The organism is Paraburkholderia phenoliruptrix (assembly GCF_019511605.1).
Taxonomy (GTDB): Bacteria; Pseudomonadota; Gammaproteobacteria; order Burkholderiales; family Burkholderiaceae; genus Paraburkholderia; species Paraburkholderia phenoliruptrix_A.
On the sequence record NZ_JAEUAV010000010.1, the window covers coordinates 57,672 to 173,014 of the forward strand.

Genomic DNA, 115,343 nt, shown 5'->3' on the forward strand with positions numbered 1-115,343 from the left:
TGTTCGGCCGTTGCGGTGCTGAACGAAATCAAGGCCGGCGTGCCGAGCCACGTGACGGACGACCTGACGGCGCCCGCAGTGGCGACGCGTGCCGAGTTGCGCGAACGGATGAGCGGCAACCTGTGCCGCTGCGGCGCGTATTCGAACATCGCCGATGCGATGGCCGAAGCTGCGGGGAGTCGCATATGAAGGCGTTTACCTACGAAAGGGCGAAAAGCGCTGCCGAAGCGGCGCGCATCGTCGCGCAGCGCGACGGTGCAAAGTTCATCGCCGGCGGCACGAACCTGCTGGACTTGATGAAGCTTGAGATCGAAACGCCGACGCACCTCGTCGACATTCAGGACATCGGGCTCGACCATATCGACGACACACCGGAAGGCGGACTGCGAATCGGCACGCTGGTGACCAATACGGCGCTTGCGTCGCATCCTCGCGTGCGACGCGATTATGGGGTACTGGCGCGCGCGATCGTTGCGGGCGCATCCGGACAGTTGCGCAACAAGGCCACGACAGGCGGAAACCTGCTTCAGCGCACGCGCTGTCCGTACTTCTACGATCCGAACCTGCCGTGCAACAAGCGTACGCCCGGCTCCGGCTGTGCGGCGCTCGGCGGATACACGCGCCAACTTTCGGTTATCGGGGGCAGCGCAAGCTGCATTGCGATGTATCCGGGTGACATGGCCGTTGCACTGCGTGCGCTCGACGCATCGGTGGAAACCGTTCGCAGCGACGGGCAGGCGAGGACAATCCCGATCGCCGATTTCCATCACTTACCGGACACGACGCCGCATGTCGAGACTGCGCTCGCGCCCGGCGAGCTCGTCACTGCAGTGACGCTTCCGCGTCCGGTCGGCGGTCGTCAGCTTTATCACAAAGTCCGCGATCGGGCTTCGTACGCTTTCGCGCTCGTGTCGGTCGCCGCGATCGTTCACCCGGACGGCAGTGGCCGCGTCGCGCTGGGCGGGGTCGCACCGAAACCGTGGCGCATCGCGGCCGCAGACGGCGCGATGCCACGCGGCGCTGCCGCCGTCGCGAGCGAGTTGATGAAAGACGCGCAGCCGACGCAGCACAACGCATTCAAGATCCCGCTGGTCGAGCGCACGCTCGCCTATGTGATGGAACGAGCGAGGGGCTGATCCATGAAGTTCGACACGCGTGCAGGACAGAATCCCATCGACCGGCTGACGGTCGTCGGTCAGCCGCACGACCGCTACGAAGCCCGGTTGAAGACGACCGGGACGGCGACCTATGCGTACGAGTACCACGACATCGGGCCAAACGTCGCTTATGGCTACATCCTCGGCGCGAGCATCGCGAAGGGGCGGATCTCGTCGATCGATACACGCCGGGCGCAGGCCGCGCCCGGCGTGCTTGCCGTCGTCACGTATCGAAATGCCGGCGAACTCGGCGTCGGCCAGTTCTATGTGCAGCGCATGCTCGCGGCGCCGGACGTCGATCATTACCATCAGCCGGTGGCCGTCGTCGTCGCGCAGACGTTCGAGCAGGCACGCGCGGCCTCCACGCTGGTCCACGTTCAGTATGATCGGCGCCACGGGCAGTTCGACCTTGAGGATCAGGTCCACACGGCGCCGGTCGCGCGTCAGATGGCGTTCGGTGGCCCAACAGACACGCAGGTCGGAGACTTCGAGCAGGCGTTCGCCGATGCCGACGTCCGGGTCGACGAGACCTATACGGTTCCGGACCATGCACACGCAATGATGGAACCGCACGCGTCGATTGCGAAATGGGACGGCAATCGCGTCACGTGCTGGACGTCGATCCAACAGATGAACTGGGGGACGCGCGATCTTGGCGCCATTCTCGGCATACCGCGAGAAAACATTCGCTTAATCTCGTCGTTCGTCGGAGGCGGTTTCGGCGGCAAGGGGACCGTGCAGTCGGATCTCGTGCTCGCCGCGGTGGCGGCACGAATCGTGCAGCGCCCGGTCAAGATCGCGCTCCAGCGTCCGATCATGTTCAACAACACAATTCATCGTCCGAAGACCATTCAGCGGATCCGGCTCGGCGCCACGCACGACGGAAAGCTGACCGCTATCGGACACGAAAGCTGGTCTGGCAATCTCGCCGGCGGGCGTACCGAACCCACGACGTTGTCGACGCGGATGCTCTATGGCGGCCCGAACCGGATGACGCGCGTCCGGCTCGCGACGCTCGACCTGGCCGAGGGCAACGCGATGCGCGCGCCCGGCGAAGCGCCGGGGCTGATGGCACTCGAAATCGCGATGGACGAGATGGCCGAGAAGCTTGGCATGGACCCTGTCGAGTTTCGTGTTCGGAACGACACGCAGTTCGATCCCGAGCTTCCGCAACGGCCTTTCTCGTCGCGTCCTTTCGTCGAGTGTCTGCGCACTGGCGCGCAACGTTTCGGCTGGAATGCCCGACAAGCCCGGCCCGGGGAAGTCCGCAACGGTCATTGGCTCGTCGGTACCGGCATGGCTGCTGCGATCCGCGGTGCGCCCATCGCCAAAGCCGGTGCACGCGTGCGTCTCGACAGCCACGGGATCGTCACGGTCGAAACCGACATGACCGACATCGGAACCGGTAGCTATACGATCGTTCAACAGACCGCGGCCGAAATGATGGGCGTGCCGATCGATCGAGTCGTTGTCCGCTTAGGCGATTCGAGCTTTCCTGAGACGCCCGGTTCGGGCGGACAACAAGGCGCGGCCTCCGTGACGGCGGGCGTCTATGCCGCGTGCACGAAGCTGCGTGAGCGGATCGCTCGGCGGCTCGGGTTCCACATTGCCGAGGCCGAGTTCGCCGCGGGCGAAATCCGTTCCGGCGGCAGACGCGTGCCGCTCGCGCGCGCGGCGGACGACGGGCCGCTCATCGTCGAGGAAAGCATGGAGTTCGGCGACTTGCCGAAACAGTTCGCGATTCAGACGTTCGGCGCACACTTTGCCGAAGTCGGCGTGAACGCGTTCACCGGCGAAATCCGCGTGCGCCGAATGCTGGCCGTGTGTGCGGCCGGCCGCATATTGAACCCGAAGACCGCACGCAGCCAGGTGATCGGCGGAATGACGATGGGAATCGGCGCCGCACTGATGGAGGAGATGGCGGTCGACAAGCGATTCGGCTTGTTCATCAACCATGACCTGGCTGGCTACGAGGTGCCGGTGCATGCCGACATACCGCATCTCGACGTCGCATTCATCGACGAAGTCGATCCGCTCATCTCACCGGTCAAGGCAAAGGGCGTCGGCGAACTCGGTCTCACGGGCGTCGCGCCTGCTGTTGCGAATGCTGTCTACAACGCGACCGGCGTGCGCGTGCGTCAATATCCGATCACGCTCGACAAGTTTCTCGATCGATTGCCGGCACTGGCTTGACGTTTCAGGCAGAAGACAATGCGACATCTATCGTTCGGCATCTTTATCACGGCTCGCTCGCGAGGCGGGGCCATCGAGAGATTTCTACGCGCATCGGTACTGGCTCTAGCCATCGACATACTGGCCGTACCGGCGCACGCAACTTCACAGAAGGACTCCACAGGTATGGCAAACACGCAAACTTCTTTTTCGAATCCGATCGAAGCGCTGACCGACAGACAACAAGCGATCGTGCCCATCGCGGCGTTCGCCGCCGCAGGCGATCTCGATAAACTCACTGCTGCGTTGAATGACGGGCTGGACACCGGTCTGACGATCAGCGAGGTTCGGGAAATCCTAGTGCAGCTCTATGCTTATGCGGGTTTTCCGCGCAGCCTCAATGCGCTCGGCGCGCTGATGAAGACGGTGGATACGCGCAAGGAGGCGGGGCTGCAAGATGCGGAAGGTCAGGCACCCGGTCGCCCTGTGCCAACCGGTGAGGCATTGCTTGTTGCCGGTACCGCAAACCAGACGAAGCTGTCCGGCGGCCCGGTGAAAGGCGCATTGTTCAATTTTGCACCGGCGATTGACCGATTCCTGAAGACTCACCTGTTCGGCGATATTTTTGAGCGCGACAATCTCGATTGGCAGAGCCGCGAACTGGCGACGGTAAGCATGCTCGCCGCGATGACAGGGCTCGATGCGCAGCTGCAAGCGCATATACGCATCAGCATGAATGTCGGGCTTTCCGCTGGTCAATTGAAACAGCTCTGCGAGGTATTGGGCGATCGGGTAGACCGACAGGCCGCACGACGCGCGGACGAAGCGTTGGAGCGGCAACTGCGGTAGCGATGGATCACTAAGTCGCTGCGCTACATCAGTTCACGGGTATGAGCGAAGTTGTGCAGAAATGGATCGGAGCGTGCCAGCATTATCTCCAGCGGGCGCGGGTACAGGGGCGGCTTCGCTGGCGACTAGCTGATCAATCATTCTCCTCGCCTGTATCGGCCCACTATCCGTCTCGAAAGCCAGCGAGAAGGGCGGCTTGCCGGAGCGGGCCAGCGCTTGCTGCTGAAGCTCTAGGATTTCCTTGTCTTGGTCGAAGGTCGCGGCCGTCTGTGTTCGGATGTACTCGGTCAACGCCGCATCGCCGCGGCGGTACTGCCTCGCGACGCCCCAAAAATAATGGGAGCTCGTGCGCGTGGCAGGGCTGATGGCATGTAGGACACGCCGTTCAAGCGCTTGGTTGCGGGAGGCAGTCGCGGGGTAAGAACCGTTTTCGATAATGTGCGTAGCCGGCGGGGTAAAAATCGTAGTGTGCCAACGGTTGATTGGCTCGGTAAAGCCGGTTGCCTTCACGTAGAACGGCGGGGGGTCGCACTTCAGGATAGTCCGATGTACCCTGAGTTGCGTCTGCGTGCGCTCGACCGACACGGGTGCCTGCGCGACTGCGTCGTTCCCGATCGTCGTGTCATGAACATAGGACTCGTGGGAGAGGTCGAGCAGGTTGTCGTTGATGAGGCGATAGTCGGCTTCTACGAAGTGATATCCCACGCACGCGGTCCATGCCGGATCATCCAGGTAGGAAAAATCCGGCACGCTAGCCTCGTCCGCGCCCTCCGGCTGCCCCATCCAGATCCAGACGAGCCCGTGCCGTTCGATCACCGGATAGGTCTTTACTTTGGCGCCTCTCGGAATCCGTTCCTGGCAAGGGATTCTTACGCATGCGCCGGTGGTGTCGACCTGCAGTCCGTGATAGCGGCAACGGATCGTGTTGCCGACTCGTCGCCCGAACGAGAGCGGAACGCTCCGATGGGGGCAGCGGTCTTCGAGCACCGCCAACCTGCCGCCGTCACCTCGGAACAGCACCATCGGTGTATCCAGTAAGGTGACAGGTACCGGATCGACCGTCACTGCGTCCGAAAAGGCCGCCGCATACCAGGCATTCTTGATCCACATATTCCTTGCTCCAATCAAAGCTGACCCAAGCAGAACATCAGTGGTTCAAGTATCAGCACCTGCCTCCCGGCGATCAATCTGATACGCCGTTAATTCTCCTATTCGTTTTCCGGATGGGGTGGATTCACCAGGTGCCCGCACGTCGACCTAAACGCTATGAGCGCCAACTCCCGGGAGACTCTCTGAAGGGGCGACGCACTGTCTGCCGTCGCCGAAAAAAAGAGATGGGTCGTAAGAGCCGGGTTGACGAGGCGCTGAGCTACAAGACTGGGGCGCGCCCAGTCGGTAGCGAGGCCGATACGGGTCGAGACCGTGTGGGCATACCCTGAATTGACCAGATCGAACAGCGAATCGACCGCGTCGACCTCGATGTCGATCTGAAGCGCGATATTCTGCCGGGCGGCCGCGGCCTCAAGCGGTTGTCGGGTAACATGAGGCGACGAGGGCATGATGAGACGCACGCCATCCAGTCTTTTCACTTCGACAACGCGTGCATCCGGACCGACCGGGTATCGTCCAACCAGATACAGGTCCTGGGTGCCTAGACATTGCGTCATCGCCGCGTTACTGGTGGTGGGCGGGCTATGATGAATAGCAAAGTCAATTCTTGACGCTCTTAACTGATCGTGTAGCTGCGACGACAGCAGGTTAAGCATGCTCAAACGCGCCAGCGGAAGTTTTGCGTTAAAGCTCCGGACAAACTCCGGAATCATCATCCGCCCCACAGTCGGCGTTACGCCGCAAACGATATGGCCTCGAAGTCGGGCGTCTCCTTTTCGGAGTTCCGATAGCGTCCGATCGAGAGTACGGAGTATTTCCTGCGCCCTCGACAGGAAATGGGCACCTGCGTCTGTGAGCGCGACACCCCTTCCATGTCGATGAAAGAGACTCGTGCCAATTGACAATTCCAGGTTACGAACCTGCCGGCTCAGCGTCGGCTGTGGCACATCGAGAACATCAGATGCCTTGGCAAACCCGCCGAGTTCCGAAACTGAAACGAAGTATCTTAGCTGCTGCACATCCACGGTCAACTCCTCTTCCATTGCCGACGCTGGACTCGAAACGCAGCATGGCCGTGCCCGTCGAGCCGTTTAGTCGCAGCAAGGTGCATACGTTCTCGCGTTGCCTCTTTCCGCTCGCTTGGTTGAACGTTTCCTCGCGTGGCATCCGATACACCTCGTTCAGTAGGCAGTATTGGGGCTACCGGAGAGCGGACCAATGTCATTGCTCCAATGTGGCTTGCGCGACACGCGTGTAGTCTCCGTGCCTGCGTTTCACCCGCGGCCTGATTGTTTGCCGGGCCAGCATTGCCTGTCAATATCCCTCCAGTGCCTACGCGTTAACGCTCAGGCCTAGTTCACGCAAAAGGGTTGTCGGTCTTCACAGTACGTATATACTGTCGGCGAGGAACGGCTCTGGCTGTTTAGCGAACTGTCCCCTCGGGATCGTTAAAGAAGTTCAGTTCTATTACTAACACCGCATCGGAGGAATGGAAGAGATGGAGATTATTGAACCGAAGAAGGTCAGAGGCCCCCGGATTGACTTCAAGATCAAGGCCGACTGGGGTAATGCGAATTTCCACACGATTGCGGGATGGATACTCGCGCACCTGCGTTGGCAGTCGGAGCCGGGGTCGACATTTTGGATCAGCACGGGAACCGGTTATGGCGATAATCTGCGTTCACTTGTGACACGCGAAGTTGACCTTACTATCACCACGCCTTATGACCTGACACCGGAATGGGCGATCGCGGGCAGTCATTTTTTCGCGGGGGAGCCGCCCGCAACCTTTGTCCGGAGCTTGGGTTGGATTCCGCAGAACGATCGACTTGTCTTTGCCATTCGGGAAGATACCGGCATTACTTCGTTCCAAGACCTGCGCGATCGCAAGTTCCCGCTTAAGCTAGCAACCAGCCTTCGTACATCGGACAATCTTTTGACGTGGGTGGTCGACCGGGTCCTGGAAGAGCACGGCATCGAGGTCGAAGCTTGGGGGGGCGAATGGCTCGAGCATGATTTTCCCCGAATCAGCGTACCGTTTGTGACAAACGGCCTAGCTAACGCGGTCATTAACGAAGCGATCGTTGTGCCGCAATGGCGCGAGCTTGTTGAGAAGGTGCCCATGCGCTTTCTATCGTACGAGCCAGAAGCGCTGAACAGACTCGTCCAAAAATACGGGCTGCGGCGAGGTGTGCTTCGTCAGGGATATCTGCGGGTGCCTGAGGATGTGACCTGCCTCGATTGGTCAAACTGGGCGATTCTGGTGCGCGAAGACATGGATGAAGAACTCGCCTATCTGGTTACCTCGATTATGGTTGAACAACGCGCCGAGCTGGAGGGACGCTACCGGCATCTGCCAGCCGACATTGCACCCATGACTTATCCGATCGACCCCTACGCGATGTGGAAAGGCGTTGGCGCACCGCTTCATCCTGGCGCCGAGCGGTACTACCGCGAGCACGGCTACATGAAATAAGCGCGTTCAGCTGGTCAGAGCACGTCTCCAGCCCGTCATCAATCTCGCGAACACTTTCCACGCTCGCCGACGGGCTTGTAGCTCACGCGGTCAATTACGGTCATGATTGCATCGCTCTTCAATTCTTTCTGCTGCGGGGGGCGCGCGAGGCGTGGCGCTTGTCCGGCCGACGGAGGCGACTCACCTTGGTTGCATTTTTGTCGTCACCGGCTAAGCCCCGCGTCTGTTCTCCACCTTTGTGGGACACGCTGTCACGGAAATGCGATGAGCGTATTGCGGCGATGACTAAGGTCATCGTTGCGGATGAGCCGGTTTTCACGTCTTCACGCGAGGAAGAAATGGCGAGCCCCCGAGCCAGCCCCCATAGTGCACGAATTACCAGGATTGCATCATCGCCGTCGATGCCGCGCGCCGTCAAATGAGGCAGCCACAGCGCCTCAATTGCCGTGCGCTGCGACGCCGCGAGTGTAATGGCCGTGTCGCCGACGAACGTGTGGCGACGGGTCGACAGAAAAATATCAAGGTAAATGAGAAATTCAGGCGTCGAATAGAAGCGTTGCGCGCTGTTCGCGATCAGCAGAAGGACATCTTCCTTGCCCGTGTCCTGTGCAGCGTCCTGCTTCGCCACGTCCAGTACGCGCGTAGACAAGCGCTCGAGCACTGCGACGACGAGAGATTCCTTACTCGCAAAGTGATGGAGGTAGCCACCGAGGGAGATACCAGCCTCTTGCGCCACAGCGGCGACCCGTAGCGCGGCGTAGCCATGTTGCGCGAGCAACTTGGTCGCTGCAATCAAGATCTGTTCACGTGTGGCCTCTTTCCGCTCGCTACGGAGAATCTTCTCGTCACGGGTCATTCGCTACACCTCCGATAGAGTGGGTGGGGACTAGGCAGAGCCGAACCACATGCTCGCCTGAGCAGGTCCGCAGAACATGGGTGGACATAGTTGTGTCCGCGGCGCTGACGCGGCCGAATGTTCGCTGGGGCGCTGTCACATGTCAAGAGGCGCCGAGACTCAGTGGAGGGTGCAATGTTACGCCTTTGTTCGCGAATGCTTGCGATGCTTGTTAGTTTTGACAGTACGTATATACTGTCGGCAAGGTGTGAATGAATGCGCCTTGTTCGACGCGCAGTCATTCGAGCCCAAGACGGCCAACGCCTCTACCAACATCACATAGGAGGATTTGCAGGAATGGGACAAATGCAGCGAGGACAGAAAGTCACCGGTCCCAAGGTCGACTTCAAGGCCATGGCAGATTGGGGCAATGCGAACTTTCATGCGATCGCGGGATGGATACTGGCGCATCTGCGCTGGCAGTCCGAACCAGGTTCGACGTTCTGGATCAAAACCGGAACGGGGTACGGCGATAACATTCGCGCGCTCTTGAGCCGCGAGGTGGATCTCACCATTACGACTCCATATAACCTAACACCGGAATGGGCCATCGCAGGCAGCCACTACTTTGCGGATGACGGCCCTGCACCCCCCATCCGGTCGTTGGGCTGGCTTCCCCAAAACGATCGACTTGTCTTCGCGATTAGGCAAGACACTGGCATTACCTCTTTCCAGGACCTGCGCGATCGCAAGTTCCCCCTCAAGCTTGCGAGTGGTTTTCGTACGCGTGACAACCTGATGATGTGGGTGATCGATAGGGTTCTGGAAGAACATGGCATCGAGGTTGAAGCGTGGGGCGGCCAGTGGGTGGAACATGATTTCCCTCGGATCTGCATACCGTTCGTGACGAAGGGGCAGGCGAATGCCGTGATAAATGAGGCAATCGTTGTTCCGCAATGGCGCGAGTTGGTTGAAAAAGTTCCAATGCGATTCTTGCCGTACGAGGCGCCCGCGCTGGAAGCGCTTACCCGAAAGTATGGCTTGAGGCCCGGAATTCTTCCCAAAGGCTATCTGCGGGCGTCTGAAGACGTGCGATGCTTGGACTGGTCGAACTGGGCAATCTTGGTGCGCGAGGACATGGACGAGGAACTTGCCTACCTTGTTACCTCGATCATGGTTGAGCAACGTGCCGAACTTGAAGCGCGCTATCGCCACCAGCCGTCTGACATTGCGGCAATGACCTATCCGATCGACCCATATGTGATGTGGCAGGGTGTCGGCGCGCCGCTTCATCCCGGAGCTGAACGCTACTATCGGGAACACGGTTATATGGAATAGGCGAGGAAGCGGCCCCGCTACAGAATGTGGCGCGGAATCGCAAAAATAAGGGAGACAACGGTGAATCAACGATCGCCAGTGGGCGCGATTCCGGCTGGAAATGGCGCGGACAGCACGGTTCAATCCAGTGAGGGGACGGCGGATGCAGCGGGCCAAGTGTCACGCTATCGCTATTTCGTACTGTTGATCTTGACGATCACCTACACGGTAAGCCTTATCGATCGTCAACTTATAGCGATCATGATCGAACCGGTTCGACGTGATCTTCACCTGTCCGATACGCAGATCGGACTTCTTTCCGGACTGGCCTTCGGCCTGTGTTACGCATTGGCGGCAATGCCCCTATCGAGGATCGCAGATAGTTGGTCAAAGAGCCGGCTGATTGCCGGATGCCTCTGCCTTTGGAGTATCGCGACCGCGGTGTGCGGGCTGGCGGGGTCGTTCGTTCACATCTTCATCGCTCGGGTCCTCATTGGGGCGAGCGAAGGCGGCGCAAGTTCCACGTCGCAAGCATTGCTGGCCGACCATTTTCCGCCTCGGCAGCGTGCAACCGCTCTTGGTGTTTATGCCGTCGGGGTTCACGTGGGCGCAGGCTTGAGCCTCGTGCTGGGCGGGTTGTCCGTCCATATCCTCGGATGGCGCCAAACCTTCTTGATCCTGGGGATACCGGGAATCATCCTGGCGCTGGTTCTTTTTCTGACCTTGCACGATGCCCGTGACCATCACAGAAGCTCTGTACGCGAGGCCCTTCCAAGTTTCGCCACATCGCTGCGCATCGTCGCGGCGCGGCCCGTCATCCTCCTTACCGCATGCGGCTATGGTCTGTCGATTCTTGCCAGTCAGGCGCTGCTCAATTGGTTCCCGGCTTACATGATGAGATATTACGGACTGTCCGCTCGTGGGGTCGGGTTACGTATGGGCTTGGTCGCCGCGGCATCGGGTGCGATCGGCGTAGCGCTCGGGGGCAAGCTCGCCGACATTTTGGCACGCAAGCGCCCGGCGAACCGGGCCCACGTCGCCGCAGGCGCAATCATCGCGGCCCTACCAATGGGGGTACTTTCCGTAAGCGGTCTTTCTGAACAACAAGCCTTCGTTTGGTTTGGTGCTTATGTTTTCGTCGCCGGATTCGTGGCAGGGCCTGCGTTCGCGATTGTCCAGAATGTCGCGCCACCTGCGCTACGCAGCCTTGCCGCCGCCGTCGCAGCAGCGACGACCGTTGTCATTGGTCAGGCACTTGGCCCATTCGCTCCCGGTTTCCTTAGCGACATCTTGGCCCGGTTTGATGTCGCACAACCGCTTCGCGCGGCCCTGATTGCTGTCATCTCATGTAGTGCAGCGGGGGCGATTGTCTTCCTAGGTGTCGCAGCGAGCATACAACGCGATGAGGAGCGATCGAGCGGGCAACGGTAACCGATGTCTGCGTGTTCGTTGAACAGAAGCATCTATGTTTTGGTCCTTTCTAGTGCCAGGCACCAGGCAATCGCTGATGCAGAGGGCGCACAGTGGAGACCGTTACTCCATTAACCGTAGGCGGAGTAAATCGGTGTCAGCTGAGGCTGACGGGAGGTCAGATGGCATGTTCTTTCAAGGGGGGCGTATGGACCAGATCCGTCAATGCCATTAGGAGTGCGAGCTGAGAAGCGCACAAAAGGAGGAGGCAGCTTGAGAGCTAGAGGAATTGTCGCCGCATCGCTGTGCATTTTTAACGGATCTGTATATGCGCAGAGCTCCGTCACTTTGTACGGGATCGCGGACGTAGGTTTTACCTACATCAACAAGTCGTCTCCCGCTGGAGCTAGTGGCGCGCAATACTCGCTGGCGAGCGGAAACCTACAAGGAGATCGCTGGGGGCTGCGTGGGGACGAGAAGTTAGGCGAAGACCTCGAAGCGCTGTTTGTCCTCGAAGGTGGAATGACTATCACGAACGGTATGCTCGCTCAAGGAGGAGACTTATTTGGGCGGCAAGCTTATGTCGGATTGTCGTCGCGACTGGGAACATTGACGCTCGGTCGTCAGTACGATTCCATCGTCGACTACACGAGCGTGTTTGCCTCAACATCGCAATGGGCGTCGCGCTACGGGGCACACCCCGGTAATCTTGACAATAACCTGCCGGCGTATGTGATCAACAACTCGATAAAGTTTGCCAGCAAGACGTACTCCGGCTTCAGGTTTGGCGGCCTTTTCAGTCTGGGTGGAGTAGCGGTAGACTTCAGCCGCAAACGAATCTGGTCGATTGGCGGCGCTTATTCTCGCGACTCGCTTCAAGTTGGTGCTGCGTATTTGAACGCCAAGCAGCCGAACTTCTCCTACTTCGGAAATAACGCGTTGTCCAGTGCAACGGCGTCCAATATGACGGGCAGCACAGTCTATTCTGGCTATGCTTCTGCCGACACGTTGCAGATCATTTCCGTCGGCGTTTCTTACACGGTGGACGCCGTGACGCTTGGTGTTGCGTACAGCAACACGCAGTTCAAGAACATCGGCGCGCTTGCCGGACTTCCCGCTTCCGGTGCGGGTGGCACCGCGAAATTTCATAACGCAGAAGTCAACATGAAATTCCGAATCACGCCGTTCTTGGTCGCCGGAATTGCATACAACTACACTGACGGGTATGGAGCCAACCATGCCGCGTACGATCAATTGACGTCGGGCGTCGACTACTTCCTAACCAAGCGAACGGATATCTATCTTGTCGGTGTCTATCAGCACGCCTCGGGAACTGATTCGACCGGGCGGCAAGCCGTCGCGAACATCGCTACGGTCTCACCATCGTCGTCCGCAAACCAAGTCCTCGCGACGCTAGGCATCCGACACAGGTTCTGACGATCATGGTCGAACAACACGCCAAACTGGATACGCTTTATCGACGCCAGCCGTCCGACATTGCGGCAATGACCTATCAGATCGAGCCCCGTGTAATGGGCAGGATGTCGCCGCGTGGTCCGTATAAACCCGTCTTGTCAATGACATCAGGCATGCATACTATAGATAATTAGATGGCTAATTAAATCCAGAGAATGAAGGGGGACGAATTGTGTTTGGGGAGATCGTCCATTAGGTGGTTGTCTCATTCGCCTACGATGGTTTTCCGATCGAATGCCGTAGCTCATAGAAGGAGGTGCAACGTGATGTATTCAGACCTGTACATAGACGAGCCCTTGGAGACCATCGAGAGGGACTGGAATTACTTTCAAGACACGTTGGTCAAGCAATTTTTTGGATTCAAGGAGGTTGGCGACAACGTGGTAGGGATTCGTCTTGTCGAAAACCGATCGCTGCAAGACATCGGGCAGGGGAAATCGAGCCCGATCGGACTCGTGGAGACACGCAAGAACTTTGAGATCGGGCCGAGCGGGGTCGTGGAAGTGCCGCGCACTCCCTTCTCCATTCACGTCACGCGAGCCGGTACGCCGCACCACGCGCAGCACGTGTTTGGGTACTGGCACATTAATGACAAAGATGAAATTATCATCACGCTTCCTCCCGAAGGAAACCAACAGGGTCGGCTCGTCGTTGTCATGGGTAAGCCGACTGGTCGGGAGACTGATCGCTTTGCCTGGTATTGCGAAAAGTGCGTGACGCTGCTCTTCATGCGCGAGTGCAGGACAGGCGAAGATTTTAGGAAATTCTGGGGCGCTGAGCTGGCGGCAGTGCGTGAATTCAATGCAAACCCCAAGCATCAAATCTGCCCTGATTGCGGACACAGGAATCCTTTAGGCTATTCGGCCATGCAGCCTGCGGATCGACCCGAAGAAAGGGCCGCGAGGTTGCAATGGTGAGCCGCGGTTTCGTTCCCTCCACCTCGCGTATTCCGGCTCCGGATATGTCGTTTGCGCGACTTCTCGCAGACGTGACCGTAGGTTGGCAACAGCGGGGGCAGTACGCAATCTGGACTGGTGCGAACGCACCAGACGATCCGAAATTCCAATTTCTGGAGCGGCATCAAAATAGAGTCGCCGTCATCGCCTCCAAGGATGGAGGCGCCGTGATGCATAAGGTCGCATCCGGGACGGCATTCACCATTGAGAACGTCATGGGTTATTGGCTGTCGTTCGATTGCGACGCGATTTGGCTGGACCTGCCCAATCAAAACGGACAATACGCCATGCTCGCTGTCGGCGGCGCGATTGGCAAGCCCGCCCATGCCGAGATAGATTGCCCATGCCCCCGCTGCGGAACTGCCCTAGGACGTCAGTCGTTCGCAATTGGTCCGCGAGGGTTCGATCGTCTTCTCGATAGTGCCGAACTTTGGGTCGCGGAATTCAACGGTATGGAGCAAAAGAGGACATGCCCCGACTGCGGGGGGGTTCATCCAGCCGCTTATGGGCTTGTGCGCGGCAAGTCTCAAAAGCCACATATCGGAGGCTGACCATGCAGGGTACAGATTTGGTCTCACAGGGGTATGTGCTCGCTTGCCCAGAAACCGAGATCCCGAATGACGGGTCGATCATTACGCGTGGCATTTACGGCCGCATGATAGCCCTTGCTAGGGCAGCCGAGCAAGGGAAGATCGTTGCGTTCGATAGCCGGTGCCCGCATATGCAGGGGCCATTGAAGTTCGGACGTGTTGTCGATGGCGAGGTCGTGTGTCCCTGGCACTTTCTAAGGTTCAATACAGTGACCGGCGAGACGGTGGGTTGCGATAGCATCATGCACCTCGAGACATTTGCCGTCGAATTGGCGGACGGAAACATCTATGTCGGAATTTCAAAGAACTTATGAATGCAATAGAGGCTTTGTGTAGTCGGTCGCCCGTCCGGCCGACTACAGAATCAAAGCCGTAGGGACTAGCCAGTTTCCAGGCAATGGGAGCTGCAGTTTGGCTCGTTTCTGGGACCGATGCAGTAGTGCACAGCGGATCGCGAGAGAGTGCGATGAACGCGTGATGATCTGAAGGAGAGACAGTCTTGAAATTTACGTTGAGGACTAGGCTGGGGCGTGCAGTTACGGTTCAGTCGCCCGATGGCGTCTCCCTGATGGAGGCGATTCGGGCATCGGGCGTGGACGAAATTCTTGCATTATGTGGCGGTTGTCTATCGTGCGCCACGTGCCACGTCTATATCGACCCGCCGTTTAAAAATCGACTGCCGCCCATGTCTGAGGACGAGGCAGCTCTCCTCGATACGTCGACTCATCGCAACGAACACTCGAGACTGTCTTGCCAAATTGTGTTGACGAGCGATCTCGATGGCTTGGAGGCAACCGTCGCTCCGGAGGAGTGAAGTTCGTGGAAAGCGCGAATTGCCATGCGGAACGTCGCAACGCCAGCCGGTTCGCCGCAACGATATCAGGTTCGACGAGGTTGCTTAGCAGAGGAAAAAATGAGGTGTTATGACATTTTGATCGTCGGTGCTGGGCACGGTGGTGCACAAACTGCAATCGCGCTTCGGCAAGTGAACGTTGACGATTCCATTGCCATTCTGGGCGCTGAAACGGAGTTGCCGTACGAACGCCCGCCGCTTTCAAAGGAGTACCTGTTGGGTGTGAAGGGGTTCGAAAGACTGTTGATTCGCCCTCCACACTTCTGGGACGAGCGAAGAGTGACTATGTTGCTCGGGCAGCGCGTTGTCGCGGTCGACCCCGACGAGCATACGGTGACAACTGCTTGCGGTGCGCAAATCGGCTACCGCACTTTGGTCTGGGCGACAGGGGGGGTCCCTCGACGTCTAAATTGCGAGGGTTTCGACTTGGGCGGCGTACACACGGTGCGTACGCGGGCCGATATTGACCGCATGCTCGGTGAGCTAACGCGTGTCGAGCGTGTCGCAGTGGTCGGCGGTGGCTATATCGGACTCGAAGCCGCTGCAGCATTGAGGAAGCTGGGTAAGCGCGTTGTCATCGTCGAGGCGCTCGATCGGGTTCTCGCCCGGGTGGCAGGCGAACCGCTGTCCCGCTTCTATGAGTTCGAGCATCGAGCACGCGGCGTTGAGATACGTCTGGGCACAGGCGTCGCCTCCATTGTCGGTAACGACGGGCGCGTCACTGGAGTCCGTCTCGTGGACGACGAGATACTTCCAGCGGAGATGGTCGTTGTCGGAATCGGCATCGTTCCAGCGGTCGGGCCACTACTCGCTGCAGGCGCGGCAGGTGGAAACGGCGTGAAAGTGGACGGGTTCTGTCGGACATCGCTGCCTGACGTATATGCGATTGGTGACTGCGCCTTACACGCGAGCCGGTTTGCAGGCAATGCCGACATTCGTCTCGAGTCAGTGCAAAACGCGGTCGACATGGCTAATGCCGTTGCAAACTCGATCGCGGGAAGACCGACGGAGTACAACGCGATTCCTTGGTTCTGGTCGAATCAATATGACCTCAAGTTACAGACGGTGGGTCTGTCGAGCGGGCACGATCTGGCTGTAGTGCGTGGTGAACGCGCAAGTGGATCCTTCGCGGTGGTGTACCTGAAGCAGGGGCGAGTTGTCGCGCTTGATTGTGTCAATTCCGTCAAGGACTACGTTCAAGGACGCAGGCTCGTTATGAATGCGCTCGAGGCTCGTCCCGAAGCTCTAGCGGACGCTTCCATGCCGCTGACAGAGATCACCTAAGACCGCTCAAAAAGGGCAGGGCGCTATTCGGTTATTTATTTAGGACTACTTACAAACTGGCTGAATAAAAATTGCATCGGTTTTTCGGCGGCGATATCGGTGACGTATATGTTATACGCCGAGAATTATAAATTTAAGAAGCCATAAATCATATGACGCTAGAGCCATATTTGGAGACAACGTATGAGGACGCTTGGATGGCGGTGGACGGATCTTACAGATCATTTCGTTAGGGTCATTTTTACATTGATGACGATGTTGGTGTCGGGAGCGGCTTTTGCGCAGTCGAGCGTGACGCTATACGGGATTATAGACACTGGCATTGAATATGTGACCAATATAGGGAAACAGAAGTCGAGCGCAGCGCTGGTGCCGACGCTCACGGCAACGCTGCCGTCAAGATGGGGAATCCGTGGGAACGAGGACCTTGGCGGAGGGTTAAAAGCTGTTTTTGTGCTGGAATCTGGATTCGCTCCTCAACAGGGGACCATGAACCAAAGTGGCCGTTTGTTCGGTCGACAAGCATATGTCGGGCTCTCAGGGCGCTGGGGGACGTTGTCTCTTGGGCGCCAATATTCGCAGATTTTCTGGGGGATACCCGGGGATACATTGGCACCCAATATATACAGCGCCGGCCTGCTCGACCCGTACCTGGCTGCTGCCCCTCGGGTGGACAACTCGATCGTCTACAGTTTTTCGTCGTCGGGGCTTTCGTTCGGCGTGGCTTTTTCGTTTGGCCGCGACGCAGTGGCGCCTGCGGCCGCCGGGGGGTGCGCGGGGCAGTCGCCCACTGACTGGCGCGCCTGCAAAGCAATATCCGCAATGTTGAAATATGAAGCGGCAAGGTGGGGCTTGGCCGTGGCCGTGGACCGGAACTACGGCGGTGCCGGCAGTGGTTCACCATTGCCCAGTAGTTCTCAAACAGACACGCGCGGTGTTGCAAACGGCTATGTGAAGCTCGGTAACGTAACGGTGGGGACGGGGTTTCTTCATCGAATCAATCATGGCTTGCAGGCACCCGGGGTTTACGACGTGAATAGCAATTATTGGTGGCTTGGCGCTTCATATCTCGTCGTTCCAGAAGTGATTCTGGACGCTCAGTTTGGCAAATTGAATGTAGCGGCACACCCTGTTGGCGCTTCTGTCATCGCTGCGCGTGCAATGTATCTCCTTTCGAAAGGCAGCGCTGTGTACGTGACGGCCGGACGTGTCTTCAATCAAAGCAAAGGTATTTTCACTGTCGATGGAGGTACTGCCGGAACTTCGTCTTTGCCGATGGCAGGGATCGATCAAACAGGCGTCATGATCGGTATTCGACACTTTTTCTGAGGGATGGGAAGGTGAGATGGACAACTGTCAAATGAATGGCAGAACCGCTGATATCGACACAATTATTGACACCGGAAAGGTGTCGCGCTTTCAGACCGTCATATTGATAATGTGTTTCCTGGTTGTACTCGTGGATGGCTTTGATACGGCTGTGGTCGGGTACATCGCACCGTCGTTGCGGGGAGAATGGGGTTTGGTGGCAAACCAATTGTCACCTGCCTTCGGTGCTGGACTGTTGGGTCTAATGTGCGGCAGTTTCCTGGTAGGACCGCTGGCTGACACATACGGGCGAAAAAAGGTGCTGCTGCTGTCGGTGCTCGTTTTCGGATTGGCTACGCTGGCTTCGGCAGCTTCGAACTCGATCGGCATGTTCATCGCGCTACGTTTTGTCACAGGAATTGGCTTGGGTGGGGCGATGCCAACCTGTATTACCCTGAGCTCCGAATATTCGCCGGCGAGGTGTCGCATGCTTATGGTCACGTTGAGTTCCAGCGGCTTTGCCTTCGGATTGGCGCTCAGCGGCGAGATAGCCAGCCACGTTATTCCGGTATTTGGATGGCGGGTGCTCTTGCTTATCGGTGCGATCGTGCCTCTGCTGCTTTTGCCATTGCTCGCGTGGCTGCTTCCTGAGTCTGTTCGCTTCATGGTCGGTCGCTCGCGATATAGGGTAGCCCTTTCGGCTGTAGTCGCGAAGATTACAGGTACGACCGATTGGGACGAAGTGACGTTTGTCAAGGGGGAGCCGGCCGCGAACGATCGGTCACCGGTTTCGCGACTGTTCGTCGAAGGGCAGGCGCCACGCACACTGCTGCTTTGGGGCGCCTTTTTTGGTTCAATGTTCGTAATTTATCTGCTGACGAGCTGGTTGCCGAGCGTCCTGAAAGACGCAGGCTATGGTATCTCGACCGCGGCTCGCATCAGTACGCTCTTGCCAGTGGGCGGTATCTTCGGCGGCGTCACCGCGGCGATCTTGATGGACCGCCTGAATCCGCATAGGGTGCTATTCGTGATGTACTTTGGCGCTGCCATAGCTCTGGCGGCGCTTGGTTTCTTGCTGGCCGACCAGGTTTGGGCGAGCGCCGCGGTCTTCCTCGTGGGCGTCGGCGTAGCGGGCGGCCAGAACGGGTTGAACCTGCTCGCAGCCATCAGTTATCCGACATCGGCGAGAGCGACAGGTGTCAGCTGGGCAGTGGCTAGCGGTAGGATTGGCTCGATCGCCGGATCGATGGCCGGCGCACTCATGATGACGCAACTCGGGCAAGGACAGGCGCTATTTGCCACAATCGCGGGCCCGGCGTTGGGTGGGGCGCTAGCGCTTTTCGTCTTGGGGCGTTTGACGGAACGTATTCGGGCATCCGATACGCGAGACATCCCGGCGACCAGCTGAAGTTCTCGTGCAGATATCCATTGAGACATCAATACGCTGCTTCTTCCATCGACCAAGCAGTGGGGTCCTGGAACTAACGTCAGGGAGATGCTGACGGCCGAATTCGAGGTTCGCAGTTGTATCTAGTCTCTATGGGCGGGCCGTAATGGCGACGCTAAAAGAGAAGGCGGTGGATTGGGCGCTGAAGGAAATGGCGTTCGGAGAAAGCAGGCTGAAGTCACACCTTGCCTTCCACCCGTTCGGTCATTTGCCCGTCCTTCACCACGGGCAGTTCACGCTTTATGAGACACAGGCAATCATTCGCTATCTCGATCGCGTGCTCCCCGAACCGTTATTGAGGCCGGACGCGTCACGTGTTGCGGCACGGGAACAGTTGATAGGCATCAACGACAGCTAACTGTTCTGCGGTTGCACCAACGTTATCGTGTTTCAACGCTTGATATGCCCTGCATTGCTGGCCAAACCGGCTGACTTGGCGGCGATAGCCGAGGCCAAGCCGCGCGCTCACGTTGCATTCGATGAAATATCGCGTGTTCTGGGCAGCGAAGATTTCCTCATTGGCAATGGGATAAGTTTTGCGGATCTGGCGATCGGTGCTCAGCTTTCGCTATTTTCCTACACACCGGAATGGGATGAACTCACAGCGGGCCGCGATAACCTGGTGGCCTGGCTACGCCGCATGGAGCAGCGGCCATCTTTCGCGAAGACACGTGAGCGCGCTCGTTGCCAGGAGTTGACGTTGATCAACGGGGCGCCGCCATGTGACGTCAAAACGTGTTCTCTACATGGAGAAAGAGCCACAAACTATGTCCGCTCCGGCAGCAATGCAGAAAGCAGGCGGCGCAACTCGATACACTCCCGGGGGCTCAGCCTCGCAGTGAGGATACGCTCCAGTGTCTCGACACGCGGGCGTAACGCAGCTAACTGCCTCTTGCCTTCTGCTGTGAGAAACAGCACGTAACTGCGCTTGTCGGCGGGATCGTCGGAACGCTCGATCAGTCCATTGCGGACCATACGAGCAACAAGATCGGCGATAGTCGAACGGTCCACATCGAGCTCATCGCCAAGCTGACGCTGATTCACCCCGGGTGTTTGTTGCAATATCTCAAGTGCCGCGTACTGGACGCTCGTGATCTCGGTGGATACTTCGTCGAGCCATATCGCTACGTGACGCTGTTGCGCGCGGCGCACGAGACTACCCGTGAACTTGGCGAGCGCTTGTGCATTGTTGTTCTTGATCGGCAATTTCGCAGTCTCGAGGTGTGTTACTGCATACGGAATATCGGACGGAAGAAACCGGTGAGCTGCGCGTAGGCGTCCAGTGGCAGAACGTGCGCGACGTACTGATCAGGACGGACCACAACCAGTGCGCCCCGCTCGCGGTCGACTTCGCGTTCGTTGAAGATATCAATGCTCGCGTCGCTAGTAAAGGCTTTCTCATAGTCGGTCAGGCCATAACGGCCTTTGCGTGGCAGCAAAAGCGTCGGTAGATCTTTCAGATTTACTTCCCGATGCGGTTGTTGCAGCACGGCCCGCAGGTCGAGCACACTGTCGACATCCGCGCCCTCCGGTGTGACGAGTCGCAATACTGATTCCGCGGATGTCGCGAGGTGCTCGCATAGAGCGTGCAGCATGCTACGATTCGCGTCCGAGAACGCGTACAAACGCCAGCGGCCGTCTGCTTGTGCGACGTGTCCGAGGTGCATTGGCTTTGCATCTGCAAACCGGATGACCGGCGACGAATGAAAACGCGTCCCGATCGAAAAGCCCTTTGCGAGCGCCTGATGCGTGGCTTCGCCGGTTAGTATGCCAGGCCGGTAACGTGTTGCGATACCCGCTGTATAGCGACCCGCTCGAACGAAGTACGCCTGCAACTCTGCGGGATCGACGCCGCTCGCTTCTGTTCGGGCAGGATCTTTCGGCGGAGCGGCCATCATCGCCGACCATTCCTTGTCGAAATCGATCAGTTCCTGTGCAATGGGCTGGCGCTCGTCCGAATACGTCCGCAACAGGTTGACGTCGCTGCGCCCCTCCAGCACCGCGCCGAGCTTCCAGCCAAGGTTGAATCCGTCCTGCATGGAAACGTTCATGCCTTGGCCCGCTTTCGCACTGTGCGTATGACAGGCATCGCCCGCGATGAACACACGAGGTTCCCGGGCAGTGCCATCCGCCGCAACAGCGTCGTCGAAGCGATCGGCCAGGCGCTGCCCTACCTCGTAAACCGAAAACCATGCCACCTCTTTCACGTCAAGCGAATAGGGACGGAGGATTCGCTGGGCCGTCGCGATGCTGCGATCGGCTGTGATCTGCCTAATCCTGTCGCGGTTTTCCGCCGTAACCTCACCTAGATCGACGTACAAGCGCACCAGATACCCACCTTCGCGCGGAATGACAAGGAGATTGCCGTTGCTCGCAGACTGGATGGCCGCTTTCAGCCGGATGTCGGGGAAGTCTGTGACGGCAAGAACGTCCATGACGCCCCATGCATGATTGGCTGTATCTCCGCGAAGCGTTTGCCCGATCGCCGCGCGCACACGGCTGCGCGCGCCGTCGCAACCGACGACATAGCGCGCGCGCACGGCGACCTCATCAAACCGGGTTGGGTCGCTACGCCGCAACGCGACGCGCACCGGATACTCATGGCTATCGTCGCGCTGAATGTCCACGACTTCCATGCCGTAGTCCGGCTCCAGCCGCCGCGCTGAGCGGCGCATTACATCGAGCAGATATTCCTGTATCCGGGCCTGATTGACGATAACGTGCGGAAATTCTGAAAGGCCTGTTTCGGTGTCTTGAACGCGACCGGCACGGCTGATCGCTTCCCGATCGTTTGCATCAGGTCGCCAGAATACCGTGTCGTTGACCCAGTAGGCTTCTTTTAGCAAGCGTTCACTGAGGCCGAACGCATGAAACATTTCGACGGTACGGCACGCTACGCCATCTGCTTGTCCCATCAGCAACGGTCCATCACGACGCTCCACGATGCGGGTATTGATCGACGGGAATTGAGACAGTTGCGCGGCGAGTACGAGTCCGGCAGGGCCGCTTCCGACGATAAGCACGTCGACCGTATCGGGCATGTGCGCAGACTGCGAGGTGCCGAAGGCGGGCTCGATCGATGGATCGCCGACACGAAAACCGTTGAGATGAAATTGCACGATGTCTTCCTCCGGGTGGCATATGTCGCGGTGAGGAAAATATACTCCGTATACCAACTATGTGAAAGGATCGTCGTCGTGGACGTTTACCCTTGCTTCAGGTTTCGCCGACCATCAGTGCAACGCGCAACACCTTAGGCGGCGCCGTGGTTGCACTTGGCGATCCGCCGTTAGACACATCAGCGCCCCCTGGCTCGCCAACTGACCTCTTGGCGGCCGCAGATGCCCGGGCATTCGAGGCTTTGGGCCCTAGGTCAAGGACGCATCAGAGTGCGCACCTATCTTTACTAAAATTAGATGGCTAATATAATGATGTGATGTCACGGAGAAAGATGACCGGGCGATACGTGACCGTGCAAAGAGGTAATGGAGGGAGTCCTCGTATTGGAGGAGAACGAGAAAACCTGGGCAAATTGCTGTTCGCGTGTCGCGAGCGAGACTCGACGCGCTCACGCGTTTTTTGGGGTACAGGCCACTATCTTGCTCCTGCCAACTTAGGTTGGGATCTCCGACGCGAGGATAGGGCGTCTCAAGCACCGTTCTTGCGGTTGAGACGAGTGTTAAATCGCCACGACACGGCGTGTTGCTTCTAGTGCAAGGTTCTGCGAGTGGAATTAATCTTTATCGCGTCGATGACTACGGCCTGGTCTGCATCGCGATCAAACGGCTAGAGTGATCAGAGAATCGGTTTCAGGATCATGTACTTCGATCGTCAGCAACTCGAAACATTTTTTGTCGTCGTGCAGACACGCAATTTCCGCGAGGCGGCGCATGCGTTGAACGTTACGAAAAGTGCTGTTTTCCAGAGGGTCAACTCACTCGAAGAGCACGTGGGAGTCCTACTGCTCGTGCGCGAAAGCGTTGCGCCAACACCTGCAGGGGAAATGTTGCTTCACCACATCCAGGTGCTAAAGATGCTTGAGGCCGACACGATCTCAAGGATAAAGCCCGATGCCAGCACCCGAACAATGGCCGCGATCGTGATCAACGCAGATTCTCTGGCGACGTGGTTTGGGCCGGTTGCCTGCACGATTGCGAAGGAAAATGTCGCTCTAGAACTGATCGTGGACGATCAGGATTACACGCTAGCCGTATTGGCACGCGGCGAGGCAATGGGATGCGTGTCGACGGCACGTACTGCACCGACAGGATTTGTTGCCGAACCGATCGGGGCCATGGAATATGAATGCGTGGCGACACCCTCCTTCGTTGAAGCAAATTTTGCGCGAGGACTGAATCTGCGGGATATCCTCGCTGCGCCCGCAGTGTTATTCAACCGGAAGGATGGCTTACATGCGACCTTTCTCGCGCAACTCGTTGGTTTTCCAGTCAATGGCTATCCGGTACATTACTTTCCTTCGCCGCAGGCTCTCTTATTCGCCATCCATGCGGGAGTCGGTTACGGCCTGGTACCGTCCATGCAGGTGCAGTCGCGTATCGCTTCGGGCGAATTCGTGGCGTTGGCGCCGCACGACAAGATCTCCGTCGATCTATACTGGCATCGTTGGGTGAAGGCGCCACCGAACGCACAGACTATTAGCGAACTAGTCATGCGCGAAGCCCGTCAGACGTTGATTCAGCCACCTTCTGCGTCGCGAGAGCAATAAGAGTCTGCCGTCGATGGCTGAGCGCGGGATCGTGCAGATGTCCCAATCGTTTCTTGGAGGCGGTCGCCAGCTCGGTATAAGCCCACAACGGCAAGTGCGGCGGCGATCGACGCAAGCAGTGGCGGGACTTCGGGCAGTGCAGTGTTGGTTTCCCAGCGGATCAGATAATCTGCCAGTGATATTGCGCAGGCTATCGCCATCGCTGTATTCGCTGCGCGGCCGGAGATGCTGACGTGCAAGAGGCTTAGCGCCAACAATGGTGCCACCGCGGCGATGTAGATGAGATTGAGACCTACCATCATGTCGACAAGGCTTTGCTGACGCGACGCGACGACGATTCCGAGCAACGCCGGCAAAGCTCGGGACCAGAAAGGGCGCATGACAGAAGGTCGGCCGAACATCGCAACTGCATCCGACATCGCTCGCAGTATCGAGCTCGCAGAACCGAGAGCAGCCCCGACCAGCAAGGTTATGACAAAGGCTTGCGCCGTAGTCGTGGCGCCGCCAGGAAGGCTGTGCACGAGCAGGACCGGCACAACTTGGATAGGATCGTTCGCGCGTTGCAGATCCCCATGTTGACGGGCTGCAACGACTGCTGAGACCAACAAGAAACCCATGGCGAGAACCAGCGCTGCAGCGACCAGACTTCCGGCTCGAGCGCTAGAGGGTGTGCGGGCCGCCATCGCGAACTGCTGATAGTCCGCGCCGCATACGACCATAACGGCGACGGACACTAGGACAAATCCGGTGTGAGCGGAGGCACCTTGCTGAAATGCTTTTGCGAAAGTCGCAGGTGCCATTAGCCAAATATCGATTTTTTCCGGTTCGATCAGAGAAAGCAGGAGCAGTACGTTGCATGCGATCAGGCAGCAGGCGAAGCCAACGGAAAGCCATGACAGGCGAACTATCGATAGTGCTAGGAGCAGGACAATGATCACCGCTTCTGCGGAAGTCCTAGATAGCCCCGTAAGCGCTAACACTGCGGAACCTCCGCGAATTTGTGCAGCGAGTACGCCCGTCATCCAGACCAGGGATAAGGCTGCTGCATTGCGGCCGACGGACGGGCCGTAGCACCCGTTAAACTGACTCCAGATAGATCGACCCGTGCGCCAAAACGTAGGCGCGCAGGCGGCGAGCAAGGTCAGACCCAGTGCTGTTGCGACTGCGTAAAGGCATCCGGCCATGCCTTCAACCATCGCCTGTTCGCCCGTTCCAACGAAGAAACCAACACCACAGCTCGTGGATATCAGCATCGCGCCGACTTGCATCGCGTTCAACGTTCGATCACGCATGCCGCGCTCCCCAGCCATTGACAGCGGCACGCGTACCACCGAAGTATGCGTGGCAGACGATTGCTCGCCGGGCGAAAAAAGGAAGCTGCTCGAGGCGTGCGTGTAGCTCAGGAAGACGGTAATAGGGGACGTGCGGAAAGAGGTGATGTGTTAGGTGGTACCCGTTGTGATGCGGATGAAGGAGCGTCGAAACGAACCGACGATCCAGAATGTCGCGGGTGTAGGTAAAGATTCCGCGCGGGTCTAGCCCATAGTGATCAGTCATCTCGCGGAATGTGGTGATTGCATGGAACACAGTGGCTCTAGCGATCATCCACAACAACCCGAACAGAAGCGCGAAGTGTATGCCGAATGCTACCGTCAAAAGCGCCTCATATATCGCCCACCAAAGCAAGACGCCGAGCCGCTGCCATGCGGTGACTTCTTTCGATAGCAGGTGCCCAAAGAACGATCCGGCCCAGGTCGAGGGGTCCTTCAGCACGCGTGCATAGGCGTGGTACCAACGGTCTCCCTTGTTGACGACATTTGGAATGAAATCGGGGTCGCTCGCCGGATCGCCGAGCCAGGCGTGATGCTTCGCATGCTGCTTGCGATACAGCGTAAGGCTATTGAAGAGTGGTGCCGCAAGGAACAGATATGCTGTTCTGTCGTTGACGCTGGGGCGGGTACTCAGGTTGCGGTGTGCGGCATCGTGAAGCAGGTTGCCCAGCGCGCGTTGCCGGTTGCCAATTGCGATGACCGCTACTAGTGCGGCCCACCTGCCCATCGTAAATGCGCCCCAAACAGCGAGCCATATGATGCCCCAGTCGAGGGCAATGTCGGCCAGTGCTTGCCATGTGCGGGGCTGTAGCGAGGGCCAGACGTGACCCGATGCCGCAACGGAGGAATGAATGGCTGCTAGATCGGCAGCGACCAGAGGCGATGTCGTTGAATGCATCGTAAGGCTCCTTTCGAAAAAGAGAGTACCCCTACTGTCCGGACTCTGTGATCCGTTCCTGGGTAGATCCAGTTTGTGTCGAGATCATAGGAGGCCAATAGACAAAAATGAGCGATGATTAAAATAATGATACGACGTAAATAATTTTTTTATGCCGTGCGTTAGTGACGTCATCTATGGCATAACGTAATTCTCTTTTTAAGGAGCCGAGACATTGAGCGAAAGAGACTTGATCAAGCTATGTGCGAAGCTCAGTCCTGTGATGGCTGACTCCGTGTATGTCTATTGTTCGTTTCCGAACTTCGTTTTGCCGATAGGGTTGCCTACCATCTGTACCATCAGCGAACGAGAGGGACTGACGGCTGTCGTGCCGCGTGAAGACGCCGAGCGCCTGAGTTTGCCCTATACATTCGAGGCTCGTCTCATTACGCTGTCTGTGCACTCGAGCCTCGAAGCAGTGGGGTTTATGGCTGTCGTCAGTCGCAAACTCGCGGATGCAGGCATTGCGTGCAATGTGATCGCCGGTTACTACCACGATCACATTCTGGTACCCGTCGAGAGGGCGGAGGACGCGATGGTGTTATTGCAAGAGATCGCTGCTTTTTCCAACAGATGATCGTTGACCATCTTGCGCGCATGGCGCGTTCCGCGGGTCACCCGGCGGAAGAATATTTTTTGGCGGTGGAGAGATAGTGCTAGGCGTGTTATTGCTTGATGCCACACTCAATAAATCGGGATTCAAAGAACCGAGAGGCGAATAAATATCAGGTGCAGGTGCCTGGTATATGAGCGAATCGCGTCGAGGTTGTCCACACGATGCCGAGGGACCTTGCCTGGAGCTAGAGAGGGCAAAGCATGTCCGAACCGACCGACAATATTCCACAACAAGGCTCAGCGGCCGATGCGAACCTTGGCCTGGGCGATGTGCATCGACAGACCGAAGAGGCCCGGGCGCTTATCTCGCGCCTGACCGAGCGCCTGCGAAAACGTGATCGCCGCATCGCCTTGCTCGAGACCGCGCTTGCCCGGACCGTGCTGATGCATCATGTCTGGGCGTCGCATCTTGAACGTAAGCTCGACCGGTCATCTGCCTCGAGCACTCCTATGCAACCCGACGTGCAAGGTCTCTCGGGAGGGGCAAGCACATCCGCTCCCGGTCCAGATGAATCGCCCCCTGGCGTCATCGTCCGTCTTCCGCATCTTACGCGCACCCTTGAGGCGCTGTTCGACGTGATGCGCGAGTACTGGTCGGATTGGGACCCCGAACGCCCGCCAAAATCCTCCACCGTCGCCCGGGCTATCGATGAAAAGCTCGGACTGAAACCTCAGGCCAACGGCGAAGCGTCGCGTAGCGCGCAGACCTTTGCCGCCGCGCTGAGGCCTGACTCAGTAAGTGAATTGGACGGTCGCCACCGTTGATGCTAGCTCTCTGACGGTATGTTCTGACGGCACGACGGAATTGCCCGTCAGTGCGATCCACTGCTTCAATGGGACCCATGCAGTAGCTCACAGGGACCAGGCAGTCGGAGGTTGAACATGCCAGCGCAGTTGCGAGTCGCGGGTGCCATATTACGCCGCAGGCAGGTCGAAATCGAAGTTGGGCTGAAGCGTTCGACGATCTATCAGCGGATCCAGGAGGGGACGTTCCCACGCCCGATCAGGCTCGGCGAGCGGGCCGTTGGCTGGCGAGCTGCCGATATCGAGCGGTTTCTCGAAAACCCGGCAGGATATCGCGCTTCGCAGTCCGATGATGGAGCTTGCGATGAGTGAGCAGCGTGCGGTCGCTTCGATTGACGCTCGGCTGGACAATTGGGCAAGTGCATCCCGTGGCCGATATGACCCAACTGACGCTGCCCTAGTCGAGCAGGCGTGGCAGCGATTGGCGCCATGCCACAAAGAGCTGCTTCATATGGCGTATCAGTGGCGGGCGGGCCGCGAAGTGATTTGCCGGCGGCTCAAGATTCCCCGGCGTCCGTGGCACAAGTACGAGCTGGAACTTGCTGCTGCCAAGCAAAGTATTGCGAGCCTGCTGGCAGTGCAGGTATGACGTAGTTGAAGTCACTAAACAATCTATTCCGGTCAACGTGCGAGCGCACGACCGAGTACGCGTGAGCGGCCCCGATGTACTGACGTGTATGCATAAGTAGGCCAGTCTCCACGCGATCGAAGCCCGTAGCTCAGAAAAATTACGGGCTTGTCATTACCTGATGCTTGAGTCTGATCCCCCTTGAGCCCGCGGTAAGCCTCCCCGGCGCCGCGGGTTCCTTTTTTCACGCGTCCGTTCTGGTGCATCGGTGCGAATCGATGGAGGATGGATCGTGAAGACGTGGCTCATAGCATGGAAGGATCGTGGCTGGACCGCGATCCACGGAGCGATGCAAGGCTGGTCGCTGGGCCTTGCATTAGTCGCCGGCACCGCGATTTTTGGTCCGGGCGTCGCACGTGCCGACGACTGGGGCTGCCAGGTCATCCTTTGCCTATCAAATCCGGGCGGCCCAGAACAGTACAGCCAATGCGTGCCACCGATTGAGAGACTGTGGCGCGCGCTGCGTCACGGCGACCCGTTTCCGACCTGCGACTTTGGCGCTGGCGGATCGCAAGGCACGTTTTCGAGCAACACGTTCGCGAGCCGTGGGTATTGCCGGGAAGACCTCCTGTACTGGGGCGGCCCAGAGCAGAGCGAACTGCTGTGCCGAGCCTCCGGCGCGATCAACGTCGACATCAACAACCGGCTGTACACGCGCGTCTGGTGGGACGTGGGAGGGCAAGGATCGACCGTTACGGAGTTCTACGGCACTGGCAGTACCGAGGTGCCGTACGACCCAACGCAGTCTGCGACGCTGTTCCTGCAACAAATCGAGCAGGACAGCGGATCCGGTGGGGGCCACTAATCATGCCGCTCGATTTTCTCGTGCTCGCCCAACAGTGCGCCCCGCAAATTTCGCCGACCACGATGGCCGCGGTGGTGCGTGCCGAGTCTGGGTTCAACCCGTACGCGATTGGCGTGGTGCATGGGCGCCTCGTGCGGCAGCCGTCCACCGAGGCCGAAGCCATCGCAACGGCGCACGCGCTAACGACGAGTGGTTGGCACTTTAGTGTGGGGCTGGCGCAGGTCAACCGCACGAACTGGACGCGGTATGGCCTGACCGAGCGCACTGCGTTCGATCCATGTCGCAACCTGGCTGCGGGCGCTGCGATTTTGCAAGGATGCTTCGAACTCGCTCGTCATGCCCATGCGGATGAGCAGGCGGCACTTCGCGCGAGTCTGTCCTGCTACGCGAGTGGCAACTTTTGGACAGGCTTTCGCAGCGGCTATGTCCAACGCGTCATGAACGACGCGCAGCAAGCCGTCTCGACGCCGCCGATCGTCGTTCCAGCCATCGCACCGATTCCGGTCGTCCCAGTAACGACTGGTTTTTCCACCAGCCCGGTTCGGCCGAAGCGAGCAACCGACCCGCCGCGAAGCCCGGATCGGAGGGAACTGCCGCCGGGCCAGAGCGGCGAGCGGGTTCAAAGCGCAGTGGTGTTTTAGGACGCTGACCGGATGGATGGGGGCAATTGACGTCGGGGAAGTAGATGGGAGCTACCGATGAAACTGGGTTCGCGAATCAAAGCGTGGTTTGGGCATGGATCTGCTCGATTCAGCCAGGATCGACAGTTCGCCAGAACGGCCTCACTAACGATTTCGGCGCTGTTCGCCGCATCTCCCGCCTGGGCTCAGTTGTCGCAGGTCAATACGCTGCTGAGCACGATCCAGACGACCTTGCTTGGAGTCGGTGGCGTTATCTGCTCGATCTCGATCATCTGGGCGGGCTTTCGAATGATGTTCCAACACGCGCGCTTTGGCGACATCGCCAATGTCTTCATTGGCGGGCTGTTCGTCGGCTGTGCGACGGTCATCGCTGGCATGCTGATCCCGACGGGCGGCTGATCCTTGAGCGACGAATCATGAACTCTCTCAAAGATCGCGTTTTCAAGGGCTGTACGCGTCCCGCCATGCTGTGGGGTGTGCCGCTCGTGCCGGCTCTCATCACTGGCGGCGGCATGCTGATTCCCGCGATCTGGGCGCTGCTCGCGAGTCCCCCACTGGGCGTCGCCATCCTGTTCCTGATGATCCCTGTGTTCGTTGCCATGCGCATGGTTACGCGCCTCGACGACCAGCGCCTTGCTCAGTACGTGCTGCGTCTTCGGATGCGGTTTCGGCAAGCAAACCGGCGGTTTTGGGGTACCCATGCCTACACGCCGGTGCGGCTCAAGAGGAGAGCGTGATATGCGCGCCGCCCCTCAATTCGTTACCGTCGCTCACCGGGAAGTGCCGCTCGCCGACATGATCCCGTATTCGACGCATGTGACCGATCACGTCATCAAGACTCGCGAAGGCGACTATCTGCAGATCTGGAAAGTCGCGGGGATCTCGTTTGAGGCAGCCGATCCAGCTGACATTGCCGTGCGGCACGATGGATTCAACCAGCTCGTGCGCGCACTGCCTGGCGGCCATGTCGCGCTTTGGACGCATCGGCTGCGCCGGCGCGTCTGGGACCACTTCGCCACGCCGTACGCCAACCGGTTCTGCCAGGAACTTGCGACACGTTACTACGCGAGCTTTGCAGGGTATCGCATGATGGCCAACGAGCTCTACCTCACGCTCGTCTACCGGCCTAACCGCACGATAATGGGACGCCTATTCAGTCGAGCTGCGCGTCGCACGCTCGACGATATCCGGCGTGACCAGCACGAAGCACTCAAGGTGATGAGCGAACTCGCCGCTCAGGTCGAGGCCGGCCTCGCGCCTTACGACCCGGTGGCGCTTGGGGTTTTTCGCAAGCCGAGCCCATATGCTAAACGCCCGCGCCGGTATTCGTCGGCGTTGGAGCTGCTCGGCTATCTCGTCAATGCTGTGTGGGAAAGCCAGCCACTCCCGTCCGGGCCGATCCGCGAAGCGCTGCCCACGTCACGCCTGTTCGTCGGCGCAGAAAAGCTCGAGCTCCGAATGCCCGGCGAGACGCATTTCGCCGCGATGCTCGATCTGAAAGACTACCCGGAAGACACTGAACCAGGGATGCTCAACGGTCTGCTGTACGGCGACTTCGAGTACATCGAGACGCAAAGCTTCACGATTCTCGACAAACCCAGCGCCAAAGAGGCGCTCGAGCGGCAGCGCAACCAGTTGATTGCGGGCGAGGACGCGGCCGTGTCGCAGGTCGAGGCAATGGATCAGGCGCTCAACGACCTGATCAACGGCGACTTCGTGCTCGGCGAATATCACTATTCGCTGGCAGTGCTCGGTGACACGCTGCACGCTCTCTCCCGAAACGTCGCAAAGGCACGTACGCAGCTAGCGGATGCCGGCTTCCAGACGGCCCTGATCGACCTCGTTGCCGATGCGGCATGGTTTGCGCAATTGCCTGGAAACTGGCGCTACCGGGCACGTGAAGCGAAGCTTACGTCGCGCAATTTCTGCGGGCTGTCCAGCCTGCATAACTTCTCCACCGGCAAGCGCGAGGGTAATCCGTGGGGAGAGGCGATCACGATCGTCAAGACGCCGAGCGGTCAGCCGCTGTATCTGAATTTCCACGTGACGGCCGAAAAGCAGGACTCCGTCGACGAAAAGGCACTCGCCAATACCCAGATCATTGGGCAGGCCGGCGCAGGCAAGACGGTGCTCGAACTGTTCCTGCTCGCTATGGCGATGAAGTATGGCATCACGGTGGTGCTTTACGACAAGGACCGTGGTACGGAGATCGCGATTCGGGCAATGGGCGGCGTCTATACGGTCTTCCGCCGTGGCGAGCCGACGGGCTTGAATCCATTCCAGATGGAGCCGACCGAGTTCGTGCTCGACTTCTGGGAGCGGCTGGTGCGCAAGCTCGTCGATGGCGGCAGGCCGCTGTCCGCAAGGGATGAGCTCGACGTCTTACGAGCGGTTCGTGAGGTCGCACGCATGGAGAAGCCGCTTCGGCGCCTCTCTATGGTGCGGCAGCTCTTGCCGAACGTGGGCGAGAACAGCCTGCACGCGCGTTTGACCAAGTGGTGCATAGGCGGGCGGCTTGGCTGGGTGCTCGACAATCCCACCGACCGCATTGAATTGGCACAGTCGGGCTTGTTCGGCTTCGACGACACGGAGCTTCTCGATGACGCCGAGGTTTCGACGCCCGTGACGATGTACCTACTGTACCGAACGGAGAGCGTAATCGACGGCCGGCGCTTCATCTACGTGATGACGGAGTTCTGGAAGCGGCTCGACGATCCGGTCTTCACCGACTTTGCGAAGAACAAACAGAAGACCATCCGCAAGCAGAACGGGCTCGGCATCTTTGACACGCAGTCGCCCGCGGACGTATTGCGGAGCGACATCGCACGCGCATTGATCGAGCAAAGCGGGACGTTCTTTTTCCTGCCCAATCCGCGGGCCGATTACGACGACTACGTTCACGGCTTCAAGCTCACTGAGGCCGAATTCAACATCGTCCGAAACCTGGGCGAGAACAGCCGGATGTTCCTGGTCAAGCAGGGGCACCAATCGGCCATCGGACGGCTGGATCTCAAGGGGCTCGGCGATGTGCTCGATGTGTTGTCCGGCACGACGGACAACGTCGAGCTGCTCGACGCCATCCGCGCGCGAGTGGGCGACGATCCCGATGTCTGGCTGCCGGTATTCCGTGAGCAGCTGACAAGACGTAGAGCGGCGCAGGCGGGAGGGATGCGATGAGCGGCCTCTTTACCGCAATCGGCGGCACGCTCGAGAACGGGATGTCGAGCTACGTGACGAATGTGTCGTCGGCGTTGTCAGGCGCGCTCGTCCCGGCTGCGACGACCGCCGTCACCATCTGGGTCCTCGCGTACGGCCTTGCTGTTGTGCGTGGCGAGGCGCACGAACCAGTGCCAGCTTTTGCGTGGCGAGGGCTCAAGGTGGCAGCCATTCTCGCATTCGCGCTCGGCAGTGGGCTCTATCAGCAGCAGGTGGTGACGGCCATCAATGGCGCCACCGCAGGGCTCGCTCAAACGATCCAGAACGCGGCCAACACGACCGGCGGGGGCAATCCCGGTTGTGGCTCGGCCAGCGGCAGCGCCGTAACGGCGGCGAGCGCCACCAGCATTTATCAGACGCTCGACTGCTATGACCAGCAGGTCGACCTGGTTCTGGACGCCTACTCCGTGAAGGCGACGCATGAGGGCATGAGCCTTTCGGGCATCGTCGCCGGAATCGGCGACATCGTGTGCGGGTTCATCGCGGCCCTCGGTGGCTCGATCTTCCTCATCGTGCTCGCGTTCGAAGTCGTCATGGCGAGGATGCTGCTCGATCTCGTGCTGGGCATCGGGCCCGTGTTTATTGTCTGCGCAGCGTTTGCGCCGACCGCGCGCTTTTTCGAGGCGTGGACCGCGAAAGTTGCGAACTACGCGCTGCTGCAAATCCTTGTGGCGGCCTTTTTGGGCATGGCCCTGACGGCCTTCTCAACTGAACTTGCACCGTTTCAGGTGACGACCGCACCGCCCGGTTCAAACGCCGGCGCACTTGTCGCCGCTGGCCAGGCTGCGCTCGAGGCTTCGGCTGCGTGGGGGGCTGCGCTGGGCATGTTTGCGACCGCCATTTTTCTGGCGATGGTCGGCTGGCAGTTGCCGGCGGTGGCATCGGGTCTTTCCGGTGGTGCGACGTTATCGGGCTTTGGCGCTTTCGTCGCAGGTGTTGCGTCTCGCCGCCTTGCCAGCATGCTCGGGCGAGCGCTCACCGGTGGCGGGAACGGGCCACGGCCAGGCGGCACGATCCGCAACACGACGGGCTCAGGCGGCGGTGGTGGAGGGAGTTCAGGAGGTGGCACATTGCCGGCGTATCAGCGGGTCGCACGCGACAACCTCGGGCAGCAAGGCATTTGATGGTGAGGGAGTCATCATGACAGGACGATTCAGGATAGTGGGCGCTGCAATCACATGGCTCATGCTGTGTTCTTCCAGCCATGCGCAGGGCATCCCGGTCTTCGATGCTCAGAACGTGCTCCAGGCCATTGCGACAGTCGGGCAGCTCGAGCAAGAGGTCCAGCAGGAAATCCAAATTTACCAGTCAACCGTCGGTACCCGCGGTTTCGGTGCATTGCTGAGTAATCCCGTGCTCGCGAATTCGCTGCCGTCGAACTGGCAGAGCGTCTATACGGCCGTGCAGCACGGAGGTTATGCAGGGCTTACCGGCAGCGCTCAGGCGTTGCGTTCCGCGAGCCAGATATATGACTGTGGCGACCAGGCAGGTATCGACCAGCAGGTCTGTCAGCGTGCGCTGAACAAGCCATTCCAGGACAAAGCGTTTGGCATGCAGGCGTATCAGACAGAGCTCCAGGAGCTGAACCAGATTCAGAGCCTCATGCAGCAGATCGATGTCACGCAGGACCCTAAGGGCATCGCTGAACTGCAAGCACGGGTACAGACCGAGACGACAGCGGTTGGCGACGAGATGACGAAGCTGCAGCTCTTCCGAATGCTCGGCGATACGGAGGACAAGCTCGTCGCTGAGCAGCAGAGCGAACTGATACTGAGCCGGGCTGGCAACACCGCGCGGTTGCAGGACCAGATGGTACCGGCTTCGTTCGGAAACTGAGGGGACGACGATGCGCGGCATTCTCAGAATATCGCTTCCTCTTGGTTTAGTAGCACTAATGAGCGCATGCCATTTCGGGCCACCAAGACCGGTGCTGCCGGATGGTTCGCACCGGGTGCCGATCAACCGCATTCCGCCTGTTCCGACAACGTCGGCTTCCTCCGTATCGCTTGGCACGTCAGTCGGGGGAGGTGGACGATGAATAGCCGTGACGACTACGGGCGCGTGCTCGATATCGAGGCGTCGCTGACGTACCTGCAGGAACGGTCAGAGCGGCGGGCGTGGCATGTCGCTTATGGCGCAGTGGGCGTTGCTGTGCTGAGCGTGGCGGCGCTTGCCGTCATGGTCCCGTTCTATCGCGTCGTTCCGCTGCCGATCGAGGTTGACCGCCTGACCGGCGAGGCGCAGGTGATCGATGTGCTGGATGCGCGGCATGTCCACACGAAGGAAATCCAGGACAAGCACTGGGTCGAGGCCTATGTGCGTGAGCGGGAACGCTATGACTGGGGCCTGCTGCAGATGGACTATGACGACGTGCTCGCCATGAGCAATGACGTGGTCGCGCGTGACTACCGCTCGATCTACAGCGGCCCGGACGCGCTCGACCGGCAGCTTGGGCCGAACAGCGAGCGGCGCGTGCGGATTCTGTCAACGACCCTGCCGCCCGACGAACCGGGCCGCGCTGTCGTACATATCGAGCGCACGACGTTCAAAAACGGTGAAGCGAATGCTCAGCCGCCCCAACGTTTCGTGGTCACCCTTGCGTACACCTATCGGCCGCCGGTTTTCACGCGTGAAAGCGTCGCGATTGCCAATCCGTTCGGATTCAAGGTGACGGCTTACAGCCGCGATCCAGAATATACGCCGCCTGCATCGTCAGCGGCCGCCACCGGAGTGGCTCCATGAGATACGACAGAAAAGGCGTTGCCCTAATGGCGTTTTGGCTTGGCGCTCTGCTGGTGGCCAGTCCCGTCGCGCGCGCCTATACCGTGCCGGGGTGGTCTGACGACTCTCGGGTGCGGCAGGTCGTCTATCGGCCGGACGCGGTTGTGCGTATCGACGCGCAGCGCGGCTTTGCGACGCACATTGCGCTCGAACCGCAAGAGCACATTCAGGTGGTGGCCCCCGGCGATCGGGACGGCTGGCAGGTCGTCGCGAACAAGGGCGATCACGACGTGTACCTCAAGCCGCAGCTCGCGGCGCACGACTCGAACCTGGAGATCCGTACCGACAGGCGCAGCTACAGCTTCGATCTGGTGGTGCTGCCTCTCAAGGCTAAATTCGGCAACGACGAGGAGATTTACCGCGTGACCTTCGTCTATCCGGATCAAGTGAAAGCGCAGGCACAAGCCCTGAGCGATGCAGCGCTGGTAAGCCGGCGCCTGGCGCAACCGCCGGTCGTCCGTAACACCCGGTATTCGATGCAGGTCATGCCGCACTCGGACGATATCGCGCCGACCGCGGCGTGGGACGACGGCCGATTCACCTACATTCGCATCCCGGCCAACCGGCGCATCCCGGCGATCTTCCGCGTGGCGGACGACGGCACCGAGAGCACGGTCGACAAGCACATGGACGGCGACACCGTCGTGGTTCACGAAGTGGCTAAACGTTTCGTGCTTCGTTTGGGCGAGGAGGTCGTCGGAATCTGGAACGACGCCTATGACATGGATGGGGTGCCGCCACGCGACGGCACAACTGCCGACGGCGTGAGGCGTGTCTTGCGGAGTCACGATGATGAATGACCCGCAAAAAAACCCGCTAAGCGATCAGCGGCCTCGCAACACGATGGAGCCGGATGAGCCTGTCGATCAGGGAGCGGATGCACGCGACGTCGATTTCAATTCCCCGGCTACCGGGATGGGAGATCGCGGCACGCCGGCGCTCGGTCAGTATCGACGTGTTCTTCCTCGCGCCTGGTGGTTGACGCCGCTCGTGGTCGTCATCGTCGCAGGTGCTGGCGCCGTCTGGACGGTGCATACGTTTCTTGCCAGGCACGATGCGCAGGCGAAAGCGCGTCGCGACGCGATCGCGGAAGCGGCGCCGGGCGGGCGGCTATTTAAGGACCTGCCGGCGTCGGCGACGAGTGCGGCCTCAGCACCAAAGGCAGTGAGTGTCGAGGCGGCGGCTTCCGCGCCTGTCGTGAATCGAGCGCCCATCTCGGCGAGGCCGACGCCGCCGGTGCGGAGCTACTACGATGCGCCGCTGCTGGGCATGGGCCCAGCGCCCGAGTTGAACGGTCGCGAAGAAGGCGGGTTGCCGACAGGAGGCATTTCTGGCGCTGTCGCCTCTGGAGCTTCGTCTGTGGGCGCGGGCGTCCCTAGTCGTGCAACCGGTGCCTTGGAGCAGAGCGGCACTGGACCGCTTGCGCAGGCGTTGACCCCGACCGCCACGCCGCGCGTACGCGCGGGCATGCTCGGCGATCGCAGCCTGATTCTCGCGCAGGGTGCGAAGATCGACTGTGCGGGCGACACGGCGTTTGACTCTACCGAGGCAGGCATCTCCACGTGCACCGTGACGAAGAACATCTATTCCGATGATGGGAAGGTGGTGCTGATCGAGCGCGGCTCACAGATCAACAGCGAATATCGCTCGAACTTGGCGCCCGGGCAAAAACGCGCCCTCATCCTCGCCGCGCGAATCAAGACGCCCGATGGCGTGACCGTCCAGATCGATTCGCCCGCAGCCGATGCGCTCGGCCGCATGGGAATCGACGGCTACGTGGACAACCATTGGGGCCAGCGTATCGGGGCGGCGCTACTGCTCGGCATGACGCAGGATGCCATCGGCTATCTGGCCACACGCGGTGGGAACAACAACAGCTCCGCCGTGTATCAGAACACCGAGCAGCAAGGCAACGACATGGCCTCGCATGTTTTGGATCGGACGATCAACATTCCGCCGACGCTCACGCAAAACCAGGGCGCCGAGTTCACGATCATGGTAGCGCGTGACCTCGATTTCGGATCGGTGTATGCCCTCGAGCCGGAGGGATCGCAATGAGATCGTGCATGAATATGCCGAATCCGGTCGACGACATGGTGCTCGCACGGCTTCCGGACGACGCCTCGGTGCGCGAGTTGATGCGGCCGTTTGCGCCGCTGCTGGAAGATCCGGACGTCACCGAGCTCGTGATCAATCGGCCGCAACGCGTACTGACTGAAACGCATCGTGGCTGGCGCGGTTACGACTACACCGACCTCGATTACGAGCGGCTGATGTCTTTTGCGGTAGCCGTTGCCACGCTGACGAGTCAGGACGTGTCGGCCCAGCACCCGGTGCTGTCGGCATTGCTGCCGGGGGATGCGCGCATCCAGATTGTGGTGCCGCCCGTCGTGCCATCGCGCACCGTATCGATCACGATCCGGCGACCATCTTCGCGCGAGAAGACGCTGGATGCTTACCGGGATGAGGGCCTCTTCGACGATACGGTGTGGCATCGGCCGGATGGACTCGACGCCGTATTGCCAATGTTGCCGCCCCAGGTACGCAAGCTCGTCGATTGCCTCGAAGCGCGGGACCACGGCGCGTTTTTCGAGCAGGCGGTTGCCGGGTGCCTGAACATCGTCATTGTTGGCAACACCGGTTCCGGCAAAACGAGTTTTATGAAGACGCTGTGCCAATCCATCGGGCCAGCGGAACGGATCGTGACGATCCAGGACGTCCGGGAACTATTCCTGCCGCACATTGAGAATTGTGTGCACCTGACGTACAGCAAGGGAGGTCACGGTCAGGCACACGTGACGCCCGCGGACCTGATCGCCAGTGCAATGCGCATGCGCCCTGACCGCGTGCTTCTGGCCGAGCTGCGGGGTGCCGAAGCCTACGATTTCCTCAAGCTGCTGACGACCGGTCACGCGGGCTCGATCACGAGCTACCACGCGCCGAATGCCACGGTCGCGGTCGAGCGCTTCGCTCTGATGGCCAAGGAGCATCCGGAGGCCGCAGCATATGACGATGGCGCGCTCAAGAGGCTGCTGTTCCTGACGATCGACCTGGTGGCGCACATGCAGGCCCATCCGGTCTACAACGACGCCGGCGAGCAGATTGGCAAGCGCTGGGGCATGACGGAAATCTGGTTTGATCCCGTGCGCAAGGCGCGCACGAGCTTCGCGTGAGGTCCATATGAACGCGAGCGGTAAATCCTTAACAATTGTGAACGGCGTCAGCGCTGGCGCTTTCCACGCCCGGTCGGCCCTCGTCGCGGCCGCCGTGCTGGCCGTGGTCGCCGCCAGTGTGCTGGCCTCCCTGTGGGCCGCGTCATTTTTCCTCTACGCCAGCCTGCGGATGAATCCCCTGCATGCGGGCCTCTGGGGCTGGCCGGATGCGTTACTCGCGTGGCTGCACGGTCAGATGCCGAACGCCGGACGGCGTATGGCCGGTGCAGCGCTGCTGGGCGTGCTCACCGCGGTGGGTGGTCCGGCGATCGGGTTGTACACCTTGTGGGAAAGTAGCGGACGGCGGGGTCTATATGGTAGTGCCCGGTTCGCCAGCGAAGCTGAAATTCGTGCGGCGGGGTTGCTATGACGCCAGCTAACACCAACGCCCCAGCCTTGGTCGTCGGCATCTGGCGCGGGCGCTACCTGCGCTTTCGCGGTCAGCAGTTCGTGCTGCTGGCCGCCCCCGCACGCTCGGGCAAGGGCGTCGGTATCGTGATCCCGAATTTGCTGAGCTATCCCGATTCCGTCGTTGTGCTCGACATCAAGCGCGAAAACTATGCGCTCACGGCAGGGTTCCGCCGCGCGCACGGGCAAGACGTGTATCTGTTCGACCCGTTCGCGGAGGATGCCCGCACACACCGGTACAACCCGCTGTCGGCGATTTCGGACGGCCTTTTCCGCGTGGGTGACATCCTCGCCATCGGTTACGCGCTCTATCCGGCTGGCGGCCATGATGATTTCTGGAAGGATCAGGCGCGCAATCTGTTCCTCGGCATCGTGCTGTTGCTTTGCGAGTGGCGTGATGCGCGAAGGGTAGGCAAGGGGCCCTCAATCCCCGACTATCCCGTCACGATGGGCGAGGTGCTGCGGCAGTCCTCGGGCCATGGCATGCCAGTCAAATCGTATTTGCAGCGAGCGCTGGTTCAGCATCGTGGGCTGCTGAGCGGCCCCTGCGTCGATGCACTCAACCGCTTCCTGTCGAACGATGACAAGGTGCTGGCGAGCATCCTCGCGACCTTTCATGCCCCGCTCACGATCTGGGCGAATCCGATTGTCGATGCGGCGACCAGTAGCAACGATTTTGATCTACGCGATGTACGCCGGCGCCGGATGTCCATCTACATCGGCATTACACCGGACCACCTGTCCGAAGCCGCACTGGTCGTCAACCTGCTCTTCTCGCAGCTCGTCAATCTGAACACGAAGCAGTTGCCGGAAGCCGATCCGGCATTGCGTTTTCAGTGCCTGCTGCTGCTCGATGAAATGACGGCCATCGGCAAAATCCAGATCATCGCGCGGGCAGTCGCCTATATGGCCGGTTACAACCTGCGGCTGCTTTCCATTGTTCAGTCGATCGCACAGCTGGAATCGGTCTACGGCCGGGCCGATTCGCGCACGTTCATTACGAACCACGCGATGCAGATCCTCTACGCGCCTCGCGAGCAGAAGGACGCGAACGACTACTCCGAGATGCTCGGGACTTTCACCGAGCAGTCCAGAAGCGTCAGCCGCCCAAGTTCAATGTTTGGGGGCCGCGGTGGGGCGAGCGAGAGCCTGTCCGAGCAGCGGCGCCCCTTGCTGCTGCCGCAGGAGTTGAAAGAACTCGGGCGCGAGAAGGAGATCATCGTTCTCGAGAATACCAAGCCGATCCTGGCCGACAAAATCTGCTACTGGCGCGATCCGGAGTTTGCCTCGCGCATCGTCTTCGCGCCAACGGTGCCAGCCCTGAATCTCGCGCGCTTTACGGCTCAGGTGGAGCGGCGTCTGCGTGAGGTACAGCCTGAGGACGTCGACTTCGAGGGCGCAGGCGATATCCATCTGCCTGCCGAATATCTGGAAGTTCTGCAGGCGTGGGATCCACGTGATTTGCCGCCGAGCCTGTCTGACATGAACGAGGATGAAGTCACCGCCTACGTCGAGCGACATTTCATGCTGCTCGGCGTGCCGGCAGAACGCGTCAAGCGAGCGACGCGGCAGTTATCGGTTGCGGACCTGGATGTTGCTGAGTTGCGGCCTGTCGGATCGACGCGGGCGAAAGGCGGATCGACATCGCGCGGCGCATCGAACGTTGTGCCGATCGAGGGAGCACGGCAATGAGCCAGCCCTACGTGGACGAGACGGTGCGCGTGCGCGCTGCGCTGGCGGTGATTCCCGCGGACGACTATGGCACGTGGGTCGACATGGCCTTTGCGCTCAAGAACGGCCTCGGAGACGCCGGTTTCGAGATCTGGGACGAGTGGAGTCGGACAGCGGCCAACTACAACGAGCGCGCGGCGCGCACCACATGGCGATCCGCGAAGGAAACGGGCGGCAAGACGCTGGCGTCCCTTTTCTGGCTCGCCCGGCAGCACGGCTTTGATCTGAAGCGCTCGCAGTATCCCGACCAAATGGCGACCGCACTTGCGCCGCGCGCCGATGTGCTGGAGCAGCGTGCGCGTGAAGAAGCACGCCAACGAGTCCGGCAGGCCGCAGTGGCTCGCGAGGCGCAGGCGATCTGGGAGTGGGCTCGGCCGGTCGGTCCCGAGCATCCGTATCTCGCGCGCAAGCAGCTCGATCCAGTGCCGACACTGCGCGAGCTTGAGGCCCCCGAATTGCATGCACTACTGGGCTATGCCCCAGCGAGCGAGGGTGTGCCGCTAACAGGACGCGTGCTCGTCGTGCCGTTCTGGATCGGCGAGGCGATTTCGACGCTTGAGCTTATCGACGAAAACGGTCGCAAGTCATCGCTGGCCGGAGGGCTCAAGCGAGGCGGCTACTGGATTGCTGGGCAGGCACCGAACGACGCTGATCCGGTCGCTCCAATTGTGATCGGCGAAGGGATGGCGACGGTGTTGTCTGCGCACCGCGCGACCGGCTGGGCGGCGCTAGCGAGTCTGTCGAGCGGAACGCTGCCTCAGGTGGCCGGCATTGTGCGAGCGAGATTCCCCGACACCGAGCTCGTGGTACTGGCTGACATTGGGCCCGGCGAAGCCAAGGCGCGGGAGGCTGCACAAGCCGCGCGTGCCCATCTCGCCCTGCCGGTATTTGCGCAGGAGGTGCGGATCGATGACCAGGTGCCGACTGACTTCAACGATATGGCCGTGCTGTCGGGTTTCGAGACCGTGGGCGATCGCCTCCGAGAAATTGTGTATGGGCACAAAGAGCCGTTGCCGCCAACCCGCGCGCCAGCGGCGGATGTGGAAGCGGGAACCGTGCCGGGCGAACCGAAGGAGGAAGTGATGGGTAACGTGAAGGAAAAGCTCGTGAATGAAGCGCAGGAGCCGTCGCGGCGTCGCGGATCGAGGCGCAGTGAGCCGAAGCCGGTAACCCCGCCCGAAGCATCCGCACCCGCAGCATCGTCGGTCATGCCCGAGCTCGCCACCACAACGCCAGCCGATGACTCGTCTGCGGTCACCTCACGACAGTTCGCGCCGACCCGCCCTCCGGTGGGGGAGCCGCTCTTTGCCGTCGCGGATGTGCCCCACGAGGTGAGGGCGCTGGCCGAGCATCGCTTCGGCTCACCACTGCGGATGGGTACTCCTCGCGAGAACGGCGGGCCGTACCGCGGGGAGGTCTTCAACACAGAACACTACCTGATCCAGGAGGTCGCGACACGCAGCGTGGTCTTCCATCCCAAGGTTCAGATGGAGTTTGTGTCTGAGCGACTGCGATGGATGGACGAGAACGCGCGGCTGAACGGTACTGAGTTGCAGGTCGGATACCAGGGCGCCCGACCGAAAGTCTATCCGTGGGACCGCGCGCGCGAACTACTCGAGCGTACGGTGGGGTCTCTCAAGAAGTCGGCGCGCGAACTGAATTTCAGCCCGAACCTCGAGGTGATGCTCGATCAGCTGCAGACGCGATCGTGGGCTCGCGTGCGCGAGGCCCGCGCGGCGGCGCTGGAGCAGTCGAAGGAGCGTGGGCCTGATCGCTAGCAGCCATTGAGTCACCCATCTCGGCAAATCACTGACGGAGTTGCACAATGACCGAAATTTCTTCCTTCGCCGATCCGGTCATCAACGTGATCGAGCAAGATATCTTCGGGCGCCCGAGTGCTGAAGCGCAGTCGAGTGCCGATGGACGTAACCAACGGCTCGACGAAGCTGCGATGGGCGCCGTGGCGGCTCGACGCCGTCGCGAGTTTGATGCGGCGCTCGCACGTCTGCGTGACCAGGCGACACGAGACGAAGGGCTAAGGCTGGACCCTGACTCACGCGCGGTCGTGAGCGAGCCAGCGGAATTCAGCGGGAAAGCACGGGTACCGCTGGAGCAAGCGCCGGAGCGCGTGCGCAAGCGCTACTTGCGCGCGGGCAACCAGTATTTCTTGAAGGATGCGCCGTATCAGCTGGCATTTGAGGATCTCGGGCCCTACCTCGCTACCGAGCACAATCGGCCGGACGTGGTGGAGTCAATGGTCGACATGGCGGCGGCCAAGTCGTGGCGGCGCATTCGCGTCTCGGGCCACGAAGCGTTCCGCAGTGAAGTGTGGCTGCAGGCGACGGTGCTAGGGATTGAGGTGAGCGGCTATGAACCGAAGCCAGCGGATCTTGCTCGTCTGGCCGACGCCCGGCAGACGTGGCTGAACAATCGGATTGAGGCGGATGCTTCGGTGGGGACGACCGGGGCGCCTCCTAAATCGAATGAAAGCATCCCGCCAGCGTCAGTTTCGACATCGCGCGATGGGGCGCAGTCTATGACCGTTGGCGCTTCCAGCGCGTTGCGCTCCGCTGCTCCATCCCAGTACCCGGTCCCGGAGCACTTGGAATCACGGTTGCCAGCTACGAGTGATGAGCCCGAAGCTCCTCGCCGGTACGCAGGAGAGCTGCGAGAGCACGGCCACGCGCCGTATCAAAACAATCCAGCTCGAAGCGACTCGTATTACGTGGTGTTTCGCGATGCCGCGGGCGTCGATCAGGTGGTGTGGGGCGTGGACCTCGAGCGCGCAGTTCAAGAGTCGCGTGCCGCGCCCGGAGACCGTGTTGTCCTGGAAAATCAGGGCCGTCGGCTGGTGACCGTCAAAGCACCGATCTTCGACAGTCAGGGCGTGATGGTTGGCGAGGACGAGAAGGACGTACACCGGAACACCTGGCAAGTCGAAGTCGTTGATCGGCATCAGTCTGTATCCGAATCTCGCTTCGAACGGGCACCGGATGGGACGATGGTGCCTACGGAGGGCGCGCGCAAGGATAGCCGAGAACGGCCGCGCTCGACGGTGTCGGACGAAGACAAGGTATTGCATCTGGCCGTGTTGACCGGTGCGATGCGTGAGCAGGGATTCAGCGCGCGCTCGATTTCTCGGGTCCGACAGCGCGCCGAAGCCATGCTCGATGCGTTTGCCAGGGATGGGACCTCGGTGCCACGGCCGCGCGTCTTCGACCTGCAGGCGCCATCCGAGCGGGAGCGCCGCGCGCGTGCAGCGCCGGAGCGCGCGCGGACTCGCGAGCTTGAGCTAACGCCTGCCGAACAGTCGTTACCAGCACGATAAATGGGCATCTGCGAATGCGTGTACGTGAGCGGTTGTGTGTGGAGCTGGCGGGATTGCGTCCGGACTGGGAAGCCTGGTGCGCAAGGCGCGGAGTGACAACTGCGGAGGGCGTGAGGCAGTTGATCACGACCGCGCTTGACGCAGAAGAAGCCGACAGCAACGCGCCTGTCGAATCAGTGCTGCGAATGACTGCAGTCGATGAGCCGCGCACGCGTATCGAGATCAGGCTGACCTACTCGGAACAAGCGGCGATCAACGAGCGGGCCGCTGCGTCCGGTTTGACGAGTAACCGCTGGATCGTAGCCCTCATTCGCGCACAGTTGACCCGCGAGCCGCAGCTTGGGCAAACCGAGATGAGGTTGCTGTCCGACTCGAATCAGCAGCTCGCTACAGTGAGCCGCCGGCTCGCGCAGCTTGCGCGTGACGCAACGGTCGGACGCTTGACGCCCGATAGCGAGCCAAATATCAAGGCAATTCGACAACGGCTCGACGCGCACTTGCGCGCCGTCGCAGCTGTAATTCGTGCGAATCTTGATCGATGGAGCCGGTGAGATGACTTATCCGAAGATTTACATCGACGCAATGCTTGTGAACTGGGGCGATCGGCTGTTTCAGGAGCCGTTTCGACACGCACGCGCGCCTCGGTTATCTCGCGCGGGATTGCGCAGCGAAGCCGCGCGCATGCGCGAACAGCTAGCACGAACCCTACGGCGCACCCCCGAAGTTATGGTGAAGATCACCAATAATGCGTCGAGCGCGCAGGGCATTGGCGCAGTGCGACGACATTTGCGTTATATCTCTCGCAATGGGAGCGTCGAGCTCGAAGACCAGAATGGAGACAGAATCGCAGGCGCCGAAGCCGTGCGCGATCTCACGCGGACATGGCAGTTGGGTGGATGGGGAATTCCCGAGACGAGTCACCGTCGTGAGGTTTTCAATATCCTGCTGTCGATGCCGCCGGGAACGAACCGGCAGGCCGTGCGCGACGCTGCCCGGGATTTTGCGGCGCTCGAATTTGGCGATGGGCGTGCGTATGTCTTCGCCGCGCACGATGACGAGGCCCATCCGCACGTGCATCTGAGCGTGCAGGTGCGGGGACCCGATGGGCGCCGGCTCAATCCGCGCAAACCCGATCTGTGGCGCTGGCGCGAGCGATTTGCGGAACAGCTTCGCGAGCATGGCGTTGATGCAAACGCGACGCTCCGGCGCACACGTGGCGTGACAAAAAGATATCCCGGTCAGGGCGTTACGCACATGCTCGCGCGCGGCGACACACCGATGTATTGGCGCGCCGTGGGGAATGACGAGCAGCGAGAGGCGGAATCGAAGGCACACGATGGCGTATTTGCGGCATGGCGTGAGTTGGCGCGGTCAATGGCGGCATCCTCCGTCAAGACAGATCGTTTAATGGCGGTCAGCATCGTCGACTTCGTGCGCGCGATGCCAGTGCAGCAACATGCTCCCGTTGCTGAATTCCGGCCAGATACGACGCCGACGCGCGGAGACCGGTCAGTACCTGAGTACGACAATCAACCTCGTGACCAGGACCACGAGATCAAGCGTTGAAAGGGCCTGCGGCGAGGCCGCCTCTCCTGGTCCATTGCCGCGAGATCGTTCACACTGGCTTGCGATTAGTTCACGGATCGACCAGCCACGCGGGTGTACCTCTGTAAGTCGCAAAGAGTAGGAAAAGCAAGGCGATAGCGAGGAGCGGTAGACCATAGAGCGCGACTGGAAAAAACAGTAAGAGCTGAAGCAACGAGCCGCCGATGCCGAACATGACGTTCGTTTCGCGCACGTTTTGGTGTATCAGCTTCACGAACCCAGCGATGCCCAGCGCCACCAGAGCAATTCCTCCGTACGCCGGCGAATGACGTAGCGTGGCAGTCGCCCAAGCGTAATATCCCCACCAACGAGATTGATCGTGATGGCCGCGAGCCAGAAGCCGCGCATGCTGAAGATGCTGTGACCGAATGTGCGTCGGCAGTGGCGACCAAGCTGCTGGGCTCCTTTTACGACCGCAAGGGTTCCAGCTGCGACGATGACCAGCTTGAGCAAATTCATATAAGTCTCCAGAGACATCGCAGTGCGGCGTAGCCTATCGGAACGACAGTATGTCTCTTGTGGCCTACTGCGAAGTTACTTGAGGGGCAGACATGAGCCTCTGCTGCCGGTGGGTTGGCATTCGCCCGCTCAGTCGAACGTCAGTTCCTTCGTTTCCCTCGTTCACATAAGACCGGTTACCACGAGCGGAGTTGCTGTTGGATAAGCGCGATATCTACACATAACGCCCCGATGCTTAGCAGTTTCGTGGCATCCCTTTGCAAGGCACGCTCGTACAGGTCGAGAAATAGCGGGCTCCATGCTTCGGGGTCGTTCTCAGAGTGCTCCGTCGGTCGCGTATTGGAGTCAGCCGATTCTCCGGCGACGCGAGGAAAAAGAGGGATATCAATCCTACTCACTATGTGATCGCGGGAAACGGCGGTGCCGTTGGCTCGTAAAAACAGTATGGTAGCGATCAACTCGACGTCCTCATCCAGCTTTTCCAGGTGCCGCGCCTGTGCTGCGGCGAGACAATAAGCCGTCGCCATTTCGTGGCCACGACGACTGATCCAAAGTTCCGCTCGACCGAGTTGCTCGTTGAGTGTGCGCAGTCTGCGGTATTCCTGTTCGTTCAGGCTTGTGAAAAGCCCGCGCGGCGATGGTTCGTCGAACACTCGCCACCTCACGCAACGCCAGGCTGGCCGAGCCAAGAGCTAGCGGAGTTCATAACGATTTTGTCACTCATAGTGCGTGTAATCATAGAGCGTGGTCTTATACAGGTCAAATCCATACGCTTGGGCATCTGATTACTAGAGATGCCGATGCAGTACGACCCGCTAGCCCTATTTGGACGACGGTTGATGGAACTTCGCAAAGCCAAGGGCTGGTCGCAAGAGCGACTTGCCCTCGAGAGCGGTCTGGCTCGTTCGTACTTGGGGGGCATTGAGAGGGGGCAGCGGAACGTCGCGCTCTACAATATTTGCGTGCTAGCTGAGACCTTGGGTGTTCCTCCGTCTTCTCTGCTGTCCTTCGATGGGGCTTCCCGGACGGAACGGAAACTTGGGAAAAGCTGAATGCGCGCGCCAAAGCTACCGTTGGCGGGGAGCAACCGCGCGTGGGCTGATTCTTCCCGCACGTCGCGTCCATACCACCGACCCAATTTTCAACTGTGGAAAATGCGAATGGCCGGTATTCTGACTGGCATGGCGCAGGGCGGATGTCAAGGGGTCAAAGAGGAACGGTGCGGTGCCGCAGTATGTGAGGATTGGCAATCTGGTTTCGCTGTAATCGCACTCTCCGCGGCCGAGTTCGACCCAGCCTGTGTGAAAACGCATTGATCGCCTAAACTGAATCAACGCATTGAGCCCGGGTGACTCGTGAAGCGATTTGAAGGCAATGACCGCAAGTAGGCCGCACTACGTCCGCGATGCGTCGATAGGTACGTCGGACAGGACGACCCGGTTTGCGTCATAGACGCGTTCGTCGGCGAACTGGGTCTTGCGGAACTCGGTGTCGACGGCACCACGCCTGCGATGACGGGCCTGCCGCTCTCCCATCCCGGTGTGATACAGAAGATCTATATCTACGGCTCCCTGAGCCGACTTTCCTCTCCTTCGCTGCCAGTTTGCCAATCACACTATTCCCTGACGCAGCCACCTGCTCAATTGGCCTCACTCGTGTCCTACGTTGGTGCCCGGAAGCCTGACGATCGGGTAATGCGTCGAGTTGCTCTTATGGAATCGCATCTGAACAGGCGATTCGCGAAAACGACAGTCGATTAACCGTGCTGACCACCGCCGAGGGCGTTGGTGCTGCTACGGTGCAAACGCTGTCCTCCCTCGACTGCGGCGCGCGCACTCGCGCATTCCTCACGGGATACCCAGGGCAATCGCCCGGTTGACAGTCCAATTTTTGCCCTCGTACTATGCATACAGTGCTGCACACACGAAAACACGCAGGTGTGTGTGGTGTGGGCGTCTGCTATCTGCGGGATTACCCTTATTGGAGAGGTCACAATGGTTCGGCTGTCTCGTTTTACCCGTCAAGCTCTTGTCTGCCTTTTTGCTAGTGCCTTTGTCGTCGCGAGCGTGCCATCCCGCGCTGACGACGCCGGCGCGTGGCAAAGCGTGAAGAAAGCCGGAGTGCTCCGCTGCGGCGCCGCCGTCGCGCCGCCGTACGTGATGCGCGACCCGAAAACGGGCGAATACAGCGGCTTCTTCTCGGAGTTGTGCCGCAACTTTGGCCAGAACGTGCTGAAGGTGAAGGTCGAATTCGTCGATACGACATGGGACAACATCGTCGCGGGCCTGCAGTCTGACAAATGGGATCTGTCGCTCGCGCTCAACGACACGCCGGAACGCGAAAAAGCCATTTCGTTTTCCGCACCCGCCACGGATTACAACGTCTCGTTTGTCTACAACAAGAACAACCCCAAAGTTCCGAAGGGCGCCCATTCCGTCGCTGAGATCGACAAGCCGGGCGTGACGATCGCGGTCATGTCCGGAACCGCGCAGGACAAGGCCATTTCGGCTGTCGTCAAACAGGCCCAGATCATGCGGTTGCCGGGCAACGACGAGACGCGTCTCGCGCTGATGTCCAGGCGCGCGGATCTCCTCGCGGACGCGAACATCACCAACTTGCTGCTGACCGAAGCACATCCCGATTGGGCTGCCACCATCCAGCCTCAACCGCCGCTCGCGCAGCAGGAAGTGGCATTCGGCATCAGAAAGGAGACGCCTGCGGCCGATATTGCGGCGCTCAACAAGTATGTCAATGAGCAGCTCAAGTCGGGTGCGGTGAACCGCCTCATCAAGACGTCCGTGCAGGCCATGCTGATCCCGAACAAGTAGCAGGGCAGCCCGAGCCCGTAAGACAGAAAAATACAAAGTTCCCAACACTCCGTAGGTTTGGATAACTAAATGAAAAAAACCCTCGCGATGGCAGCGTTGACTGCTTTCAGTCTGCCGGTATTAGCGCAGAACTCCGTGACCCTCTACGGCCTCATCGACGAAGGTCTCGACTATACGAACAACACGGCGGCCGGCAAGGCCTACGAGCTTCAGAGCGGCTACGCCCAAGGCAGCCGGTGGGGCCTGAAAGGCTCGGAGGAGCTGGGCAGAGGTCTGAAGGCGCTGTTCCAGATCGAGAGCGGCTTCAATGTGAACAACGGCAAGCTCGGGCAAGGCGGCCTCGGCTTCGGGCGCCAGGCGTATGTCGGCCTCGCGAGCGAGCGCTTCGGCACCGTGACATTGGGGCGCCAATACGACTCGCTCGTGGACTACCTTGCGCAGACCACGGCGAATGGCAACTGGGGCGGTTACCTTTTCTCGCATCCGTACGATAACGACAACACCGATAACACGTTCCGCGTCAACAATACCGTCAAATACACGAGCCCTGGCTTTGCCGGACTGCAATTCGGCGGCACTTACAGCTTCAGCAACGACACCAACTTCGCCAACAACCGGCAATACAGCCTCGGTGCGCAATACACGAACGGTGGCCTGCTGGTTGCCGCAGCCTACCTGCAGGCGAACAACCCGTCAGCGAGCGCCGGTGGTGCAATCAACAACGGTGGGGACGAGAACTTCGTGGCGAAACGCCTGCGAGTATTCGGCGCGGGCATCAACTACACGTTTGGCGCGACGACGCTCGGCTTCGCCTACACGAACACCGGTGTCGATCAGCCGCTCAGTTCGGGATATGTCGGCGCGATTACGCCGGTTGCCGGCGCCACACTGTCGTCGCTGCGCTTCAACAACTTTGAAGTGAACGCCAAATACCAGTTCACCCCGGCGTTTTACGTGGGGGTCGCCTACACCTACACGCGCGCCAGCTTCAACGCCACGAGCGGTCAGCTTCATCCCGTGTACCACTCGGCGGGGCTGATGGCGGACTACAACCTGTCAAAACGCACCGACGTCTATCTGCAAGGCGCCTATCAGCACGCGGGCGGCGACAGAACCGGCACGGTACTCGACGTCGCTTATGTGCCCGGCGCGTCCGCTGTGTCGTCGACATCCAATCAGTTCGTGCTGCGTGCAGCGATTCGGCACAAGTTCTGATAGGCGCCTGAGTCATCTGGGGAGGTCGCGCGGCCGGCGTTCTGCCGTACGCGTTTGGCAAGTCGCTAGTGATTTCCCTGGAGACGGTGAATCCGACGTTGACAGACCGGTTTTTCGTCTCCTACCATGAATACAACGATGTATACAATCAGATGCACAAACCTGCCTGGCCTCGAATCACCCACCACGCGTCTCGCGGCGCGACCCCGGAGAGATTTCATGTTGTCACCGCAAGCCATGACCGTCCGATCCCCCGTTCCTGAGACTGTGCAGGCGTTCCCGTCCCAGGTCGGCGGCGACTTCGTGCAGTTTCAGGACGTCTACAAGTCCTACGGCGAAAACCTGGTCGTGATCGACCACATGAGTCTCGACATGCGCGCCGACGACCGCCTTGTGATCATCGGTCCGAGCGGAAGCGGCAAGAGCTCGCTGCTGCGCGTGATGATGGGTCTTGAGGGCATCCAGGGCGGGCGGATCGGATTTCAGGGCAAGCCGTATATCTACGGCGCCGATTCCGGGAGAGCAAAGCGCATTGACGTGAAGCTGCAAAAGCAGATCGGCATGGTGTTTCAGCACTACACGCTGTTTCCGCATCTGTCTGTGCTCGGCAACCTGATCCTTGCCCCGGTGAAGGTGGGCGGCTTGTCGAAAGGCGAGGCCACGGATCGGGCTCGCAAATACCTTGCGCGCCTAGGCCTCGAAAGCAAACTTCACGCATATCCGAGTCAGCTTTCCGGCGGCCAGAAGCAGCGCGTCGCGATTGCGCGTGCGCTGATGCTGGAGCCGAAGCTGATGTTGTTCGACGAGGTGACCTCTGCGCTCGACCCCGAAATGGTCGTCGAAGTACAGAACGTGATGCTCAAACTCGCCGAACAGAAAATGGCGATGATCATCGTCACGCACGACATGCATTTCGCGCGCGACATCGCAACGCGAGTGGTTTTTTGCGCGAGCGGAAAAATCGTCGAGCAGGGCGCGCCCGCCGAGATCTTCAAGTGTCCGAAGGAAGCCCGCACGCGTGAGTTTCTGGAGAAAGTGCTGCATCTCGACTGAGGACGCCATGAACTATCACTTCGATTTCAACTTCCTCGAAGGAAGCTTCAGCGCATTGGTTTCGGGCCTGAAGGTCACGCTGGAGCTGGCGGTGGCTTCCAACCTCATGGGGCTCGTGCTGGGTTTTCTGTTGTGCCTGCTCGCCATGAGCCGCTGGGTCGTGATTCGCTGGCCTGCGCAGCTCTTCATTGAATTCTTTCGCTGCACGCCGGCTCTGCTGCAAATCGTCTGGTTCTTCTACTGCATTCCGATGATGGTCGATGTCTTTATCGACCCCATCGTGATGGGCGTGCTGGCACTCGGTCTGAACCTCACGGCATTCAACGCCGAAGCGTATCGCGCGGGAGTGCAGGCTGTCCCTAAGGAACATCTCGATGCATGCGTGGCGCTGGGTCTGAAGCCATGGCAACGCACGCTTTATGTAGTGCTTCCACAAGCGCTTCGGAGTGCGATGCCGGTTCTGATGACCAATGGCATCGGCAGCCTGCAACAGAGCGCACTGGTGGCAATCGTCGCGGTGGCGGACCTGATGTACGTCGGCAAGAGCCTCGCAACTGAAGCCTACCGTCCGCTTGAGACCTACACGGTGGTCGCGCTGATCTACTTCGCGCTTTCGCTGCCGATTGCGAAGCTGGTTCATGTAATCGAGCGTCGTCAGGACCTCGCGGTCCAACGTTGAGGAGAGCCCCATGCAACTCGATTTCTCGACTGTTTTGCCTTACTGGCTGGTGCTGCTCAAAGGCTTGGGGCTCACGCTCGCTTTCACGAGCAGTTGCGCGGCGATCGGAAGTCTCGCCGGATTCGTTCTGAGCCTGCTGCGCATGTCGCCGGCCCGCTGGATGAAGGCCGCAACCGCGCTTTATGTCGAGTTCTTTCGCGGCACGCCGCTGCTGATCCAGCTTTTTTGGGTGTACTTCTGCTTTCCGGTGGTGTTCCGTATTCCGATTCCGCCGTACCTGTCAATGGTCATTTCGCTGACGTTGTACATGGCCGCCATTACGAGCGAAACGTTTCGCGGCGCGTTGAAGTCCATTTCGGCGGAGCAGCATGATGCGTGCACTGCATTGAGTCTCTCGCCGCAGGCAAAGATTGTGTATGTGATCTTTCCGCAAGCGTTGCTGCGTGCAATTCCGCCGTTGCTCTCGAACATCGTCAGCCTGTTCAAGGAGAGCGCACTTATTTCTTCCGTGGGCGTCGCGGATCTGATGTTCGTCGGCCAGAACATTTCGAACAGTACGGCGCGGCCGGTCGAGTTTTTGACGACCGTCGCGATCATCTATTTCCTCGTCGCTTTCCCGCTGACGCGTCTCGTCGGCGTGGTTGAGACCCGATTGCTCAGGCGCTTTGCCTACTAAACCCAACCCTTACTTCGTTCAGCGGAGATTCAAATGCAGATGAAAGGTATCCTGCCGGCGCTTGTTACGCCGTTCAATGCGTCGGGCGCAGTCGACCATGACACGCTCTCGTCGATCCTCGAGTTCCAGTTGAAGGCCGGCGTGAGCGGCTTCGTGCCGCTCGGCTCTACAGGCGAATACTACGCGCTGACCCACGACGAGCGCCGCGCCATTCTGAAGACGGTGCGCGAAGTGGTGGGCGAGCGCGGCACGCTGATCGGCGGCGCAAACGGCTCCTGCACGCGTGAAGTGATCGAACAGACGCGGCTCGTGCGCGACGCCGGCTACACAAACGTGCTGATCGCTCCGCCGTATTACGCGCTGCCTTCGCAGGGAGAGCTGATCGGCCATTACGAAGCCATTCTGGAAGCTGTGCCGGACGTCAACGTGATTCTGTATAACTATCCGGTTCGAACCAATGTCGAGGTCGGTTTTAGCGTGCTCGACGCATTCAAGGACAATCCGCGCGTTGTCGGCATCAAGGAAAGCAGCGGCAATCTGCTGCGCGCGATTGAAATCGGCGAGAAGTACAAAGACCACTTTCAGTTGTCGTGCGGTTCGGACGATCAGGCGCTCGACTTCTTCCTGTGGGGCGCATCGAGCTGGATCTGTGGGCCTGCTAACTGTTTTGTGAAACCGGTCGTGGACTTCTACAACCGATTCAGCGCGGGCGATATTCGTGGCGCGCAGGAAGTGATGCGCTCGCTGTTCCCCGTCATGGCGACCATGGAAGCCGGCAAGTTCGTGCAGAAGGTGAAGTACGGCTGCGAGTTGGCGGGCTTCAAGGTCGGCGCGGCGCGCATGCCGCTCAAGCCGCTGACCGACGAGGAGAAGGCGGATTTCCGCGCAGTGTTCGAAGCGGCGCAGCGATAACGAATACGGTGACAGGCACGCGCGCCGGTAGGAACGTCACCTGCGCGCCTCACCAGGATATCGACAATGACGAGACATAGCTTTAGCTGCATCGAGGGCCATACCGAAGGCATGCCGGTGCGCATGGTGATCGACGGTGCGCCGCCGCTTGCCGGCAAGTCGATGAGCGAGCGCCGCGACGACTTCATTGCAAACCACGACTGGATTCGCCGTTCGCTGACGCTCGAGCCGCGCGGCCACGCGCATATGTCGGGGACCATTCTGTATCCGCCGCTGTCCGCGAACGCCGACATGAGTCTGATTTTCATCGAGACTTCAGGGTGCCTGCCGATGTGCGGCCACGCGTCCATCGGGTCCGTTTCGTTTGCAATTGAAGCAGGACTCGTTCGTCCGAAGACGCCGGGCACAGTCATTGTCGATGTCCCGGCCGGTCAACTCACGGCGAAATATGAAATGGACGGCAATCTCGTCAGGGCTGTCCGTTTCACCAACGTGCCGAGCTTTCTGCTGTATCGCGATGCCGAGGTCGTGCATCCAACCCTCGGCAAGCTCACCGTGGACATTGCATATGGCGGCAATTTCTATCCGATCGTTGAAGCGCAGTCCAACTTTCCCGGCTGCGAGCATTTCACGCCGCAGCAACTCCTCGAGTGGGGACGCGAGATACAGGCAGCGGTGAACCAGACATTCGACGTCGTCCACCCCGACCATCCGGGCATTCGCGGCGTCAGGCACTGCATGTGGACGGGCGCCGCTTTGTCGAGCCAAGCCGACGCGCGCGCAGTGGTGATTGCAGGCGCAAACCTGATCGACCGTTCGCCTTGCGGGACGGGCACGTCGGCGCGCGTGGCGCAGCGTCATGCACGGGGCCTTTTGCACGAAGGCGATACCTTTACTCATCAGAGCCTGATCGGCAGCAGTTTTGTCGGCCGGGTCGAATCGACAACGCAGTTGAAAAGCGGGCTGGACGCCGTGCTGCCGAGCATAGAAGGGCGCGCATGGATTACCGGGCGCGCGGAGCACTACGTCGATGATTCGCAGCCCTATGCGCATGGCTTCACTATCGAGGAGTATCCCGCGTGAACGCAGCACCGAATGAGTTTTTACTGGCAAATCGCCGGGCGCTGCACGAAACCGCGGTCGTGATCGGCGGCGGTATTGTCGGCGTGTGCTGCGCGCTCTATCTGCAGCGCGAAGGCTATGCGGTCACGCTGGTCGATCCGGAAGCGCCTGGCAACAGCACGGCAAAATGGAGTTGTGGGCAGATCGCGGTGAGCGAGATCATCCCGCTGTCGAAGCCCGGCATCCTGATGAAAGTGCCGGGCTGGCTGATGGATCAGAAAGGGCCGCTCGCTCTGCGGCCGAGCGCGCTGCCAGGCATTTTGCCGTGGTTTTTCCGCTTTCTCATGTGCGCGCGTCATTCAAAGATCGTTGACATCGCGCAGGCCATGGCGACCCTGACACATGACGTCTACGGCGACTACGCGCCCCTGCTCGACGCATGTGAGGACAAGACCTTGATGGGTGAGCGGCCGATTATCGAGGTATTCGACAATCCCGTCGGCATTGCGCACGAGCAACCGCATCTGGATCTGCGTGCGTCGCTGGGTTTCACATCGCAGCGCCTGAACGCGAAGGAAATCGGCGATCTGGAGCCCGCCCTTGGGGGGCGATTCGCGCACGGCCTGTTGTTTCCCGACTGGCGAGCAGTAAGCGACACAGAGGGATTCATTGCGGCCCTGACGCAAAGTTTCATGGCGCGCGGCGGCCGCCGCGTTCGCAGCGAGGTTGCGCGGATCGACGAAGAGAATGGACGCGCGACGGGTGTCGCGTTGGCAAACGGCGAGCGCGCGGCGGCGGCGTGTGTGGTGGTGGCGGCCGGCACGGGTTCGCGGCGCTTCTTCCCGGCGCTGGGCGTGAGCGTTCCGCTGGCGGGCATTGCGGGATACCAGGCTGTGCTTCGCCATCCCGGCGTGGAGATGCGGCACTCCACGATTTACGCCGATGGCGGTTTCTGCTTCAGCCCGATGACGCGCGGCCTGCAGATCGGCGGCACGATCGAATTCGCAGCGCCTAATGCCAGGCCGAATTTCGGCCGTGCGGACATCATCCTGGAAAAAGCAAGGCGGGTGCTCCCGCAATTGCAGACGGCCGATGTCGAGTACGGTGTCGGCTATCGTCCGTTTCTTCCTGATACGAAGCCGATCATCGACCGTTCGCGCCGCTTGCCGAACGTATTCATGGCGTTCGGTCACGGGCAGTTGGGTCTGACACTCGGCGCCACGACCGGGCGCCTGATTGCCGATCTGGCCGCCGGGCGGACGACGAAGCAGGACCTCGCACCATTCAGCGCCTATCGCTTCTCCTGAGAGACATTCGATGAAATCATACGAGCACCTGTTTATCGATGGCCAATGGGCGGCCCCAGTCAAGCGCGGCACTTTCGAAACCGTCGACCCGAGCAACGAGACGGTGATCGCGCGAGTGGCCGCTGCAACGTCCGAAGACATCGACCGAGCGGTCAAAGCCGCGCGCAAGGCATTCGACGAAGGACCATGGCCGCGCATGAGCGGCGCAGAGCGCGCCGCGATTTTACGCAGAATCGGCAAAGGCATTCGCGACCGCTTGCAGGAACTCGCGGAAATCGAAGTGCGCGACAACGGCAAGCCGCTTCCCGAAGCGCTCTGGGATCTGGGCGATGCAGCCGGTTGCTTCGAGTTCTACGCGGGTCTTGCAGAACGATTGGACAGGGACGCTGAAAAGCCCGTCGCGCTTTCCGACGATCGCTTCAGTTCGGTGGCGCGCAAGGAGCCCGTCGGTGTGGCCGGTGCGATCATTCCCTGGAACTTCCCGCTGCTCATGGCCGCGTGGAAGGTTGCGCCTGCGCTCGCGGCCGGCTGCACGATGGTGCTCAAACCGTCGGAGCTTACTCCGCTGACGGCGCTCGAACTCGCTCATATCGCGGCTGCCGCCGACCTGCCGCCGGGCGTGCTGAACATCGTCACGGGGCTCGGCCACGAGGCAGGCGCGCCGTTGAGCGAGCATCCCGCCATCGATAAACTCGCTTTCACCGGCAGCGTGCCGACCGGCAGCCGCATCATGCAGGCCGCCGCGCGCGACATCAAGAATGTGAGCCTCGAACTGGGCGGCAAGTCGCCGTTCATTGTGTTCGCGGATAGCGACATCGACGCGGCTGTCGAATGGATCATGTTCGGCATCTTCTGGAACCAGGGGGAGGTCTGCTCGGCCACGTCGCGCGTGCTGGTGCAGCGGGAAATCTACGCGCGGCTGGTCGAGCGGCTTGCGGAGCAAACGCGCAAAATCAAGATTGGCAACGGCCTTGAGGACGGTGTGCTGCTCGGGCCGCTCGTCAGCAAGGGGCAGTACGAGAAAGTGCTGGCGGCCGTCGAGCGGGGCAAGCAGGAAGGCGCGCGGCTCGTGACCGGCGGCAGTCGTCCGGCTCATCTGGACACCGGTTATTTCATGGAGCCCGTCGTTTTCGCGGATGTGCCGGAACTCAGCTCGATCTGGCAGGAAGAAATCTTCGGACCTGTGGTGTGCATTCGAGCGTTCGCGGACGAAGCAGAAGCGGTGCGGTCCGCGAACGACTCGCGCTTCGGCCTGGCAGCAGCGGTCATGTCGCGGGACGACGAGCGCTGCGAGCGCGTAGCCCGCGCGTTGCGTGCAGGTATTGTGTGGGTCAACTGTTCGCAGCCCACCTTCACCGAAGCGCCGTGGGGCGGCTATAAGCAAAGCGGCATAGGGCGCGAGCTCGGGGAGTGGGGCCTCAATAACTATCTGGAAACGAAGCAGATCACGCGCTACAGCAGCGACAAGCCGTGGGGCTGGTACATCCGGTAATCAGGTAAGGCGGTCAATCATGCGCTGGAAAAAGACACTGCAACTTGTCGACGTGCATTGCGAGGGCGAGATCGGCAAAGTCATCACGGCAGGCGTAGTCGGTATTCCCGGCGACACCATGCTGGACAAGATGAACTACATCAACGAGGTCGACGACAGTTTGCGCAGGCTCGTCGTACTCGAGCCGCGAGGCTGTCTGCAGATGTCGGTCAATCTGCTGCTGCCGCCCACTCGCCCGGAAGCGCACGCCGGCTTCATCGTATTGCAGGCGGACAAGGCGCATCCCATGTCGGGCAGCAACGCGATCTGCGTGGTGACCGCATTGCTCGAGCTCGGCATGGTCGAAATGCGGGAACCCGAAACCGTCGTGATTCTCGACACGCCGGCGGGGCTCGTGACCGCGCGCGCGAGCTGCGGGGACGGTCGCTGCACTGGGGTCTCGCTGGACATGGTGCCTTCGTTTGTCGAACGGTTGGACTTCGGGTTCGAGACGTCGCAGTTCGGCACCATCGAGGCCGATATCGCGTTTGGCGGTGTCTACTACGCGCTCGTCGACGTGGATCAGGTGGGCCTCGAGATTGCCCCGGAAAATGCGCGCCAGCTCGCCGAGCTCGGCGTGTCGCTCAAAGATGTGATCAACCGGCAGATTCAGGTCCAGCATCCCCTCTATCCGCAGATCGATGAAGTCGCCTATGTGATGTTCCGCAAGCGCATCGGCGACGCGCTTTATCAGACCTGCACGACGCTGCCGCCTGGCCGGGTCGACAGGTCGCCGTGCGGAACGGGAAGTTCGGCGAATCTGGCCGCGCTCGCTGCACGCGGTCTTGTCGATGTCGGCAGCCGGCTCAAGTCGCGCTCGACGATTGGCGGCGAGTTCAACATCGAATTGCTTGGCTGGACAGAGGTGGGCGGCCGTCCGGCAGTGCTGCCGCGCGTGCAGGGAAGGGCATGGCTGTACGGCATCCAGCAGATCGGCGTCGATCCCGACGATCCGCTCGCGGCCGGCTTCATGCTGAGCGATACATGGGGCTCTGGTTTCCCGAAGGCCTGAGGCAGAGCGCGCGATGATAAACTTGAATGCGCGCCCGTCCTTTCGGGCCTACGACGACGGCGGTGAAACGATGAGCAAGAGTACAGGCGAAACTGTGGGGACCGGACGCCGGCATGGGGGGCGTTACATCTATGAGGAGTTGCGCAAGCAGATTCTCACGCTGCAGCTGAAACCAGGCGCGCCGCTCGACGAAGTATCGCTCGCCGCCCAATTCGGTTTGTCCAGATCGCCCGTGCGCGACGCGCTGGCGCGGCTCATCAGCGAAGGTCTTGTGACAATTCTTCCGAACCGCACAACGCTCGTCACGCCGTTTGAAATCGAAGAATTCCCGAAGTATATTTCCGCGCTCGATCTCATCCAGCGGGCAGTGACGCGGCTCGCCGCATTGCACCGCAGCGAGGCGGAGCTTGCGCGCATCCGCAAAGCGGACGACGTCTACATGCAGGCCGTCGAAAGCGGCGACTTTCAGGCGATGTCCGAGACCAACAAGGCGCTGCATATGGCCATCGCGCATGCCGCAAATAATCCCTATTTCGTGGGCTATTATGAGCGGCTTCTCGGCGAAGGGCAGCGTCTGTTGCATCTGCACTTCGACTTCACGGTCACGTCGCCGACCGCGTCCAAGCTGGGACGCGACCACGCCGATCTGATCGATGCGATTGCGCGCAAGGATGCCGACGCCGCCGAAAAGCTTGCGCACGAACACACCATGCTGTTCCAGAAGCGTTTCCTCGATTACATGCGTCAGAACATGACGGAATCGATGGCGGTTCTGTGATTGGTATCAGCATCGGTACCGGCCACGCGACCACGCCCGTTGCAACCAGACCAAGATCATCATTGCTGTCCGCAATCGCTTCAGGCAGATCGCGAAGCGCCGACCACTCAAGCCGTCCAGCCATGGCCAGCGCGACGGTGACCAGGCGGCTCAGGTTCGCGCACATCTCCTTGCTTCATAGCGCAGCACACACATCGGCATCCTCCTTTTCAGGCGCTGACAGCTGCGCAGTCCGCCATGATGGGTCGCTAGCGCCTGCGCCAGCGTCGTACAACCAGAACGCCATTCGCCGACGCCTGCTTCCACGTCGATGCGGCCTGCGTTACGCGCGTCGTAAAGATCGACGAAGGCAGCCCATGCGCGAAATTCATGCGGTTCGGAGACCGCGCCAGGATGACGGTGACGGCTAGCGACGATAGTGGGCACGCGCGGTCTGAGACGGTCGACCAACGGGTCGTGCCTGCGCGGTGCTATCCCGAAGAAGCCGCGGTCATGAGAGTACTCTTGACCGGGGCTGCCGGATAAGTTGAAAGTGCGCTCGTCGAGCGCCCATTGCCCGACGTGATTGCTGGGGCCGGCGCCTTATCGGAACTTCTCTGATCGAAAAGCGAAGCAAAGTTGTCACCGGCCAAGGCCCTCGCACATGAGGTCGGAGCCTCCAAGATGTGGAGGCGGCGCGGACGACCTTTTGGTGATTCAAACGTTGGCCCCTTGGGCGCCCAAAACCGGCGCAAGCCTATCCTGCCATCACTTTTGCAATATCGTTTTTCCGTTGCTTCGTTCGATGCTTTCCGTGAGGTCGGCGCGTCGAGTCTGCGAGGTCGTTCATGCCATTCCGTTAGCCACCGACAGAAAGTCTGCTCGCGTCGCCGGTCCGTGCAGATTGGCTGGTCGAGTTAAGTGCGTGAGGTCGGCACTGCGAGTTCGTTTCCTTGGGCGCTACGGTTCGTGAGTTCCGGGCCACGAATCTGAGAAGGGAATTCCCTCGCGTCGCTTCGATCGGCAGTCACAGTTTGGCTGGTCGCAGTCAGATTTCGGCTCACTCCGGCACCTCGGTTTGCGATGTCCGGTTGGTCAGTCCGTATCGGTGCGACATGCAATCGGCGAGCGCGAACGCTGGCGTTTGTCGGCTTCATTCATCGCGGTTGTAGGTTTGGCGACCGTAGTTCGCGGTTTGTAGTGCCGGTAGTTTGCCGATAACCGTGCGGCAGTTTGCGGAGCCACCTGTCCAGTCTGCGCTCCTCGATCTTCGAAGTTGTTCGCTTGCAGAAAACCCGACAAAAATTTTTTCCGTTCCGTCAATTTCCGACGTATTCCAAACGCTTCCGAAAGTGCAGTCGGCGCGCCGGATGGGGTATTGACGCGCCTTTTATTGATTCGCATGATGATCTCGAAGGTGACGTATGGGAGCGAATCGTGCCGGGTGCAAAGAGCTATACGCGGGCGCAGTGGGACGACTTTTTCCGTACGCTGGAAGCATTGCCCGAGAAACCCCGGAACGAGCAACGCGTCACGGTCAGCGACGCAATGAAAGAGAAGCGCGTGCAGATCGCAGCGACGCAAGCGAAGGGCTATACGCTCGAAGAGATCGTGCAGGAGGCCGAGCGGAAAGGGATCGATGTCAGCATCGGTGCGATCAAATATGCGTTGTATCGTCCAGCGCCTGCCGATGCAAACTCCGCGGTAACCGATACGCGAGGCAGCGGTAGAGGACAATCGCCGTCGGGTCGAAAGAAAGCGGAAAAGCGCGCAGGCAATGCGCGCGACGATACACGACAACAAAGGGAAAGGGGCGTAAATCAGCCGGGATCGATGCAGATACAGGACGCGTTCTCGTTTGAGATCAGACCTGATATCGAAAACCTTTAGGAAGTCGCGCATGGATACGACCCAACCCATATTTCTAGTCGGCGGAAGCAAAGGCGGTGTCGGCAAAAGCATGGTGACGCTTTCTCTCGCAGATCACCTGCAGCGGCGGGATGCCCACGCCGTTCTGGTCGAAACGGATACGTCGAATCCTGATGTCATGAAAGCGCTCCGGGATGAGATGAAATGCGCAGCGTATGACCTCGACGATGCGGATGGCTGGATCGGCTTCGTTAACTTTTGCGATATGCACAGGGGTGCTGCCGTGATCGTGAACACGGCAGCGCGCAATCAGACGGGAGTGGCCCGATATGGCGGGACACTGGCCCGGACGCTCGGTGAACTGGAGCGGAAACTCGTCGTGCTGTGGGTGATCAACAGGCAGCGTGACAGTCTGGAGTTGCTGCACATCTTCGCGCAGACGTTCCCCGATACAGTAACCCACGTCGTTCGCAACGGCTACTTCGGCACGCCCGACAAGTTCGCGCTGTATCAAGAATCGCAGCTTCGCAAATCGATCGAGACGAAGGGCCGATCGCTGGATTTCCCTGATCTTGCGGACCGGGTTGCCGACGAGTTGCGTAGCCAACGTATCTCGATCCGAAAGGCGGCTGAGACAATGCAAATCGGGCAGCGCGCGGAGCTGTTTCGCTGGCGTGAGTTGTGCGACGCCATGTTCTCCACGGTGATCAGCACCGATGGGACAGACCGTGAGCAATAGGCGGTCAAGGCCCGTCGACCCGCTCATCGGCCTATTTCGTGAGGTGTCGGGCGATGTTCCGGACGAGGCCAGCCTGGCTCGTATGCGCCGGGTATCCGGCGCTCTGAATCTACGTGACAACGATGCGCTATGGGCGATGATTGCCGTGCTCGAATACTACGCACGGCTATACGAGGCTATGCCCGAACGTATCCGATGGGCAAGCGAGGGAAGCCTCGAAGCCGCACGCCGGGAAGTCGGCGGTGCGACTGATGCATTAATGCAGCAACACCAGGATGCGCTTGAGCGATGCAAGGCGACGATCCAATTGGCGGAAAACCTGATACAGGAACACGAGGCGCGGTATCGGGCGGCGCTGGCGAGCGTGAATGAGACGGCGATGACGGCCTTGATCGAACGCATGTCGACTCGGGTTTCGCGCGTGGCAGGTAACCGGCTGATCGGTGCGGCGGCGGCTTCGGCACGCGAGCAACGTGAGCGATTGGACGGCACCATTACCACATTCGAACGGGCGGTCGAGGCGTCGGAGGCGCGGGTGGAGGCGATGGCGACTCGCATGGAAGAGGGTTTCGTGCGCTTGATGCATCGGTTATTGGTGGTTGGCGGTGCCGCGCTCTGCCTGTTACTGGTTCTCGGCGGGGGCGCAGGTTGGTGGATTGTGTGTCATTTGGCAGGCGCGGACTGTCGTGCAGTGCAGGTTCGGCAGGCAGACGGCGGGCCCTAAAGGGCGCTGCCGTCTGATGTGTCGCCCTCGCGGGCGCAAGGGTCTACGTTAGTCGGTGCGCGAGACAGCTTGCGGTGAGTTCAGCGTAGTGGCGGTTGGGAAGGGCCACGGCAGCTGCCCGGTGCGGGTGGCGGAAGGCGCTTCGGGATCGCGAGGTGTATTGTTAACGTGCTTGTCGCCGTCGCCAGTATCCGACTCAGCATCGGCATCGTCGTCGCCCTCTGCATTGCCGCCATCTTCCGCAGTACCGGTCTCGTCCTCATCCTCGTTGTCCTCGCGGACAGCCCACGACGGCATGGCCGGGGTGTCGCGGTCGGTGAGGATTTCCGGGAGCCATGCGACGTTGGCGAGGCGCAGTTCGGCTTCGGCAGCGGCGTCGGCCTTTTTCATCTTCGCGAGGTCGGCGGCCACCTTTGGTGACACGGCGGCGGACACGACCTCGGCGATGCGAGCCTTGCTGACATGGTCGAAATACGTGATGCGGTTTGCCTTCCAGTACCTGGTCATATCGAGGTTCAGCGCATCCGCGAGCGCATTGATTGCAAGCGGCTTTTCCTCGCCCGCGATGCCGTCCAGCAGCGTCCCGGTGCAGAACGCGAGCAGATCGAGCAACGTCGTGCCGGGGTCTTGCTGGATCAACCAAGGGAGCAGGTCGGATCGTTTCGTCGGCAGTTCCTCGACCCACCGTGCGCGCTGCGCTTCGATAGCATTCCATGCTTGACTCTCGGGCAGGTCGTCTGCCGCACGCAGCAGCCGGTCGTGATTGTTTTCTCCGGACAGTGTCAGATAGTCCGGCGCGGACGTATAGCCATAGTGCTCGGGCAGCGCCTGCGGGATCAGATGCCGCAGCAGCGCTGCCAGCGCAACGGTCGGCTGTGCGACCAATTCCGCGTGGATAGCGGCGGCGCGGTGCGCGGTCAGTCGCTGGCAGAGCTTCGAACTGTGGACGGGTTTGGCCTTTGGATCCTTCATGTCCGCTTTGTCGGGGGCGTCGGCTGCGGGCACACCGGTGACGGTCGCACCTGCCGCGTCCAGCGCCGCGCTGTTCTCGCGCCGCACGAGGCCCCGTTCAACGGTGAGTTCGCCTTGTGCGCCGACGATCACGTATGCGCCAGCCTCCGCCATCTGTGACGTATCCCACAGGACGGCGTGGCTTTCGATCGCCGTGATTGCGGCACTCGTTCGCTCGATTTCGAGGTCGAGGCGTTCCGCTTCTTCGTAGGCGTTTTCATCGTCGTCCGACAGTGCGTCAAGCGTTTCGGCGAGTTCATCGCGCTGCGCCGTAAGCACGTCGATATGGCGCTGCTCGTCCTCGGTGTACGGGCGGTGAACCGGTTGCAATCTGCCGTAGCGGTTCAGTTCGAGCACATCGCGCTCGACACGCGTTTCGATCCAGCCCCAGCCTTCGGCGCGGACTTCCTCGGCGGCGGCGTCAAGCTTCTGTGCGACCAAGCGTTGCAGCAGGTCGGCGTCGGCGATGTAGCCCGCGTTTTCGTCGTCGCTGAACAGATCGCGGCGTACGTAGCCACCTGCTGCCTCGTAGGCGGGGAGGCCAACGAAACGCACCAGACGGCTTCGGCTCGCGTCGATCTCGGCACGCGTGATTGCCTGCCGCAAATAGTGCGGCTGACGCTGCCACTCGTTTGCCTCAAACCAGAGGCGTTCCTGTGTTTCGTGGTCGTCAGCGAGGGCAAGCGCTGACAGTTGGTCTAGCGTGATTGCGTCCTCGCGCAGCAGCGCAAGCAGCTTAGGCGATACGTTGGCGAGCTTTATGCGCCGCCTAACGGTGATGGGCGAGGCGGAAAATAGGGCGGCGATGTAATCGACGCTGCGACCTTCCTCGGCCAGCATCCGATACGCACGCAACACGTCGAAGGGATCCAGTCCCTCTCGCGCACTGTTCTCGATTAGCGAAATCGCGAGCGCTTCGCCTTCGCTAACGATCCGAACGGGTACCGGATAGTCGGCGGCGATATGCTCTTGCTCGAACAGCAGGTCGAGTGCCGCTTCTCGACGCTGACCCGCACAGACGCCGTATTTGCGGTGTTTTCCGCGCGAGCCTTTGATTTCATGGACGACGAGGTTTTGCAGCAACCCTTTCGCGCGGATGTTGGCGGCCAGCCCTGCGATGCCAGCGAGAGACTTGGTGCGAACGTTCAGCGGTGAGCGCCGCAGGCTCGAATACGGCACGGTCACGACTGGCTGCTCGTCGCCGAAATTCGTTTCGAGCACGATTGCTGATTCAGCGGCTCCATTGGGGATGCTGACGGTGTTGACATTTTGGGCTTGCATGATCGACTCCGGAAAGTTGGAAAGAGGGTGCCGGGCCAGTGCGGTGCGAATGCGTCAGAACGTGACCCGACGGGCGTTCCGGCGCAAAGGCCGAGAAGCGGGGCAGCGTGGGTGCGCCGCCCCGGAGTCGCTACGCCTTCATCTGGCGCATGGCGTCGGCGAGCATCCACAGGGCGCGGTTGAGCTTCACGTTCTGGTCGATACCGGTGATCGGACGCGTGGACATGGAGCGACCCGAGCGCGAGCGTCCATGCAGCCCCCCCTTCGTGAGGTTTTCCTGCACGCGGTTGAAGACGGTCCAAAGGTCGTCGCGGCGATCCTCGAATCGACGCGGGGCGAGCAACTGGCTGTCGGTAATGGGGGCGGGCGCTTCAGCGTCGGTCGGGTCGTAGCGCAGCGCGAGGGCCGAACGGGCGAACGCGTGTTGTTCGTCGCGGTCGAGCGTCACAGCGCGCATGCCGTCCTTTTGCTCGCGGATCAGGTCGAAGCCGTCGAGCACGTCGAAGGCACCGTTAATCACGTTTTGCACAACGTTGCCTTTGTGCGGCACACGGATATCGGCGATGTTGTCGCCGGCTACCATGCCGTTTTGGCACACAAACCGGAATGTGCCTGCGAGCATCTGATAACTGCTCGTGCCATCGTGCGAGTTCAGCATTACGATTTCATCGGCTTCCTCGCCGGTGATCTGATCGGCATGACGTAGCCGGAGCATATGCTTGGTGAATTCGCGCTTGCCCTCATCACGCACTCGGGTCTGGCAGATCATGAACGGCTGAAAGCCTTCGCTGCGGAGGCCACGCAGCACCTCGATGGTGGGAATGTAGGTGTAGCGCTCGGAGCGGCTCTCGTGCTTGCCGTCCGCGAAAATGGAGGGCGCAACGCGGCGAATCTGGTCGTCTGAGAGGGGCGTGTCAGCGCGCAGCATCGGGGAGCCGTAACGGAAAGAGGAAGCGAGTTGCATGGCAATCTCCACAGTCAAGGTTGAGGACCTGAACCGGGCGTGGGGATGTGACTTGCCGTTGTGGCTGGACACCTCCCGGTGGAACTCGGGGTTGGCTTTACTGCCGCCAGGCTCCCGGGTTCCCGCCCGTGCGACTGGAGGAGCCGATAGCGGGCAGGCGTCAAGGAAAAAAGGCGAGGGAGGGGTGCGGGCAACACGGTCCCTCGCCCCTTGATGCCTGCCCGCTATCGGCTACGGTCGCGGGTCAAGGGCGGGAACCAGGGAGTCGGGTGCATGCCATGCCGCGGGTTGACCGGGTGGGGATTATGCGTTGCGCGCGGCTTTGACTTCGGCGCTAAGTATTGAATGCTCCGCGGTGGCGAAGCGGCGCGCAGCTCGACGTGTCGTAAGCCAGTTACGGTCACTAATCTGCTCGATTCTTCGCGACCTTGGCTGATGCTGGGTGTTGCTTTATCAAGACGGGGCGCGAAACTAAGAATCGCGTCGGTCAGGGCGGAAGTTGAGTTAAGGCATTTTCACAAATTCGCTTTTTTCTTCGCGCCGCCCTTCTGTCGCAGGACCATCGGTCGAGTTTATGCAATATGCATGGATCGGTAGCAGAGCAAGCACTTCTTTCCTTTTTCGCAGCGGATCATCTATCATTTTTGCCACTTGCTCGACTGCGGCACGAGATGAATGCAAATCGAAAGGTTTGGGTAAGGGCTACTGCCGTTGGGTTAAAAGACGAGTCAGCGTCGGTATAACAACATTTCCTCATGGATCGAGGCCGAGACCAAAGCTGGGGTTACTGAACTTATGAGCCTGTATGAACTGGCCATCCTAGGCAGCGCAACTGCTGTCAACCGGCGTCGCCTGAGCGCAACGATCGAAGCCATGATCGAGGATTTTGGCATGACGCTAGGGGCGGACGTGGTCATTCACGACGCGGCATCAACACAAACTCGTGATGTCCGCGCCGCATTTGCAGCAGCCTATTTTGGTGGCGCCCCGTTGAGTGACGTCGAACCGGCGCGGGCGCTGGTCGTCGCTAGTGCGCCCGTTATCCCCACCGTTGCGCCCGGTCAGCAGTTTGGTGCAGTGATCCCGGATTTCCTTCAGTCGGCGAATGGCCTGACGCGCCGGGACGATGACCCCGAGATGACTGCGCTTGCCTCGGCGCTACTAGAATGCGTTGGGCTGCTGCGTCGCCAGCGACGTGTCTTCGTCAGCTATCGCCGGACCGAGTCTCGGGCGGCGGCCCTCCAGTTGCATGACCTGCTGTCATCGCGGGGCTTCGATGTGTTTCTCGACACGCACGACATCCGGCCCGGTGATCCGTTCCAGGATGTGCTCTGGCATCGACTCGTTGACTCGGACGTCATGGTCATGCTCGATACACCAGAGTATTTCGACAGCCGCTGGACCCGTCAGGAAATCGGGCGGGCGAGGGCCAAGGAAATTCAGGTTCTGCGCGTCATCTGGCCTGAGCACGTCCCGACGAAACTCACTGACCTGTCAGAGACCGTGTACCTTGACGTCGGCGATCTCGAAGGGGCTGATGGCCCGATCGCGCATGCAACGGCTGATTCCATCGTATTGCGGATCGAGCGACTGCGCAGTCGCAGCATCGCTTCGCGGTACATGTCGATCACCGGAAAGTTGCGCGCGGATGTCGAAAAGATCGGTGGCTCGATAGAAGCGATCGGCGCGCACCGCGCCATCGCGCTACGCCTGCTTGACGACAGGAAGATCTGGGCCTACCCGATCGTTGGGATTCCCACTGCGGAGACGCTTCATGATGTCGCAGACAAGGCGCAGCGTGCGGCGCAGCGCGAAGCCCCCGTGCTCGTCTATGACCACATTGGCATCCGCGATGCCTGGACTTCGCACCTGCGCTGGCTTGACGAGCATATCCGCGCGGTTCGCGCGATCAAGGTCTCCGAGGCGGGGTGGACACTTGCTGCGTGGGAAGACTGATCATGAACGACGCCATCTTCCTTTCGGCCGGGGTCCCAGATCCGCGCAGGGGGCCCGACTATGCGGCGACTGCCGACAGCGTGGCGATCGCCGCTGCCGTCTCGGCGCTCGTGCATGTCGTTCTCGGTCGCCGGGCGCTGGTCTGGGGCGGTCACCCCGGCATCACGCCGATGATCTGGGTCGTCGCGCAGGATATTGGCGTCCAGTACGAGAAGTGGGTCCGGCTTTATCAGTCGAGCTTCTTCAGGGATGAGTTTCCCGAAGAGAACGCGCGATTCCAGAACGTCACGTTCACCGACGCCGTGGAGGCGGACCGTGACAAAAGCCTGCTCCTGATGCGTGAACGCATGTTTTCCGAGAACCAGTTCAAGGCGGCCGTATTTATCGGCGGTATGGGCGGGATCGTGGAAGAGTATGAACTGTTCCGGCAACATCAGCCGCACGCCAGCGTGATCCCGGTGCTCTCAACGGGTGGCGCAGCACTGCGGCTGGCTGAACGCATCGGGCACCTGCCGGCGGACCTGTCGAATGATCACGACTATGTCGCGCTGTTCCATCGGTGTCTTGACATATCGGTAAAAGAGGAGCGCTATCCCACGCCTGACATGCAGCCCGATACGGTGGAGGATCGTTTCTGGACACCTCCTAGGAAGAAGGAATCCTGATGGATGGCAACGACCGTGCGGGAAGTGGCGGCTGATGACAGTCGTCGCGCTGGTCCGGATCAAGTTGTCTGTGTTTCAGGGAGCGGCCGACGGCGGCCAGTTTTTGATCAGATTGAGAACAGTTTTCCAAAATGCAGTCGATCGTGCAAAGCGGTGACGATCGTCGACGTTTGTCATACGTCTACGGGGGGCGGGAAGTGGCAGAACAAAGAAACGTATTTATCAGTCACGTCCATGAGGACGATGCGGGGCTCCAGAAGTTCAAGAATCTGCTGGCGCCAAAAGGCGTTGACGTCCGGGATTCCTCGATTCACACGGGGAAATTCAACAATGCGACCGACGAGCACTACATCAAGACGCAGATCCTCGCGCCTGCGATCAACTGGGCTGGCGTGTTCGTCTGCTACGTCTCCCCGCTCACGAAGGACAGTAAATGGGTGAACTGGGAGATCGAATATGCGGCCAAGCAGGGGAAGCGTATCGTCGGCGTCTGGGAGCATGGCGAGAGGGAATGCGATCTTCCCGAGGCGTTGAAGCAGTATGCCGATGCGATGGTGGGCTGGAATGGCGATGCCATCATCGATGCGATCAACGGCAAGGACACGTGGGAAAAGCCGGATGGCGGTCCCTGCGATCCGGTCCCCCTCAAGCGGCATCCCTGCTGATGGCCCGCGTTCACTCTTACGTGGTGCGCTACGACAGCGGCTTCGCGCCCAATCCCTTCTACGGCTACTGCACACTCGCCACCTGCAAGCCCTCGATCCGGCGCAGCGCGTCCGTTGGCGATTGGGTGGTTGGCAGCGGCAGCAACGATCGAAGCGTGCGTCGTGGCGGGCATCTGGTGTACGCGATGCGGGTCACGGACACGCTTACATTCGATGAATATGGCGCAGATCCGCGTTTCGGCCCGAAAAAGCCGTTTCGTCACGGAAGCCGCAAGCAAAGTTGTGGCGACAACATCTACTTCAGAGACGGGCCGCAGGCACCGTGGGAACAGCGCGATTCATTCCATTCGCTGCCCGACGGCTCGCTCAATCCGGAACACGTGTGTAGGGACACGGGTGTAAACCGGGTGCTGGTCAGCGACGACTTTGTTTATTTTGGCGGCGAGGGTCCCGCGTTTCCCGAAGACCTGAAAGACCAGCAAGGTCGTCCGCTGTGCAAGTCGGGGATCGGCCTGACGACGTTCGACGATCCATTGCTGGTCGCCGGCCTTGAACAGTGGATTCGCAGTCTGGGGGCGACGGGGTATCAGGGCGCGCCGTTCGAATGGTTGACGCTTCGCAGGTGATCGATGAAGAAGGAAGGCACCCTATTGTTGTCCGACTACGCGGCGCAGATTGCACCCACAGACGTTCTTGGCCGGAGCGATTTCAGCCCCGTGCTCCAGGGGCTGTATGGCGAGGTCGGCGGGATCATGACGACGGCCAAGAAGCACGTGCGTGAGCAATCCGCCTTCCCGGGGTTCCGCAAGGCCGCAGAAGAAGAATTCGGCGATACCCTGTGGTATCTGGCTGCCATCTGCCGACGACTCGACGTCCCGCTTGAAGAAGTGTTCGCCGAGGCGGCGAATCACGGCAACTTCAGGAACGTGGGAGCGGCGAGCGACGTCATGGAAGGCGCGATGGCCTACATCGCGGTGCCGGTCGCCGTTCCGGTTCCGCTTGACACGACGTTGGTGCGACTGGGGCAGTCGGCCGCAGCCCTGCTCGGATCGGTCGCTCCGGATCGCTCCAGTCTGGTCGCATTTGCCCGGGCCTATCTGGATGCGATGCATGCGGCAAAACTCGCTTTCTCGGACGTGGCGCGTGGCAATATCCGGAAAGCGCGCGGGGCGTTTCTGGAGCCCGGGACGGCCGATCTGGCCAGCCTTGATTTCGACAGGGCGTTCGGACGCGAAGAGCAGTTGCCCAGGGAATTCCGGATCAGGGTCAACCAGCGCGGCAGCGGCAAGAGCTACCTTCAGTGGAACGACGTTTTCATCGGGGATGCTCTGACCGACAACATCGCGGACCGCGATGGTTACCGGTTTCACGACGTCTTTCATTTCGCGTATGCGGCGATATTGCACTGGTCGCCGGTGATGCGCGCGTTGATCAAGCATAAGCGAAAGAGCAATTCGAGGTACGATGAAGAGCAGGATGGCGGGCGGGCGATCGTTGTTGAAGAAGGGCTTACGGCCTGGATTTTCTCGAAGGCCAAGGAACTCAATTTCTTCGAGAACCAGAAGAAGGTTTCTCTTGGGATCCTGAAGACCATCGGTGAATTCGTGAATGGCTACGAAGTCGAAAAATGCCCGCTCAAGCTTTGGGAGCGGGCGATCCTGGACGGCTATGCGGTATTCCGTCAAATGAAAGAAAACGAAGGTGGCTGGATCGTTGGTAGTCGGGAACAACGTACCATTGCCTATCTGCCACTTGAGCCAATGGAATGAAGATCCATCCGTTTGTTGAGGCAGTGGCCTCGCTGCAGTTTGAAGACTGTTTCAATCCCTATTCGGATCGTTGCGAAGTGCATGACCGGCGTGACGCGCCGCGTCGCCGCGCAGCCGCGCTTTCCGCCATGGTGCGGTGCGCGGTGCAGGAGCCAGTGGACGCAATCTGGATCGGGCGGGACCTGGGATACCGGGGAGGGCGTCGTACAGGGCTGGCGCTGACTGACGACGTCCATATCAGTCAGCATGCCAGACGATGGAATCTTGAGCTTTCCGAAGAGCGCCCGACGAAAGGCAGCGCGGTGTCGGAACGGACTGCCGCGGTGATATGGAACATGCTGGAGCACATTGATGCCCGCATTTTCCTGTGGAATGTCTTCCCGCTTCATCCGCATGATGCGGGCGATCCCTTCTCCAACCGGCAACATAATGCCCGCGAACGACGCGCCGGGGAAGAACTGCTGCAGCAACTCATCGTCCTGCTACGGCCGGCCCGGATTGTTGCCATCGGCAACGACGCCGCAGCCGCGGCGAATCGCATTACCGGTTCTGTGCCTGTGATCTGCGTGAGACACCCCAGCTATGGAGGACAGACGCAGTTTCAGCAGCAGATCGCCGATCTGTATGGACATTCGGCGAGGGCGGACTCACTGTTTTGACCCGTTACGTGGCATTTGTCGGCAGTGATGCAGTGAGAGCCGAGCAATTTTGAAGTGTTTGCTTGATTGGAAATTCTGACAGAAGCGACATGGACGACAAGAAAGCAGTCTTTATTTCGTATGCTTGGGGCGGAGTGCTTGATAGGAAAGAGGAGTTGCGAACGGATATCGTGACCTCCCTTTCAACTGAATTCTCAGTTTTCTGGGATCGTCGCAGCATTTCGTTTGGCGAAGTGCCCGAAGAAGTAGTATCGAACGCTTTGCAAAGGCGGCCACTTGTCGTCTTTTGTCTGTGCGACGAGGAATACATCGCGGCTGCGTCCACGGTCGACTCGGGTGTATACCGCGAGCTCGCAATATTGGCGCAGATTTCGGCTTCAAAAGAGGTGCGTGTAGTTCCAGTCCTGCTTGATGGCGAATGTCTTCCCAGGTTACCTGCGCCACTTTCCGGTCGAGTGCCTCTCGACATCTCTGAGGTATACGCGCGGGGTCTCAAGCTAGGTCAAACGATGTGGGCCGTTGCGTCGGGTGCGTCTCAGGAAGATGTAACCAGGTCGCTGTCCGAGCAACTTCGTCGTGCAAATGTGCGGGATAAGGCAACGGCTTATTTTCGCGACTCGCCAACCAGCCTATATGGTTGCGGCCGTACTCACGTAGTTGAGGACGGCCTGGGGAGAATTTTGCGGCCGCCGCAGTGGATGATGGATCGCATAGAGTGGAAGCGAAGGCTATTGGAGGAGGACGATGCTTTCTGGCCGACAAAGGGAATTTGGCAATGGCATCGCGGTACGGCCTCCTCGGGACTGTGTGCGTTGGGAATGGCGGCGTGTGCCGCGTTCTTCCCAAAGGAACCAGACGCCGACTATGTAAAAGCGATCGCGCGGGCGGGTATTCTTCTCGCGGAAGGTTTTTTCTCGTTCCACAATACAAACGAACCCTTCACGCTCGAACCGGAAGAACTTGTTAACACGTTGATCTCCAGGGATGGCATTGACACGTTGGAGCGCCTCCTCCCATCGGTCTAAAATGCCGCCGAGTAATTTGGAATCTCCGGCGTCTGCGCTTGTTGCGTTCAACATCAGGACGACGTTCGGCCACCAGTGCCGGCCATGGTGGGCGGCAACAGCAGCGTAAGCTGGATCGCCGAGTGACCTCTTCTCAGGAGGATGTCCGCCAAGGCGAATACCTAACGGGCGCTCAGGTTCCGGTTCACTGCACTGAAATAACCCAGGATATTCCATGACGAAAAACGTGGCGCCTCCGAAGAGCACGAGTGGCGGTGGGTTTCTGTTCGAAGATAAGGTTTGCGCCTGGTTCGTCGTTCAGATGCTTTGCGGTGAAGCCCCGCTTGAACCGATTCTGGGAGCGGCGACCAGAATTGACTTTCAGACGCGGCCAGACGGATGGTTTCTGGATGACTTGCTTCTGACGACGCACGGACAGAACGGTCCGCATCGCTTCGCGTGGTCCATCAAAAGCAATACCCAATTCGGCACGGTCAGCGCGCCTTCCGATTTTGTTGAAACAGTCTGGGCCCAGTATCTGCACGAAGGCTCCAGAATCTTCGATCGGCTACGTGACTACATGGGTCTTGTGACGACGCCTCTCGACGTTGAATTTCGCGCATCGTTGGAGTTCGTGTTGACCACGGCCAATGCGACGTCCAGTGACCTGCTTCCCGGAAGGTACGCGCAAGAGGGCTGGGCTAGCGATGCCAGGCGGTCGTTGTTCGGCAGTTTTCACTGTCCGGTTGACCTGGCAAATCGCAAGGGGGCCACAGGCACCGACACCGGGAGGTTGTTGAACCGTCTGCGCTTCCTTCAGTTCGACTTTGATGCGCAGGTGTCGGAATCCGAAAAGCGTGCCGTTGAAGCATGCCGACGGATATTGCGGAGTGGACGATACGAGGACGCGCAGGCCATGTGGCATAGCATTCTCGGAATAACGGCCGACTACCGGACCACAGCTAAAGGGATCGACAGGCAGACCCTGTTAAAGCGGCTTCCCGCCCGGTTCGGGATTCTCGAGCTTCCCGATTACCGCGATGACTGGAACCGTCTGCGTTCGCTCACGAATGCGAATATGGCACTCGTTAGGGATACCATCGGTAAAGAAATTCGGCTCCAAGATACCGACCTTCGGTCCGCGCTGCGGGAAGCACTGGACGATTATAATGGAGCTGTTTTGACCGGGGATTCGGGTGTCGGCAAGTCTGCTGCAGTGAAGGCCTTTGCTGAGACACTTGAGAGCAGCGGCGAAGCGGTCCTGTGGTTCAATCCGTCATCATTCGACAAACCTGACTTCGCAGCGTTTCAGTCAGACTTGGGGTTGGCCCATACGCTTGAAGAGTTGTTTCGGTCGGTATCAAGCCACACACGCCTGATTGTCCTCGATGGGTTCGATCGTTTGTATGTGCCAGGCGCGATGCGGCTGGTTGCGACATTGGTGCGGTTTGTGCAAGTTGATGAGGCGGCGACTCCGTGGAAGACGATTGTCACGTGCCAGACACATGACTGGCCGCGATTGAGGAACAGCCTGACGGACGCCGGGCTCCCGGTGAGTGATTGGCCGTGCATCAACGTAGAAACCTGGTCGGCAGATGCTCTTCGTCCGGTCTGGGATGCCATTCCTGGAACCGCGCGCCTGAAGTCAAGGAAGAAGCTTCAATCGCTATGGGGCAATCTGAAAATACTGGATCTGCTTGCAACACGGATATCGGCGGGCAATAACGTCGAAACGTCCGGATGGGTTGGGGAAGCGGACGTTGCCGCCTGGTACTGGGACAGTTATGTGCGCAGTGGCGATACCCCGCACGCACGTGAGCGGTTCGCGATGATGCTTGCGGAGAAGGAAGCGAATGAGCTCCGCTCGGCCCTCCCGCTTGATGCATTTGAAGTAGCTGAATTGACGCCCTATGAGGCCCTAAGACTGGATGGTGTGTGCCAGACGACTCCCGAGGGGAGAATCAGGTTCGCGCACGATCTGTTCGGCGATTGGGGAAGGTTACGGATACTTGTTTCGCATGCCGATGACTTTCCCCGTTTTATTGGGACAAGAATCAACTCGCCGCTCTGGCACCGAGCGATCCGTCTGTATGGCACATATCTTCTCGAAAATGGCAACGACGTGGATCGTTGGCGCTCGGTCAGACGGGTCCTGAACGCGGAAGACAATACGATCGCGAACGATCTGCTGCTGGAAGCCGCCATATTTTCAGCTGACCCCTCTGAAATACTCGACAGGCTGAAGGCGGACCTGCTCGCGGAAAACGGTGCTGACCTGCGAAGACTTCTGGGCAGATTTTTAGCATCCGCCACCGTCCCTGACGTTCGATACGAAACTGATGGGCAGCCGTTGAATCCTCGCCTTGCATCGCGCCTGCGTTCGCCCACGTGGGGGGATTGGCCACCGATGCTTGGATTCCTATTCAGGAACAGGAACGACGTCGTGGCATGCGCAGCCGAGGAAGTCGCGAAAATTGCAGACCTCTGGTTCAGGCATACGCCTGAGGACTTCCCATTTCGCAAGGAAATGGCAACGATCGGTCTGCTTCTCGGCGAGGTCGCGCATCGTGGATGGCGCGACCGGACCGTGCATGTTGCCAGAAGGAAGCTGCTGTATCGCACAGCGCTTGCGGGCGCTGCTCATTACCCTGATGAAGTCGCCAGGTTCGCATTGAAAGCTGCGATGCGCGATGGCAGCGAAGAGGACAACGATGATGTGGGGGACGAAATGCTTCCCTTCGGCATTACGTTCGATCCCCGGTACGATCCCACGGCAGCTCCCGAAGAGCCATGGCCGGACGGTCCCCATGGACGCGTCGATGACGATTTCCGGGACGCAATACTTGATGAGGGAGCGCTCATCCCGCTAATGCGGATTCGACCTGCCGTCGCGCGTGAAATCATTCTGGCTGTGATGCTGAAGAAACGCCGACGTTTCGACTGGCACAACCATGTCCATCATAGTCATGATCTCGACCTGCATCATGGAGATGACTGGAGCATCCCGCTTTTCACGCAGGGTCCATTTTTGTCACTTCTGCAATGTGATTTTAGCGAGGGGTTAGAGACGATTGCACGCCTGGTCGATTTCGCCAGTGAGCGCTGGATGTACTACACACAGCTTGCCGCTCAGGAATACCGCTCTCAGCCCGCGGAGGCTGATCTTGGGGCCATGTCGGCGTTCCTGGAAGACGCCACGCGGCCACCGAGAAAGACGGCACTGACATTGGCTAACGAGACCAGACTTCTGCTCGGCGACGATCGCGTCTACGGGTGGTCTGGGAAAAATCCACCGTCGGCGATTGGTCCAGCCTTGATGGCCCTGGAAAAGTATTTTTATAACGAGCTGGACGCGGGACGTCCCGTCGCGGAGAAACTGGATGCAGTGTTGCAGCGAACGCGCAGCGTCGCGCTCCTCCAAGTGCTCTGCGATGTCGGAAAGCGTGAGCAGTCGCTATTCGGTACGGTGCTGCGCCCTCTGCTATCCGTAGCTGAACTCTATCTGTGGGACCGAAGGCATGGCTTCCATGGTCGACAGCATCTGCTTATGTTTGCGTTCCGGCAGCCGCGCTGGTTCATTGAGGCCGCGCGGGAGTTTCACAATCTGCCTCATCGCAAGATAGACATCGGGGCGCTGGCAGTAAGACTATTTGTCTTCGACGAAGCTTCTCGGACCTTTCTCACGCAAGTGCGGTTGAAGTGGCAATCAACATTTCCTGACATATCGGATCGCAATTTGCAGGAGCATTTCCAGGAAATGATCGAAGCGTTCGATATCGATAACTATCAGATTTCACGCGATGACGATGGGCAGTTGCAGGTAGTCAACCTGAGAGCGTATGAACGGTACGTTGCCCAGCAACCGGAGCGAGACGCGCAGCGGCGAAAGATGCGGATGACGGTGCTTCCGGTGCAGGCACGCCGTTACTTCGACGAAGGGAAACGCCTGAGTCGCGAGGAACTGACGGATGTGTGGAGCCTTCTTGACCCCTTGTACCAGGAGTCGGCTGCACTATCAGTGGGCCAGAGCCTTTCTTCCGAGGAGGAACCTGAGAAGGAAGATGCCGTCGTGCCCTCAGTCGCGCGACGGTTATTGAGCGTCATCACCGATTGGTTCAACATCGTGTGTCGTTCGGTAGTCAATTTGCCTACGGGTGGACGAAATTCTACTTCACGAGAGTTCGAAGAACCAGAGCAGCAAAGACCACTGAAGTCGGCTGCGCAACTCGAGCAGAAAAACGAGGAGGCTGACATGCAGATGGCCGCTATCGCTCTTCTTTTTCGACAGCAGGGAGATTGGCTCGACGAATACCCTGAGCGCAAGCAGTGGTGCGTGGAAAGGCTTGCGTACGCCATCCATAATCCGATTCAGATCCGGCAGTTTGATGTTCGCGATAGCGTGGCAAGCTGGACATGGGATTGTTTCGCGGCAGAGCTGGTTGCGCAGCTTTGGCTCGCGGCGCCAGATAACCGGCAGTATCGTTACATGCTGGCTAGGCTTTTCATTCTGGCGCCGCACTACACAGCATTGAACATCATCGTTTCACGATGCTCGGAACAACGTGGATCTGGCCGGAAGGACTTTGCCCAGTTGCGGACTTTCATCTTCCACGTCGCGAACATGCGCGCACGAATGCAGTTCGTGCAACAGTACAGCGCGTACGAGAACGTACTGTCGAAAGAGCAGGTGAGCAGTTTTCAGCGCAGTCTGGATCCGTGGGCAAACCATCTTGTGGGGAGATTCATTGAAGGTTCGCTGGAAGCGGGGAGCCATGCATGGAGCGACATGGACAGCAAGGCAGACTATGTCGAAGTGGACGCCCTCCGTCAGCGCTATCTGCCGCACCATATGCTGGACCTTGAACTTGTCCGCGCCACCCATCTGTGGCTACCCGGTCTCGACAAGGCGATTGATGATCAGGAACGGCAGGAGTGGGTGAGTTTCTGGCAGTCTGCGCTGGGTTTTATCCTGAGCCGGGTGCATACGGGCCGGGATGATCAGAAGTATCCATACGAGTATGAGCGATGGATACTCGATGGCGTGGGCACCGTGCTCGCGCAAATGCGCGAGGCTGAATCGCCGAGGTCAGTCTGGGAGCCGGTGCTCAGGCTACCGGCTGACTGGCACCACTGGAGCGAAATGATGCTCCAGTCATTCCATGAAGCAGGGTTATCCCGTGATCCAGCGGGCGCACATTTTGAAGCAACGCGAACCGCGATGGTTGAGTACGTGCTCGAAAAATCAGTTCGTTCGCCCGCCGAAAGCTGGTCCCATGAAGATGATGCGTGGCAGGCATTGATCGGCATCGACAACACCAACCGGAGAGCGTGGCTCGTTCGGCACCAGCCGTTGGCGATACGCAGCCTTCCACAACTTCTCCGATGGACCCGAGAAATCGCTGGCTCATCCTTTTCGCAGATGGCGGCGCTTTCGGACTGGTTGCAACAGGATTGTGCGGACCCAGTCCGGATTGATCTGCTAGCGGAGGCGTATATGGCAACGGAGAGAGAGGGGCTCCTTCGACTTGCCCCTCGACGTGATTCCGGTAGCGCCATTGCCTCGCTGTTGCATACGGTATGGGAAAGAGATAGGGCAGCTCTACGTACCAACGAATTGGCGTTCACATCGTTTAAAGAGTTTTTGAAGTGGCTAGTTGCCGATCAGAATGCTGTTGCGCTCGAACTTGCGCGCAAGGTTGGAAGCCTGTAAGCAGATGTGATAGGAGCCAATGTTCGCACCGAAGCGAATGGTCGAGTCGTCAATACGAAGTGGCTGTATGCGGAGAGCGACCATGAAGAAACGCAGCTAGCGTTGTGCCTTTCAGCATGAGGCATTCGTCGAGTGGAACCGTCGTTGGCTAAGGGGGCTGATGTGTCTGCAGTGGAACTAAATGCAGCCCAATCTAAATCGCCCCGGCTTTCGAGGAGCCGGGATGGCGGGCGTCCATTTGGCCGAGATGGCACTTGAAAACGGATGCACGCTTACTCGTGAATTCGTGCTTTCGGAGATAACATTAGGTCGTAGGCAAAACGAAAATGTGGTGTGCGATTAACCCGGGGGAGTGAGGGGCTCTAGAATTCCCTTTTAAATCAATGATTTGTGATGGCTGTTAAATTACGCGCAACCGATTCTAGATTTGTCGCCCCAGGCGAGTAGGTTATTGAAAAATAAGGACTTTCGCAGTGTGCGGCCACACCTGCGGAAAGCCCTAGCAACTGCGATTTGACGGTATTTTTGACGGTATCCGCGGGCGGTGCGCGCCTACGCTTGCTTAATACCGTCAGCGATGTTGACGGTATTCGCACGCCGAGTGATAGTCATAGACGCTCGAGGCATTACGGACGACCGCCGGAGACCGAACGCAACGTCGCGCCGGCCCGATCAGGATGCCAGCCGGCGAGTCCGAATTGCTTTGATGGGGCTTTTCTCAGGCGATCGTCTGGTGCAGCGCCTCGTGTTCGACCTCTTTGGGCATAGGACCGAAACCGGCCATCAAGAGACACCCGCCGCAGTGAATAGCACGGCCGTTGTCACCCACATACCGGACACCGCGTTGCCGTGGACGTGCCATATCCAATTTGGTCGACATTCGCGCCGCCTGACTCTGGGAATGTCGGTTCGTTCGGGCGATTTTTCCATTGACGGAAAAGTCATTCCACCCATGCCCGTCTAATCAAAAGTCCCCGTCCGACCGACAGTCTTCCCCACGCACTTGACATCCATCGCGAAAGGAGAAGGACCATGAACATCACGACCACGCAGCAATTCAAGCGCGTCTGGTTCGTCACCGGCGCATCGCGCGGTCTGGGCGCACTGATCGCGCAAGCCGCGCTCGACGATGGCAACGCTGTCGTCGCGACCGGCCGCAACGCCGCGGCGATCACCGAGAGGCTAGGAGCGCCGCCCGCATTGCTCTCCGTTGTCCTCGACGTGACAAACGAGGCACAGGCGAAGGCGGCCGTCGAAGCCGCGGTCGATAAGTTCGGTCGCATCGACGTGCTGGTCAACAACGCGGGCTTCGGTTTGCTCGCGGCCGTCGAGGAATCGAGCGATGCCGAGGTTCGCCGCATCTACGAGACAAACGTGTTTGGCTTGCTCAACGTCACACGCGCCGTGTTGCCTGTGATGCGCAAGCAGCGTTCGGGGCATGTGATCAACACGTCGTCGATCGTCGGTTATCAGGCGGCGGCAGGCGTCGGCGTCTACAGCTCGACGAAATTCGCTGTGGAAGGCATCACCGAAGCACTGCATGCTGAACTCAAGCCGCTCGGCATTCACGCAACGATGATTGAACCCGGGTTCTTCCGCACGGACTTCCTGGATACGTCGTCGCTGGTCGTCGGCAAGACGATCATCGGTGACTATGAAGAGACGTCGGGCAAACTGCGGCACCTCGCAGGCGAGATCAATCATAATCAGCCAGGCGATCCCGCCAAACTGGCAACTGCGGTGATCAGGCTCGTCGATGCAGAGACGCCGCCGCTGCGTTTGCCGCTCGGCACGGACACGCTCAAGGCACTCGCGGAAAAGAATGCGTATGTTACGGCCGAAACGGAAACCTGGAAGGCGCTTTCAGCATCCACCGACTTCCCGGCCTGAGCCGCAAAGAACGAACGGGCAGACAGCGCGCGTGCGAGCGGCGTCTGCCCGATTCGGACAAGATGCGGTCATCGCCTTTTCAAGCTTGCGCGCGACAATGACATGAAGAAAATCGGTTTTCTATCGTTTGGCCATTGGTCTGCTTCGTCACACTCGCTTACGCGTTCGGCTTCCGACGTCCTGCTCCAATCCATCGACCTCGCGGTTGCAGCCGAGCAACTCGGCGCGGATGGCGCGTTTTTTCGCGTGCACCATTTCGCGCGCCAGCTCGCGTCGCCATTTCCGTTGCTGGCGGCTGTGGGCGCGAGAACCAGCCGCATCGAAATTGGCACAGCCGTCATCGACATGAGGTACGAGAACCCGCTCTACATGGCCGAGGATGCGGGCGCGGCCGACCTCATCGCCGGCGGACGCCTGCAACTCGGCATCAGCCGCGGCTCCGGCGAACAGGTGATCGACGGCTGGCGCTATTTCGGCTATGCGCCCGGCGAGGGTGAGACGCACGTCGATTTGGCCCGTCGACACACGGAAGTGTTCTACGAAGTGCTGCGCGGCGAAGGTTTCGCCGAGCCAAATCCCCGACCGATGTTTGCCAACCCGCCAGGCCTGCTACGCGTCGAGCCCCATTCCGAAGGGCTGCGCGACCGCATCTGGTGGGGCTCGGGCTCGGATGCCACCGCGGTCTGGGCAGCCGGGATGGGCATGAATCTGCAATGCTCGACATTGAAGAACGACGAGTCGGGTCGTCCGCTTCATGTTCAGCAGGCGAATCAGATTCGCGCCTATCGGCAGGCGTGGAAAGATGCGGGCCACACACGCGAGCCGCGCGTGTCGGTGAGTCGCAGCATCTTCGCGCTGATGAACGATCGCGACCGCATGTACTTTGGACGCGACGCGAACAGCGACGACACGATCGGACTGCTGGACGGCAATATCCGGACGATCTTCGGCCGCAGTTATGCGGCGGAGCCGGAGACGCTCGTCAAGCAACTCGCAGCCGACGAGGCCATTGCGGAAGCCGACACGCTACTGTTGACCGTGCCGAATCAACTCGGCGTGGAGTATTGCGCACACGTGATCGAATCGATCCTCACGCACGTAGCTCCAGCGCTCGGCTGGCGTTAGTGCGAGATTGCTTCAGCTTCAGCGCAACGGAAGCCAAAGCGGTCCCTCCCACGCTTTAAGTGCATCGAGGAACGCCTTCAACTTCGACGGCATGAAGCGCCGCGTCGGATAGACGGCATGCACGAAAATTTCCGGTGACGACCATTCGGGCAGCACATGCACCAACTCACCGCTGGCAATATGCGGATCGCAATAGCTCGACGGAAGCAGCGCGATCCCGTGTCCGCGAAGCGCGAATGCATGGACGATGTGAAAGTCGCGCGCGGCGACGGGTCCGCTCACGTGTACCTTGACCGCTTTGCGGCGGCTGACCAGTTGCCACTCCGTCTCGTTGTTGCGGGCGTTGATCAGCACGCAGGGATGCTGGCTCAATTCCTCGGGCCGCGACGGGAGGGTGTGGGTTCGCGCATAGTCGGCCGAGACGACGAGCTGCCGCACACTTCTTCCCACGCGTTGCGCGACGAGGCTCGAGTCCTGCAATTCACCGAAGCGGATCGCGATGTCGACGTTTTCGGCGATCAGGTCGATAAACGCGTTCGTGAAGTACAGATCCACCTGGATTTGCGGGTAATCCTTCAAGAATGCCGACAGGAACGCGTAAAACGGCTCCTGTTCGAGCATCACAGGACCGGAGATGCGTAGCACGCCCTCCGGCTTCTTCTGCGTCTGAGTGATCACGCGCTCCGCGTCGTACAGATGACTCAGCGGCTCGCTGCATTGATCGAAGTAGGCGCGGCCCTGCGCAGTCAGGCTGAGCTTGCGGGTCGTGCGTTGCAACAGCGTCGCGCCGAGTCTTTCTTCGAGCGCGCTCACCTTGCGGCTGACGGTCGACACGGGCATGCCGAGCGCACGCGCGGCCCGGCTGAAGCTCTCGAATTGCGCTACCCGTACAAAGACGGCGATGTCGTTCAGGTCGGCGAGTGCGGTCATGGATGGCGTGGTGGCGATTTTTGCGACCGTGGAAAAGACATTCCATATATTCCAGTCTAATCAAAAATGCTCGTCGGGACGAGACTTCTCTTCACGCAGTTCAACTTCCTGGAGAGAAATCATGGCAAACAAAGTCGTCGTCATTACTGGTGCTTCGAGCGGAATCGGTGAAGCCACCGCCAAACTTCTTGCCTCCAAAGGCGCCACTGTGGCTCTGGCCGCCCGCCGCCTGGACAAGCTTCAACGCGTTGCCGCGGAGATCGTGGCGAAAGGCGGGCAAGTGTCGGTTCATCAAGTCGATGTGACGGATCAGGAGCAGGTCAACCGCCTAATCAATGACGTCGTATCGCAACACGGCCGCCTCGACGTGATGGTGAACAACGCGGGTCTGATGGCGATCGCGCCACTGTCGCTGCGCAAGACTGACGAGTGGGACCGGATGATCGACATCAACATCAAGGGCCTCCTGTACGGTGTCGCCGCGGCGCTGCCGGTTTTCGAAAAACAGCAGTCGGGCCACTTCGTCAACATTGCGTCGGTCGTGGGTCTGAAGGTCTTCAGCCCCGGAGGCACGGTTTATTCGGGAACGAAGTTCGCGGTCCGCGCGATCTCCGAAGGTCTGCGGCACGAAGTGGGCGGCAACATCCGCACGACCGTCATTTCACCGGGCGCGATCGACACTGAACTGAAGTTCGGTTCGGGCCACGACGACAGCCGGAATTTTGTCGTCGACTTCTACAAGATGGCGATTCCCGCTGACGCCATCGCGCAAGCCATCGCTTACGCAATCGAGCAACCTGGTTCGGTCGACGTCAACGAAATCGTGATTCGTCCCACCGTTCAGGACTTCTGAAGCGTGGCGCTGCGGTGGCTGAGCGCCAACGGGCCAGAGGGCCTCTGACCCGTCCGCGCGCCAATCACTGCGAAGCCAGCCCGAATGACTTCATGGAGGAGTTCATCATGCCCGCAGCAGTGTTTTCTCTCGCGTTCGCCGCGTTCGCAATCGGAACGACGGAATTCGTCATCGTCGGCTTGTTGCCCGACATTGCAAGAGCTTTCGGTATCTCCGTGTCGACGGCCGGTCTGCTGGTGAGTTTCTACGCGCTTGCCATTACGGTCGGCACGCCTGTAGTGTCAGCGTTGACCGCGCGCCTGCCGCGCCGCGCATTGCTGCTCGCGCTGATGACGTTGTTCACGCTGTGCAATCTGGCGGCGGGACTTTCGTCATCCTTTCCGGCGCTGCTCGCGATCCGGATCGTCATGGCAGTCTCACACGGCGTGTTCTTCGGCCTCGGGACAACCGTTGCCATGGCGCTAGTGCCGACGCAGAAGTCAGGAAGGGCCGTGGCTATCATGGTAAGCGGTCTGACGGTCGCGATGGTGACTGGCGTCCCCGGCGGAACGTGGCTCGGCGATCTGATGAGCTGGCGGCTGCCGTTTCTCGTAGTGGCTGCCATGGGCGCGCTGGCGAGTATCGGCCTCTGGCGGCTTCTGCCCGTGGTTGCCGCTCAGCGCAGTGCCGGCACCATTCTCTCGCAGCTCGCTTTGCTGAAGGACCATACGTTGATGCCGCTGTATGCGATCACCGCTCTCGGCATGGGCGCAACGTTCGCCGTCTTTACCTACCTGTCGCCGCTATTGGTCCATACCACGGGGTTCGGAAGTAAGGGCGTAACTCTCGGGCTGATGGTGTTCGGACTCGGCTCGGTGGTGGGGACGAGCGGCGGCGGGCGCCTCTCCGACCGATATGGCCCGAAGCTCAGCATGAACATCGCGCTAGCCGGCATCGCCGCGTCGGTCGCCGCGCTCTGGCTTACCGCACAGCATCCTGTGCTGGTGTTGGTCAACCTGTTTGTGTGGGGCGCGTTCGCCTTCGCCGTTCCTCCCATCATGCAGGCTACCGTCGTGCTCGTGGCTCGACATGTGGCGCCGGAGGCGGTCGGTACGGCGGCGGGGCTCAACGTCGCTACGTTCAACCTCGGCATCTCTGGCGGGTCCTTCCTCGGCGGACTGACGCTGGCAGGCGTCAACGTCCTCACGACGGTGTACGCCGGCGTGGCTCTGGCGGTGGTGGGAATCGCAGTTGTCGCGACGTATCGATGGTCGGAGCGTCCGGCTGCCGCGCCTGCCCGAAACGCGCTGGGACGGTGCTAAACACCAGCGCCCCACTCGACGACACCGAATCATGCAACGAGAAACATCATGAACGTATCGAAGCCTCATGTACTGCAACCCGGACGACGGCGTTTCGTGCAGCTTCTCGCATCGCTGCCGTTCGTTTCCGCCGCCACACTCGCTCACACGCTGTCACCGTCAGGAGCCGCAATGACAACTGCACACGACACCATTCGACCCAAGGCCCTTGTCTTCGATATGCAAGGCACCGTCTTCAACTTCTATGATCCGATGATGCATGAACTGGCCCACCTCCCTGCAGTCGCGCCGCGGCTTCAGGACTGGTCGACTTTTGCGGGACGGTGGAGCGCTGCGGCACATGACGCTATCGTCGAGATCGCCGCCGGGCGCAAGCCGTGGCAACCCAATCGCGCTGTTTATGCCGAGGTGTTGCCTTCGTTGCTTACGCGTTACCCAAGCGGCAATACGCTTTCCGACGAGGACAAGACCCGCTTGCTCGACGTCTGGGAAACGATGACACCATGGTCCGATACGCTGACAGGACTAACATCGCTGCGTAAGGCATTCGTGGTTGCAACGCTGACGAATGCGTCGATGGCGGGAATGATAGGCCTCGTCAAACGCGAAGGACTGCCCTTTGATGCGATCCTCACCGGCGAACTGGTGCACGCGTTCAAGCCTGATCCGCGTGTCTACCGACTCGCTTCTGAGTATCTCGGCCTTGTACCGGGCGAGATCATGCTGGTGTCTGCTCACAAGTGGGACCTGATGGCGGCCAAGCGCAGCGGCCTGCTCACGGCATTTGTTCCGCGTCCTTTTGAAAACGGTCCCGCGACCAAGGTCGACACGTTGCCGGAGTCATACATCGATGTTATCGCCTCCGATTTACCGCAACTCGTGTCGCTCCTCGATCGCGGTTGAAACTGATCAGCCCGGTAAAGATCGCGAGCCTCGATGGGCCGATCACGCGGCCCACGGACGTCCGCTGTCGGTCACGTCGCAGACATCGGCCGAGGTTGGGCAGATGACGGGAATGGGTCGCCTTCGGTCGACCGCAGCGGGCAGAAGTCGGCCACAAACTGCCGTTTGCATGCGTCGTCGATCGGACGTTCAGGCGTCGGCTCCGGCGTCGCGTTGTTCGTCAGTTCGGGCGAGTCGAGCAGGAGTGTCATCTTCGTGATACATTATGTCGCCTAGAGACTCATGAAGGTGACAAAATGCCAACACCTCATGCTCCTTCTGCTGCTGTCCGACGGGCGCTCCGCAAGTTGGGCGCCGATATACACGACGCACGTCGCCGCCGCCGATTGACCATGGCGGTGATTGCCGAGCGGGCTTTCACGTCGAGAGCGACTTTGCAGCGCGTCGAGGCAGGAGACCCGGCGGTGAGCATCGGCATATATGCAGCCGTGCTATTGGCGCTTGGGCTTTTAAGCGGGTTACAGGACGTTGCCGACGCCGCTCACGATACCGTGGGGCAGTCGCTGGCCGCGGCGGCGTTGCCTCAACGCGTCCGGTTGCCGCATGGCAAAGGGAAGGGCGACCATGGCTGATGTCGAGGTATATATCGATCTCGACGGCACACCGCGTCCAGTGGGGCTGCTCAGACGCCATGCGTCGCGTCGGGATGAAACGGTCACATTCGAGTATGACGAGACTTGGCTCACCGACGACGAGTGCTTTTCGATTGAGCCGGCACTGGCGTTGACGCGGGGTGTTTTTCCACCGATGGCGGACCAACCCATCTTTGGCTCGATTGGCGATTCCGCTCCGGACACCTGGGGGCGCCGTCTCATGCAGCGCGCTGAGCGTCGCCAAGCGGAAAAGGAAGGACGGCGTATCCGCACACTGGGCGAACTCGATTATCTGCTGGGCGTAGCTGACGAAACTCGCCTCGGCGCTCTGCGTTTCCGCTGGAGCGGAGAAGATGAGTTTCAGGCGCCCGTGCCCGCTGGTGTTCCCGCGATCATCGAATTGGGGCGGATGCTGCAAATCACCGAACGCATCTTGCGCGACGAGGAAACGGATGAAGATTTGCAACTGATCTTCGCGCCAGGGTCGTCGCTCGGTGGCGCGCGTCCCAAAGCATCGGTCATCGACCAGTACGGTCATTTGTCGATTGCCAAGTTTCCGAAGGAGACAGACGACTACAGCATCGAGACCTGGGAGGAAGTTGCCCTGCGATTGGCTGAACGCGCCGGTATTTCCACTCCACGTCACGGGCTGCTCGAGGTAGCGGGCAAAGCTGTGCTGTTGTCACGTCGCTTCGATCGCGCGGGGAGTATTCGCATTCCTTTTCTTTCGGCGATGTCGATGACGGGATCGCGGGACGGCCAACGCGGCAGTTATCCCGAACTGGTCGACGCACTGGCGCAACACGGAGCGAAGGCGCGGGCCGATGCTGCCCAGTTGTATCGCCGCGTGACGTTCAACGTGTTGGTCTCCAATGTGGATGACCATCTGCGCAACCATGGTTTTCTGTGGGCGGGACACAATGGCTGGGAATTGTCACCGGCCTATGACCTCAATCCCACGCCGACCGATGTCAAGGCGCGTATCCTGACGACAAACATCGATCTCGACGAGGGAACGTGTTCGGTTGGCCTCCTCGAAAATGCCGCAGAGTTCTTTGGATTGTCGCTGAAACAGGCTCGGGCCACGATTCGGGAGGTGGCCAATGTGACCCGGACATGGCAATCAGTTGCTCAGGAAGTCGGTTCAAGGCGCGCAGAGATTGCCCGCATGGCGAGTGCCTTCGAGCACGATGATCTTAGCGCCGCACTACGGCTGTGACGGTATCTAGGATAGCGTTCGAACGAGACTGGCAGTATCAGCGACGGTATCGCGCTCACAAATCGTCCCAAGACACTGGCGTCCGCGATCTTTAAAGTAAAGCGGGCGTGGACTCTCCGCTGCGGTCCGGCGAAAGCCGTTAAGTGCCGGCATGTTTTTCGGTATCGTAGACGGTATCGACGTCGAGTGACCAGGCGGCAACGCCGTTCCCACAAGGCTCCAGCCACTGGATTGACAATCGAGTGGGAGTGACGGGCGAAGAATCCCCTGCTAGGCAGATTGGTTAGCCGACAGGCAATGTGTGCTCGATTAGGGATTGTCAGAGTCGATTCCTAACCGATTGAAGCTTGCGGGGGTTCTTTCGTTTCATTTTGTGCCATGTCGGCTCGCAGTGGCCTAACTTGACGGTATAGCTAACGGCACCTAGGCAACCAGAGAGCAAAGACTCGCCAGAAACCGTCAGAAGTGTTCACGCTACCTGGCATCCTTGCTATGAGCGGTTGATTGCCGGGACGCCGAGGTGTCAGTCGCTCGATTGAAAGTGACGGCCTTTGACCACGATTTTTCCAGTAGTCGCAGGGTAGGAAGTTAGGATCGCATAATTAGTTGGATTTACTCCCTTCTCAATCCTCGCAAGCCGGTCCCCACTTCAGACCGACCCCAGGCCAACAGGCATCGGACCGACAGCGGCCAATAGTTTGAACTCGCGCAATGGCCTCTCCCGTCATGGAATGCCCGAAGCGGAGCGATCGTCAGGCGAATTAGATACGGCCCAATGCATAGCCACCTGATCAAGATCTGTTAGCGTGGCGACCTCGACCGCACTCATTTGACGATGCCGGAGCGGCCGATCCGGTCCCACCATCATACCCCGATCACCGCATAACCAGATCAGAAGAGCCCGCCGGTCCGATTCGACCATCCACACGGTTCACGCGTGCGCGCCCGAACCGCACATCCCCGCCTTTATGCCTGCCAGGAATGACTGTTATCGACGGCGCCTGCCTTCTTCGAACAGGCGCTGACCTTCATCATTTGCTCACCGTCAACCAACAGGACAAAACGATGAGCAACTTCCAAACCTACACGATCGATAACGCACCGGCCGCTTCGAAGGCGGGCCTCGAAGACACGAAGCGCGCGTTTGGCTTCGTGCCCAACCTTCAGGCGCATATGGCGGAGTCGCCCGCGCTGCTCGCCGGCTACTCGGCACTGTGGGACCTGTTCTCGAAGAGCACGCTGACGCCGCATGAGCAGCAGGTCGTCTATCTGACCTCGAACTTCGAGAACAACTGCCACTACTGCATGGCCGGTCACAGCACGCTGGCAAAAATGATCAAGATGGACCCAGGCGTGATCGCCGCGCTGCGCGCCGGCACTCCGCTGCCCGATGCGAAGCTCGAAGCGCTGCATCGCTTCACCACGCTTGTGGTTCGTGAGCGGGGCTTTGTCCCGGACGCCGATGTCGACGCGTTTCTCGCCGCGGGCTACACCCGTCAGAACGTCCTCGAAGTGATTCTGGGCGTAGCGACGAAAGTGATGAGCAACTACACCAATCACATCGTCCATACCGAACTCGACAGCTTCATGGCAGGTAACGAGTGGACGAGGCCGGTCGCTGCTTAAGCAAACTCGTGCTCGCGCAGCAAAAGCGCGACGCAGCAGAAGCGGAATCGCTGTGCGTGGTCAACGAGATCGTGCCCGCGGATCGGTTGCTGGAACGCGCGCGCGCAATTGCCGCGACGATCACGAGGCAGCCGCCGCTCACCACCAAATGCACGCGCGTTGGACTCACACAGCGTCTGCGTCGCGTGGTCGACGAAGGCATCAGCTATGGCCTCGCGCTCGAAGGCATCACTGCGGCCCAAGTGGCGCGCAGTACGGCCGCGCAGAACGCAGCCTGAATCTGGTGCCACCCGTTCCTCGATTTCACTATTTCTCGCAAGGAGAACTTTCATGTCGCTGCAAGACAAACTCGACGCATTCCGGGCCGACTTCAAGGCGGGCAAAGCGCCGTTCAACGCGCCGCCCGAGATTCATCCGGTAATGGAACGCGCCACGGCAGAACTGATAGCAAGCGGACAGGCGGCACGCGCAATCAAGGCAGGCGACCGCGCGCCGCATTTCAATCTGAAAGACCAGGACGGCAACGACGTGTCCTCCGCTGCGTTGCTGGTGAATGGCCCGCTTGTCGTGACGTTCTACCGCGGCGTCTGGTGCCCGTACTGCAATATCGAATTGCAGGCGATCAACGAAGTGCTGCCGCAGATCCGGGCTTATGGCGCGAATGTCGTGGCAATCTCGCCGCAAACGCCGGTCAATAGCCGCAAATCAGTGCGCACCAACCAACTGGGTTTCCCGGTGCTGAGCGACGTGAATGGCCAGACCGCTGCGAACTTCGGACTGCGCTTTGCACTGCCTGACTATCTGGTCGACTTGTACAAGAGCCTGAAGAACGATCTGCCGGCGTTCAACAACGACCCGGGCTGGACCTTGCCGATGCCCGCGCGCTACGTCATCGGACAAGATGGAATCGTGCTGTATTCGGAGGTCAATCCGGACTACACACGTCGTCCGGACCCGTCGGACATGTTCCCGGTGCTGGAAAAAGCGACCGCCAACGCCTGAGCCTGAGCGCTCGACACCAAGCAATCGTTACGCCGCGCCGGAGAGTGCGGCACGGCTTTTTATTTCCCCCCGGTTCGTAAAAGGAAATTCGATGACACAACGTACATTTCTCGTAACCGGCGCGACCAGAGGCATTGGGCTCGCGTTGACCACGCAGCTGCTTGCCGCGGGCCACCACGTGGTAGGTCTAGCGCGCGAAGCAAGCGATTTTCCAGGTGAACTGGTCCGCGTGGATCTGGCCGACCGTGCCGCGACCGGCGCGGTGCTCGACGACCTCGTGCGACGTCGCGCCTTCGATGGTGTGGTCAACAACGTCGGACTGGTCCGACCGCAGCGACTGGGTGAAGTCGCATTAAACGATCTCGACGACGTTCTCGCTCTGAATCTTCATCCTGCCGTGCAGACCGTGCAGGCGCTGCTTCCCGGCATGCGCGAACGCGGCTGGGGACGCGTCGTGAACATTTCCAGCCTGACGATTCTCGGCATGCCGCAGCGCACGGCCTACGCAGCGGCAAAAGCAGCACTCGTGAGTTTCGCGCGTTCGTGGGCGCTGGAGCTGGCCGGCACGGGCATAACGGTGAATGCCGTCGCGCCGGGTCCGACCAAGACGGAGCTCTTTCGCGCGAACAACCCGCCTGGAAGCGAGGGCGAGCGGCGCTATTTGTCGGCAGTGCCCATGGGCCGCCTGGGCAAGCCCGAAGAAATTGCCGGGACAATCGCGTTTCTGCTTTCTGACGTAGCCGCCTTCATGACGGGTCAAACGCTGTACGTCGACGGTGGCGCATCAATCGGCAAGCTCGGCTTCTGAGGACGCGCCTTCGTCGCTGGCAGACGTGACGCCCAGTACTTCCTCGACGAAGGCAACGAAGGCGCGTGCCTTCGCACTTACCAGGCGTCCGGCAGGGAATACCGCCCACAGGTCGATCGAGGGCAATTCCCAATCGGTCAGCACGGCCTTGACAGTACCGTCGGCGAGTTCCGGAGAGAACATCCATTCCGATGCGATCGCGAGGCCCATGCCCCCGAGCACCGTTGTGCGCATGCCTTCGGCGGCGCTGACACTGACGCGACCTGACACGACGACTGCTACTTCCTTGCCATTCTGGCTGAACGCCCAGGACTCGCCCCCGCCGCGCAACGAATAAACCACGGCCTGGTGCTGGCTCAAATCCGCAGGCGACTTCGGCACGCCTGCTTCGGCGAAGTAGCCGGGTGTGCCGACCACGAGCCTGCGGCCCCGCGCAATGCGACGAGCGGTCATGGTCGAATCGTCGAGCGAACCCATGCGCAACGCAACGTCCACGCCCTTTTCAAGCAGGTCGATGGTGCGATCGTCCAGCACAATATCAATCTGCAGATTAGGGTGGCTGTCCAGAAAGCGCTTGAGCGCAGGCAGGATGTGCAGACGCGCAAACGTCACTGCGGCGCCGATGCGCAGCACGCCCGATAATCCGGTGGACGCGTCGCGCACCACCTGTTCTGCAAGATCCACTTCTTCGATAGCACGCCTTGCGTGCTCGTAGAAGCGCTGACCGGCATCCGTCGGTGTGAGGCCCCGTGTCGAGCGAAACAGCAGCCGCACGCCCAGCCGGTCCTCGAGTTGCGCGATCGACTTTGATACGGCCGGCTGACCGAGTTTGAGCCGCTTTGCGGCTGCCGAGAACGAGCCGGCCTCTACGACGCAGACGTACGTTTCCATTGCTGCCATCCGGTCCATGCCGCTGCTTCTCCTTGAAGGACCGCAAAGTCCTGGTCGTGGCTGAGATGTTCCAAGCCCAAAGTCTATCGCGTCGTAATACTGTCAAAACAGCCCCGCCGCAGGGATTCTCGCGACAGGGCCGGTAACAACGCTGGCGCCGGGCTCAGCTGACCGGCACTTCGCTGTGAAACGGATAACCGGTGTACCCGCGCGCATCGCCGCGATAGACAGAGACTGCGGAACCTTTCTTTCGACCGTAAAGCAGCGCGGCTCACCAAGGTATCGACTTGTTGTAGCGATCCGTAAAGCGCAGACCCGGAACCCCGAAGTTTGCCTCGATCATGTCCACCACGAGTGGAATGCTTTCCGAAATATCCAGCGTCGCATTGCTGCCGCCCATGTCTGTCCGGACCCAGCCGGGGGCAACAAGAAGGAGCGCACGCTTGTCTTTAGGGTGACGCTGCGAGAACGCTTTCATCAGCATGTTCAAGGCCGCCTTGCTCGAACTGTATAGTTCCCAGAACCCAGTGGAGTTTTCGATGCTTCCAATCTCGGATGACATCACAGCAATTACACCGTTCTCCGCGACCAGGTTGTGGAACATTTCGACGATCCGCATGGGACTGAGCGCGTTGGTGAGCATCATGTCCAGATAGTCGCTTTCGTCCACCTGCAGCGGTGTGAGCTCGTTTGCCTTACAGACGCCGGCGTTGACAAATAACACATCGAGCCTGCGACCATCGAGGCGCTCATACAGAGCCCTTACCGATTCCAGGTCCACGACATCCACGGTTTCGGTGGTGACTCTTCCGGGACATTGCGCCTGCAGTTCTGCGAGCTTTGGAGACGATCCTCGCGACGTGGCGATTACGTTGTACTCCCGTCCACTGAACTCCGATGCAAGTGCCAGGCCGAGTCCGCGAGAAGCACCAATGATCAGTGCAGTTTTTTTCAGTTGCCATTGAATGTGCACTCCATAAAGAAAAGAATAGCCATGTCTGGTCTCGTCGAAACACCGAAACCAGGTTGTGCGCGCTTGATGCGAAGTTACCGCTCGCACGATGTCGAGTCGAGAGCGTTGCCGTCATTGCAGAAATGACCAGCCGACATGCTCCGGTTCACCCGACACAACATGGCAGTGGAGTGCGCGAGTGCGCAACTGGCCGCTCCCCGCAATGGCCGGTTAGCTTGCTTTCACTTTCCACAGCGCCGAGGCACGAATCATCGCGCCGTTATTGAGCGGCCTGACGCGACCGTCCTCGCTGGTAGGTGAAGCCGTTACGCGCGATTGCGCGGGACTCATAGCGCAGATTCCGCTGCTGCGTTACGAGTCCCGCGCGTATGAAGCGAGGCGTTCCCGCCGATATTCATTCCGCCCGCCTTGCCTTAGACGCCCTTTACAAAATCAACAACGGCATCCGCGATTTCCCGTGCGTGCGTCTCGAGCGCGAAGTGCCCCGTGTCGAGAAAACGGACTATTGCGTTCGGCAAATCACGCTTATAGGCCTCTGCGCCCGGCGGGAGGAAGAACGGATCGTTCTTGCCCCAGATGGCCAGCAGCGGCGGCTGATGCTCGCGGAAATACTTCTGGAAGGCCGGATAAAGCGCGACATTGCTCGCGTAGTCTCCGAACAGGTCGAGTTGGATCTCGTCCCGTTCCGGACGGGCGATATAAAAAGCGTCGAGCCCGTAGCCGTCCGGCGAGATTTGCGTCGGGTCACTGACGCCGTGCTCGTATTGCCAACGGATCGACTCTGGCGTCAGCAGTGCACGCAATGCCTGGCGGTTGGCATCACCTGGTTCTTTCCAATAGCGCTGGATCGGATTCCAGCCTTCCGACAGTCCCTCTTCGTACGCATTGCCGTTTTGCGAGATGATGGCCGTCACGCGTTCCGGATGGGCCATCGCCAGGCGGAAGCCCGTCGGCGCACCGTAGTCGAAGACATACATCGCATAGCGTGCCATGCCGATTACTTCCGTAAAGCGGCCAATCACTTTGGCGAGGTTGTCAAAGGTGTAGGCGAACTGCGCACGCGGCGGTTGCGCCGACAGGCCGAAGCCGGGGAGATCGGGCGCGACGACGTGGAAGTGCTCAGCAAGCATCGGAATCAGATCGCGATACATGTGGCTCGAGCTCGGAAAGCCGTGCAAGAGCAGCAGGCCAGGCAGGGAAGGCTGGCCTGCCTCACGGTAGAACACTTCGAAGCCGTCAACGTCGGCAGTGCGGTAGCTGATGGATGCCATGATAATTACCTCGCGAATGTGTGAATGCACCGTCCCGGTCTTGACGCTGTCCAGCGGCGGTGCGGTGAGGCAAATGATCGCCTGATCGACGCACTTCGATAACCCGGCAAAAGAGAGAACCAGCCTTCCGTTAAGCGGAAGGCTGCTGTCGGCAGATGCCTTGGTGCCAGCGGGAGGTGCGGCTGTGGCGGCAGGCAGACGGCACTCGCTGGCCGAACCCGGAGCTAGGCTTTGCGAACGTTGCCGGCGTTATTGAGTTTTCGCTGATGCGCCGTTGCGGCCAAGGTTGGCGAAGGGCGCATCTATCGGTGTCATCTATCCTCCGTTGCCGCGAGTCGGCTTCGGATGACGTGTCGAACCAGGCGCAGGCCATCTGCGCAGCATAGAGAGACGGAAGTTGCATCGGCGAGGCGTTGCGCATTCCCCATTGAAAAAACAGGGCGCCCCTATCTGCGCATTACGGTCGCGCTACCCAGCCCTTCGCCTGCCGCATCGACCGCACTCGCTCGCCAACGCGCCTTCCCGCGTTCGACCGGCAAGGCAAACCGCCATGCCACCCCAATGGCACGACGCTTGCGACGCTGGCTTTGCGAAAGCACCGACATGGCGCTTTCGCAGAGCAACAGCGCGACTCCGCGCCAGGGAGGCGAACATCGTGGACCCATCGCTCGCGCCGGACGTGTCCGCAGCACCCGGCTTACCGGTTGTCATCCTGTACCGCCAGCGGAGCGAAGCGCACCGCGCCGGTCATGAAGGCGAGACCTTGCGCGAACTGGCGCGCCAGATCGCCGAACTCAAAGGCACGCAGGTGGCGGGCGAATTCCGCGACGGGCAAGCCTATCCGGCGAATCGGTATCTGATTCCCGACGATACCTTGACCCTTGCGCAAGCGCACAAACTCGGCGTTCGGTCGGTGCATGACCTGTACGGCGGCGTCGTGCCGTTTCCGTTCGTCGCGACAAAACTGATCGCGCACAGTCTGCCAGGCGGGGCAAGCGCCGCGCCGCCTGGCTGGTCGCATGCGCTCGGTGCACGCAGCGCGTCGCTGGTATTGCCGGGCTACGCGGCATTCTCGCGCGACGACGCCCGCAGCGCCGCACGCGCGCTGTGGGACGGCGGTCGCGTGCGCGTCAAGCGTCCATATGGAATCGGCGGCGCGGGACAGGCGCTGATCGAAAACGAGGACGAACTGGAAGCGCAACTCGACGCGCTGGGCGACGAAGCGCTGCAACGCGACGGCATTTCGATCGAGCGGCATCTGGAGGCGCTCGACACGTTCAGCGTGGGGCAGGTCGCGCTAGACGATCTCGTGGTGAGCTACTACGGCGTGCAGCATCTGACGCGCAACAATCATGGCCACGATGTGTACGGCGGCTCGGAACTCGTCGTGGTGCGCGGCGGCTTCGACGTCCTCGAACGGCTCGAGCTCACCGCGGACTTGCGCGAATGCATTGCCAAAGCACGCGCTTTCGATGCTGCGGTGCAGATCGACTACGCGGGATTCTTTGCATCGAGGCGCAACTATGACGTCGCATGCGGCGTCGACGCCGCGGGCGTGCGTCATTGCGGCGTGCTCGAGCAATCGTGGCGCGTGGGCGGCGCGACAGGTGCGGAAATTGGCGCGTTGCGCACGTTCAGGGCCAATCCCGACGCAGGTGTGGTGCGCGCCTCGACACGCGAAGTGTATGGAGAAAACGTGCACGTGCCCGAGGGCGCGTGTCTGGTCTATCGCGGCATCGATAGCCAGGCTGGACCCATCACGAAGTTCTATACGCTCGACCCCGACACGTTGCAAAGGAGCAGCGACTCATGACGGCAGACCGTTACCAGTTACAGATCAAGCTCGAGCGCGGGCATCTCGACGGCACCATGCTGGTTCCGAAAACAGCGGTGCCTGGCGTGCTTTTCGTCCACGGTTGGGGTGGCAATCAGGAGCAGTATCTGGAGCGCGCGCGGCAGGCGGCGGCGCTCGGCTGCGTCTGTCTGACGTTCGACCTGACCGGCCACGCCCGCACGCAAAACGAACAGCAGACGGTCACGCGCGAAACGAACCTGAAGGACCTGCTTGCCGCGTACGACACGCTCGCCGAGCATCCGACAATCGACCGCGGTTCGATTGCGGTGATCGGCAGCAGCTATGGCGGCTATCTCGCGGCCATCCTGACGGAGCTACGGCCGGTGCGATGGCTGGGCCTGCGCGTGCCGGCGCTCTATCTCGACGACGGCTGGAACACACCCAAGCGCGCGCTGCACGCCGAGCACGATCTGGTTGCATACCGCAAACGCGTTGTGCCGGCCGCGGAAAACCGCGCATTGCGAGCCGCTGCGAACTTTCACGGCGACGTGCTGCTGGTCGAATCCGAGCATGACCAGATCGTTCCGCACACGGTGATCGCGAGCTATCTGCAGGCGTTCTTGCAGGCCCATTCGCTCACCTATCGCGTGATCGAGGGCGCGGACCACGGCTTGTCCGACGTCGGCAGCCAGCGCGCCTACACGGACCTCATTGTGAACTGGCTCTCGGAGATGGTTCAGGGCTCGCGCGCCGGCAGCCGCGGCGCGGCCCGCAATCACGCCAAGGTCTAGGCGGAGAGGGGCGGCTCACGCTGTCATTGCCGCATGCATCTCGCTGCGCTGCATCCTGCTGCAGACCGATCATACGGAGCCCTGATCATCTGCATCGAACGACCCGGTTCGCATGTCGCCGTCGCGAACATAGCGCGTGATGATCACGCCGCGCGGCGTGCTGACCGACTGTGCGAGTCTGAACGCAGACGCAGGCGCGTTCTCGCCGAACAGACGCTTGCCGCGCCCCAGTATCAGCGGATAAATCACCAGCCGCAGTTCGTCCACCAGATCGGCGGCGAGCAATTGGCCGACCATATTGCCGCTGCCGAACGTCAGCAAAGCCGCGCCCGTCTGCTGTTTGAGCGCACGTATCGCGTCCGCGAGAGCGCCTGCGAGCGCGTGGCTCTCTCGCCACTCCAGCGTGTCCGGCCGATGCGTGGCCACATGCTTGGGCACGCCGTTCAAAAGATCGGCGATGCCGCGGCTCGGCGAATCGGCCGCCACATGCGGCCAGTACCCGGCGAATATGTCGTACGTGCGGCGCCCAAGCAGCAATTCGAACGGTTCGACGAACAGTTCCTGCAAGTAGCCTGAGATCGCGTCGTCGGCATACGGCACGATCCAGCCGCCGAGGCGGAAGTCGCCGCTCGGATCCTCCTTTGGACCGCCGGGCGCCTGAATGACGCCGTCAAGACTGATGAATGCAGAAACGGTGAGCTTGCGCATGAGCTTTCTCCGGATTGACGGACGCAATCTGTCCATCAACACGACGAGCGAGTCGCGGTGGAATCGACGGCGCGCAGACGTTAGCAGGCATGGTGTCAGGCGGTGCTCGCGCGATTCGTGCGCGGTGCCGCGACGGGCGCCCGCCGACAAGCGAACTCATCTATCCAGTTCCGCGGATTGGCGCGCATCGCGCTCCTTGCCGCTGCGCCGGTCCGCGTTCGTGCCGCGGGGCGACGCGGCAGCGCAGGCTTCGAGCGCGACGACTGCGCGCTTTGCGACATCGACGGTTTCATTGCAGGCCTGGACATCTCGCAGCAGGCTGCAACGAGTGCCCCAACCGAGTTTGGACAACGCCGCGCGCAGCTTGGCCAGCGCCGCTTGCGGCGAGCCGTTGTCGGCGACGAGCGAAGCGAGGTCGAACGCGCTGCCGGCCGGAGTCGTGACTACCGTCGGGCAAGCCCAGACGGCGTCGGCGCTCGACATGAAGAGCGCCAGCGCGAGGCCGACGGTGCCCGGCCGCAAACCGGCGCGAACGGCGCAATGCGTATTCATCGAAACGGTCATGGGAGGCTCCGGACGGCGTCGCTGCAATGCTCACTGCAATGCGGATTGCATGCTACGGTCCAGTATCGGCGCGGTATTTTTCATTCTGCTTTCAATGGCCGACGAGAGCGGGGCGTTAGCGCTTGCGACTGAGCCGCTCAAGTGCCTTGCGATACTTGCGACGCGTATAAGCACTCGCGTAAAGCGCGAGGATCAAGCCGACGCGGCCGTCGCGAAAATTTCCCTTGCGAATGTACCACTTCATGAATGCCCCCAACGGGCTGAACCAGCCCTTGAATCGCAGCACGACAGGGCGCTCGTGTCGGTCCGCAAGGTCGAGGGCGGCGAGGTCTGTATAGAGGTCCAGCTTGCGCTTCATTTCCGCTGTGGTTTCGAACGTATGATGGATCAGCGGCGCTTCAATCCGCCCGCCGCTTGCAGCACCGGTCAGCGTCTCATGCACGCTGTGCCCGGTGAAACGCACAGCGCCTCGCCGATAAATACGGATGGGATAGTCCGGGCACGACACGGGCATCAGCGCATGAATCAGCTTGCCCATCACCACCCAGTCGCGCCTGACCGCATACGCGTCGTGACTGAAGCCGTGGGCCTTCAAGGCGGCGATTTCGTCGATCAACGCGTCGCTCGCAATTTCGTCGCTGTCGAAGAACATCACCGTTTCGTGCAGGCACTGGCCGTTGGCGAACTCGCGTTGCGCGCGAAAATTGTCGAACGCGTGATGCACGATGCGCGCGCCATGCCGTGCAGCAATGGCGAGTGTCGCGTCGCTGCTGCCGCTGTCCACGATCAGTAAGTCGTCTGCGGCACGCCTTGCGGCCGTCAGCACCCTGTCCAGGTGACGCTCGCTGTTGTGGGTGAGGACGTAGACGGATAGTGGGGTCAACCGGGCTCCTGCAATGGTCTGTGGGGCCGGTTCGCATTGTGCCGTCCGGTCATGCATGTTTGGGTGCGAGCAAACTTCCGGCCTGGCTCGCAGGAGACGTACCGCATGCCATGAGTCCGCCTACTGCCGTAATGCCGGGTTCCGTGGTTCGCCGGCGAAGCTGTTTGCAAGGTTTGCGTTGTTTTTTGGCGACTTTGTAAGCTACGCAAACCGCGAACATCGGCGTACTGGCGGCTTTTGCCGGGAAGTCTGCATGCTTTCATACAAAACACCCGATTTTCAGCTTCCGCAAACATGGCTACGATTTGTAAGGCGTCAGCGTTCCCAAACGTTCGGCGTGTGTGTTTGTTTAGCCGCAGCTTTGTCTGCGGCTTTTTTCTATGCGTTGTTTGGGCCGCCAGTGTGGCGCGTGCTGGTGGCACCTACGGCGGCGCCCGACGCGGCTTTCCGTGACGTAGCCGGGTGAACGCGGCGCGCCCGTTTCTCCAGACTCCCTCTCTCGCCTGTCTCGCACGCGCGGCGCCTCGCAGCGTATCCGGCTGTCTGCGCGCTGCTTCCAGCCTTTCCACTGCGTCCCATCTCTCTGGTAAACCCGCTTGCGCGGTATTTTTGATGCGCCTATATTGCTATACACCATCAACTATTACTATGCGATAAAACATGAGCAATGACGTGTTGTTCTCCAATCGCGGCCGGGTCGCGATCATCACGCTGAATCGCCCGGAGCGGCTGAACGCATGGACCACGCCGATGCGCGAGACGATCATCGAGGCGCTGGAGCGTTTCAACCATGACCCGGAAGTCGCCGCGATCATCATGACCGGTGCCGGCAATCGGGCATTCTCGGCAGGGCAGGATCTGTCGGAAGCGCATGACTTCGACGGCGAGCGCGCGGTCGCGTGGGTCAAGGAATGGCAGCGCTACTACACGGCGCTGCGCAGCCTGTCGAAGCCGCTCGTCATGGCGCTCAACGGTACGGCCGCGGGCTCGGCGTTTCAGGTGGCGCTGCTCGGCGATATTCGCGTCGGTCATGCCGGCGTGCGCATGGGGCAGCCCGAGATCAACGCGGGCATTGCCAGCACCACCGGGCCGTGGATCATGAACGCGATGCTCGGCATGTCGCGCACCATTGAGCTGACGCTCACGGGCCGTTTGATGGACGCCGAAGAGTGTCATCGCATCGGCCTGATTCATCACCTCGTCGACGAAGACAAGGTGTTCGACAAGGCGCTCGAAATAGCCACCGAACTTGCGGCCAAGCCGCCCGTCGCGATGCGGCTCGACAAGCAGCGTTTCCGCGAAATGACGGAGCCGGGCTTTATCGACTGCATCGAAGCGGGCGAGCGCATTCAGCGCGAAGCGTACGACTCCGGCGAACCCGCGCGCATGATGGAAGAGTTCTTCCGTCAGCGCGCGAAATAGCGAGTCACGGGCGAGGCACGCGGGGCCGCTCGTGCTCAGCATGGTTAGTGGAATGCGCGAGCCGGTTTTGGTCGTGGTGCTCGCGCCCCGCCGCAAGTCCAGCCGCAAGGCCAAGTCAAGCCGTTCCCAATCTCAACTTTAGTGCGGAGACCTGAACAATGACGCAAGACTTCAACCCGGCACGCCGCCGCGTTCTTCACGGCGCGGGCGCGCTTGCCGTGGCGGGCGCACTGCCGCTCGCCGTGCGTGCGCAGGAAAAGCAGATCGTGGTCTCGGACCCGGGCGGTCCTTACACTACCGCCTATCGCGAAGCGTTTTACGATCCGTTCGAGAAAGCGACCGGCATCAAGGTCGTGAGCGTCGCCCGTGAATCGCAGCCGGTTGCGCAATTCGCGGCGATGGTGCAAACGAAGAATTACGTGTGGGACGTCACCACGCTTACGCTTTCCGCCGACATTCCCTACCTCGAAGCGAAGGGGCTGCTGGAGCCCATCGGTCTGAAGGCGAGCGACTATCCCGACATCATGCCCGAAGCGATCACGCCGAACTGGCTGGGCGTGGACGTGTATTCGACCGTGCTTGCGTATCGTGCCGACAGGTTCAAGGACAACGGACCGAAAACGTGGGCGGATTTCTGGGACGTGAAGAAATACCCAGGCCGCCGCTGCCTGCGGCGCAGCCCGCTCGACACGCTGGAACAGGCGCTGCTCGCCGACGGCGTGCCGCTCGACAAGCTGTATCCGCTCGACGTCGACCGGGCATTCAAAAGCCTCGACAGGATCAAGCCGCACGTGAACATCTGGTGGACTTCCGGCGCGCAGGCTATGCAGGCGATCCAGAGCGGCGACGTCGACATGATCTCGACGTGGAACGGCCGCGCGCAAGCCGCGAAAGACGCGGGCGCGCCGGTCGCGATCGTATGGAATCAGGGGCTTTATTCAATCGAAGGCTGGGGCATTCCAAAGGGCACACCACGCGCTGAGGCAGCGAAGCAGTTCGTGCGTTTTTGCGCCGACGCGAAGCGCCAGGCGCTGCTCACGCGCACGCTGGCCTACGGGCCGACCAACAGGAAAGCGTTCGAGACGATCGCCAAAGAGCGTGCGGCGCTATTGCCCACGGCCCCCGACAATATCCGCGACATGCGGTTGCCCAGTCCGCAATGGTGGGAAGCGAACCGTCAGAAAGTCACTGAACGGTTCAATTCGTGGATCATTTCGTGAGGACTGCACGATGAGCTCGAAACTCGAGGCGATAGGCATAGCCAAGCGCTACGGCGACGCAGTGGCGCTCGAACCGACGGACCTCGCCGTGCAGGCGGGCGAATTCCTGACGCTGCTCGGTCCGTCGGGTTCGGGCAAGACCACACTGTTGCAGATGATCTCCGGCCTCGTCGCGCCCAGCGCGGGTCGCATCGAGATCGACGGGCGCGACGTCACGCATGTCGAGCCGGGCAAGCGCGGCATCGGCATGGTGTTTCAGAGCTATGCGCTGTTTCCGCACATGAGCGTGTGGGACAACGTCGCCTATGGTCTGCGCATGCGCCGCAAGTCGCGCGACGAGGTGCGCGCGGCGGTCGACAGTGCGCTCGCCATGGTGCGCATGACCGACTACGCGAAGCGCTTTCCGAAGGAGCTGTCCGGCGGGCAACAGCAGCGCATTGCGCTGGCGCGCTGCTTTGCGTATCGGCCCTCGGTGATTCTGCTCGACGAGCCGCTCGGTGCACTGGATAAAAAGCTGCGCGAACACATGCAGTCCGAAATCCGCCGGCTGCACAAGGAGCTCGGCGCAACCTTCGTCTACGTTACGCACGATCAGGACGAGGCGCTGACGCTGTCTGACCGCATCTGCCTCATGAATCAGGCGCGCATCGAGCAGGTGGGCACGCCCGCCGACCTGTACGACCGTCCCGCAACGCGCTTCGCGGCCGGCTTCATCGGTCATTCGAATCTGCTCGAAGGCGCGCTCGACGAGACCCGCGGTGCAAGCGGCGAGCCGATCCTGCTTGCGGCGGGCGGCCGCATTCCGTTGCCGGTCAGCGCGCTCGACACCATCAGGATGACGAATGGAAATGCCAGGGGCGCTTCCGGTGCTTCGGTCTCTGCGCCGGCGTCCGCTTCTGCTGCGCGCCACACGCTGCTCGTGCGTCCCGAAGCCCCGCGTTTCGTCGAGCCGGCCAGCGGATTTGTCGACGGCACGATTGCGGACGTGGTGTTCTTCGGCAGCGACACGCGCGTGCAGCTCGCAATGAACGACGGCAGCGAGCTTACCGTGCGCTGCGAGCGCAGTCTGTCGCCGCGCGTCGGCGACAAAGTGGGCCTCGTCTGGGACCCGTATCGCACGACGCTGCTGCATAGCTGAAAGGGACTGGAATGACCATCGCTCTTCACGCACAACGCGAAAGCGAAGCCTCGCGGCGCGGCCGCTCCATGTGGCTCGCGCGCAGCCTGCGCTTTTTGCCGATCCTGCCCACGCTTCTGTTCCTGCTGGTGTTTTTCGTGCTGCCCGTCGGCGAGATTCTGCAAGGCGGACTGGTCGGCGCGGACGGCCAGATCGGCCTCGCGCAATTCGAGCGCATCGCGCGCACGCCCGTCTACGCGAAGGTGTTGTGGATCACCTTCGCGATATCGTTCATGACGGCGGCGCTTTCCATTCTGCTCGGTTATCCGGTCGCGTACATGTTGAGCCGCCTGTCGGAGCGCGCCCGCGAACGCTGGCTGCTTTGGGTCATGCTGCCGTTCTGGACCAGCTACCTGGTCAAGACATACGCGTGGATGTTGCTGCTTTCGAAGACGGGCGTCCTCTCCACCATTGCGCTCTCGCTTGGCCTCGTACGCGAGACGAGCGGCACCATTCCGTCGCTGACCGGCGTGTTGATCGGCATGGTGCATTCGATGCTGCCGCTCGCCGTCATGACCATGCTGCCGGTCATGCGCGGCATCGACGACCGGCTGACGCAGGCCGCCGAAACGCTGGGCGCCGAGCGCAGCACGAGCTTTTTCACGGTGTTTCTGCCGCTCTCGTCGCCGGGCGTGGCGGCCGCGGGCCTGCTCGTGTTCATTTCGAGCCTCGGCTTTTTTATCGTGCCTGCGCTGCTCGGCTCGCCGAAAGAAACGATGATCGCGCAACTTGTGATCTCGTCGGTGCTGGAGCTCTTCGACATGCGCTTTGCCGGAGCGCTTTCAACTGTGCTGCTCGTCTGCTCGATCGTGATTTTCTTCATATACGACCGCATGGTGGGCCTCACATCGCTTACCGGCGAAGTGGCGCAGCGTCAGCGCGGCTCGCGCGCTCAAGGATTCAAGCTTGCACTTCTGATGAGCGCCGGGCGCGTCTTCGCACCGCTCATGATGCGCCGCAAGGCGCACGCGGAAGAGGGCGCGCGCGCGGCAAGCCCGCTTGGCTTCTATACATGCGCCGTGATGCTGGTGCTGGTCGCGCCGGTGCTGTCGGTCATCCCGTATGCGTTCACGAAGAGCGACTACATTGCGTTTCCGCCGAAGCTCTTCAGTGTCCGCTGGTTCGGCACCTTCATGGATTCGCCGGTGTGGCAGAGCGCGGTTATCCGCTCGTTCGAAGTGGGCCTCGGCACGGGGCTGCTGTCGCTGCTGCTCGGCTTCGGCGCCACGCTCGCCATGACGCGCATGCCGCGCCGCGCAAGCAAGCCCGTGTTCGCGCTGCTGGTCGCGCCGCTTATCGTGCCGCGCATCGTCGTGGCCGTCGGTCTGCTGTATCTGTTCGGACGCTTCGGGCTGACGGGCACGAACCTCGGCCTCGTAATCGGTCATACGGTGCTTGCGATTCCGTATGTCGTCGTCACGCTCGCCGCGGGTTTTCAGCGCTTCGACTGGCGCCTCGACGACGCCGCGCGCGTAATGGGCGCGTCGCCGTTGCGCCGTATCACGTCGATCGTACTGCCGCTGCTCATGGCAAGCGTGAGCGCCGCATTCCTGTTCGCTTTCCTCGTTTCATTCGACGATCTGACCATCGCAATCTTCGTTTCCGGCGGCATCAACTCGACACTGCCCAAGCAGATGTGGGACGACATCCAGCTCGCCATCACGCCGACGCTAGCGGCGGTGTCGACCACGCTCGTGATTCTGATTGCGCTCGTCGTCGCGGTCTCTTCGTGGCTCAAGCGCAAGACGCGCTAAATCCCGGTCATTCAACTCGTTCACACATGCATCGTTATCCAGAATATTTCGCTCATCGGCACTCAAACGACGAACTCGACTGTGCGCCTCTGCTTGCAACAGGATTGCGCCGCGATCCGACGCGCACCATCGTGCATTTCGAAGATCACGCGATGACCTGCGAAGAGGCCGCCCGGCAGGTCGCGCGATTGCAGCGCTGGTTTGGCGAGCACGGTCTCGTGCAAGGCGATCGCGTCGCCGTGATGCTCGGCAACAGTCCCGAGCATATTCATCTGATCTACGCGCTGCACCTGAGCGGGCTCGTGTGGGTGCCCGTCAATACGAAGCTGCGTGCGGCGGGCCTCGAATATCTGCTGCAGCACGCCGAGCCGAAGCTCTTCGTGATCGACGACGAGTTCGATGCGCTGACCGCGGAACTCGATTGCGGCACCGCGCTGCGCACGCACCTGCCCGCGTTGAAGGCTGACGATGCCAAGCATGCGAGCGGCACAGCCACCGACTTCGCAACCCCGGCAATCGGCGTGCACGATCCGCTGTGCATCATCTACACGTCCGGCACGACGGGCGCGCCCAAGGGCGTCGTCTTCACGCACCGGATGATGCGCATTGCAAGCGAGGCGGCGTTACGCGTTGCCGACGTGCGCGACGGCGACCGGCTGTTCCTGTGGGAGCCGCTGTGCCACATTGGCGGCGCGCAAATGTTGTTGCTGCCGTTCCTCGCGAACGTGACTTTGCATGCGGTGCCGCGTTTTTCCGCATCGCAGTTCTGGCAGCAGATCGGCCGCGCGGGCGCGACGCAACTGCATTACCTGGGCGGTGTACTGGACATTCTGATGCAGTTGCCCGCAAACGAGCAGCCCGCGTCGCATACGCTGCGCGTCGCCTGGGGCGCGGGCGTGAGTGCTGCGTCGTGGCAGCCGATTCAGGCGCGCCTGAACGTTTCGTTGCGCGAGTGCTACGGCATGACGGAATGCTCGAGCTTCGCGACGGCGAATCTGACCGGCAAGGCCGGCTCGATCGGTCGCGCGTTGCCGTGGATCGACATCGACTTGCTCGACGAAAACGGCCAGCCGGTATCGAACGGCGAAGCAGGGGAGATCGTGCTGTCGAGCAAAGTGGATGGCACCTTTTTGCCGGCTTATCTGAAGAATCCGGAAGCAACGCGCGCCGCGCTGCGCCACGGGCGGCTGCACACCGGCGACCGCGCGCGCCGCGATGCGGATGGCGACTTGTTCTTCATCGGCAGGCAGACGGATAGCATGCGCGTGCGCGGCGAGAACGTGTCAGCGTGGGAAATAGAGCGCGTTTTCGCCACTCACCCGGCCATTCGCGTCTGCGCTGCAATCGGTGTCGCGTCGGCGATCGGCGAACAGGACATTCTGCTCGACGTCCAGTTCCGGGACGAGCCGGTCGCGTGGCCCGCTCTGCACGCATGGGCGCGCGAGCGGCTCGCGAGTTTCCAGTTGCCGCGCTATTACCGCGCGGCAGCCGGCTTTGAGCTGACGGCGAGCGAGCGCGTCAAGAAACATTTGATCTCGCGTGATACGCAGGACGCCTGGGACCGTCTGGCAACCGTCGCGCAATAGCTATCGTATATAGGTAGCTGATTAGGGCTATGCGATAATTTCTTGTTCGAACCAGACAGATACCGACGTAATGAGCGACGAGCCCAAAGCCGCACGCAAGCGCAACAGTAGAGCCGCCAAACCGCGCGCGGAAGTTGCCGACCCGAGCGCGTCTTCGCTTTATGTGCAGTCGGTGGAGAAGGCGATGAAGGTGCTCACCGCGTTCGACGGCAGCAAGAGGCAGTTGTCGCTCTCGGAGATCTCGTCGTCCACCGGGTTCGACATGAGCGCGACGCAGCGCTTCACTTACACGCTGGCCGCGCTCGGCTATCTTTTCAAGGACCCGGACAGCCGCAAGTACGAACTGTCGCCGCGGCTTCTCGACTTCACTTACCACTATCTGACTTCGAACGATCTGGTTAGCCGCGCGACGCCTTATCTGCAGCAACTCGGATCGGAGACGGAAGAGGCGACCAACCTCACGGTGCTGGACGATACGGACATAGTGTTCGTGCTGCGTATCGTGAGCCGCAATGTATTCAACGCGCACGTCATTACCGGCTCGCGTTTGCCCGCCTATTGCACGGCGCCTGGGCTCGCGATTCTGGCAACGCTGCCGGACGGCGAAATAGACGACATTCTTTCGCGCACGAACCTCGTGCCTTATACGGCCTCCACTGTGTATGAGCCGCGCAAGATCAAGGAGCGGATCGTGCAGATCCGCAAGCAGGGTTACGCGCATACGGAAGACGAATACTTTGTAAGCGACATTTCCACGGCGGCCGCCATCACGAACGCGCATGGGCGTGGCATCGGCGCGGTGAACATCGCAGTGGCGCGCTCGCGCTGGCAGGCGGAGCGCGACGAGAAACGCTTCGCGGATCTGGTCATTTCCACCGCCTCTGCAATTTCCACGCGTCGGCGCATCGAATAGCGGCGCGGGTAGTCCACCGTGGTGCCTTATCCGCCTTATCCGCCTCACGCGCTGCAGGCGCGCTCTGCTGCGATTGCGTACGAGGCACGCGCCATGCTGTCTTTGTCGAAAACGGCAAGCGCCGTGACACCAGGAGACAGAGATGAGAGCCTTGAAAGTTGCAGGCGTCGCATGCGTCCTGTGCATGACGAGCGTGGCTTACTCGCAACAAAGCGGTAACGCGCCAGCGAACAGCGGCACGCAAAGCGGGCAACCGGTTCAGCCGGGACCGGCGGGACAGGCAGTGGACAAACCCGCGGACCTCGGCACGCCGGGCAACAAGCCCGGGAGCCTGATGCAAAAGCGCGCGAACGCGCTGTCGCCGGAGGGTGCGTCGGGGCCGTCGCGAACCGGCGAAGTCAAGCAATAGCGACAGGTAGGCGGCCGCAGCGGGGACCGTCGCCAGACGGTTTCGCACGCAGTGAAGCGTGCGTGGGCGACTTGGTAAAGGTGCGCGTGCGCACTGTAGTGCGCCGCTGCGCAATCGACCACGGCCGCCGCTACCCGAACGGTTTAAAGACGCATTGTGGAAGTCGATCCCATCCGCCCGATTCCTCGGTGCTTGACAATCTATCTGCAAGTAGATAGAGTGCGTCACATGGACACGACAACATCAGTGCGCGAACAGATTCTCGATCACGCCATTACGCTGATCATGATGCGCGGCTATAACGGCTTTAGCTATCGGGACCTGTCGAGCCTTGTTGGAGTCAAGACGTCGAGCATTCACTACTACTTCCCCTCGAAGGACGATCTGGTTCTCGAAGCGGTAAATGCGTATAGCAGCGAGGTAATCAGCACGCTCAAGGGCGTGGACGAATCGCTGCCTCCCGAGGTGAAGCTCAGCAAGTATGCCAAGCTGTTTGGCCGCACGCTGGGCGACGGGCGCCAGATCTGTCTGTGCGGTATGCTGGCGGCCGACATCGAAACATTGCCGGAGAACATTCGGCAAGCGGTGCAGGCGTTTTTCAAGGCGAACGAAAAGTGGCTTGCCAAGGTACTGGCGGAAGGTTTGCAAGCGGGTACGCTCGCAGTGAATGGCAAGCCCGAGAATGCTGCGCGCGCGCTGTTCGCGGCGTTCCAGGGCAGTGTGCTGGCAAGCCGGTTGTTCAATACCAGGGCGCGGCTCGAAGACGTCGAGGCGTCGGTCCGAGTGGTTCGGTGATAGCGGTCGCAGCCATAGCGGCTAACCTCGTCGCTGGTATTTGTTTGCTGGAGTGTCTATCTTTCAGTAGATAGAAAAGTATCAAGCTGGTAGATTCAAAGCGGTACATGTTTGTTCCATGCTTCGCATTCGCCTCTATCGGTATAGAGCGACGCGACTTCAAACCTGTTCAAAAGGAGCTTCACCATGTCGATCGAAAAAGTTCTGTATCGTGCTCATGCTCACGCTACCGGAGGCCGCGACGGCCGCGCCGTTGTTCCGGAAGGCAAGCTGGATTTCAAGCTGACCACGCCGCGCGAACTGGGCGGTGCGGGCGGCGACGGCGCCAACCCTGAGCAACTGTTTGCGGCCGGCTACAGCGCGTGCTTCCTGGGTGCGATGAAGTTCGTGGCGGCTCGCGACAAGATTGCGATTCCCGTAGACGTCGCGATTGACGGCAGCGTCGGCATCGGCGCGATTCCCAACGGTTTCGGCATTGAAGTGGAACTGAAGATCTCGCTGCCGGGCATGGCACGCGACGCGGCGCAGGCACTGGTCGACAAGGCGCATATTGTCTGCCCGTATTCGAACGCTACGCGCGGCAACATCGACGTGACGCTGACTATCGTTTAACGACGCTTCAACGGCGGTTCAACGACGGTTTAACCAGGACTTCGGTCCATCGGGCCAATCGTCGAATGTATTGAATCCGGGTTCCGGCACGAGGCGCGACCGCTTCGCGCTGCCGGAACCCTCTCCATTTCTGCCGCGCCAATCGGCCGCGGCCCGCCGCGCGCAATCGCGCCGCTCTCCGCGTAAACCCCGCCACAGGAAAATGCTCGCCGTAAGAACCGGGTAAGGGGCCGCTCTTAACGTATGGTCGAGCGCATCGAAATAACCACAACACATCGCATGCGCGAGCGCATTGGCTTGCATTCCCAGCGAATTACGCACGCAAATGCCCCATGGCTGCGACTTCGTTTGCAGCAGGGCACCTTTGCACGCGGCGAAAGATACTCATGCAGGAGACGGAGATGGACCTGGAACTCGCGAACAAGATCAGATCGAGCGCGGCCTACCGCGAACTGGTGCGAAAGCGCTCGCGGCTCGGTTGGACGCTGACGGCGCTTGTGCTGATCGTCTACTACGGCTACGTGCTGCTGATTGCGTTCAACAAGGACGTGCTTTCGGCGAAACTCGGCGCGGGCGTCACCACGTGGGGCATGCCGATCGGGCTCTTCGTGATCGTGTTTACGGTCGCGATCACGGGCTTTTATGTGCGGCGCGCGAATAGTGCGTACGACGAACTCACTGACCAGATCAAGCGGGAGGCCGTATGAACACGCGCCGATCCGGTACTGCGGCTGCGCTCTTCGCCGCTTCTTCGAGCTGCTTCGCGGCAGGCGCCGACCTGGGCCAGGCGGTCAAGCAGGCGACCAACTGGACTGCGATCTGCATGTTCGTCGCGTTCGTGATTGCAACGCTTTTCATCACTAAATGGGCTGCGCGAAGAACGCGCTCGGCGGCCGAGTTCTACACGGCGGGCGGCGGCATCACGGGCTTTCAGAACGGCCTTGCGATTGCGGGCGACTTCATGTCCGCTGCCTCGTTTCTCGGCATTTCTGCTGCGGTCTACACGAACGGCTACGACGGTCTTATTTACTCGATCGGTTTTCTCGTGGGCTGGCCGATCATCACGTTCCTGATGGCGGAGCGGCTGCGCAATCTCGGCCGTTTCACCTTTGCCGACGTGGCCGCTTACCGCTTCAAACAAGGCCCGATTCGCGCATTCGCCGCATCCGGCACGCTCGTCGTCGTCGCCTTCTACCTGATCGCGCAAATGGTAGGCGCAGGCCAGCTCATCAAGCTGCTGTTCGGGCTCGAGTACTGGATCGCGGTAGTGATAGTCGGCGCGCTGATGATGGTCTACGTGCTGTTCGGCGGCATGACCGCCACGACGTGGGTGCAGATCATCAAGGCGTGTCTGTTGCTCGCGGGTGCGTCGTTCATGGCCTTCATGGTGCTGTGGCAATTTCACTTCAGCCCCGAGGCGCTCTTCGCGAAAGCCGTTGAAGTGCACGAAAAGAAAGCGTCGATCATGGGGCCGGGCAATTTCATCAAGGACCCCATCTCGGCCATTTCCTTCGGCATCGCGCTGATGTTCGGCACGGCCGGCCTGCCGCACATCCTGATGCGCTTCTTTACCGTGCCCAATGCAAAGGAGGCACGCAAGTCGGTGTTCTGGGCCACCACGTGGATCGGCTATTTCTACATTCTCACGTTTATCATCGGCTTTGGTGCGATCGTGCTGGTGAGCACCAACCCCATGTTCAAGGACGCAGCCGGCAAGCTGCTCGGCGGCAGCAACATGGCGGCGGTGCATCTGGCGAGTGCGGTGGGCGGCAACGTGTTCCTCGGCTTTATTTCGGCGGTGGCGTTCGCGACCATTCTCGCCGTGGTCGCCGGGCTCACGCTCGCCGGCGCGTCGGCCGTGTCGCACGACCTGTATGCGACCGTGTTCAAGCACGGCAAGGCGTCGAGCGCCAATGAGCTTTTCGTGTCGCGCATCACGACTGTGGTGCTGGGCGTCGTCGCCGTCGTGCTCGGCATCGTGTTCGAAAAGCAGAACATCGCGTTCATGGTGTCGCTGGCATTTGCGGTGGCCGCTTCGGCCAATTTTCCGGTGCTGTTTCTGTCCGTGCTGTGGCGCGGCTGCACGACGCGCGGTGCGGCAATAGGCGGCTTTCTCGGTCTTCTGTCAGCCGTGCTGCTGACGGTGCTGTCGAAGGCGGTCTGGGTCGACGTGTTTCATTTCGCGAGCGCGCCGTTCCCGTATGCGTCGCCTGCGCTGTTCTCCATGGCGCTGGGCTTCGCCGGCATCTGGTTGTTTTCCGTCACCGACAAATCGGCGCGCGCACGCATCGACCAGGCGGGCTTCGACGCCCAGGCGGTGCGCTCGGAAACCGGCATTGGCGCGGTAGAAGGCGCGAGCCACTAGATCTCGCGTTGCCGTCATGGATCGGGAGCGGTCGCGGCGTCATCCGCCGCGGCCGCCGCGCCTCGGGACACGCAGGTACGGTCGCGTCGCGCCGATGCGGACAGGCGCGGCCTAAATCGCGACACGCGCCGTTCCCCGCCGTTGCCCTCAGTTACCCGCCGTTGCCTATAATCGGCTCCGATGGCGCGGCGAGTATGTCTGCGCGGGCACGTCACGCAAGAATCGTTAGAGAAGAAAAATAATTCGTCCTGCCGTGTCGATTTCGCGGGTGTTGCTTCGTCGTCCACATAGCGGCATACAGTCGGCCGCCATCTGAGCGATACTGACAGGAGACTCGCGATGACAATTCAGAAGATCACCCCTTTTCTCTGGTATTCGAACGAGGCCGAAGAGGCCGCGGCTTTCTACACGAACATCTTCCCTGACTCGCGAGTCGTTCGCGTCACGGCAGTGCCGGCCGCAGGCGCGACGAAAGTGGTCGAGTTCGTGCTGTTCGGCCAGACCTTCTACGCAATGAGCTCGAGCGGCAACGACACGTTCAATCACTCGATATCGCTTCTCGTCAGTTGCGCGGATCAGGCGGAAATCGACCGCTACTGGGATGCGCTGCTCGAGGGCGGCGGCGCGCCCGAGGCGTGCGGCTGGCTGAAAGACCGCTTTGGCGTGTCGTGGCAGATTGCGCCGGCCGATGTCATCGCGATGATGGGCGACCCCGACGCGGACAAGGCGCGGCGCGCGGCCGAGGCAATGATGAAAATGGTCAAGTTCGATGTCGCCGCATTGAGGGCGGCGTACGAGGGTACGGCGGGCTAGGGCCGGGGCCGGGGTTAGCGCTAGCGCGATCCGCTCGTAAGCCGCATTCTGGCTTGCCGCGCCGCAACCCGTGTGGGCCCCGGTGCTACGCAGCGGATAGAAGCGGGCGCTCTCTGCCCGTGCCCACCCGTCTATCGGTTCAATGCGAGGACACGTATTCGGATCCGGCATGCGCGGGCGGAATCGCAAAGCTCGCACGCATGCGCCGCGCTTCCGCAGCGGGCGTCAGCCCAAAAAGCCGCTTGAATTCCCGACTGAATTGCGACGTGCTCGCGTAGCCCACAGCCACGCTCGCGGCCTCCGCCGACATGTCGTGCCGCAGCATCAGCAGGCGGGCCTGGTGCAGGCGCGTGGACTTGACGTACTGCATCGGCGAGGTCTGCGTGACGGCCTTGAAATGCGCATGAAACGTGGGAATGCTCATGCCGGCCTCGCGCGCAAGCAATGGGAGGTCGAGCGCACCCGCGTAGTCGGAATGAATGCGGCGCAGCGCCTTGCCGATCCTGCCGAATTGACCTTGCATGCCGAGCGCCGCGCGCATCGCATCTCCCTGCGGGCCGGTCAGCACCCGAAAGTAGAGCTCGCGCAGCAGAGACGGACCGAGCACCGCTGCGTCGAGCGGCCGGTTCAGCGCTTCGAGCAGGCGCAATACGGTGTTTCGCAAGGGCTTGTCGAGCGGGCTCGACATCATGCTTTGCGGCGCCTGTGCGCTGTCCGGCAGCGCGTGACCTTCTATCTGCGCAAGCAGCTCGGCAGCCAGCTTGAAGTCGAGATGCAGGTAGATCGCGAGCAGCGGACGCTGCGCATCCGCGTCGGTCTCCATCGTAAACGGCACCGGCACTGAGACCGCCAGATAGTGCTGCTCGTCGTACACATAGAGCTGGTCGCCGAAATAGCCGCGCTTGCGTCCCTGGCAAACGATCACGATGCCCGGGTCATACAGCACCGGCGTGGACGTCAGGCTGCGATCCGAGCGCAGCACGCGCACGCTCGCGAGCGCCGTCAGGTTGTAGCCCTCCTCGGGGGCGAGCGCACGCACGAGCCCGACCATTGTCTGCTGGTCGCGGCGAGAAGGCACGCGCGGCGCGCCACGGCTGTCCTTTTTTGTTGTTTGAGATGTCATAGAAATAGGCAATAAAAAGCCATAATTCGGCCTAAAACTCGTGAGGCCGGAAGAATAGTATGCACTTTCCGTTTGACTCCTGGAAAGGCATCTCATGACATCGAACAGAATTTTGCTGATTACCGGCGCGAGCAGCGGCTTTGGCCGCGCTCTCGCTCAGCAGGCGCTGCAGGACGGTCATCGTGTGGTCGGCACGGTGCGAAGCGAGGCCGCGAAAGCCGAGCTGGAGGCGCTCGCGCCAGGCAGGGCGTTCGGCCGCCTGCTGGACGTGACCGACTTCGACCGGATCGACGGCGTCGTAGCCGATATCGAGGCAAGCGTCGGCCCCGTGGATGTGCTCGTGAACAGTGCCGGCTATGGCCACGAAGGCGTCATGGAAGAGGCGCCGCTCGCCGACCTGCGCCGGCAGTTCGAAGTAAACGTGTTCGGCGCAGTGGCGATGATGAAAGCCGTGCTGCCCTACATGCGCCAACGCCGGCGCGGCCACATTCTCAACATTACGTCGATGGGCGGCTTCATCACCATGCCCGGCATCTCGTACTACTGCGGCAGCAAGTTTGCACTCGAAGGAATCTCGGAAGCACTTGGCCAGGAGGTGCGGTCATTGGGCATTCATGTAACCGCCGTTGCACCGGGCTCTTTTCGCACCGATTGGGCAGGGCGCTCCATGTCGCGCACGCCGCGCTCCATTTCCGACTACGACGCGGTATTCGATCCGCTGCGCAAGGCTCGCGAAGAGAAGAGCGGCAAGCAGCTGGGCGACCCGGTGAAAGCCGCGCGCGCGATGCTGGCTGCGATCGCGGCGGAGCAGCCGCCTGTGCATCTACTGCTCGGAAGCGACGCCTTGGGTCTCGTGCGCGGGAAACTGACTGCACTGTCTGACGAAATCGCCACGTGGGAAGCGCTCACGTTGTCCACGGACGGCTGAGGCGGGTCCACGGCTTTACCCGCGAGGCGGGTCCACGGCTCCACTCGCACGCGCCGCGCGCAGAAGCTCGAGGTCTCAGAGGTCCTGCGGCGCGACGCCCCGTTGCTGTGAACCCGCACCATCGCTGTGCCTCAGCGCGTCAAAACACGACGCCCTGAATCCAGAGCGATCAGCGTTTTGACGCGTAAAGCCGCATCGCGCCGATACTCGTCGCGTATGGCATAGCCTTTGCATAGTGCAGCCGCAAAGGATCAACGGCGATTCTTCCCGAATGCATTCGTAGCACGAGATACGCAGTAACGAGCAGCTTTGGACAACGGCGTCCCCTGAAACCAGTCACACGACCGGTTTCTCGGGACGCTTTTTTGTTTCTGGAACGACGATGGCAGACAAAGCAATCCGTATAGACCTTTTCAGCCTGCGCACGCCGGCCATGCGCGCCTTCCATCTCACGTGGATGGCCTTTTTCGTATGTTTTTTCGCGTGGTTTGCCTGCGCGCCGCTGATGCCGCTCATCAAGCGCGAGTTCGGGCTTTCCGCCGATCAGGTCGCGAACATCAACATCGCCGCCGTGGCCGTGACCATTCTCGTGCGGCTCGTGGTCGGCCCGATGTGCGATCGCTACGGACCGCGCAAGGTTTACTCGGGGCTCTTGCTCATAGGCGCGTTGCCGGTGCTCGGCGCTGCGGTTTCCACGGGCTACGAGAGTTTTCTGCTCTGCCGTCTGCTAATCGGCGCGGTCGGCGCGAGCTTTGTGATCACGCAGTACCACACGTCGATGATGTTCGCGCCGAACGTAGTGGGCACCGCGAACGCGACGACCGCGGGTTGGGGCAACACCGGCGCGGGCGCCGCGCAGGCGCTGATTCCGTTGCTGCTTGCCGCGATCATCGTGCTGGGCGTGGGCGAGTCGTCGGCCTGGCGCCTGGCGCTGCTGGTGCCCGGTCTCGCGATGCCGGTCATGGCCGCGTTCTACTGGCGCTTCACGCAGGACTGCCCGCAAGGCAACTTCAGCGAACTGCGTGCGCAAGGCATGACCATCGACGGCGGCAAGAAGGGGGGCTGGGCGAGCTTTCGCACGGCCTGCGCGAACTACCGCGTATGGATGCTCTTCATTACCTATGCGGCGTGTTTCGGCGTGGAGGTGTTCATCCACAACATTGCGGCTATCTACTACGTCGACCATTTTCATCTGTCGCTGAAGGAAGCCGGCATGGCCGCGGGCAGCTTCGGCCTGCTCGCGCTCTTTGCACGCGCGCTGGGCGGCTGGGTATCGGACCGTGCCGCCGCGCGGCGCGGCCTCGAAGTGCGCTCCACGCTCTTGTGTGCGCTGATGATCGGCGAGGGGCTCGGCCTCGTGGGTTTCGCGCACGCGACCAGCATCGCGCCGGCACTCGTTGCGATGCTGGTCTTCGGGCTCTTCACTCATATGGCGTGCGGCGCCACTTATGCGCTCGTGCCGTTCATCGACCGCAAGGCGCTCGGCGGCGTGGCCGGCATCATCGGCGCGGGCGGCAATGTCGGT

General features: G+C 60.5%; 106 protein-coding genes and 4 pseudogenes (2 of these 110 cut by a window edge). 90 read left to right on the plus strand and 20 right to left on the minus strand.

The features are described from left to right. From paoA to JNB89_RS15105, 4 genes are all read left to right on the plus strand, one after another. Window positions 1-189, plus strand: partial view of an aldehyde dehydrogenase iron-sulfur subunit PaoA gene (gene paoA, locus JNB89_RS15090; RefSeq protein ID WP_220362733.1) — the end only. It extends 471 nt beyond the left edge of the window; only the last 189 of its 660 coding nucleotides appear in the window; its start codon lies off the left edge, out of view; its stop codon occupies window positions 187-189. After that, a complete protein-coding gene (locus JNB89_RS15095; protein ID WP_220362734.1) occupies window positions 186-1,136 on the plus strand; it encodes an FAD binding domain-containing protein in 951 nt (316 codons plus the stop codon). The genes paoA and JNB89_RS15095 overlap by 4 nt, the downstream gene beginning before the upstream one ends. Window positions 1,137-1,139: 3 nt before the next feature. Beyond that, window positions 1,140-3,350, plus strand: a complete 2,211-nt coding sequence (gene paoC / locus JNB89_RS15100; RefSeq protein WP_220362735.1) for an aldehyde oxidoreductase molybdenum-binding subunit PaoC — start codon at window positions 1,140-1,142, stop codon at window positions 3,348-3,350. Window positions 3,351-3,515: 165 nt separating this feature from the next. After that, window positions 3,516-4,178: a carboxymuconolactone decarboxylase family protein gene (locus JNB89_RS15105; protein ID WP_220362736.1), complete on the plus strand. Its 663-nt coding sequence runs from the start codon at window positions 3,516-3,518 to the stop codon at window positions 4,176-4,178. 33 nt (window positions 4,179-4,211) lie between these two features. Here the strand turns inward: JNB89_RS15105 and JNB89_RS15110 are convergent, their stop codons facing one another. Then, the gene (locus JNB89_RS15110; RefSeq protein ID WP_220362737.1) at window positions 4,212-5,288 is read right to left on the minus strand and encodes an aromatic ring-hydroxylating dioxygenase subunit alpha; all 1,077 of its coding nucleotides are present in this window, start codon (window positions 5,286-5,288) and stop codon (window positions 4,212-4,214) included. A gap of 98 nt (window positions 5,289-5,386) precedes the next feature. Beyond that, window positions 5,387-6,331 carry a LysR family transcriptional regulator gene (locus JNB89_RS15115; protein ID WP_220362738.1) on the minus strand — a complete coding sequence of 315 codons (945 nt, stop codon included), beginning with the start codon at window positions 6,329-6,331 and terminating at the stop codon, window positions 5,387-5,389. Window positions 6,332-6,786: 455 nt separating this feature from the next. On the opposite strand from JNB89_RS15115, the gene JNB89_RS15120 reads away from it, so the two are divergent. Then, window positions 6,787-7,764: a TAXI family TRAP transporter solute-binding subunit gene (locus JNB89_RS15120; RefSeq protein ID WP_220362739.1), complete on the plus strand. Its 978-nt coding sequence runs from the start codon at window positions 6,787-6,789 to the stop codon at window positions 7,762-7,764. 118 nt (window positions 7,765-7,882) lie between these two features. On the opposite strand, the gene JNB89_RS15125 is transcribed toward JNB89_RS15120, so the two are convergent. Then, the gene (locus JNB89_RS15125; RefSeq protein ID WP_220362740.1) at window positions 7,883-8,620 is read right to left on the minus strand and encodes a TetR/AcrR family transcriptional regulator; all 738 of its coding nucleotides are present in this window, start codon (window positions 8,618-8,620) and stop codon (window positions 7,883-7,885) included. A gap of 336 nt (window positions 8,621-8,956) precedes the next feature. On the opposite strand from JNB89_RS15125, the gene JNB89_RS15130 reads away from it, so the two are divergent. The 12 genes and pseudogenes from JNB89_RS15130 to JNB89_RS31420 all read left to right on the plus strand — a co-directional run. Next, window positions 8,957-9,937, plus strand: coding sequence for a TAXI family TRAP transporter solute-binding subunit (locus JNB89_RS15130; RefSeq protein ID WP_220362741.1), 981 nt, complete (start codon window positions 8,957-8,959; stop codon window positions 9,935-9,937). 60 nt (window positions 9,938-9,997) lie between these two features. Then, window positions 9,998-11,347 (plus strand): spinster family MFS transporter, encoded by a 1,350-nt coding sequence (locus JNB89_RS15135; protein WP_220362742.1) that lies wholly within the window; start codon window positions 9,998-10,000, stop codon window positions 11,345-11,347. A gap of 252 nt (window positions 11,348-11,599) precedes the next feature. Next, window positions 11,600-12,763 carry a porin gene (locus tag JNB89_RS15140; protein WP_223216766.1) on the plus strand — a complete coding sequence of 388 codons (1,164 nt, stop codon included), beginning with the start codon at window positions 11,600-11,602 and terminating at the stop codon, window positions 12,761-12,763. Between the two features lie 302 nt (window positions 12,764-13,065). Then, complete coding sequence (locus tag JNB89_RS15145) at window positions 13,066-13,719, plus strand: hypothetical protein (RefSeq protein WP_220362744.1); 654 nt, start codon at window positions 13,066-13,068, stop codon at window positions 13,717-13,719. Beyond that, window positions 13,713-14,309, plus strand: a complete 597-nt coding sequence (locus tag JNB89_RS15150) for a hypothetical protein (protein ID WP_220362745.1) — start codon at window positions 13,713-13,715, stop codon at window positions 14,307-14,309. The genes JNB89_RS15145 and JNB89_RS15150 overlap by 7 nt, the downstream gene beginning before the upstream one ends. Before the next feature lie 2 nt (window positions 14,310-14,311). Beyond that, window positions 14,312-14,662 (plus strand): Rieske (2Fe-2S) protein, encoded by a 351-nt coding sequence (locus tag JNB89_RS15155; RefSeq protein ID WP_220362746.1) that lies wholly within the window; start codon window positions 14,312-14,314, stop codon window positions 14,660-14,662. 197 nt (window positions 14,663-14,859) lie between these two features. Continuing rightward, window positions 14,860-15,162 carry a 2Fe-2S iron-sulfur cluster-binding protein gene (locus JNB89_RS15160; protein ID WP_223216774.1) on the plus strand — a complete coding sequence of 101 codons (303 nt, stop codon included), beginning with the start codon at window positions 14,860-14,862 and terminating at the stop codon, window positions 15,160-15,162. 24 nt (window positions 15,163-15,186) lie between these two features. Next, window positions 15,187-16,485, plus strand: coding sequence for an NAD(P)/FAD-dependent oxidoreductase (locus JNB89_RS15165; protein WP_223216767.1), 1,299 nt, complete (start codon window positions 15,187-15,189; stop codon window positions 16,483-16,485). 183 nt (window positions 16,486-16,668) lie between these two features. Next, window positions 16,669-17,814: a porin gene (locus tag JNB89_RS15170; protein WP_220362747.1), complete on the plus strand. Its 1,146-nt coding sequence runs from the start codon at window positions 16,669-16,671 to the stop codon at window positions 17,812-17,814. A 31-nt stretch (window positions 17,815-17,845) separates the two neighbouring features. Beyond that, window positions 17,846-19,201 carry an MFS transporter gene (locus tag JNB89_RS15175; RefSeq protein WP_220362748.1) on the plus strand — a complete coding sequence of 452 codons (1,356 nt, stop codon included), beginning with the start codon at window positions 17,846-17,848 and terminating at the stop codon, window positions 19,199-19,201. A gap of 127 nt (window positions 19,202-19,328) precedes the next feature. Then, a pseudogene (locus tag JNB89_RS15180) lies at window positions 19,329-19,598 on the plus strand (glutathione S-transferase N-terminal domain-containing protein); the annotation flags it as partial. Between the two features lie 27 nt (window positions 19,599-19,625). Further along, a pseudogene (locus JNB89_RS31420) lies at window positions 19,626-19,892 on the plus strand (glutathione S-transferase family protein); the annotation flags it as partial. Window positions 19,893-20,005: 113 nt separating this feature from the next. On the opposite strand, the gene JNB89_RS15185 reads toward JNB89_RS31420, so the two are convergent. Together JNB89_RS15185 and JNB89_RS15190 are read right to left on the minus strand one after the other, a co-directional pair. Next, window positions 20,006-20,446: a MarR family winged helix-turn-helix transcriptional regulator gene (locus tag JNB89_RS15185; protein WP_220362750.1), complete on the minus strand. Its 441-nt coding sequence runs from the start codon at window positions 20,444-20,446 to the stop codon at window positions 20,006-20,008. A 20-nt stretch (window positions 20,447-20,466) separates the two neighbouring features. Further along, window positions 20,467-22,359 carry an FAD-binding monooxygenase gene (locus tag JNB89_RS15190; RefSeq protein WP_220362751.1) on the minus strand — a complete coding sequence of 631 codons (1,893 nt, stop codon included), beginning with the start codon at window positions 22,357-22,359 and terminating at the stop codon, window positions 20,467-20,469. 698 nt (window positions 22,360-23,057) lie between these two features. On the opposite strand from JNB89_RS15190, the gene argP reads away from it, so the two are divergent. Beyond that, window positions 23,058-23,966 (plus strand): HTH-type transcriptional regulator ArgP, encoded by a 909-nt coding sequence (argP, locus tag JNB89_RS15195; protein ID WP_220362752.1) that lies wholly within the window; start codon window positions 23,058-23,060, stop codon window positions 23,964-23,966. On the opposite strand, the gene JNB89_RS15200 is transcribed toward argP, so the two are convergent. After that, on the minus strand, window positions 23,936-25,258 hold the full coding sequence (locus JNB89_RS15200; protein WP_220362753.1) for a hypothetical protein: 1,323 nt from the start codon (window positions 25,256-25,258) through the stop codon (window positions 23,936-23,938). The two genes, argP and JNB89_RS15200, sit on opposite strands and share 31 nt — an antisense overlap. Continuing rightward, window positions 25,251-26,195: a fatty acid desaturase family protein gene (locus JNB89_RS15205; RefSeq protein ID WP_220362754.1), complete on the minus strand. Its 945-nt coding sequence runs from the start codon at window positions 26,193-26,195 to the stop codon at window positions 25,251-25,253. The genes JNB89_RS15200 and JNB89_RS15205 overlap by 8 nt, the downstream gene beginning before the upstream one ends. A gap of 214 nt (window positions 26,196-26,409) precedes the next feature. Here JNB89_RS15205 and JNB89_RS15210 point away from each other — a divergent pair, with 214 nt between their 5' ends. The 21 genes from JNB89_RS15210 (at window position 26,410) to JNB89_RS15310 (ending at window position 45,969) form a co-directional block, all read left to right on the plus strand. Next, window positions 26,410-26,811 carry an ACT domain-containing protein gene (locus JNB89_RS15210; RefSeq protein WP_220362755.1) on the plus strand — a complete coding sequence of 134 codons (402 nt, stop codon included), beginning with the start codon at window positions 26,410-26,412 and terminating at the stop codon, window positions 26,809-26,811. Between the two features lie 239 nt (window positions 26,812-27,050). Further along, window positions 27,051-27,614, plus strand: a complete 564-nt coding sequence (locus JNB89_RS15215) for a hypothetical protein (protein WP_220362756.1) — start codon at window positions 27,051-27,053, stop codon at window positions 27,612-27,614. 117 nt (window positions 27,615-27,731) lie between these two features. Beyond that, window positions 27,732-27,965, plus strand: a complete 234-nt coding sequence (locus tag JNB89_RS15220) for a helix-turn-helix transcriptional regulator (protein WP_220362757.1) — start codon at window positions 27,732-27,734, stop codon at window positions 27,963-27,965. Beyond that, window positions 27,874-28,242, plus strand: coding sequence for a hypothetical protein (locus tag JNB89_RS15225; protein WP_223216768.1), 369 nt, complete (start codon window positions 27,874-27,876; stop codon window positions 28,240-28,242). The genes JNB89_RS15220 and JNB89_RS15225 overlap by 92 nt, the downstream gene beginning before the upstream one ends. A 328-nt stretch (window positions 28,243-28,570) precedes the next feature. Beyond that, window positions 28,571-29,086, plus strand: a complete 516-nt coding sequence (locus tag JNB89_RS15230; protein WP_220362834.1) for a hypothetical protein — start codon at window positions 28,571-28,573, stop codon at window positions 29,084-29,086. Then, the gene (locus JNB89_RS15235; RefSeq protein ID WP_220362835.1) at window positions 29,086-29,727 is read left to right on the plus strand and encodes a lytic transglycosylase domain-containing protein; all 642 of its coding nucleotides are present in this window, start codon (window positions 29,086-29,088) and stop codon (window positions 29,725-29,727) included. Before JNB89_RS15230 ends, JNB89_RS15235 begins: the two co-directional genes overlap by 1 nt. A 57-nt stretch (window positions 29,728-29,784) precedes the next feature. Continuing rightward, window positions 29,785-30,126, plus strand: a complete 342-nt coding sequence (locus tag JNB89_RS15240; RefSeq protein ID WP_220362759.1) for a TrbC/VirB2 family protein — start codon at window positions 29,785-29,787, stop codon at window positions 30,124-30,126. A 17-nt stretch (window positions 30,127-30,143) separates the two neighbouring features. Further along, window positions 30,144-30,464, plus strand: coding sequence for a type IV secretion system protein VirB3 (locus tag JNB89_RS15245; protein WP_220362760.1), 321 nt, complete (start codon window positions 30,144-30,146; stop codon window positions 30,462-30,464). Window position 30,465: 1 nt separating this feature from the next. Then, entirely contained in the window at window positions 30,466-32,904 is a 2,439-nt protein-coding gene (locus JNB89_RS15250) for a VirB4 family type IV secretion/conjugal transfer ATPase (protein WP_220362761.1), read from the plus strand. Continuing rightward, window positions 32,901-34,067, plus strand: a complete 1,167-nt coding sequence (locus JNB89_RS15255) for a type IV secretion system protein (RefSeq protein WP_220362762.1) — start codon at window positions 32,901-32,903, stop codon at window positions 34,065-34,067. The genes JNB89_RS15250 and JNB89_RS15255 overlap by 4 nt, the downstream gene beginning before the upstream one ends. A gap of 16 nt (window positions 34,068-34,083) precedes the next feature. Further along, a complete protein-coding gene (gene virB5, locus JNB89_RS15260; protein WP_220362763.1) occupies window positions 34,084-34,779 on the plus strand; it encodes a P-type DNA transfer protein VirB5 in 696 nt (231 codons plus the stop codon). A gap of 198 nt (window positions 34,780-34,977) precedes the next feature. Next, window positions 34,978-35,685 (plus strand): virB8 family protein, encoded by a 708-nt coding sequence (locus JNB89_RS15265; protein WP_220362836.1) that lies wholly within the window; start codon window positions 34,978-34,980, stop codon window positions 35,683-35,685. 26 nt (window positions 35,686-35,711) lie between these two features. After that, window positions 35,712-36,524 (plus strand): TrbG/VirB9 family P-type conjugative transfer protein, encoded by an 813-nt coding sequence (locus JNB89_RS15270; protein WP_220362838.1) that lies wholly within the window; start codon window positions 35,712-35,714, stop codon window positions 36,522-36,524. Next, window positions 36,517-37,782: a type IV secretion system protein VirB10 gene (gene virB10 / locus JNB89_RS15275; protein ID WP_220362837.1), complete on the plus strand. Its 1,266-nt coding sequence runs from the start codon at window positions 36,517-36,519 to the stop codon at window positions 37,780-37,782. The genes JNB89_RS15270 and virB10 overlap by 8 nt, the downstream gene beginning before the upstream one ends. Beyond that, window positions 37,779-38,897, plus strand: a complete 1,119-nt coding sequence (gene virB11, locus JNB89_RS15280) for a P-type DNA transfer ATPase VirB11 (protein ID WP_220362764.1) — start codon at window positions 37,779-37,781, stop codon at window positions 38,895-38,897. Before virB10 ends, virB11 begins: the two co-directional genes overlap by 4 nt. A 7-nt stretch (window positions 38,898-38,904) precedes the next feature. After that, entirely contained in the window at window positions 38,905-39,306 is a 402-nt protein-coding gene (locus JNB89_RS15285; RefSeq protein ID WP_220362765.1) for a hypothetical protein, read from the plus strand. After that, entirely contained in the window at window positions 39,303-41,036 is a 1,734-nt protein-coding gene (locus JNB89_RS15290; protein ID WP_220362766.1) for a type IV secretory system conjugative DNA transfer family protein, read from the plus strand. Before JNB89_RS15285 ends, JNB89_RS15290 begins: the two co-directional genes overlap by 4 nt. Further along, window positions 41,033-42,853 (plus strand): PriCT-2 domain-containing protein, encoded by a 1,821-nt coding sequence (locus JNB89_RS15295; protein WP_220362767.1) that lies wholly within the window; start codon window positions 41,033-41,035, stop codon window positions 42,851-42,853. The genes JNB89_RS15290 and JNB89_RS15295 overlap by 4 nt, the downstream gene beginning before the upstream one ends. A gap of 47 nt (window positions 42,854-42,900) precedes the next feature. Beyond that, window positions 42,901-44,403 (plus strand): LPD7 domain-containing protein, encoded by a 1,503-nt coding sequence (locus JNB89_RS15300; RefSeq protein WP_220362768.1) that lies wholly within the window; start codon window positions 42,901-42,903, stop codon window positions 44,401-44,403. Between the two features lie 185 nt (window positions 44,404-44,588). Continuing rightward, window positions 44,589-44,954, plus strand: a complete 366-nt coding sequence (locus tag JNB89_RS15305; protein ID WP_346656208.1) for a plasmid stabilization protein — start codon at window positions 44,589-44,591, stop codon at window positions 44,952-44,954. A 1-nt stretch (window position 44,955) separates the two neighbouring features. Then, on the plus strand, window positions 44,956-45,969 hold the full coding sequence (locus JNB89_RS15310) for a relaxase/mobilization nuclease domain-containing protein (RefSeq protein ID WP_220362770.1): 1,014 nt from the start codon (window positions 44,956-44,958) through the stop codon (window positions 45,967-45,969). Window positions 45,970-46,218: 249 nt separating this feature from the next. On the opposite strand, the gene JNB89_RS31370 is transcribed toward JNB89_RS15310, so the two are convergent. Together JNB89_RS31370 and JNB89_RS15320 are read right to left on the minus strand one after the other, a co-directional pair. After that, complete coding sequence (locus tag JNB89_RS31370) at window positions 46,219-46,467, minus strand: hypothetical protein (protein ID WP_346656209.1); 249 nt, start codon at window positions 46,465-46,467, stop codon at window positions 46,219-46,221. A 176-nt stretch (window positions 46,468-46,643) separates the two neighbouring features. Beyond that, window positions 46,644-47,120: a hypothetical protein gene (locus JNB89_RS15320; protein ID WP_220362771.1), complete on the minus strand. Its 477-nt coding sequence runs from the start codon at window positions 47,118-47,120 to the stop codon at window positions 46,644-46,646. Between the two features lie 147 nt (window positions 47,121-47,267). Between JNB89_RS15320 and JNB89_RS15325 the strand changes: the two genes are divergently transcribed. The 13 genes and pseudogenes from JNB89_RS15325 to JNB89_RS15380 all read left to right on the plus strand — a co-directional run bounded on the left by JNB89_RS15325 (window position 47,268) and on the right by JNB89_RS15380 (window position 59,520). Next, on the plus strand, window positions 47,268-47,519 hold the full coding sequence (locus JNB89_RS15325) for a helix-turn-helix domain-containing protein (RefSeq protein WP_220362772.1): 252 nt from the start codon (window positions 47,268-47,270) through the stop codon (window positions 47,517-47,519). A 303-nt stretch (window positions 47,520-47,822) separates the two neighbouring features. After that, window positions 47,823-48,056, plus strand: a pseudogene (locus JNB89_RS31055) (IS5/IS1182 family transposase); the annotation flags it as partial. 354 nt (window positions 48,057-48,410) lie between these two features. Further along, window positions 48,411-49,295, plus strand: a complete 885-nt coding sequence (locus tag JNB89_RS15330) for a transporter substrate-binding domain-containing protein (protein ID WP_346656210.1) — start codon at window positions 48,411-48,413, stop codon at window positions 49,293-49,295. Window positions 49,296-49,364: 69 nt separating this feature from the next. Next, a complete protein-coding gene (locus tag JNB89_RS15335) occupies window positions 49,365-50,510 on the plus strand; it encodes a porin (protein WP_220362773.1) in 1,146 nt (381 codons plus the stop codon). Window positions 50,511-50,729: 219 nt separating this feature from the next. Further along, window positions 50,730-51,563 carry an amino acid ABC transporter ATP-binding protein gene (locus JNB89_RS15340; RefSeq protein ID WP_220362774.1) on the plus strand — a complete coding sequence of 278 codons (834 nt, stop codon included), beginning with the start codon at window positions 50,730-50,732 and terminating at the stop codon, window positions 51,561-51,563. A gap of 7 nt (window positions 51,564-51,570) precedes the next feature. Further along, window positions 51,571-52,242 (plus strand): amino acid ABC transporter permease, encoded by a 672-nt coding sequence (locus tag JNB89_RS15345; RefSeq protein WP_028362957.1) that lies wholly within the window; start codon window positions 51,571-51,573, stop codon window positions 52,240-52,242. Window positions 52,243-52,252: 10 nt separating this feature from the next. Next, window positions 52,253-52,918: an amino acid ABC transporter permease gene (locus tag JNB89_RS15350; protein WP_220362775.1), complete on the plus strand. Its 666-nt coding sequence runs from the start codon at window positions 52,253-52,255 to the stop codon at window positions 52,916-52,918. A gap of 33 nt (window positions 52,919-52,951) precedes the next feature. Beyond that, complete coding sequence (gene dapA / locus JNB89_RS15355) at window positions 52,952-53,830, plus strand: 4-hydroxy-tetrahydrodipicolinate synthase (protein ID WP_220362776.1); 879 nt, start codon at window positions 52,952-52,954, stop codon at window positions 53,828-53,830. 66 nt (window positions 53,831-53,896) lie between these two features. Beyond that, entirely contained in the window at window positions 53,897-54,913 is a 1,017-nt protein-coding gene (locus tag JNB89_RS15360) for a 4-hydroxyproline epimerase (protein WP_220362777.1), read from the plus strand. Then, window positions 54,910-56,199 carry an NAD(P)/FAD-dependent oxidoreductase gene (locus JNB89_RS15365; RefSeq protein ID WP_220362778.1) on the plus strand — a complete coding sequence of 430 codons (1,290 nt, stop codon included), beginning with the start codon at window positions 54,910-54,912 and terminating at the stop codon, window positions 56,197-56,199. Before JNB89_RS15360 ends, JNB89_RS15365 begins: the two co-directional genes overlap by 4 nt. 10 nt (window positions 56,200-56,209) lie before the next feature. After that, on the plus strand, window positions 56,210-57,691 hold the full coding sequence (locus JNB89_RS15370) for an aldehyde dehydrogenase family protein (RefSeq protein WP_220362779.1): 1,482 nt from the start codon (window positions 56,210-56,212) through the stop codon (window positions 57,689-57,691). A gap of 19 nt (window positions 57,692-57,710) precedes the next feature. Further along, on the plus strand, window positions 57,711-58,742 hold the full coding sequence (locus JNB89_RS15375; protein WP_220362780.1) for a proline racemase family protein: 1,032 nt from the start codon (window positions 57,711-57,713) through the stop codon (window positions 58,740-58,742). A 70-nt stretch (window positions 58,743-58,812) separates the two neighbouring features. After that, window positions 58,813-59,520 carry a GntR family transcriptional regulator gene (locus JNB89_RS15380; protein ID WP_220362781.1) on the plus strand — a complete coding sequence of 236 codons (708 nt, stop codon included), beginning with the start codon at window positions 58,813-58,815 and terminating at the stop codon, window positions 59,518-59,520. Window positions 59,521-59,670: 150 nt separating this feature from the next. Here JNB89_RS15380 and JNB89_RS31060 read toward each other — a convergent pair. Beyond that, window positions 59,671-59,865: pseudogene (locus JNB89_RS31060) on the minus strand (hypothetical protein); the annotation flags it as partial. A gap of 918 nt (window positions 59,866-60,783) precedes the next feature. On the opposite strand from JNB89_RS31060, the gene JNB89_RS15385 reads away from it, so the two are divergent. Genes JNB89_RS15385 through JNB89_RS15395 form a run of 3 tightly spaced genes read left to right on the plus strand, consistent with a single transcriptional unit; the run spans window position 60,784 to window position 62,831 of the window. Beyond that, entirely contained in the window at window positions 60,784-61,389 is a 606-nt protein-coding gene (locus JNB89_RS15385; RefSeq protein ID WP_223216769.1) for a hypothetical protein, read from the plus strand. 10 nt (window positions 61,390-61,399) lie between these two features. Further along, window positions 61,400-62,107: a P-loop NTPase gene (locus JNB89_RS15390; protein WP_220362782.1), complete on the plus strand. Its 708-nt coding sequence runs from the start codon at window positions 61,400-61,402 to the stop codon at window positions 62,105-62,107. Further along, window positions 62,085-62,831, plus strand: a complete 747-nt coding sequence (locus JNB89_RS15395) for a hypothetical protein (protein WP_222858974.1) — start codon at window positions 62,085-62,087, stop codon at window positions 62,829-62,831. The genes JNB89_RS15390 and JNB89_RS15395 overlap by 23 nt, the downstream gene beginning before the upstream one ends. 48 nt (window positions 62,832-62,879) lie before the next feature. On the opposite strand, the gene JNB89_RS15400 is transcribed toward JNB89_RS15395, so the two are convergent. Both JNB89_RS15400 and JNB89_RS15405 read right to left on the minus strand, forming a co-directional pair. Next, complete coding sequence (locus JNB89_RS15400) at window positions 62,880-65,123, minus strand: ParB/RepB/Spo0J family partition protein (RefSeq protein WP_220362783.1); 2,244 nt, start codon at window positions 65,121-65,123, stop codon at window positions 62,880-62,882. 130 nt (window positions 65,124-65,253) lie between these two features. After that, on the minus strand, window positions 65,254-66,087 hold the full coding sequence (locus JNB89_RS15405) for a DUF932 domain-containing protein (protein ID WP_220362784.1): 834 nt from the start codon (window positions 66,085-66,087) through the stop codon (window positions 65,254-65,256). Window positions 66,088-66,882: 795 nt separating this feature from the next. Between JNB89_RS15405 and JNB89_RS15410 the strand changes: the two genes are divergently transcribed. The 10 genes from JNB89_RS15410 (at window position 66,883) to JNB89_RS15455 (ending at window position 81,530) form a co-directional block, all read left to right on the plus strand. Then, a complete protein-coding gene (locus tag JNB89_RS15410; protein WP_220362785.1) occupies window positions 66,883-68,043 on the plus strand; it encodes a toll/interleukin-1 receptor domain-containing protein in 1,161 nt (386 codons plus the stop codon). Between the two features lie 2 nt (window positions 68,044-68,045). Next, window positions 68,046-68,708, plus strand: coding sequence for a hypothetical protein (locus JNB89_RS15415; protein WP_220362786.1), 663 nt, complete (start codon window positions 68,046-68,048; stop codon window positions 68,706-68,708). A gap of 197 nt (window positions 68,709-68,905) precedes the next feature. Continuing rightward, complete coding sequence (locus JNB89_RS15420; RefSeq protein WP_220362842.1) at window positions 68,906-69,373, plus strand: TIR domain-containing protein; 468 nt, start codon at window positions 68,906-68,908, stop codon at window positions 69,371-69,373. Continuing rightward, window positions 69,373-69,999, plus strand: a complete 627-nt coding sequence (locus tag JNB89_RS15425) for a hypothetical protein (protein ID WP_220362843.1) — start codon at window positions 69,373-69,375, stop codon at window positions 69,997-69,999. The genes JNB89_RS15420 and JNB89_RS15425 overlap by 1 nt, the downstream gene beginning before the upstream one ends. Before the next feature lie 3 nt (window positions 70,000-70,002). Then, a complete protein-coding gene (locus JNB89_RS15430) occupies window positions 70,003-71,142 on the plus strand; it encodes a nucleoside triphosphate pyrophosphohydrolase family protein (RefSeq protein ID WP_220362787.1) in 1,140 nt (379 codons plus the stop codon). Further along, a complete protein-coding gene (locus JNB89_RS15435) occupies window positions 71,139-71,801 on the plus strand; it encodes a uracil-DNA glycosylase (RefSeq protein WP_220362788.1) in 663 nt (220 codons plus the stop codon). Before JNB89_RS15430 ends, JNB89_RS15435 begins: the two co-directional genes overlap by 4 nt. Before the next feature lie 89 nt (window positions 71,802-71,890). Beyond that, complete coding sequence (locus JNB89_RS15440; protein WP_220362789.1) at window positions 71,891-72,826, plus strand: toll/interleukin-1 receptor domain-containing protein; 936 nt, start codon at window positions 71,891-71,893, stop codon at window positions 72,824-72,826. A 214-nt stretch (window positions 72,827-73,040) separates the two neighbouring features. Then, window positions 73,041-78,515 (plus strand): ATP-binding protein, encoded by a 5,475-nt coding sequence (locus tag JNB89_RS15445; RefSeq protein ID WP_220362790.1) that lies wholly within the window; start codon window positions 73,041-73,043, stop codon window positions 78,513-78,515. 1,032 nt (window positions 78,516-79,547) lie between these two features. Then, window positions 79,548-80,405, plus strand: a complete 858-nt coding sequence (locus JNB89_RS15450) for an oxidoreductase (protein WP_220362791.1) — start codon at window positions 79,548-79,550, stop codon at window positions 80,403-80,405. A gap of 102 nt (window positions 80,406-80,507) precedes the next feature. After that, a complete protein-coding gene (locus JNB89_RS15455; RefSeq protein ID WP_220362792.1) occupies window positions 80,508-81,530 on the plus strand; it encodes an LLM class flavin-dependent oxidoreductase in 1,023 nt (340 codons plus the stop codon). A gap of 18 nt (window positions 81,531-81,548) precedes the next feature. On the opposite strand, the gene JNB89_RS15460 is transcribed toward JNB89_RS15455, so the two are convergent. Further along, the gene (locus JNB89_RS15460; protein WP_006767173.1) at window positions 81,549-82,460 is read right to left on the minus strand and encodes a LysR family transcriptional regulator; all 912 of its coding nucleotides are present in this window, start codon (window positions 82,458-82,460) and stop codon (window positions 81,549-81,551) included. A 121-nt stretch (window positions 82,461-82,581) separates the two neighbouring features. Between JNB89_RS15460 and JNB89_RS15465 the strand changes: the two genes are divergently transcribed. The 9 genes from JNB89_RS15465 to JNB89_RS15505 all read left to right on the plus strand — a co-directional run bounded on the left by JNB89_RS15465 (window position 82,582) and on the right by JNB89_RS15505 (window position 90,825). Then, window positions 82,582-83,313, plus strand: coding sequence for an SDR family oxidoreductase (locus tag JNB89_RS15465; protein WP_035975588.1), 732 nt, complete (start codon window positions 82,582-82,584; stop codon window positions 83,311-83,313). A 107-nt stretch (window positions 83,314-83,420) separates the two neighbouring features. Next, a complete protein-coding gene (locus tag JNB89_RS15470) occupies window positions 83,421-84,614 on the plus strand; it encodes an MFS transporter (protein ID WP_176077760.1) in 1,194 nt (397 codons plus the stop codon). Window positions 84,615-84,662: 48 nt separating this feature from the next. Beyond that, the gene (locus JNB89_RS15475) at window positions 84,663-85,517 is read left to right on the plus strand and encodes a haloacid dehalogenase type II (protein ID WP_223216770.1); all 855 of its coding nucleotides are present in this window, start codon (window positions 84,663-84,665) and stop codon (window positions 85,515-85,517) included. A gap of 392 nt (window positions 85,518-85,909) precedes the next feature. Beyond that, window positions 85,910-86,149: an XRE family transcriptional regulator gene (locus tag JNB89_RS15480; RefSeq protein ID WP_220362793.1), complete on the plus strand. Its 240-nt coding sequence runs from the start codon at window positions 85,910-85,912 to the stop codon at window positions 86,147-86,149. After that, window positions 86,142-87,389 carry a type II toxin-antitoxin system HipA family toxin gene (locus JNB89_RS15485; RefSeq protein ID WP_220362794.1) on the plus strand — a complete coding sequence of 416 codons (1,248 nt, stop codon included), beginning with the start codon at window positions 86,142-86,144 and terminating at the stop codon, window positions 87,387-87,389. The genes JNB89_RS15480 and JNB89_RS15485 overlap by 8 nt, the downstream gene beginning before the upstream one ends. A gap of 1,065 nt (window positions 87,390-88,454) precedes the next feature. After that, the gene (locus JNB89_RS15490; protein WP_220362795.1) at window positions 88,455-89,015 is read left to right on the plus strand and encodes a carboxymuconolactone decarboxylase family protein; all 561 of its coding nucleotides are present in this window, start codon (window positions 88,455-88,457) and stop codon (window positions 89,013-89,015) included. 8 nt (window positions 89,016-89,023) lie between these two features. After that, complete coding sequence (locus JNB89_RS15495) at window positions 89,024-89,293, plus strand: hypothetical protein (protein WP_220362796.1); 270 nt, start codon at window positions 89,024-89,026, stop codon at window positions 89,291-89,293. A gap of 52 nt (window positions 89,294-89,345) precedes the next feature. After that, on the plus strand, window positions 89,346-90,017 hold the full coding sequence (locus tag JNB89_RS15500; RefSeq protein ID WP_220362797.1) for a peroxiredoxin-like family protein: 672 nt from the start codon (window positions 89,346-89,348) through the stop codon (window positions 90,015-90,017). Between the two features lie 91 nt (window positions 90,018-90,108). Next, a complete protein-coding gene (locus JNB89_RS15505) occupies window positions 90,109-90,825 on the plus strand; it encodes an SDR family oxidoreductase (RefSeq protein WP_220362798.1) in 717 nt (238 codons plus the stop codon). On the opposite strand, the gene JNB89_RS15510 is transcribed toward JNB89_RS15505, so the two are convergent. The 3 genes from JNB89_RS15510 to JNB89_RS15520 all read right to left on the minus strand — a co-directional run bounded on the left by JNB89_RS15510 (window position 90,802) and on the right by JNB89_RS15520 (window position 93,960). After that, entirely contained in the window at window positions 90,802-91,734 is a 933-nt protein-coding gene (locus tag JNB89_RS15510; RefSeq protein WP_220362799.1) for a LysR family transcriptional regulator, read from the minus strand. The two genes, JNB89_RS15505 and JNB89_RS15510, sit on opposite strands and share 24 nt — an antisense overlap. 253 nt (window positions 91,735-91,987) lie before the next feature. Next, window positions 91,988-92,671 (minus strand): SDR family NAD(P)-dependent oxidoreductase, encoded by a 684-nt coding sequence (locus tag JNB89_RS15515; RefSeq protein WP_220362845.1) that lies wholly within the window; start codon window positions 92,669-92,671, stop codon window positions 91,988-91,990. A gap of 431 nt (window positions 92,672-93,102) precedes the next feature. Then, complete coding sequence (locus tag JNB89_RS15520; protein WP_220362800.1) at window positions 93,103-93,960, minus strand: alpha/beta fold hydrolase; 858 nt, start codon at window positions 93,958-93,960, stop codon at window positions 93,103-93,105. A 655-nt stretch (window positions 93,961-94,615) separates the two neighbouring features. Here JNB89_RS15520 and JNB89_RS15525 point away from each other — a divergent pair. Next, entirely contained in the window at window positions 94,616-95,773 is a 1,158-nt protein-coding gene (locus tag JNB89_RS15525) for a DUF3182 family protein (RefSeq protein WP_220362801.1), read from the plus strand. Continuing rightward, window positions 95,770-96,546, plus strand: coding sequence for an alpha/beta hydrolase family protein (locus JNB89_RS15530; RefSeq protein ID WP_220362802.1), 777 nt, complete (start codon window positions 95,770-95,772; stop codon window positions 96,544-96,546). The genes JNB89_RS15525 and JNB89_RS15530 overlap by 4 nt, the downstream gene beginning before the upstream one ends. 69 nt (window positions 96,547-96,615) lie before the next feature. On the opposite strand, the gene JNB89_RS15535 is transcribed toward JNB89_RS15530, so the two are convergent. The 3 genes from JNB89_RS15535 to JNB89_RS15545 form a co-directional block, all read right to left on the minus strand. After that, a complete protein-coding gene (locus JNB89_RS15535) occupies window positions 96,616-97,254 on the minus strand; it encodes a dihydrofolate reductase family protein (protein WP_220362803.1) in 639 nt (212 codons plus the stop codon). 156 nt (window positions 97,255-97,410) lie between these two features. Then, a complete protein-coding gene (locus tag JNB89_RS15540; RefSeq protein WP_220362804.1) occupies window positions 97,411-97,818 on the minus strand; it encodes a hypothetical protein in 408 nt (135 codons plus the stop codon). Between the two features lie 115 nt (window positions 97,819-97,933). Then, window positions 97,934-98,701 carry a glycosyltransferase family 2 protein gene (locus tag JNB89_RS15545; protein WP_013338925.1) on the minus strand — a complete coding sequence of 256 codons (768 nt, stop codon included), beginning with the start codon at window positions 98,699-98,701 and terminating at the stop codon, window positions 97,934-97,936. Window positions 98,702-99,361: 660 nt separating this feature from the next. Here JNB89_RS15545 and JNB89_RS15550 point away from each other — a divergent pair. The 12 genes from JNB89_RS15550 (at window position 99,362) to JNB89_RS15605 (ending at window position 111,767) form a co-directional block, all read left to right on the plus strand. After that, a complete protein-coding gene (locus tag JNB89_RS15550; protein ID WP_220362805.1) occupies window positions 99,362-100,123 on the plus strand; it encodes an enoyl-CoA hydratase/isomerase family protein in 762 nt (253 codons plus the stop codon). Window positions 100,124-100,281: 158 nt separating this feature from the next. Then, on the plus strand, window positions 100,282-101,343 hold the full coding sequence (locus JNB89_RS15555) for an ABC transporter substrate-binding protein (protein WP_220362806.1): 1,062 nt from the start codon (window positions 100,282-100,284) through the stop codon (window positions 101,341-101,343). A gap of 10 nt (window positions 101,344-101,353) precedes the next feature. Continuing rightward, window positions 101,354-102,481, plus strand: a complete 1,128-nt coding sequence (locus JNB89_RS15560; RefSeq protein WP_013338928.1) for an ABC transporter ATP-binding protein — start codon at window positions 101,354-101,356, stop codon at window positions 102,479-102,481. Between the two features lie 11 nt (window positions 102,482-102,492). Then, complete coding sequence (locus JNB89_RS15565; protein ID WP_220362807.1) at window positions 102,493-104,274, plus strand: ABC transporter permease subunit; 1,782 nt, start codon at window positions 102,493-102,495, stop codon at window positions 104,272-104,274. Between the two features lie 26 nt (window positions 104,275-104,300). Then, window positions 104,301-105,860, plus strand: a complete 1,560-nt coding sequence (locus JNB89_RS15570; protein WP_220362808.1) for an AMP-binding protein — start codon at window positions 104,301-104,303, stop codon at window positions 105,858-105,860. 70 nt (window positions 105,861-105,930) lie between these two features. Continuing rightward, entirely contained in the window at window positions 105,931-106,773 is an 843-nt protein-coding gene (locus JNB89_RS15575; protein ID WP_013338931.1) for an IclR family transcriptional regulator, read from the plus strand. A 142-nt stretch (window positions 106,774-106,915) separates the two neighbouring features. After that, window positions 106,916-107,182 (plus strand): hypothetical protein, encoded by a 267-nt coding sequence (locus JNB89_RS15580; protein ID WP_220362809.1) that lies wholly within the window; start codon window positions 106,916-106,918, stop codon window positions 107,180-107,182. A 228-nt stretch (window positions 107,183-107,410) separates the two neighbouring features. After that, window positions 107,411-107,977, plus strand: a complete 567-nt coding sequence (locus JNB89_RS15585) for a TetR/AcrR family transcriptional regulator (RefSeq protein WP_220362810.1) — start codon at window positions 107,411-107,413, stop codon at window positions 107,975-107,977. A gap of 186 nt (window positions 107,978-108,163) precedes the next feature. After that, complete coding sequence (locus tag JNB89_RS15590) at window positions 108,164-108,589, plus strand: organic hydroperoxide resistance protein (protein ID WP_220362811.1); 426 nt, start codon at window positions 108,164-108,166, stop codon at window positions 108,587-108,589. 401 nt (window positions 108,590-108,990) lie between these two features. Further along, window positions 108,991-109,296, plus strand: coding sequence for a DUF485 domain-containing protein (locus JNB89_RS15595; protein WP_013338935.1), 306 nt, complete (start codon window positions 108,991-108,993; stop codon window positions 109,294-109,296). After that, window positions 109,293-110,954 (plus strand): cation acetate symporter, encoded by a 1,662-nt coding sequence (locus JNB89_RS15600; protein WP_013338936.1) that lies wholly within the window; start codon window positions 109,293-109,295, stop codon window positions 110,952-110,954. Before JNB89_RS15595 ends, JNB89_RS15600 begins: the two co-directional genes overlap by 4 nt. Window positions 110,955-111,293: 339 nt before the next feature. Then, window positions 111,294-111,767, plus strand: coding sequence for a VOC family protein (locus JNB89_RS15605; protein WP_220362812.1), 474 nt, complete (start codon window positions 111,294-111,296; stop codon window positions 111,765-111,767). Window positions 111,768-111,906: 139 nt separating this feature from the next. Here the strand turns inward: JNB89_RS15605 and JNB89_RS15610 are convergent, their stop codons facing one another. After that, entirely contained in the window at window positions 111,907-112,818 is a 912-nt protein-coding gene (locus JNB89_RS15610; RefSeq protein ID WP_220362846.1) for an AraC family transcriptional regulator, read from the minus strand. A gap of 166 nt (window positions 112,819-112,984) precedes the next feature. Between JNB89_RS15610 and JNB89_RS15615 the strand changes: the two genes are divergently transcribed. Both JNB89_RS15615 and JNB89_RS15620 read left to right on the plus strand, forming a co-directional pair. After that, a complete protein-coding gene (locus JNB89_RS15615) occupies window positions 112,985-113,818 on the plus strand; it encodes an oxidoreductase (protein ID WP_220362813.1) in 834 nt (277 codons plus the stop codon). Between the two features lie 382 nt (window positions 113,819-114,200). Then, on the plus strand, window positions 114,201-115,343 hold the 5' portion of the coding sequence (locus tag JNB89_RS15620) for an MFS transporter (protein ID WP_220362814.1). Its footprint extends 192 nt past the window's final position; only the first 1,143 of its 1,335 coding nucleotides appear in the window; it begins with the start codon at window positions 114,201-114,203; its stop codon lies off the right edge, out of view.

Excerpts from the sequence above, each read along its gene's own strand:
- JNB89_RS15605 (WP_220362812.1), top strand. The coding sequence starts at position 111,294 with ATGACAATTCAGAAGATCACCCCTTTTCTCTGGTATTCGAACGAGGCC.
- JNB89_RS15335 (WP_220362773.1), top strand. The coding sequence starts at position 49,365 with ATGAAAAAAACCCTCGCGATGGCAGCGTTGACTGCTTTCAGTCTGCCG.
- JNB89_RS15405 (WP_220362784.1), bottom strand. The coding sequence starts at position 66,087 with ATGCAACTCGCTTCCTCTTTCCGTTACGGCTCCCCGATGCTGCGCGCT.
- JNB89_RS15400 (WP_220362783.1), bottom strand. The coding sequence starts at position 65,123 with ATGCAAGCCCAAAATGTCAACACCGTCAGCATCCCCAATGGAGCCGCT.
- JNB89_RS15240 (WP_220362759.1), top strand. The coding sequence starts at position 29,785 with ATGAAACTGGGTTCGCGAATCAAAGCGTGGTTTGGGCATGGATCTGCT.
- JNB89_RS15475 (WP_223216770.1), top strand. The coding sequence starts at position 84,663 with ATGAACGTATCGAAGCCTCATGTACTGCAACCCGGACGACGGCGTTTC.
- JNB89_RS15435 (WP_220362788.1), top strand. The coding sequence starts at position 71,139 with ATGAAGATCCATCCGTTTGTTGAGGCAGTGGCCTCGCTGCAGTTTGAA.
- JNB89_RS15105 (WP_220362736.1), top strand. The coding sequence starts at position 3,516 with ATGGCAAACACGCAAACTTCTTTTTCGAATCCGATCGAAGCGCTGACC.
- JNB89_RS15455 (WP_220362792.1), top strand. The coding sequence starts at position 80,508 with ATGAAGAAAATCGGTTTTCTATCGTTTGGCCATTGGTCTGCTTCGTCA.
- JNB89_RS15310 (WP_220362770.1), top strand. The coding sequence starts at position 44,956 with ATGACTTATCCGAAGATTTACATCGACGCAATGCTTGTGAACTGGGGC.
- JNB89_RS15125 (WP_220362740.1), bottom strand. The coding sequence starts at position 8,620 with ATGACCCGTGACGAGAAGATTCTCCGTAGCGAGCGGAAAGAGGCCACA.
- JNB89_RS15565 (WP_220362807.1), top strand. The coding sequence starts at position 102,493 with ATGACCATCGCTCTTCACGCACAACGCGAAAGCGAAGCCTCGCGGCGC.
- JNB89_RS15250 (WP_220362761.1), top strand. The coding sequence starts at position 30,466 with ATGCGCGCCGCCCCTCAATTCGTTACCGTCGCTCACCGGGAAGTGCCG.
- JNB89_RS15205 (WP_220362754.1), bottom strand. The coding sequence starts at position 26,195 with ATGCATTCAACGACATCGCCTCTGGTCGCTGCCGATCTAGCAGCCATT.
- JNB89_RS15130 (WP_220362741.1), top strand. The coding sequence starts at position 8,957 with ATGGGACAAATGCAGCGAGGACAGAAAGTCACCGGTCCCAAGGTCGAC.
- JNB89_RS15575 (WP_013338931.1), top strand. The coding sequence starts at position 105,931 with ATGAGCGACGAGCCCAAAGCCGCACGCAAGCGCAACAGTAGAGCCGCC.
- JNB89_RS15305 (WP_346656208.1), top strand. The coding sequence starts at position 44,589 with ATGACTGCAGTCGATGAGCCGCGCACGCGTATCGAGATCAGGCTGACC.
- JNB89_RS15540 (WP_220362804.1), bottom strand. The coding sequence starts at position 97,818 with ATGACCGTTTCGATGAATACGCATTGCGCCGTTCGCGCCGGTTTGCGG.
- JNB89_RS15460 (WP_006767173.1), bottom strand. The coding sequence starts at position 82,460 with ATGACCGCACTCGCCGACCTGAACGACATCGCCGTCTTTGTACGGGTA.
- JNB89_RS15345 (WP_028362957.1), top strand. The coding sequence starts at position 51,571 with ATGAACTATCACTTCGATTTCAACTTCCTCGAAGGAAGCTTCAGCGCA.
- JNB89_RS15285 (WP_220362765.1), top strand. The coding sequence starts at position 38,905 with ATGAACGCGAGCGGTAAATCCTTAACAATTGTGAACGGCGTCAGCGCT.
- JNB89_RS15530 (WP_220362802.1), top strand. The coding sequence starts at position 95,770 with ATGACGGCAGACCGTTACCAGTTACAGATCAAGCTCGAGCGCGGGCAT.
- JNB89_RS15490 (WP_220362795.1), top strand. The coding sequence starts at position 88,455 with ATGAGCAACTTCCAAACCTACACGATCGATAACGCACCGGCCGCTTCG.
- JNB89_RS15395 (WP_222858974.1), top strand. The coding sequence starts at position 62,085 with ATGGGACAGACCGTGAGCAATAGGCGGTCAAGGCCCGTCGACCCGCTC.
- JNB89_RS15440 (WP_220362789.1), top strand. The coding sequence starts at position 71,891 with ATGGACGACAAGAAAGCAGTCTTTATTTCGTATGCTTGGGGCGGAGTG.
- JNB89_RS15615 (WP_220362813.1), top strand. The coding sequence starts at position 112,985 with ATGACATCGAACAGAATTTTGCTGATTACCGGCGCGAGCAGCGGCTTT.
- JNB89_RS15450 (WP_220362791.1), top strand. The coding sequence starts at position 79,548 with ATGAACATCACGACCACGCAGCAATTCAAGCGCGTCTGGTTCGTCACC.
- JNB89_RS15155 (WP_220362746.1), top strand. The coding sequence starts at position 14,312 with ATGCAGGGTACAGATTTGGTCTCACAGGGGTATGTGCTCGCTTGCCCA.
- JNB89_RS15325 (WP_220362772.1), top strand. The coding sequence starts at position 47,268 with ATGCAGTACGACCCGCTAGCCCTATTTGGACGACGGTTGATGGAACTT.
- JNB89_RS15300 (WP_220362768.1), top strand. The coding sequence starts at position 42,901 with ATGACCGAAATTTCTTCCTTCGCCGATCCGGTCATCAACGTGATCGAG.
- JNB89_RS15230 (WP_220362834.1), top strand. The coding sequence starts at position 28,571 with ATGCAAGGCTGGTCGCTGGGCCTTGCATTAGTCGCCGGCACCGCGATT.
- paoC (WP_220362735.1), top strand. The coding sequence starts at position 1,140 with ATGAAGTTCGACACGCGTGCAGGACAGAATCCCATCGACCGGCTGACG.
- JNB89_RS15470 (WP_176077760.1), top strand. The coding sequence starts at position 83,421 with ATGCCCGCAGCAGTGTTTTCTCTCGCGTTCGCCGCGTTCGCAATCGGA.
- JNB89_RS15500 (WP_220362797.1), top strand. The coding sequence starts at position 89,346 with ATGTCGCTGCAAGACAAACTCGACGCATTCCGGGCCGACTTCAAGGCG.
- JNB89_RS15095 (WP_220362734.1), top strand. The coding sequence starts at position 186 with ATGAAGGCGTTTACCTACGAAAGGGCGAAAAGCGCTGCCGAAGCGGCG.
- JNB89_RS15425 (WP_220362843.1), top strand. The coding sequence starts at position 69,373 with ATGGCCCGCGTTCACTCTTACGTGGTGCGCTACGACAGCGGCTTCGCG.
- JNB89_RS15510 (WP_220362799.1), bottom strand. The coding sequence starts at position 91,734 with ATGGACCGGATGGCAGCAATGGAAACGTACGTCTGCGTCGTAGAGGCC.
- JNB89_RS15595 (WP_013338935.1), top strand. The coding sequence starts at position 108,991 with ATGGACCTGGAACTCGCGAACAAGATCAGATCGAGCGCGGCCTACCGC.
- JNB89_RS15580 (WP_220362809.1), top strand. The coding sequence starts at position 106,916 with ATGAGAGCCTTGAAAGTTGCAGGCGTCGCATGCGTCCTGTGCATGACG.
- JNB89_RS15465 (WP_035975588.1), top strand. The coding sequence starts at position 82,582 with ATGGCAAACAAAGTCGTCGTCATTACTGGTGCTTCGAGCGGAATCGGT.
- JNB89_RS15200 (WP_220362753.1), bottom strand. The coding sequence starts at position 25,258 with ATGCGTGATCGAACGTTGAACGCGATGCAAGTCGGCGCGATGCTGATA.
- virB10 (WP_220362837.1), top strand. The coding sequence starts at position 36,517 with ATGAATGACCCGCAAAAAAACCCGCTAAGCGATCAGCGGCCTCGCAAC.
- JNB89_RS15485 (WP_220362794.1), top strand. The coding sequence starts at position 86,142 with ATGGCTGATGTCGAGGTATATATCGATCTCGACGGCACACCGCGTCCA.
- JNB89_RS15170 (WP_220362747.1), top strand. The coding sequence starts at position 16,669 with ATGAGGACGCTTGGATGGCGGTGGACGGATCTTACAGATCATTTCGTT.
- JNB89_RS15370 (WP_220362779.1), top strand. The coding sequence starts at position 56,210 with ATGAAATCATACGAGCACCTGTTTATCGATGGCCAATGGGCGGCCCCA.
- JNB89_RS15175 (WP_220362748.1), top strand. The coding sequence starts at position 17,846 with ATGAATGGCAGAACCGCTGATATCGACACAATTATTGACACCGGAAAG.
- JNB89_RS15430 (WP_220362787.1), top strand. The coding sequence starts at position 70,003 with ATGAAGAAGGAAGGCACCCTATTGTTGTCCGACTACGCGGCGCAGATT.
- virB5 (WP_220362763.1), top strand. The coding sequence starts at position 34,084 with ATGACAGGACGATTCAGGATAGTGGGCGCTGCAATCACATGGCTCATG.
- JNB89_RS15375 (WP_220362780.1), top strand. The coding sequence starts at position 57,711 with ATGCGCTGGAAAAAGACACTGCAACTTGTCGACGTGCATTGCGAGGGC.
- dapA (WP_220362776.1), top strand. The coding sequence starts at position 52,952 with ATGCAGATGAAAGGTATCCTGCCGGCGCTTGTTACGCCGTTCAATGCG.
- JNB89_RS31370 (WP_346656209.1), bottom strand. The coding sequence starts at position 46,467 with ATGAATTTGCTCAAGCTGGTCATCGTCGCAGCTGGAACCCTTGCGGTC.
- JNB89_RS15290 (WP_220362766.1), top strand. The coding sequence starts at position 39,303 with ATGACGCCAGCTAACACCAACGCCCCAGCCTTGGTCGTCGGCATCTGG.
- JNB89_RS15445 (WP_220362790.1), top strand. The coding sequence starts at position 73,041 with ATGACGAAAAACGTGGCGCCTCCGAAGAGCACGAGTGGCGGTGGGTTT.
- JNB89_RS15415 (WP_220362786.1), top strand. The coding sequence starts at position 68,046 with ATGAACGACGCCATCTTCCTTTCGGCCGGGGTCCCAGATCCGCGCAGG.
- JNB89_RS15505 (WP_220362798.1), top strand. The coding sequence starts at position 90,109 with ATGACACAACGTACATTTCTCGTAACCGGCGCGACCAGAGGCATTGGG.
- JNB89_RS15480 (WP_220362793.1), top strand. The coding sequence starts at position 85,910 with ATGGCGGTGATTGCCGAGCGGGCTTTCACGTCGAGAGCGACTTTGCAG.
- JNB89_RS15120 (WP_220362739.1), top strand. The coding sequence starts at position 6,787 with ATGGAGATTATTGAACCGAAGAAGGTCAGAGGCCCCCGGATTGACTTC.
- JNB89_RS15115 (WP_220362738.1), bottom strand. The coding sequence starts at position 6,331 with ATGGAAGAGGAGTTGACCGTGGATGTGCAGCAGCTAAGATACTTCGTT.
- JNB89_RS15245 (WP_220362760.1), top strand. The coding sequence starts at position 30,144 with ATGAACTCTCTCAAAGATCGCGTTTTCAAGGGCTGTACGCGTCCCGCC.
- JNB89_RS15380 (WP_220362781.1), top strand. The coding sequence starts at position 58,813 with ATGAGCAAGAGTACAGGCGAAACTGTGGGGACCGGACGCCGGCATGGG.
- JNB89_RS15550 (WP_220362805.1), top strand. The coding sequence starts at position 99,362 with ATGAGCAATGACGTGTTGTTCTCCAATCGCGGCCGGGTCGCGATCATC.
- JNB89_RS15340 (WP_220362774.1), top strand. The coding sequence starts at position 50,730 with ATGTTGTCACCGCAAGCCATGACCGTCCGATCCCCCGTTCCTGAGACT.
- JNB89_RS15270 (WP_220362838.1), top strand. The coding sequence starts at position 35,712 with ATGGCGTTTTGGCTTGGCGCTCTGCTGGTGGCCAGTCCCGTCGCGCGC.
- JNB89_RS15295 (WP_220362767.1), top strand. The coding sequence starts at position 41,033 with ATGAGCCAGCCCTACGTGGACGAGACGGTGCGCGTGCGCGCTGCGCTG.
- JNB89_RS15590 (WP_220362811.1), top strand. The coding sequence starts at position 108,164 with ATGTCGATCGAAAAAGTTCTGTATCGTGCTCATGCTCACGCTACCGGA.
- JNB89_RS15535 (WP_220362803.1), bottom strand. The coding sequence starts at position 97,254 with ATGCGCAAGCTCACCGTTTCTGCATTCATCAGTCTTGACGGCGTCATT.
- JNB89_RS15520 (WP_220362800.1), bottom strand. The coding sequence starts at position 93,960 with ATGGCATCCATCAGCTACCGCACTGCCGACGTTGACGGCTTCGAAGTG.
- JNB89_RS15600 (WP_013338936.1), top strand. The coding sequence starts at position 109,293 with ATGAACACGCGCCGATCCGGTACTGCGGCTGCGCTCTTCGCCGCTTCT.
- JNB89_RS15360 (WP_220362777.1), top strand. The coding sequence starts at position 53,897 with ATGACGAGACATAGCTTTAGCTGCATCGAGGGCCATACCGAAGGCATG.
- JNB89_RS15410 (WP_220362785.1), top strand. The coding sequence starts at position 66,883 with ATGAGCCTGTATGAACTGGCCATCCTAGGCAGCGCAACTGCTGTCAAC.
- JNB89_RS15150 (WP_220362745.1), top strand. The coding sequence starts at position 13,713 with ATGGTGAGCCGCGGTTTCGTTCCCTCCACCTCGCGTATTCCGGCTCCG.
- JNB89_RS15265 (WP_220362836.1), top strand. The coding sequence starts at position 34,978 with ATGAATAGCCGTGACGACTACGGGCGCGTGCTCGATATCGAGGCGTCG.
- JNB89_RS15610 (WP_220362846.1), bottom strand. The coding sequence starts at position 112,818 with ATGGTCGGGCTCGTGCGTGCGCTCGCCCCCGAGGAGGGCTACAACCTG.
- JNB89_RS15585 (WP_220362810.1), top strand. The coding sequence starts at position 107,411 with ATGGACACGACAACATCAGTGCGCGAACAGATTCTCGATCACGCCATT.
- JNB89_RS15560 (WP_013338928.1), top strand. The coding sequence starts at position 101,354 with ATGAGCTCGAAACTCGAGGCGATAGGCATAGCCAAGCGCTACGGCGAC.
- argP (WP_220362752.1), top strand. The coding sequence starts at position 23,058 with ATGTACTTCGATCGTCAGCAACTCGAAACATTTTTTGTCGTCGTGCAG.
- JNB89_RS15215 (WP_220362756.1), top strand. The coding sequence starts at position 27,051 with ATGTCCGAACCGACCGACAATATTCCACAACAAGGCTCAGCGGCCGAT.
- virB11 (WP_220362764.1), top strand. The coding sequence starts at position 37,779 with ATGAGATCGTGCATGAATATGCCGAATCCGGTCGACGACATGGTGCTC.
- JNB89_RS15220 (WP_220362757.1), top strand. The coding sequence starts at position 27,732 with ATGCCAGCGCAGTTGCGAGTCGCGGGTGCCATATTACGCCGCAGGCAG.
- JNB89_RS15555 (WP_220362806.1), top strand. The coding sequence starts at position 100,282 with ATGACGCAAGACTTCAACCCGGCACGCCGCCGCGTTCTTCACGGCGCG.
- JNB89_RS15570 (WP_220362808.1), top strand. The coding sequence starts at position 104,301 with ATGCATCGTTATCCAGAATATTTCGCTCATCGGCACTCAAACGACGAA.
- JNB89_RS15165 (WP_223216767.1), top strand. The coding sequence starts at position 15,187 with ATGCGGAACGTCGCAACGCCAGCCGGTTCGCCGCAACGATATCAGGTT.
- JNB89_RS15390 (WP_220362782.1), top strand. The coding sequence starts at position 61,400 with ATGGATACGACCCAACCCATATTTCTAGTCGGCGGAAGCAAAGGCGGT.
- JNB89_RS15350 (WP_220362775.1), top strand. The coding sequence starts at position 52,253 with ATGCAACTCGATTTCTCGACTGTTTTGCCTTACTGGCTGGTGCTGCTC.
- JNB89_RS15110 (WP_220362737.1), bottom strand. The coding sequence starts at position 5,288 with ATGTGGATCAAGAATGCCTGGTATGCGGCGGCCTTTTCGGACGCAGTG.
- JNB89_RS15255 (WP_220362762.1), top strand. The coding sequence starts at position 32,901 with ATGAGCGGCCTCTTTACCGCAATCGGCGGCACGCTCGAGAACGGGATG.